Source organism: Arthrobacter sp. zg-Y769 (assembly GCF_020907405.1).
In the GTDB taxonomy this organism is placed as follows: Bacteria; Actinomycetota; Actinomycetes; order Actinomycetales; family Micrococcaceae; genus Arthrobacter_B.
Genome location: NZ_JAJJOE010000003.1, coordinates 1 through 115,343, shown reverse-complemented (window position 1 = coordinate 115,343; position 115,343 = coordinate 1). Strand labels below are relative to the sequence as shown.

Below are 115,343 nucleotides of genomic sequence, written 5' to 3'. Positions count from 1 at the left end.
CGCCTGCATTCCACGCGGCGGGTGCAGCGCCTGACCGGCGCGGGCCGTGCAAAGGCACGCGAAAAGCGTGCCCTGGTCATCACCAAAGCGAACTCCCGGTCCACCGTGCACCGGCCCGCCTACCTCGACTACCTCGGGGTCAAGCGGTTTGACGAACAGGGCAATGTCAACGGCGAACGCCGCTTCATCGGGCTCTTCGCCACCGGCGCCTACACCGGCTCCGTCCGCAGCATCCCGATTGTCCGGGACAAGGTCCGCGACGTGATGCGCACCTGCGGTTTCCCTGCCGATTCGCACTCGGGCAAGGACCTGCTCTCCATCCTCGAAACCTACCCCCGCGACGAACTCTTCCAGATTGACCCCTCAACGCTGCTGGACACCTCCCTGGCCATCCTTCGCCTGCAGGAGCGGCGCCGCACCAGGCTGTTCCTCCGGCCGGATATCTACGGCCGGTTCATGTCCGCCATCGTCTTCCTGCCCCGCGACCGGTACACCACCCCGGTCCGGCTCCGGATCCAGGACGAACTGCGGTCCACTTTCAACGCCGTGTCCATCGATTACGAGGCACGGATGACGGAGTCCGCCCTTGCGCGGCTCTTCTTCCGGATCCGGCTTCCCCGCGGCCAGGAAATCACCGACGTCGACGCCGCCGCGCTTGAGGCACGGCTGGTGCAGGCCACCCGGTCCTGGGGCGAGGGCATCGAAGAGGTCGTCCGCACCAAGTTCTCCCGTCCGGAAGCGGAAAAACTCTCCGCACTCTGGGTTGATGCCTTCCCGGCCGCCTACCGGGTGGCCTACGAGGTGGAGGATGCCCTGGAGGACATCGCCCGCTTCGAGGCGCGGCTCGCCCGCCCGGAAACCGCTCCGGAACTGTTCGTCTACATCCCGTCCACCACGGACGGTGACGGTCCCGAGGACGCGCGCCTGAAGCTTTACCTGACCGAGCCGAAGTCGCTGACCCAGATCCTGCCGTTCCTGCACAACCTGGGCCTGGAAGTGCTGGACGAACGCCCCTTCGAAATCCGTCGGGCGGACGGCACGGGCTTCCACCTTTACGACCTGGGCCTGGTGTACCCCGCCGGCATCGATCCGCTGCAGACCGGCTCCCTGCTGGCCGAAGCCTTCGGTGCCGGTTTGTCCGGGACCGCGGAGTCCGATGCCTTCGACCGGCTGATCCTGCAGCAGGGACTGCGCTGGCGCCAGGTGGTCATCCTGCGGGCGTACGCAAAGTACATGCGGCAGGTCGGCACGGCAAACTCCTACGGCTTCGTAGCCGGAACACTGCTGTCGAACCCGGATGTCGCGCGGGCCCTGATCGCGTTGTTCGAAGGGCGCTTCGATCCGGACCTGACGGAGGAGGAACGCCGGGCCGCCGTCGAGCAGGCAGGTGCCGCTCTGGAAAGCGGACTGGAGCAGGTGCCGACGCTCGACGCCGACCGTGTCCTGCGGACCTTTGCCACCCTGATCAACGCCACCCTGCGCACCAACTTCTACCAGGACAAGCCGTACGTCAGTTTCAAGCTGAACACCGGTGCGATCGACGGTGCTCCGTTCCCGCGCCCCAAGTACGAAATCTGGGTCTACTCCCCGCGGGTGGAAGGCGTGCACCTGCGCTTCGGTGAAGTGGCCCGCGGCGGGCTGCGCTGGTCCGACCGGCGCGAGGACTTCCGCACCGAAATCCTGGGGCTGGTCAAGGCACAGACGGTCAAGAACGCCGTAATCGTGCCGACCGGTGCCAAGGGCGGGTTCTATGCAAAGAAGCTGCCCGACCCCGCAGTCGACCGCGGCGCATGGATGGAAGAGGGAAAGAACAGCTACCGCACCTTCATCCGCGGACTGCTGGACCTGACCGACAACCTTGTGGTCAAGGAATCCGGCGAGGAAGTCGTGCCGCCGGAACGCGTGGTCCGCCATGACGGCGACGACAGCTATCTCGTGGTCGCCGCGGACAAGGGCACGGCGTCGTTCTCCGATATCGCCAACTCCATCTCCGCCGAGTACGGCTTCTGGCTCGGCGACGCGTTCGCCTCGGGCGGGTCGGTGGGCTATGACCACAAGGCCATGGGCATTACCGCCCGCGGCGCCTGGGAGTCGGTCAAACGGCACTTCAGCGAACTGGGCATCGATACCCAGAGCCAGGACTTCACGGTCGTGGGCGTGGGTGACATGAGCGGCGACGTGTTCGGCAACGGCATGCTGTTGTCCGAGCACATCAAACTGGTGGCGGCCTTCGACCACCGGCATATCTTCCTGGATCCCAACCCCGACGCCGCCCGGTCCCACGCCGAACGGCAGCGCCTTTTCGAGCTGCCGCGCTCGTCCTGGGCCGACTACGACGAGTCCCTGATCAGCGCCGGCGGCGGGATCTTCCCGCGCCAGTCCAAGAGCATCCCGCTCTCGGCCGAGGTCCGCGAGGTGCTGGGCCTGCCCGGCTCCGCAACCAGGATGAGCCCCCCGGAGCTGCTGAAAGCGATCCTGACGGCACCCGTCGATCTGCTTTACAACGGTGGTATCGGCACCTACGTAAAGTCTTCCGCCGAGAGCTCGGCGGACGTGGGAGACAAGGCCAACGACGCCATCCGGGTGGACGGCCGCGACCTGCGGGTAAAGGTGGTCGGCGAAGGCGGAAACCTGGGCATGACCCAGCGTGGACGCATCGAGGCGGCCCGCGCCGGTGTCATCCTCAATACCGACGCGATCGACAACTCGGCGGGTGTGGACTGCTCCGACCACGAAGTCAACATCAAGATCTTCGTGGACCGGATGGTCGCAGCCGGGCGGCTGGACCCGCAGGAGCGTGCGGAGTTCCTGCACTCGATGACCGACGAAGTGGGGCATCTGGTCCTGCAGGACAACATCGACCAGAACATGCTGCTGCTCAATGACCGGCAGCGCGTCCTGGAAACCAGCCCAAGCTTCGAGCGGCTGATGGACTGGCTCGAAGAACACGCGGACCTGGACCGGCAGCTCGAGGCGCTGCCGACCAATGACGAGCTGCACGCACGTATCGCGGCCGGGGAAGGCCTGACCTCTCCCGAGCTGGCCGTGCTCGCCGCGTACGCCAAGATCGAGCTCACGAAGGCGCTGACCCGCTCGAACCTGGCCGACGACCCGTACTTTGCGGGCACCCTGCGCCGGTACTTCCCGAAGCAGATCGTGGAGCGTTTCGGCGACCAGCTGGACACCCATCCGCTGCGCCGCGAAATCATCTCCACTGTGGTGGCCAATGACATGATCAACATCGGCGGCATCACCTTCGCCTTCCGGGTCATCGAGGAAACCTCCGCCACCGAAGCGGAGGCTGCCCGCGCCTTCACCGCCCTGAGGGAAATCTACGGTTTCGACAAGGTCCTTGCCGAACTCGGCAGCCTGCCTGCGGACTTCCCCACGCAGACCTGGTCCATGGTCCACCTGGACCTGCGTCGGCTGCTGGACCGCGCCGTGCGCTGGTTCGTCAACCACGTGGGCCGGGGAACCACAATTGCCGAAGACATTGAGGCATTTCGGCCTGTGCTTCAGCCGCTGTTCGCCGATCTGGGCCGGTACCTCTGCGGCTCGGACGCGGAGCGGGTGGAAGCAATGCAGCAGAAGGCACGGGAGCTGGACATCCCGAAGGACCTGGGCAGGTACTGGGCCGAGCAGTTCGAGTCCTTCGGCCTGCTCGATGTAGTCCGGGCCAGCAAGGGAACCGATGAGCCGGCTGCCGCAGTGGCGGGCGTGTACTACGCCGTCTACGACCGGTACGACATCGATAACCTGCTGAACCGGATCACCAACCTGCCCCGCGAGGACAGGTGGCAGTCGCTGGCCCGCGCTGCCCTGCGGGACGACCTGTACTCCACAGTGGCCGACATGACCGTGGCCGTCCTGGAAGCAACCCCTGACCGGGCCGGTACCGATCCGGGGGAGCGGCTGCACATCTGGGAGCAGGAGAACGCCGACCACCTTGGGCGCGCTTCGAAGATGTTCAACGAAGTGAACCAACTCGAGCAGGATGACATGGCATCCCTTTCGGTTGCGCTTCGCCTGCTCCGTTCCATCGTCCGCCGCTAGTCCGGGGTCTCAGTGGCAATCTTTACCGATCCGATCAAGGACCACGCGGACTTCGGCCCGGGCGACGCCGAGTGGCTGCACCTGCTGGTGGGGGACTGGCAGCTGGTTGCCGACCTTGCCTTCGCCGATCTGGCGCTGTGGTTCCCCGTGCCCGACGGCGGCTACGTGGCGTTGGCGCATGCCCGCCCGTCGACGTCGCACACGGTGTTCCACAGCGACTTTGTCGGCGAACGGATCCGCGCAGACCTGCACCCGCTGGTGGATGCCGCCTGGCAAAGCCAGCACATCGAGCGGTCCAGCGAAACCAGCTGGACCGCTGAAACAGCCATGCGGGTTGAGGCAATTCCCTTCGTCCGCAACGGCCGGACCCTGGCCGTGGTGACCTCGCACATGGACCTGTCCAGCTCCCGGATGCCGTCGCGCCTGGAACTGACCTACCGGCAGTGTGCCTACGATCTGCTCCGCATGGGAACGCTGGGCCTTTGGCCCGACTTTGCCACGCCTACCGGATCGCGCCGGGGTGCCCCCCGCGTGGGTGATGGCCTGATCCGGCTCGACGCCGAAGGGATCGTGCAGTACGCCAGCCCCAACGGTGTTTCCGCTTTCCGCCGGCTTGGCGACATGGAAACGCTCGAGGGGCGCTCCCTGGCGGAGATCACCACGGCGCTGCTCAAGGACCGCCGCATGGTGGACGAGACGCTCCCGCTGGTGGTCACCGGAAGGATGCCGTGGCGGACGGAAATCGAGTCCCGCGGCGTCAGCCTCTCCCTGCGTGCCATCCCGCTGCGGGACGAGAAGGAGCGCTTCGGTGCCCTGGTGCTTTGCCGCGACGTCTCGGAACTGCGCCGCCGCGAAATGGAACTGGTGTCGAAGGACGCCACCATCCGGGAAATCCATCACCGGGTGAAGAACAACCTCCAGACAGTCGCGGCGCTGCTGCGTATGCAGTCGCGCCGGATGGAGAGTGAAGAAGGCAAGCTGGGCCTGGCCCAGGCCATGCGCCGGGTTTCCACGATTGCCCTGGTGCACGAGACCCTGTCCCAGGGCCTGACGCAGAACGTGGACTTCGACGAGCTGATCGACCGCCAGTTCAGGTTGTCGGCCGAGGTTGCCTCGCCGACGCAGGAGGTCAGGACCCGCCGCGAGGGGTCCTTCGGCGAGCTCCCGAGTGACCTGGCCACGCCGTTGGCCCTGGTGATCAACGAATTGGTGACCAACGCCGTCGAACACGGGCTGGCGGGCCGCCGCGGGACCGTGGGGCTGGCTGCCCAGCGGCACGGCAAGGCGGGCCGTGAAGAACGGCTGACCGTGACAGTGACTGACGACGGCGTGGGCCTGCCGCCGGGTCCGCGGCGGGAGGGCCTGGGCCTGCAGATTGTCCGGACACTGGTCCAAAGCGAACTGGACGGCACCATTGAGTGGTCGGCAGGCGAGGGCGGCGGCACGGAAGTCCGGATCGAGATGGGCCTGGATACCGAATACCGCCGTACCTAAATACCGGCGTAGGCGACGCTGTTGGGGAAAGATTCCCGGTACGGCAAAGGGCCGCTGCCAATGGCAGCGGCCCTTTGCCGTCCGGCGTTGCAGCCGGGGTTAATTAGGAGGCGCGACGTGCGCGGGCTGCGCGGCGCTTCAACGCGCGGCGTTCGTCTTCGCTCATGCCGCCCCATACGCCGGCGTCCTGGCCGGTCTCGATGGCCCACTGTAGGCAGGTGTCGATGACCGGGCAGCGCCGGCAAACACTCTTGGCTTCTTCGATCTGAAGAAGAGCCGGGCCGGTATTGCCCACGGGAAAGAAAAGCTCCGGATCTTTATCCAGGCAAGCTGCGCGGCTCCGCCAATCCATGTTGATCACTATCTCCTCTGAAAAGTTGACTCCTACGTGTTTGTGAAAACATTCACGAGCAACTACAAACTAAAGGGGCCGGTTTCGGCCCCTGATTTCCCTCTTACTAGCGTGGCACGTCCGGCCAAAGCAAACAAGGGGTAACAAGCGGAAAATATGCCCATGGGGCTGAGGGATACATCACAGTTCCTGTGTGGCGGAGGCTCCGGAATTGCCATTACATTCCTGTTCCGGAGGGCGCGGACAGGTCACCGAGGGCTTCCTGCGTGGCTCCCCGGGCGACTATGTCCGGTATTCTGCCAGTGTGTCAACACCACAAAACCCTCCCTCCGTGCGGCGTGCCCCCGCGGTCCTTGCCATCGCCGCCGTGCTCGTACTCGAAGCCCTATGCCTGCTAGGTTTCGCGGCGTGGTACGGCTACCAGCTGGTGACTTCCACGCCGTTGTCCATGGGAGGCGCCATCTTCACCCTGGTCTTCGCCGTGGCCCTCGCCGTATGGCTCCTGGCGGTGGGGCATTTCTTTTTCCGCGGTTACAGGTGGACCCGCTCCGCAGCACTGGTCTGGCAGCTTTTCATAGTCATTCTGGCCGTTCCAACGCTGCAGGCAGGATTGGTTCCGGCAGGCCTCGGGTTGCTGCTGCCTGCTGCGGCGGTCCTGCTGCTGCTGTTCACGAAGCCGGTCCTGGCACACACGACCAGACTCACGGACAGCGGTAAGACGTACTAGGGGTTTCTTCGGCAGGCTGGAAGGCGGTCTGCGCCTCCGTGACCGTAGTTCCCTCGACGAGAAAGCATCGCCCTGGGGGTAAGCGGGTCTCAAGCGCCAGACGAACCCCCAATATCTCCCCTTCTGCACCCGTAGACGGCTGCAGAAGTGCCCCGCGGGGCGCCGATCGAACGTGCGCGGCAAGTGGGACGCGCGTGCTGATCTGGTGTCCGGAGAGAGCCGCCAGGACCAGCCGTGCACCTCTGGCCTGGACGGCAGCCAACTGTTGGTGCTGGCGGGATCCGAGCAGATCTGCGTCATCAATGAGCAGCAGAACCTGGCTCAGGTCTCTTTCCTCTGTGGTGAGGCGGGAACAGAGTTCCTCCAGAACCGTGCCGCCGAGCGGAAAATGACACTCCAGACTGGGCGGGGAACCATTCAGCAGTTGACGGAGAAACGCTGTTCGTCCGGATCCTGCCTGCCCGGCCACAAGGAAGACTGAACGCGGTGGAACCCTGACGTATGCAGGGTCCAGTTCATCGCCGGACACGCCGACGGGTATTCTGTCCGGACGCTCAGGAAAGCTACCAGCAGCCAGCCTGCCGGCGAGTTCATCCCCCGAGAGAAACTGCGGAAGCGCAGCGACGCGGTGGGGCAACGGACAGCCCGGGGGCAGCGGAGAAAACTTTCGAGCGGCCGCAGCGGGAGGTGCAACCAGCTGCGACACGGAACCCGGTTCACCGGCGATCCGTCCCATTGCGAGTGCCCTTCCGCGGACGGGCTCCATTGCCGGGAGCCGTGGCCACCTAAGCAGGGATTCCGCACTGGCTTCGGCGGGAAAATAAAGCCGGTTCGGGATTGAGGGAAAGAACGCGGCGCTTATCAATTCCCGGTCGCCGGCCACAACAACGGCGATACCGCCGCGCTCACCGTCCCGGACCAGATCGAAAAGGGCGTCTTCCGCCCATTCCCGACGGCTGGCACGGAATGCCGAGACCCATCGTCCCCAGCCGGTGATCAGCACTGTGGTTTCAACGGACCGCGCCGACGAGTGCGCCCACGTGCCGGAGGGGTCGCTGCCCTGCGCGTCCAGGAAAGTGCCCTCGCCGAGGTAACGCAGAATCCGGGATGCCCGTTTGACTTCGCCGGGGTGTGCATACGCGCCCACCTGCGGTGCCCCGGCCGCCCAGGAGAGGTGGCCGTCCCCGTCCAGGATATAGAGGTGATGGTCCGGCAGCGTTCCCAGCAGAAGGGTGGCAATAAGGTCCATCCCGTCTGCAGCCCCTGCACGGGTTGTTCCGAGAATGGCGAGGTGGGAATCGGCGGCAGGGGACCAGCACAGCGGTTTAAGGCACTGATCATCCGGTTCGTCCCGCAGACCGAGCACGAGCCCGTCCGCGCGATGCGTTTCCGGCAGGCACCGCCGCAATCCGTCCGCATCCAAATGGCGGGGCAGGGGCTCGGCGACCGGAGGCCGGGGTACCGGGCACGAGGCCGTGACCGCGGCGCTCCGGATGTCTGCACAGATACGGTCCAATAGCCCGTCCTGTGCTTCCGGGGGGCGGGGAGGAGCGGAAGTGCTCATAAGGAAATCAGTGAAGTATCTGACCGGCCGGGGTCTGGTGCCGGGTTTCAGGCTGGTGGAAAGGGCCTGAAAAGGCATAGGAGCGGAACCGGCAATTCTGACGTAGGCCCGTCCCGGCAACGTGGCCGGTATCAGGGACGCCGCGTCCGTCCCGATAACGTCGCGGGATTCGGCGGCAGACTGCACCCGGAGGGCAACACTGCTGGCGATGTTTGCGCGGATATCCGAGGTCACGGCACCCTGCGGCCGTTGAGTGGCCAAAAACAGGCTGATTCCCAGGGACCGGCCGATGGCCGCTATGCGAAACAGTTCAGGGAGCGCAGTAGGAACCGTGTCGGCCAGCATACGGAACTCATCGACGATTACGAGCAGCCGGGGCAGGGCCTGGTCAGGCGGGGCCGAGCGGTTGTAGCCCGCAAGATCTTCAGCACCGACCTGAGCGAAAAGCCTTTCCCTTCTGCGTACCTCGGCACGTAAGGAAACGAGGGCCCGTGCAACATGCTCCGCCGAGAGATCGGTAAGCAAGCCCACGGTGTGGGGCAGCCGGTGTAGGGGGCCAAGGCCTGAACCGCCCTTGAAATCGATCAGCAGAAAGTTGATCTGCGATGGTGACCTGCAGGCAGCAAGGGCAGTCACGAGACTGCGCAGGAATTCGGACTTCCCCGAACCGGTTGTCCCTGCGGCGAGGAAGTGCGGCCCGTGCGCGTCGAGGTCCAGGTCATACACGCCGGAGGGACCAATACCGATTGGTGCGGCAGCTGAGGCATCCCGGGCGTGCTCGCGCCACCGGGCTGTCACCGACGCCGGATCGGTGTCCACTACGCTGCAAAAAGGGACCGCTTGGGGAAGGGAACGCGGCGGTCGTCGTGCGGGTCCTGCAGTACCCGCAGCAAGTCCCCTGGCAATGCGTTCGAAAGGCCGGACACCAACAAGGTCAGGACAAAAGACCAGGGAAGCGTCTTCCGTCGCCTTGGTGCCATGGCCGGGACTAAGCGTGACAACGGACTGGGCCGCACCCCCGGTCCCGAAGCCGATAACACTCACCGCACCGGACGTGTGCTGAGCCAGGTCTGCCTCCAAGGGGGCCCGCAGCGCCGCCCAGGCACCCAGGAGACACACCACGACAGCCGGGTCCCGGGCGGTGCCGCTTTCGGCCAGGAGGCTTAGCACGCGCTCACGAACCCGTCTGAGGCCCGCCTCGCTGTCTGCGGGCGGAAACGGCATGGACAATAGTGCAGCCCCCGGCAGGAAGCGTATGCCCAGGGGAAGATCGGCCTCGTGACCGAGGCATAGAAAGCGAAGGCCCGGATAGGTGCCGCTGCTGCCACCCAGCTGAAGCAGGACAGTCCGCGCGAGTGCGCCGACTTCCGGTGCCGAGCCGCGGACGATTACACCGGGGTGCTGATCCAGATCGAGCATGACCGGAGCATTCGGGATCATCGGGGGAGTGAACCCAGGTTTTCCAGGGACGGTTTCCACGTTCGCGGGCTGGTCGCCCAAACCGATCCTCAGCAGGGGGAAGGTCCTGCGGACCTGGGTGCCTGTTCCGCCACCGGCCGTGCCGGGTAACTCCGCGCTGTTGCCGTCAGGCGGCCGGGCGAAGGCGCGGAGGGCAAGGACGCCCGGATCCGGTGCCGATCGGAACCTCCGCTCGATATCAGTGTCGACTGCCGCCGCGACGGCCGCGCGGTTGCGTTTCTGCCTACGGCGGATACCGGCGGCTGCCAGTACTCCGGTGACCGCCGAGAGGGTGCTGAATGCCAGGAAAATCCACATTCCGGTGGTCAGCGCCATGACGATCCCGAGGACCAGCGGAAGCAGGGAACCGACAAGCAGCATCCCGCTCTTCTGGCCGTCTTCGGTGCGGACCTTCAACGGTTCAGTCAGGGCGTTCGTAGCCGCAGTATTACTGCCCTGCGGCCCCGACGAGACGGCAATGCGGCAGAGGCTGTATCCGAAGCGGAGCTCCGTCCCGGCGTCGACCCGGGCTGACGGTGTCCGCCGGCCGTTGACCCATGTTCCATTGGCCGACCTGAGGTCACGTACCCCTATCGTCTCCCTGCCGACCCTCAACTCGCAGTGCCTGCGGGACAGCGCAGGATCCGAGATCCGGATCTCGGCCGCGTCCTCCCGCGGGCGCCCGCCGCCACCGGCACGGCCGATTGTGTAGGTACCTCGTGCGAGGGCAAAAACCAGCCCTGCGTCCGGTCCGCTGCTCACCACGAAGAACAGCTGTCCCGGCAGCTGCCGTCTTCCGGGAGGGACTGACCCCGGAGGGGACGCCAGAATCACGCACCCGCCGATAAACGGCGGCTGCCCCGGCTCCAACTGCGTCAACAGGCATCCTTCAATGCTGAAGACGGCCGCGCCGAACATTCCTTCGAGATAATCGGCAGCCAGCGCTCCGGTCGACATCAATGAGGTATCCATCACGAGTTCAGCAGGTCCGGTAGCCGCAGACAGTATGTGGCCCGGAGCAGCGGCCAATGTGAGATGAAGCAGCAACGGATCCTCCGATTCGGCGGTGACAGTGCCGCCAGCGTAGGTGCCTCCCGCGGAAAACGGGTGTCAGGGAAGCCCGTCTGTGCGTTCTTACGGTCCGCCCATGCGCTGTGGAGGTGTAGACCCGTAGAACGGCCCCAAGACCGAAGACGACGTGCCGGTCGCCCTCCCATGCGTCAGATCCATGGATCTAGGGGCAGTAGACTTTCCCGGTAAGTTATTCAGTGAAAGGCAAGTGTGTCCCAGAAGCTAGACATGGAAGCGCCTGCCGCTGGGCGTCCAGTGGCACCCCCAAAGCCTGCTTACCGCCCGGAAATCCAGGGCCTGCGCGCCCTGGCCGTGCTAATGGTCGTCACGTACCACATCTGGTTTGGGCGTGTATCCGGCGGGGTGGATATTTTCCTGCTGATCTCGGCTTTCCTGCTCTCCCTCTCCTTCATCCGCAAGGTGGAGCAGGGCAGGCCCCTCGAGCTGGGGAAGTACTGGCTGCACGCGTTTAAGCGTCTGCTTCCTGCCGTAGTTGTGGTTCTGCTCGGAACCCTGGCAGCGACGTATTTGTTCGTACCCAGATCGCGGTGGGATGAAATCCTCAGCCAGACGTGGTCCTCGCTGCTTTACTTCCAAAACTGGGTCCTCGCGGCCAACTCCGTTGACTACTACGCTGCCGACCACGGTGTTGCCAGCCCCCTGCAGCACTTCTGGTCGCTGTCCATCCAGGGACAGGTCTTCGTTCTCTGGCCCCTGCTCTTTGCCTTGGCAGCCTTCATCAGCCGGAGGGCACGCCTGAAATTCCGGGCTGTCGTCCTTCTGGTTTTCGGTGCCGTTTTCCTGGCGTCCTTCGTCTTTTCCATCATGGAAACCTACGGGAACCAGGCGCACGCCTACTTCGACACCCGGACACGGCTCTGGGAATTTGCCGTCGGCACCCTCCTCGCGCTGGCGCTGCCGTATCTGAAGTGGTTCCGCTTCGTGCGTGTCTGTGCGGGCTGGCTCGGCCTTGCCTTGATGCTCAGCGTGGGCTTTGTCCTCGATGTGCAGGGACAGTTCCCGGGATACGTGGCGTTGGTGCCGCTTGCTGCAGCAGGGCTTGTCATCGTCGCCGGCCAGACCGGCAGCCCCTTTGGTGCAGACCGGTTCCTTAGCCTGAAACCCCTGGCCAGGCTCGGCGAAATGTCCTACGCGCTCTACTTGTGGCACTGGCCGGTCCTGGTCATTTACCTGGCCTGGCGCGGCAGGCAGGAGGTCGGCGTTGTCGGCGGAACCGCCATTATTGCCCTATCCCTTGCTCTGGCCTACCTCACCACCCGGTTTGTGGAAAAACCGCTCAGGCGTTCGGCCTGGCTGGATGCCAGGTGGAGCCGGTCTTTGCTCGTCATCGCGGTCTCGCTCGCTATGGTTGCCCTGCCGGTGGCCGGGGTGCAGTATGCGATCCAGCTCCAGAACGAGAAGCTCAAGGCGGAAGCCGAAACGAATTATCCGGGTGCCAGGGTACTCATGCCGGATTACGTTGCCCCGTCCACGGAACAGGCACCGATCATGTCGGTGTCCGGAACAGAGCCCGAGCACTGGGGCCGCCTGGAACTCAGGTGCGCCGATGTGCCCGACGGCCCCGAATATCCTGCGCTGCAGGGAAGGTGCTCAAGCACCGCTAATTATGAAGACCCCGAGAAGACCATTCTTGTCATCGGCAGTTCCCATGCGCAGCAGTGGATTGAAGCAGCGGAGCCCATGGCTGAAGCGCACAATTACCGCATCGTGTCACTGTTGCTAGGTATGTGCCCTTATGGGGAATCAACGGAATCCCGGCCCCCGGAGTGCAACGAATTCAATGAAGCGGCATCCCGGTATGCCCTGGATCTGAAGCCGGACGCCGTGCTGGCCATGGGGACAGTCTCCGTCGTTGAAGGGAAAGAAGACCCCGTGGTGGAAGGCTTCCCCGAAGCAGCCCGCCAGCTAACGGAGGCGGGAATCAGCGTGGCCGCGATCAGGGATAACCCGCGGTTCGTTGACAACATGCAGTGGTGTGCAGAACAGCACGGTGGTGATTCGCCGCAATGCACTTCGGAGTTGTCTGAGCGGATGTCGCCTGTGTCCCCGTACCCGGATGCCTTCACGGATGTGCCGGAGCTTGCCTGGCTGGACTTCTCCGACTTGATCTGCCCCGACGGAACCTGCAGGCCGGTCATCGGAAATATGCATGTCTACGTGGACAACAACCACCTGACCACCAGCTACACCGCCTCGATGAGCCAGGAATTCGACCGCAGGTTCCATGCGGCACTGGGCTGGTAGGGGACCCGGACGGCACAACAGTGCCTTACGGGGGCCTAAGGGCGAAAGTGCCCGAAAAGCAATAGTCCGCTAACCTTGCATTCGGGTATGTGCCCGGATCGGCCATACCGGATCTAACAGGAGAAATAAGTGAACGTTGACCTCGTCGTCGTCGGGTCGGGCTTTTTCGGCCTCACCGTAGCCGAGCGCGCTGCAAAGGAACTGGGCCTGAAGGTCGCGGTCCTGGACCGCCGCCACCACATTGGCGGCAACGCCTACAGCGAGAACGAAGCCCAGACCGGAATCGAAGTGCACCGTTACGGCGCCCACCTGTTCCACACATCCAACGAACGGGTGTGGGAGTACGTCAACCGTTTCACCGAGTTCACCGATTACGTTCACAAGGTCTACACCAGCCATAAGGGCGAGGTGTACTCCATGCCCATCAACCTGGGCACGATCAACCAGTTCTTCCGCGCTTCGATGGGTCCGGCGGAAGCAAAGGCGCTCATCCAGGAGCAGGCCGGCGAATTGGCCGGAACCGACCCCGCCAACCTCAACGACAAGGGTATCCAGCTCATTGGACGCCCGTTGTATGAAGCGTTCATCAAGTACTACACCGGCAAGCAGTGGCAGACGGACCCCAAGAACCTGCCCGCGGAGATCATCAGCCGCCTGCCCGTCCGCTACAACTATGACAACCGGTACTTTAACGACAAGTACGAGGGCCTGCCGGTGGACGGCTACACGGCCTGGATCGAGCGGATGGCTGACCACCCCAACATCCAGGTGCACCTGAAGACCGATTTCTTCGACGACGGCCACGAGTTCTCCCGCAGCAGCACCATCGGGCAGGTCCCGGTCATCTACACCGGCGCCGTCGACCGCTACTTCGACTACGCCGAGGGCGACCTCTCCTGGCGCACGATCGACCTCGAGGAAGAAGTGCTTCCGATCGAGGACTACCAGGGCACCTCCGTGATGAACTACCCCGACGAGGATGTTCCCTACACCCGGATCCACGAGTTCCGCCACTTCCACCCCGAGCGGGACTACACCAAGGACGCCACGGTCATCATGCGCGAATACTCGCGCTTTGCCGAGAAGGGCGACGAGCCGTACTACCCGGTGAACACCGCTGAGGACCGCGCCAAGCTGCTTGCTTACCGGGACCTGGCGAAGGGCGAAAAGGATGTGCTCTTCGGCGGCCGCCTGGGCACCTACAAGTACCTGGACATGCATATGGCGATCGGTTCGGCGCTGTCGATGTTCGACAACAAGATTAAGCCCCACTTCACCGGTGGCGCGAAGCTGGAAAGCGGAGGAGTGGACGCATGAGCAACGCAACCGTAGAGCGGACGTCCGACGCGGCGGAGTCGCCCCAGACCTGGTCGACGCTCCAGCGCGTGGTTCTCCCCGAACTTGACCAGCTGGACACTGTGCCGCTGTACATGGATACCGGCAACGCCATGGGCGTCCAGCTATCCACCATGAACGGCGATGCACGGCCGGACACCTCCGGCGTCTCGGCCCCCGTGTCAGGCAAAGAGGTTCACTCCGAGGACTTCCTCTCCCGCCGTTCCACCTCCGTCCGCCCCGGCGAGCGGGTGTCCTTTGGCACCTACTTCAACGCGTTCCCCGCAAGTTACTGGCGCCGCTGGACCAATCTGGAAACGGTGCGCCTGAGCGTCCGGACCAAGGGTGCCGGTGCTGTCAGCGTGTACAAGTCCAACGCCCGCGGCTCCCTTCAGCACATGGAGACGCAGCGGGTCACGTCCAGCACCACCAGCACCTTCGACCTGAGCCTGAAGCCGTTCGGCGACGGCGGCTGGTACTGGTTCGACCTCGTCGGCGGCACCGAGGAACTCGTCCTGGAGGAAGCCGACTGGCTGGCTCCGGGGGAGCCGGTGGCCCCGGGCACGGTCACGCTCGAAATCACGACCCTGAACAAGACTGACTTCTGCATCAACAACCTGCGGATCCTGGGCGAGCACCCCGAGGCACTGGCGTGCGTCAAGGAAGTCCTGATTGTTGACCAGGGAACGCAGAAGGTAGCAGAGGCGGAAGGCTTCGCCGAGGTCGAAGCAATGCTCGGCGGCAAGCTGCGCATCATCAACCAGGACAACCTGGGCGGATCGGGCGGCTTCGCCCGCGGCATGTACGAAGCCGTGGAAAGCGGCAGCGACTACGTCCTGCTCCTGGACGACGACGTCGTGATGGAGCCCGAGAGCATCTCCCGGCTCGTCACCTTCGCTGACCGCTGCAAGACCCCCACGATTGTGGGCGGCCACATGTTCGACCTCTACAACCGTACGGTTCTGCATACGTTCGGTGAGACGGTGAACCCCTACCGCTTCCAGCCGGACCAGCCGCACGAGGACATGACCCTCGGGCACGACTTTGTCCGGTCCAACCTGCGGCACACACCTTGGCTGCACCGCCGGGTGGACGTGGATTACAACGGCTGGTGGATGTGCCTGATCCCGACCAAGGTGATCCGGGACATCGGCCTCTCCCTTCCCGTGTTCATCAAGTGGGACGACGCCGAGTACGGGCTGCGCGCCAAGAGCGCCGGTTACCCGACGGTGTCCATGCCCGGTTCCGCCGTCTGGCACGTTTCCTGGATCGACAAGGACGACCTCGTGGGCTGGCAGGCCTACTTCCACACCCGCAACCGCATGATCGCCGCGCTGATCCACAGCCCGTACGAGCACGGCGGCCGGGTTGTCCGGGAGACCAGCTACATTGACCTGAAGCACCTGATCTCCATGCAGTACTACACGGCGCAGGGCCGTGTCATGGCCCTGCGGGACCTCCTCAAGGGCCCGGAGCACCTGCACGATCTGCTGCCGACCAAGCTTCCGGAGATCCGCGGCATGGTGAAGGAGTTCAGCGACTCCCAGATCCAGCCGGGTCCCGAGGCCTTCCCGGCACCGACGATGCACAAGCCCCCGCGGCATGGCCGTGGTTTCGCCGCCCCGTCCTACACCTCGCTGGTGCCGTGGGCCGCGAAGACCGTGGTGCGCCAGCTGACCAAGAAGGTTCCGGCGTCGAGCCAGGAACACCCGCAGGCCTACGTTGCCCACCAGGACAACAAATGGTGGCGGATGTCCCAGTACGACAGTGCCGTGGTTTCCAACGCAGAGGGCACCGGTGCGTCCTGGTACAAGCGCGATCCGAAGGTCCTGCGGGAGCTTCTCGCCGAGGGTGTACGCCTGAACGCCGAGATCCTGCGGAACTGGAAGAAGCTGAGCGACCAGTACCGGGAGGCCCTTCCGGAAATCACTTCCATTGAGTCCTGGAAGAAGACCTTCGCCGCGCATTCAGAAGAGAGTAAATAGGTTTGTCCACGGATGATCTGGTTACCCCGGGCCGCGGGCTGGGCCTGGGCGATGTTTTCAGGTCCCGGTACCTGCTGAAGCTTCTGGTTTCAAAGGAGCTGAAGGTCAGGTACCGGGGGTCGATATTGGGACTTCTGTGGTCCTACGTGAAGCCCGGCGTGCAGTTCGTGGTTTTCTATATCGCACTGGGGGTGTTCCTGGGACTCGAACAGAGCCCCACGAACCAGGGCGGGTTGCCGAACTACGCCATCTACCTGTTCTCGGGCATCGTGCTGATTAACTTCTTTACCGAGGCGCTGGGTAACGCATCACGCTCGATCGTGGGCAACGGCGGGCTGATCAAGAAGATCTACCTGCCGCGGCAGCTGTTCCCCGTCGCCTCGGTGTGGGTCTCCGGGGTGCATTTCGTTCCGCAGATAGCCATCCTGCTGGTTGCCTGCGGGTTCAGCGGCTGGCGGCCGACATTGCTCCAGCTGGCCGCTGCGGTCAGCGGCTTCGTCATTGTTGCGCTGCTGGCCACCGGGCTTGGGCTCCTCTTCGGTGCGGTCAACGTTTATTTCCGCGATGCCGAGAACATCGTCGACATGCTCCTGATGATTGCCACCTGGGCTTCCCCCGTGCTGTATTCGTGGCTCATGGTCAGGGACAAGCTGGGGGAGACATTCTTCAACATCTACCAGTTGAACCCGCTGACGGTGGGAGTGGAGACCTTCCACTTCGCCTTCTGGCTGCCCACCACGGACGGCGCCGAACCCATCCCGCCGCATCTGCTGTCGGTCTGGATTCCCGTAGCGCTGGCTATTTCCGCTCTGGTGCTTTTGCTCGGCCAGCTAGTATTCCGTCGGCTTGAAGGCCGTTTCGCGCAGGAGCTCTGAACCGTGGCCAATGCCATTGAAGTCCGCAATGTAAATAAGCAGTTCGTCCTGCGTCATACCCGCTCCATGAAGGAAGCGTTCGTCTGGCTGGTCAAGGGACGCAAGGGGGACCTCTCGGAGAAGTTCCATGCCCTGAAGGGTGTCTCCCTAAGCGTCGGGCAGGGAGAAACGGTTGCCCTGCTCGGGCTTAACGGATCCGGTAAGTCCACGCTGCTGAAGCACATTTCAGGCGTTATGCGGCCCGACTCCGGATCCGTAGGGACCCGGGGGCGGGTCGCGGGACTCATCGAAGTCGGTGCCGGCTTCCACCCGGACCTCAGCGGGCGGGACAACGTGTACCTGAACGGTGCCATCCTGGGGATGAGCGAGGAGGAGATCGATGAGAAGTTCGACTCCATCGTCGAGTTCTCCGAAATCGGGCAGTTCATTGACACCGAGGTGAAGTTCTACTCCTCCGGCATGTACCTCCGCCTGGCCTTCTCCGTCGCCGTGCACACGAACCCCGAAGTCTTCCTGGTGGATGAAATCCTCGCCGTCGGTGACGAGCCCTTCCAGAAGAAGTGCATCGACAAAATCAAGGAACTCGCCGGCGAAGGCAAGACGCTTGTTGTCGTAAGCCACGACCTGGATCTCGTTTCGCGCATCTGTGAGCGGGGCGTGCTTCTCGAACACGGGCAGATTGTCATGGACGGGCCGGTGGACGACGTCGTCGCGCGGCTCCGCCGCTAACTGCGCCGCTGCGCACCCCGGCACGCGTCCGTGCCGGGGCGCGGAACCTTTAGGCAACGAGTAAAAAAACATTGAGAGTGTGGACCCGTGGACAGTAGCTGGATGAGTGTCGCTCCGGCCGTAAGCGTTGCTTTTTGCCTTCTTATCCTGCCCGGTTTCCTGGTTGTCCTCGCCGCCCGGGTCTCCCTGCGGACGGTCATTGGGCTTTCCGGAGCAGTCAGCGCATCGATCCTGGCGGTGTCCGCCGTTGTGGCCCCTTATCTGGGGCTCGAGTGGAACCTTGGAACGGTTCTGGTTGGAACTCTGGTTGCGGCGGCGCTTACCTTCCTCGTCCGCCTCCTGCTGGACCGGGCAGGCAACCGCCGGCCGGGTACTGGCGGGTCCGGTGCCGGTCATTCCGCGGCGGCACAGCATGGCCTCTCCGGGGCGCATGCCTCGGGCCGGTCGGGCGGAGGCATCGCTGCACGGGAGGCCGCCGGCCTGGCAGCCGTGGCTGTCGCCGCATGCCTGATCGGGTACCGCCTGATCCAGATATTCCAGCGGCCGGAGTTCATTTCGCAGACTGCCGACAATATCTTCCACCTGAATGTTGTCCGGTACATGCAGGAAACCGGCAGCGGATCCGCGCTGACCGCCGGCGGCGTCCAAGGCAACGGACCCGAGTTCTATCCGGCAGTCTGGCATTCAGTCGCCGCCCTGGTGGCCGATGCCGCACAGGTAGGCATCCCGGTTGCCGCCAATAGCGTCAACATTGTCATCGGCGCCATCCTGTGGCCCCTCGGCGCAGTCTTTGCCGCCCGGGTGCTTTTTGGAAACCGCCCGTTGGTGATGTTTGCGGCTGCGGTGGCTTCCTCGGCTTTCAGTGCCTACCCCTACCTGCTGGTCGACTGGGGAGTCATTTACCCCAATTTCTTCTCCATGGCGCTGGTGCTTCCCGCCCTTTCGCTTGCCGTCCTGACGCTCCGGACCCGGAAGGCGGGCCAGGCCGGCACCGAGATCCACCTCTGGCTGGTGCTGCTCGCGTGCCCCGGCCTGGCCCTGACGCATCCCAACGCGCTGCTCGTGCTGCTTGTGGCACTGCTTCCCCTTGTTTTGACGGCTTACGCGGGTTGGGTAGTTCCCCTGTGGAAGGACCGGAAGGCCACGGGCAAGGGGACCGGGAAGGTTCTCCTGTGTGCCGCCGTCGGCCTTGCCGGTGCCGCGGCCGTGTGTGTGGCGTGGATGGCGCTGCGCCCGCTTCCCGTGAAGGATTTTGCCAATACCTGGCAGCCGTACCAGACCACCGCGCAGGCCGTCGGGGAGGTCCTCCTGACCACCCACGCCGCACGCGACGCCGCGTATGCCACAGCCATCCTCGTGATCGTGGGCGCAGCAGCCATGCTCCGCGAGAAGACTGCCCGCTGGTACCTGGTCAGTTACCTGTTGATAGCAATCCTGTTCGTTTTCGCGTCCGGGGTGGAGAACTCTCCGCTGCGGACGTTCCTCACCGGCGGCTGGTATGACGACCAGAACCGGCTGGCGGCAGCACTGGCAATCCTGGCGGTTCCCCTGACCGTGAAGGGCGTGCTCGTGCTGGCCGGCGTCCTGGGCTTCGGCCTGGAGCGCATCCGCGTCCCGGCGCGGGCGGTGGCCGCTGTTTCCGGCGTGGCCGTTCTCGCAGCGCTCTTTGTCATCAGCCAGGACACTACGGTCCGCCCTGCCGTCAAGAAGGCTGCCCTGGCGTATAGCCTGGGCCCGAACTCGGACATCATGTCCACCAACGAACTGGCACTCTTTGAGCAGATCGACGAGCTGGTTCCCGAGGACGCAGCTGTGGTGGGCAACCCTTGGGACGGCAGCGCCTGGGTCTACTTTGTGTCGGGCCGTTCCGTCGTGTTTCCGCATATCCAGGCCCTGATGACACCCGATCGGGCCCTGGTGGCGTCGAGCCTGAACCAGGCCGCCGAGAACCCTGAAGTGTGTGAAGCGCTTGAAGACCTGGGGGTTGAATATGCGGTGAACAGCGGGGAACTCATCTATCTGCCCGGCAACCCGGCGAACACGGCCTACCCCGGGATCGAAGGACTGGATGAAGCACCCGGATTCGAGAAGGTGGCACAGGTGGGAACAGCCGAACTGTTCCGGATCACCGCCTGCGACTAGGCCCGGCGGGCCCGGCGGGACACCTAAAGCCCGTGTCGTCGGTGCTGTGGAATAATGGACGGGTGAATCGAACCTGGATAGTGATCCCGATGTACAACGAAGCCTCGGTTGTGGGCGGGGTGATAGAAGGACTGCTGCCTGATTTCCCGAATGTTGTGTGCGTGGACGACGGCAGCAGCGACGGCTCGCAGGACATTGCCCGGGCGGCCGGCGCCGTCGTCGTGCAGCATCCCATCAACCTCGGACAGGGAGCAGCGCTCCAGACCGGCATTGAGTACGCACTCCAGGATCCCGGGCTCGGCTGCATCGTCACGTTCGACGCCGATGGCCAGCACCGTGTCGAGGACGCACGGGAGATGGCGCAGCGGGTTTTGTCGGGTGAAGCCGACATTGTCCTGGGATCGCGTTTCCTGGATGACCGCACCAAGCTCACCCCCGCGAAGCGGCTGGTGCTGCGTACCGCGGCCCTGCAGTCGCGGATGGCAACGGGACTGCCGCTGACCGATGCGCACAACGGCCTGCGCGCGTTCAACCCGTATGTTGCCAGGAACATCAACCTGACACAGAACCGCATGGCCCATGCTTCCGAGTTCGTAAATAAGATTGCCAAGCTCGCTCCGCGCTGGGTCGAGCATCCCGTGGAGATTATTTACACCGACTACTCCCGGTCCAAGGGACAGTCGCTCCTGAACTCCGTGAACATCGTGGCCGAACTATTCCTAGGTAGAAACTAATGATCATCATTGTCCAGATAGTTCTGGTGCTGGCCGTCGTTATGGTTGCATTCGCCCTGATGAGCGGCGGCAGCAACGCCCGCCATCTGGCCATCCGGCGGATCCTGCTGATGATGTTCGCGGCTGCGGCGGTCTTCTCCATTTTCTTCCCCGAGATCCTGTCTGCCGTGGCATCGTTCCTGGGCATCGGCCGCGGTACCGATCTGGTGCTCTACGGCACCATCATTTGCTTCTTCGTCTACATGGCCACCACATACCAGCGCTTCCGCAGCATGGAAATTTCCATCACGAAGCTCTCGCGCAGGCTTGCACTCGATGAAATCGAGAAGCCCGCCGAGCGTACGGCCCGCACCTTGGACGCGAACGACGTCGACCGGCCCCAGCAGGGCGTCTAGGTACAGATGCCTGAGGAATCACCAACCGACGAACAGCTCCTGGCGCGCGGCGGTCCCCGCCGGTCCCTGGCCTTTGTAGTCAACAACTATCCGCCCAAGGTGGGAGGGGTGGAACTGCATGTCAGCGCTCTGGCACAGGAACTCGCTGCACAGGGCCACCGCGTCACGGTGGTTACCCTCGATAACCAGCACCCCGGTGGCTTTGAGCACGGCGTCGAGGTTATCCGGATGCCTTCAACCCGGACCATCGGCGGGGTGCTCGCGTTTCCGTTCCCCGGTGCCCGTGCCCGGATCTCCCGTCTCCTGAGGGAGCGCGGCGTCGAACTGGTTTCCACCCACACCCGGTTCTTCCCTATGTCGTTTGTGGGGATCAGGGCGGCCAAGTCATTAGGCGTACCGTCGGTCCATACGGAACACGGTTCGGACTATGTCCGCGGAGTCTCGGCGTTCGTGGGCCTGGCCAGCCGCATGGTTGATTGGACCCTTGGTCGCCTCGTCCTGCGCGGCGCCGACCGGATCCTGGGGATTTCCTCTGCGTCCGTCACGTTTGTCCGCCGGCTTGCCGGGCGGGAGGCCGTGGTTTTCCACAACGCCATCGACTCCGCGTTCTTCGCCGAGGCCGCCGTAGCGGGCGCTCCGCCCCGGAGGCTGGTCTTCCTTGGCCGTCTGGTCAAGGGCAAAGGCTGGGAACGTGTTCTGGAAGTGGCAGAGGCCCTGCTGCCCGCGCATCCGGATCTCACGGTGCACTTCATCGGGGACGGCGCGGAACGCACCGCCCTGACCGAGGCCGTTGGGCGGTCTGCGCACAGCAGCAGGTATACGGTCCACGGGTACCTTGATCCCGCACGCATCCGCTCCCTCCTCGCAGGGAGCATCCTGCTGAACCCCACCGAACTTGCCGAAGGATTCCAGACCACGCTGCTGGAAGCAGTGGCCGCGGGTGCATCGATTGTCAGCACCCCCGTTGCCGCTGCGGCCTATCTGCAGGACGCCGGCGCTCCGGTACGGATGGTCGAGTCCTCAGATGCTCCGGGCTGGACAGCAGCCACCGGGGAGCTGCTGGGCACACCCGGCGCACCGGTCCCTGCGGCCCTGCTCGAGTCAATGGACTGGAAGGGCAGGGGACGGGACTTTATCGATATCGTCTCCAAGCTCGGCCCCGCCTAAACCCGCGGATCAACCCCCTGCCCGCCGCCCGGCTCCAGGTATCAACCGAAACAGAAGGACTCACCTTTGCAACCTCACAGCAGCCCGGTCCCGGTGACGATCGTCGTCGTGACCTTCAACCGGTCCGGATACCTGTCCAGGCTCCTGGAGTCCATCGCCGCCATGTCCACGCCCGCCGCACGGGTCATCGTGGTGGACAACGCCAGTACCGACGATACGAGCGAGGTGGCGGCCGCCGCGCCGCTGCCTTCCTCGGTCCTTCGCTATGAGCGGCTGGAAACCAATACCGGGGGAGCGGGCGGCTTCTCAGCCGGCGTGGAACTGGCGATGGAAGAGGGCGCCGAGTGGATCTGGGTTATGGACGACGACGTCGAGGTGGTCCCGGACGCGCTGGCCAAGCTCAGCCCGTGGACGGAAAAGTTCCAGTGCCTCCACGGCCGCCGCGAGGATGCCGACGGGACTCCGTACTTCTGGCAGCACCGGATGGTGCAGTCCCTGGGCGTGCCTATGCTCACGACGTCCGATCCGTTCGCCGGCGGTGAATCCGCCAACGCCAATGTGGGCTGCTTCGAAGGAATGCTTATCCACCGCGATATCGTGGCCCGGATCGGCCTGCCGGATCCCCGGTTCTTCATCACGTGGGATGACACCGTCTACGGCTGGCTCGCTTCGCAGCACACGGAGGTCGGCTACGTGAACGAATTCGTGCTCCGCCGGGCACGGCCCCTGAAAACGGTCCCCCTGGGCAGCCACCAGGTCAACACCGCGAACGACCTGTTCCGGTTCCACCTGATGCGCAACCGGGCCTACATTGCGAAGTACTTTGCCCGGTACGGTACCTTCCGGCGGATTCCGTTTGCCGCGGGCACGGCGTTTACCTTTGCCAAGGAGATTTACCGCTGCCTGGTCGCGGAGAAGTCCTTGAAGGGGCTGCGTCCGCTTGTGAAGGGACTCCTGGCCGGCCGGAAAATCCATGCCGACAGGACCTGGCAGCCGATGCCGGCCCTCGAGGGGGCCTGAGCCACCCAGGGACCGGCGGGGGAGCCCTCGACCGGTACTGAGCCCGCTCATAAACATAAAAACGCCCGACCGGAGAATCCGGCCGGGCGTTTTTAGGGTTTCGCCCTATCCTTCGGTGCTAACGGCCGGTGACCACCGCTCCGCGGGCAGCGGTCCAGGTGATGGTGCCGCCCTGGAACGTCTGGGTGCACTTCATCGGCGAGGTCTTGGTGCACGTCTCGGCTCCGGTCGGGTAGCCGAGGGCTCCGGTCTCGAATCCATTTTGCCGCCAGGCATCACGGATGGCTCCGGCGCTGCTTACCTGTGCTCCTGTTGCCTTCGACCAGAGGATCGCTCCATTCTGGAAGTTCTGGTAGCAGCCGCCGTCCCGGAGCCCGCAGGTCTCCGCTCCCGTGGGGTAGCCCAGGCTTCCGGTTTCGAATCCGTTCTTCCGCCAGGCCTCGCGAATCACGCCGTTGGCACTGACCTGGGCGCCGGTGGCTTTGGACCAGAGGATGGCTCCGTTTTGGAAGTTCTGGTAGCAGCCGCCGTCGCGGAGCCCGCAGGTTTCCGGGCCGGTGGGGTAGCCCAGGGGTCCGGTTTCGAACTTGCTGGCAGCCCAGGCATCGCGGATGGCGCTGGCTGTGCTGATCTGGGCACCGGTGTCGGCTGACCAGAGGATGGCTCCGTTTTGGAAGTTCTGGTAGCAGCCGCCGTCGCGGAGCTCGCAGGTTTCCGCTCCGGTGGGATAGCCCAGGCGCCCGGTCTCGAATCCGGCTTTCCGGTAGGCATCCCGGATAACGCCGTTGGCGCTGATGTGGGCGCCGCTGGCCGGTGACCAGAGGATGGCGCCCTTCTGGAAGTTCTGGTAGCAGCCGCCTCCGGCCAGCCCGCAGGTTTCCGTACCGGTGGGGTAGCCGAGGGCTCCGGTTTCGAATCCGCTCTTTTTCCACGTATCCCGGATGGAACCGTTCTTGCTGACCTGGGCGCCGGTTGCGGGTGACCACAGGATGGCGCCCTTCTGGAAGTTCTGGTAGCAGCCGCCACCGGTCAGTCCGCAGGTTTCGGCCCCCGTGGGGTACCCCAGGATGCTTTTCTCGAAGCCGATCTTGCGCCAGGCGTCCCGGATGCCGCCGTTGAGGCTGGGCTGCACGCCGCTGGCAGGCGAGTACAGAAGTGCACCCTTGGAGAAGTTCTGGTAACAGCCTCCGTTGACTAAGCCGCAGATAATCCCGGTGGTACTGCTGCCCAGGGCTGGTGTGGCTGCGTGCTTAGCCTCGAAGAGAGGTGCGACGGCGGGTGTATTGCCTTTGGCGAATGCCGTGAGGGCAGCCGAAGAGCCGTTGAAGACATTGGAGTCACCTACGAAAGGTCCCGTGGAGCTGTACTGCCAGATGTTGTAGGTGGCCCAGCCGGCGGGCGTCGATCCGGGTGCCCGGGCGTAGCTGGCCAGGTGCAGGGGGTGGTCGGAGAAGGCCGAGCTGTTCCCGGTGCAGGTCTGCCACCAGTCGGTGGTGGTGTAGATCATCGGTACCCGGCCGGTGCGTGCCCGCACCGTATCGGAGAAGGCACGGACCCAGTTCACCATCTGCTGGGCGGTCATGTTGTAACAGGTGTTGCCCAGCTCGGGGTAAGGGTTGTACTCGATGTCCAGCAGGGGCGGCAGGGTGGAGCCGCCGGAGTTCCATCCTCCGCCGTTGTTCACGAAGTAGTTCGCTTCGGCTGCCGCGGAACCGACCGAAGGGATCGCGAAGTGGTAGGCGCCCCGCACCATTCCCTTGTTGGCGGAGCCGTTGTACTGCTGGTTGTAGAACGGGTTCTTGTAGTACGTCCCCTCAGTCGCCTTGACGTAGGCGAAGCGGGCCCCCATATTCCATTGCTGGGTCCAGTCCACGTTGCCCTGGTGGCTGCTCACGTCAATGCCCTGGATTCCCGGCGGCCGCCAGTCATTGACCGCGGCGGGGGACACCTTTGCGTCGGTGGTGGCCAGGATACTGGTTGCCGGGAAGGCGCTTCCCTGCGTGGCTGCGCTTCCTTGCGGGGCGGCGTCGCCGACGAGGTCCGGGACGTGTTCAGGTTCGGCCAGCCCCTCGGCCGCCACTTCCTTAAGTTCCTCCACCTCTTCCGGGGTGGGAACCTGCGGATCGCCGGTGATCCGCAGGCGGTCCAGGCCCTGGCCCATGCGCGCGCCCAGTTCTTCGGCTGCGGCGTCGAGGTCCAGGGATTCCGTCTCGGGGGCGGGGGAGGGCGTGACCGCCGCGGGAGGAGCGGTTTCCTCCTGTGCGGGTTCCTCCGCGGGCTGCGGAGCCGGCGCAGGTTCAGCCGGCATACGGGCAGGCGCGTCGGCGGGGTCTTGACTGCCGTGGGGATCCGGCAACTCTGCCGGAACCGGACTTTCCGTTTCAGATATAGCGGGGGTGGGCACTGGCACGGGTGCAGTTAAAGAGGAGGCGGGTAATGCGGAACCACATAGGCTCCCGGTGAGAATTGCAGCCCCAAGCCAGCGAGTGAATAAAGTTCTTTTCACGAGATTCTCCATGATGTTTCGCCGGGTCAGACGCATCCCGGGTCACGTGAAGACTATCCGACAGCCCTCTCTGCAACACCAGCGCAGTACCGCACATTGGTCACAAACAGGAATAGAAAAACCGGTTACGGATTAGTTTTCAAAACCTGCCTCTTCGCCCTAACCCGGCGCCGTATCCGGCCGATAGTCAAAGGCAGGGAGAATTGTCAGGTCGGTCTTTTCTGCGGCGGAGCTGCGGCACAGCCTGCATAACCTGCAGAACGGAAAGTGCGATTCCCGGCAGGATTCCGGCCGTGCCTAAAATCCATCTCCCGAACCATTGCATGGGTCCGCCGTCTGCGCTTTCCCCCGGACCCGACAGCGGTGGCCCGCCACGTCCTTTTCCCGTGCCCCGCACTGGACGGTGCCCGCCGACGAAACCCGCGGCGGCAGTTCAGAGCTGTAAACTGTGGGCTAAAGACGAACGACGAAGTACGGACGACCTCCCATCGTGCAGTACGTTCCGGCGCCACCCGGGCCGGTTCCTGCCCCTCCCCGAACGTGCTGCGTCCTATGAAGGGGATCTCCCTGTTCCATGAGTAAACTCTCCAAGACCGCAGCAGACAGCGGGACCGACGACGGCGGGATCGGCCGGAAGCAGGCGTCCGGCGTCGGTGTGGCGTCCCTGCTCGCAGCTGCGTCCGGGTTCCTGATTCTCTTCATTGCCGCCCGTGCGCTCTCGCCTGCGGACAATGCCGAGTTCCTGGCTTACTGGGCCGGGCTCTTTGCGGTGATCGGCATCCTGGCCGGAGTGACAGCGGAAACCACGCGCGGCGTAGGCACGGTCGCAGCAGCCGAGGCGGCCGGCGGTTCGGCAACCGGTGAACCCGCTGCGGCGGGGCAACCCGCTGGCGCCCGCGTTATGGTTTCAGCCCTGATTGTTGGCGGGACGCTGGCGGTCCTCGTCCTTGCCTTGGGACTGCCCTTCGCGGACGAGCTCTTCAGTGACCACGGCGTGGCGATAGTCCTGTTGCTGGCCCTCACCTCGGTGGTGTTCGCGGCCCACGCGGCAGTGGCCGGTTCGCTGCAAGGCAGGGCCCTGTGGGGGCCGTTCTCCCTGCTGCTGACACTCGAAGCCCTGTTCCGGTTTGTCGCGGTGCTGCTGGCGGCCGTACTGGGCGGGGCCCTGTTCGGCATTGAAGTAGCGTGCCTGGCAGCGCTGCTCGCGTGGCTGGTGGTCCTGGCGTCCTCCCGCCCGGCCCGGGCCGCGGCGTTGTCCCGGGCGGACATACCGCTGGTGCCGTTCCTGCGCCAGACCGGACATGCGCTGCTCTCTGCAGCGGCGTCAGCGGCTTTGCTGGTCTCCTTCCCGCTGCTCGTCAAACTCACCACGTCCACGGAGGACTACGACCTTGCAGCTCCGCTCCTGCTGGCAGTCTCCCTGACCCGGGCACCGATCATGCTGCCCCTGCAGGCGTTCCAGGGGCTGGCCATCACCTCTGTCATCCGGGCCCGGGACGAGGGGCTGAAGGCCCTGCGGAAACCAATCGCCGCGGTGGCAGGCCTCGGCGTCGTCGGTGCCGGGCTGGCGGCCCTGATCGGTCCGTGGATCATGCTGTTCTTTGGCCAGGACTACCACGTGTCGCGCTGGGTGCTGGCGGCCCTGACACTGGCGGCAGCCGTCATCGCCCTGTTGACCCTCACCGGCACCGGACTGCTGGCCATGGGCAAGCACCGTTCCTACGCCGTCGGGTGGGTAGTGGCTTCCGTGGCTGCATTCATCTGCCTGCTGCTGCCCTTCTCCACAGAGGTCCGATGCGTCCTGGCGCTCTTTGCCGGGCCGCTTCTGGGCATTGCAGTCCACCTTGCGGCACTCCCGCGGAAAAAGGCCGCGGTCCAGCCCGTCTGACTTATCCACAGCCTGCGTAAACTACGCTCGCGCCCTCGCATCCGTGCCCTTACTGTGTGGCCGGTGGCCCCGAGGAGGGCTGCAGCCAGTCTCGTACCGGGCCGTATGGTCCGGTAGTCGCGGGGGATGCTGATGGATGCTGTGCGGATCGTCGAAGACGAGGTGCGGGAGCTCATCCGTGTGCGCGGGCTGGATCCGCAGGAACAGCCCGCCGAGGTGCGGCGGCTGGTTGATGCAGCCGTTTCCGACTATGACGAACGGTCCCTGCTGGGGAGCCTTCCACCGCTCGGCCGGGCGGAAACCGTCCGCCGGCAGGTGTTCGACGCCGTTGCCGGCTTCGGGGCCCTCCAGCCGCTGTTGGATGACCCCACGGTGGAGGAAGTGTGGATCAACGCGCCCTCGGAGATTTATCTCGCCCGGGACGGCCGGTCCGAACTCACTTCCCTGACCCTGACGTCCGAGCAGGTCCGGCTCCTGGTGGAGCGGATGCTGAAGTCCTCGGGCCGGCGGCTTGATCTTTCCTCGCCGTTCGTGGATGCAGCCCTGCCGGACGGTTCGCGGCTGCACGTGGCAATCCCGGACGTCACGAGGCGGCACTGGGCGGTGAACATCCGCAAGTTCGTGGCCCGTGCCCGCCGTCTCGAGCATCTGGTGGAACTGGGCACCCTGACCCCTGATGCTGCCCGCTTCCTCGGAGCCGCCGTCGTGGCCGGCCTGAACATCCTGGTGTCGGGTGCCACGCAGGCGGGCAAGACCACTATGCTCAACTGTCTCGGTGCGTCCATCGGTCCGCGGGAGCGGGTCGTGACCGTTGAGGAGATCTTTGAGCTGCAGCTGCCGCTGCGGGATGTGGTGGGGCTTCAATGCCGCCAGGCCAACCTGGAGGGACAGGGCGAGATTCCCCTCCGCCGGCTTGTGAAGGAAGCACTGCGCATGCGGCCGGACCGGCTGATCGTGGGGGAGGTCCGGGAAGCCGAGAGCCTGGACATGCTGATTGCGTTGAACGCCGGCCTCCCGGGGATGTGCACCATCCACGCCAACAGCGCACGGGACGCGGTGACCAAGCTGTGCACCCTGCCCCTGTTGGCGGGCAACAACATTTCCAGTGCCTTCGTGGTTCCAACCGTGGCATCCTGCATCGATCTGGTGGTCCACTGCGCCCGGACCGGCACCGGACGCCGGGAGGTCACGGAAATCCTGGCCCTGGGCCGGCGGGTGGAGAGCGGGATCATCGAGTCGTCCCCGGTCTTTGGCCGCGTGGACGGGAAGCTGGCCGTGACGGCCTCCTCCATGCCGGCAGCCGATAAATTCGCTTCGGCCGGCGTGAACATCGCTGCCCTGCTTGGGGCGGCAGCATGAGCGCCGCCGCCGGATTGACCCTGGGCATGGGCCTGCTGCTGCTGTGGCAGTCCTGCTGGAGCCCGCCGGCGCGAACCCTTCCCCGGCGGCGCCGCACCGGATACCTCGATGACCTGCTGCGGCAGGCGGGAATTGAACGGGTCCGGGCAGCGGGACTCCTCGCCACGTGTGCCGTCACGGGCGGCTGCGTCCTTCTCCTGTTCTTCATCCTGACGCTGTCGTTGCCCATAGCTGCCTGCTTCGGGCTTTTCGGGGCCGGACTGCCCTACGCCATAGTGCGTTTGCAGGCCCGCCGCAGGAGGGCCTCGCTGGCAGAACTGTGGCCCGACGTCGTTGACCACCTGCGCTCTGCCATCCGGGCAGGCCTGTCGCTGCCGGAGGCGCTCATCCAATTGGCCGGCAACGGTCCCGAGGAGCTGAGGGGGTACTTCCGCGCGTTTGCCGCCGACTACCGGTCGGCCGGCAACTTCGAGGACGCGCTGACCAGGCTCAAGGACAACCTTGCTGATCCGGTGGCGGACCGCATCATCGAGGCCCTGCGCATTACCCGGCAGGTGGGCGGCACCGATCTGGGCCGGCTCCTCGGCACACTGGCCGGCTTCCTCCGCGAGAATGCACGGACCCGGAGCGAACTGCTGGCACGGCAGTCCTGGACGGTCAATGCGGCAAGGCTGGCGGTGGGGGCTCCCTGGGCGGTGTTGCTGCTGCTGGCCGCCCGGCCGGAAACAGCTGCGGCTTACAACTCCGCTGCCGGCGCCACTGTGCTTGTCGCGGGCATCGGCATCTCCGTCCTTTGCTACCGCCTGATGCTGAGGATAGGGGCATTGCCCGAAGATGTGAGGGTGCTGCGGTGACGCCGGGTATCGCTGCGGCGGTGCTTGCCGGAGCCGTGCTGGGCGCCGGACTGCTGCTGGTGCTGCACCGGCTGCCCCTGGTACGGCACACAACGTTTGCCGAGCGTGTGGAACCGCAGCTGCGCTCGGTCCGCCCGGAGTCACGGCTCCTGGCAGCGGCCGCCCGGGACGTTACGCCGTTCGGTCCGCTGGAGCGGATCCTGCGGCCATTGCTCCACGACGCCGTACGCCGCCTGGCGCGCTGGTCTCCGGCCAACCGGGCTCTCGGAATGCGGCTGCAGCAGGCCGGCGGGAACAAGTCCGTTTCGGATTTTCGTGCAGAACAGGTCCTGTGCTCCGGCGCCGGGTTCCTTGTTGGGGGAGCGGCGGGCGTACTGCTTGCAGGGAGCGGTCGAATTGGTGTTGCGTCGGTTGCCCTGGGTACCTGTGCGTGTGCCGTTGCGGGGTTCCTGCTGCGCGACTACCTGCTGACCCGGCAGATTGAGCGACGCAACAGCCGCATCCTGGCCGAATTCCCCAGCCTTGCCGAAATGATGGCGCTCGCCGTCGGCGCGGGGGAGAGCGCCGTTGGAGCGCTGGAACGTATTTCCACTGCCGCTCAAGGGGAGCTGGCCGACGAATTCAACCGGGTCCTGGCCCAGACCCGCTCCGGACGCCCGCTTACCGGTGCCCTGCAGGATTTCTCGGACCGGCTCCGTCTTGCCCCGCTGACCCGTTTCGTCGATGGAGTCACCGTCGCAGTGGACCGGGGAACACCGTTGGCGGACGTTATGCGTGCGCAGGCCCAGGACGTACGGGACGCCGCCAAGCGCGAGCTGATGGAAACGGCGGGCAAGAAGGAAATCGCCATGATGGTGCCGGTCATTTTCGGGATCCTTCCCCTGACCGTGCTCTTTGCAGTGTTCCCGGGCCTGGCGCTGCTGCAGCTGGGACTGTGAGGTCGCCGAAGTCCAAAGAACGATGACGGGGGAGGAAGCCATGGGAAGTACGAGGGGATGGAGATACGATGAACCGCAGTAATCAGAGCAGGAACCGGGACGGGGCACCGGGCGAGGGCTGGAAGACGCTGGCCGCTGTGGTGTCAGGGTGGTGGCACCGGCTGGCATGGCGGTTCCGTGCGGCGTTGAAGCCCGGGGATCCGGAACGCGGCGACGTACCGGGCTGGGTGATGATCACCCTGATGTCTGCGCTCCTGGTCGCCGGGCTGCTGCTAGTGGTACAGCCGGCGCTCGAGCGGTTGTTCGAATCCGCAATCGAACAGGTACAGCCATAATCCGCAGGCGCAGGCGCACCGTGACCGTCGGGACCGGCAGGCACAGTGCCGCCGGCCGTGCCCGGGACCGGGACCGCGGGTCGGCCGTCGTCGACTTCGTTATGGTGGGAGCGTTGGTGAGCCTGGTGTTTATGGCCGTGGTCCAGTTGGCGCTGGTGCTGCATGTGCGCAACACCCTGATTGACGCCGCAGCTACGGGTGCACGCTACGGGACGCTGGCGGACCGCAGCCCCTCGGACGGCGTCGAGCGGGCGGTCTCCCTCATCGGCGGTGCGCTCGGCGAGGAGTATGCCGGGGATGTCAGTTACTCCGAGCAGACCGTGGACGGCGCACGCCTGCTGGAGATCACCGTGCGGGCACCGCTGCCGGTGATCGGTTTCATTGGACCCGACGACGGATTAGAGGTTAAAGGGCATGCGGCCTGGCGGTGAGGGAGGGCCCAGGCCGGTGCGGCGGGCACCGGATGAGGGCGGGAGCGCCGTCGTCGAGTTCATTTTCCTGGGCCTGCTCCTGCTGGTGCCCGTGGTGTATCTGGTGATTACCGTCGGCCAGGTCCAGGCCGCCTCATTTGCGGTGGTCGGTGCGGCCGACGCTGCCGCGAAGGTCTATGCGGCAGCACCGGACACGGGGAGTGCCGAGCAGCGGGCGGCCGAAGCGGCCGAGCTGGCCCTGAGCGACTTCGGGCTACAGTCGGACGGGCTGCTGATGGACATCAGCTGTTCCGAAGCCTGCCTGGCGCCCGGCTCGACAGTCACGGTCAGCGTCCGGTTCGAGGTTCCCCTTCCCGGGCTGCCCTGGACCGCCGGAACCCCGGTGGTAGTGGATGCTGAGTCCGCACAGGTTGTGGAGCGGTTCGGATGAGTCCGGGGTTCCGGTGAAACCGGCAGGCGGGCACCCGGAGGATCGGGAACGGGGACAGGTGGGGGTGCTCATTATCGGATACGCCGTGCTGACGCTGCTGACCGTCACCGTGGTGATGGCGGCGTCGTCCGTCTATCTCGGGCAGAAGAAGCTGCTCTCGGCAGCCGACGGTGCGGCCGTGGCCGCGGCCGACACGTTCTTGCTGGGGGAGGCGGCTGCCGGAGACGGGCCGTCGGCTGTCCTGGGCGCCGACGCCGTGCGGAGCGCGGCACACGGTTATCTCGCTGAAACGGGGGCCGAGGGGCGGTTCGCGGACCTGGCCGTGGCGGCGGAGACCGGCACGGCGGACGGCCGGACGGCACGTGTGGTGCTGACAGCGCGGGTTCATCCGCCGATCGTGAATTTCCTGGTGCCGGACGGAATTCCGATCACCGCGGTCAGTGAAGCCCGGGCGAGGCTGCTGCAGTAAGGCAGCCGCCGCGCGCCGGCTGCTACGAAGCCTTCCGCTGCTCCTGGGCCTCGCGCACCGGACCATGGCCCCAGCCGCCGTGGTCCACGTCCAGGATCCGGCCGTCCTCGCCGTAGCAAATGGTCACCGGCTCACCGAACTGTTCGCAGTCGCCGTCGGGGCACCTGTCCTTCATGTTGCCCACGTACTCGTTGGAGAAATGCTGCTCCCACTCGTCCACTTTGCCCAGGGCCCAGGGATCGCCCTGCTCGGCGAGGTCGTTGAGTTCGTCCAGGGTGTACATGCGTCCGCGCTCGGGATGGGTCAAGACAGGCTCCTTCGAAAGGGCGTACATTTCCGTATCCGTCCCTTTAATCTAGCGCTGCCCACCGACACCCCGGCCCGAACCCGCCCGGCGCGTCCCGCAGTCTCCATACTCCGGCACAACGACGACGACGGCGGCGGCGGCGGGCGGCGGGCGGCGGCGCGGGGACATGGCGTAGGCTGTAAGCACCATGGCAGAAATAGATTTTCCCGCAGAAATCCGCGCCCTCCGCTCCACCTTCGCCTCCATTGAAGAGGTTTCGGACGTGGCAAAGATCAAAGAGGACATCGAAGAGCTGAGCGAGATGGCCGGCGTCCCCGACCTCTGGGACGACCCCTCCGAAGCGCAGAAGATCACCTCCAAGCTCTCGCACCGCCAGTCGGAGCTGGAACGCCTTCAGACCATCGAATCCCGCATCGATGACCTCGAGGTCCTGGTGGAACTGGCCCAGGACGAAGCCGACGCCGATTCCAAGGCAGAGGCCGTAACGGAGCTGGAATCCCTCCGCAGGTCCCTGTCCCAGCTGGAAGTTGTCACTCTGCTTTCCGGTGAATACGACCAGCGCGAAGCCGTGGTGACCATCCGTTCCGGCGCCGGGGGAGTGGACGCCGCCGACTTCGCCGAAATGCTGCTGCGCATGTACCTGCGCTGGGCCGAACGCCACGGATACCCCACCACCGTCCTGGATACGTCCTACGCCGAAGAGGCCGGCCTGAAATCCGCCACCTTCGAAGTGAAGGCACCCTATGCCTACGGCACCCTGGTGGTTGAGGCCGGCACACACCGCCTGGTCCGGATCAGTCCGTTCGATAACCAGGGCCGGCGCCAGACCTCCTTTGCCGCCGTCGAGGTCATTCCGCTGATCGCGCCCACCGACCACATCGAGATCCCGGACAACGAAATCCGTGTCGACGTCTTCCGGTCCTCCGGTCCCGGCGGCCAGTCCGTGAACACCACCGACTCCGCCGTCCGGCTCACGCACCTTCCCACGGGCACGGTGGTCTCCATGCAGAACGAAAAGTCGCAGCTGCAGAACCGTGCCGCGGCCATGCGCGTGCTGCAGTCCCGGCTCCTGCTGCTGAAGAAGGAGCAGGAGGACGCCGAGAAGAAGGCTTTCGCCGGCGACGTCAAGGCTTCCTGGGGTGACCAGATGCGCTCCTACGTGCTCAACCCGTACCAGATGGTCAAGGACCTCCGCACGGAGCATGAGGTAGGCAACACCTCGGCGGTGTTCGACGGCGAGATCGACGACTTCATCGACGCCGGCATCCGCTGGCGTGCACACGGCAGCGTCTCGGCCCGCAAGTAGCCGGCTGCGGCCGGGAACGGCTGCCATGCCCGCAGCGGCCGGGCGGGGGACCGGTTTCTGCGGGCTCTCGACAGTGTGCAGTGCGACACGCGCTGTTAGGTTGTGGCTCACTGCGGCGGAAGCTGGCTATAGTCGAGAAGCCGGTGCCCATACCCCGAACCAAGGCCCGTGTCTCCGGCCGCTTCATGGGCACTAAGTAGTGATGATCACTTTCGACAATGTCACCAAGCTCTATGACCGGAAATCCCGGCCCGCGCTCAACTCGGTCAGCCTCGACGTGGACCGCGGCGAGTTCGTTTTTCTCGTGGGCGCTTCCGGCTCCGGTAAGTCGACGTTTATCCGGCTGATCATGAAAGAGGAGCACGCCACCAGGGGAACGGTCTATGTGGCCGGCGCCAACGTGGCCAAGATCCCGAGCTGGCGGGTGCCGAGGCTGCGCCGGGGGATCGGCGTCGTTTTCCAGGATTTCCGCCTCCTGCCCAACAAGACAGTTTTCGCGAATGTTGCCTTTGCCATGCAGGTGATTGGCCGCAGCCGTGCCGTTATCCGTGATTCCGTACCGGAAGTCCTCAAGACGGTCGGCCTGGAGGGCAAGGACAACCGACTGCCGCACGAACTCTCCGGCGGTGAGCAGCAGCGCGTCGCAATCGCCCGTGCCATTGTCAACAAGCCGGGCATCCTGCTCGCCGACGAGCCCACCGGAAACCTCGACCCCACCACGTCGCTGGGCATCATGAAGGTGCTGGACCGGATCAACCAGAACGGCACCACGGTGGTGATGGCGACGCACGACGACGACATCGTCAACGCGATGCGCAAGCGCGTGGTGGAACTGCGCAACGGCAAGATCATCCGTGACGAGCACGAAGGCATCTACCTTGGCGAACCCGGGCCGGAACGGGAAACGGACAAGGTGCCGGACCTGCCGGATGCGCCCGTCCGCCGGGAGAGCGGGGTAGCTGAATGAGGCTCGCATTTATCCTGGGCGAGATCGGCTCCGGCCTGCGCCGGAACCTGTCGATGGTGATCTCCGTGATCCTGGTGACCTTCGTGTCGCTGACCTTCGTTGGAGCTGCCGGGCTGCTGCAGCTGCAGATCGGCCAGATGAAGGGCTACTGGTACGACCGCGTGCAGGTTGCCGTCTACCTGTGCACCGAGAACGACACGTCCGCATCCTGCGCCTCCGGCGCCGTTACCGACGAACAGCGGGAGGCCATCGAGGCGGACCTGCAGGCGGACCGCTACGTGGAGACGGTCGAGTATGAAGACCAGGAGACCGCGCTGACCCACTTCCGGGAGCAGTTCGCCAACTCTCCCATTGTCGACAGCATCACCGCCGATATGCTGCCGGAGTCCTTCCGGGTGAGCCTGGTGGATCCGGAAAAGTACGAGGTCATCAACGAGGCCTTCTCCTCCAAGCCGGGGGTCGAATCGGTCAGCGACCAGCGTGAACTGTTCGAAAAGATGTTTACCTACCTGAACCTTGCCTCCGTTGCAGCGCTGTCCATTGCCGGCGTTATGCTCATCTGCGCCATCCTGCTGATTGCCACCACCATTCGGCTTTCCGCGTTCAGCCGGCGGCGCGAAACGGGGATCATGCGCCTGGTCGGCGCGTCCAAGGCCGTCATCCAGCTGCCGTTCGTGCTGGAAGGCGTCATCGCCGCCGTCATCGGCGCGGTCCTGGCGTCAGCGGCGCTGTGGAGCACCGCGCACTTCTTTATCGGCAACCTGGCCCGGCAATACCCCACCACGGCCTTTATTTCCTCGGAACAGGTCCTGCTCCTGACCCCCGTTCTACTTGTTCTCGGAGCGCTGCTGGCGGGAGTATCCTCGCTGTTGACGCTCCGCCGGTACTTGAAGGTCTAGAGTCAGGAACACTGGGAAGAGAATGCGGAAGATCATGGAGAGTCTCGACAATGGATAATGCAGTGCCTAAACGGTTCGGTCGCGCGCCTGCGTCCCGGGCCCTGACTGCGGTTGTCGCCCTCCTGACCCTGACGTTCTCCGTCGCGTTCAGCAGCACGGCCAGTGCCGGTGACCTCGAGGACCGCCAGGCCGCAATCGAAGCCGAAAAGGCGAAGGTCCAGCAGGACTATGAGTACCTCGGAGAAGACATAGCCGAGACGGTGGCCAAGCTCAACATCTATAAGGCCCAGCTTCCTTCCGCCCAGCAGCAGCTCGCCGACGCCGAAGGGCGGGTCGCCAGCGCCGCCGGCAAGGTAAGCGCACTGAATGAGCGCGTCGCCCTCGCCCAGGACACCCACAAGACCATTACGGCACAGATCGAGAAGGACCGCGAGGACATCGCGGCCACTGAAAAGGCGATCGGGCAGATAGCATCCCAGGCCTACAAAAACGGCGGCGTTCCCTCCACTTTGTCGCTGATGTTCGGCGCCAAGGGTGCCGACAGCCTCACCGATTCACTGGGCATGGCGGAACAGGCCCTGAAAGGCCAGAACGCCGCCGTGGAAAAGCTGTCCCAGCAGAACGCCAACAACGTGAACTCCGAAGCACGGCTCTCAGCCGTGGCTGACGAGATCAGCAAGCTCAAAACCCAGGCGGAAGAAGCGCTCAAGGCAGAGCAGTCCGCGCGTGACGCGGCAGCCGCGGAGAAGCAGAAAGTGGATGACCTGGTTGCCCAGACCGCGGCGATGAACCAGGAACTCGAGGCACAGAAGCCGAAGCTCCAGTCCCAGATGGCCAGCCTGGAAAAGGAAAGTGCGCAGGTCACGGCGGACATCGCCGAGCGGCAGCGGATCCAGCTCGAGGAATACAGGAAACGCGAACAGGCCCGCATTGATGCTGCCAACCGCGCGGCGGCCGAAGAAGCGGCACGGAATAACCGGCCTGCCCCCCCGGCCCAGAACATTCCGCAGCCCGGCAGCCCGTCCTCCTTCGGACTTCGCAACCCGGTGATCGGTGCCCCTGTTTCCTCCGGCTTCGGCTGGCGGGCCACCCCGGCGGGGACAATTGATTTCTTTGGCAACGGCGGCTACCTGCACTCCGGCATCGACTTTGCCCCCTCCTGCGGCACGCCGGTCTATGCCCCGGCGGGCGGCCATGTGTGGCGGGCGGACCAGGGCGGCGGCGAAATGGTCGGCACCGGCAACCGGATTGTCCTCAACCACGGCGTGGTGAAGGGCAACGCCCTGGCCACCAACTACTACCACCTCAGCGGGTTTGCTGTGTCCGTCGACCAGTGGGTCAACCAGGGCCAGCTGATCGGCTACGTGGGGAGCACCGGCAACTCCCAGGGTTGCCACCTGCACTTCGAGACCGTGCTGAACGGCAACCTCGTGGACCCGATGGGCCTTCTCTAGGCCTACAATAGAGCTTTCGCTAAAACCTACTAAGGAGTTGCCCCGTGCCTAAGGAAAGTGGCCGTAAGGTAGTGGCCACCAATCGTAAGGCCCGGCACGACTACGAAATCCTCGATACCTACGAGGCCGGCATGGTTTTGATGGGGACCGAGGTGAAGTCGCTGCGTGAGGGCAGGGCCTCGTTGGTTGACGGGTTCGCCACGTTCTACAACAACGAGCTCTGGCTCGAAGCCGCCTATATTCCGGAGTACCTCAACGGCAGCTGGACCAACCACTCGGCCCGCCGCCGGCGCAAGCTGCTGCTGCACCGTGAACAGCTTGAAAAGATTATGCGAAAGACCAGCGAATCGGGTTTTACCATCGTGCCGCTGCAGCTGTACTTCCTGGACGGACGCGCCAAGGTGGAGATCGCCGTCGCCCGCGGTAAGCGGGAGTACGACAAGCGCAACACGCTTCGGGAGAAGCAGGACAACCGTGAGGCACTTCGCGCGATGCGGGAGAAGAACCGGGGCGCATGAGCGGAACGTTCTGGGAACCGCAGGCCGAAGCGGCCGAGGAAGCCTCCGCCCGCAAGCCCGCATGGACATGGATTGTCACGGTAGTCGACCTGTTGATTGTCCTGGCAGTGGTGCCGGTGGTCATCCTGGTGGTGGTTCCGTTTTTCGCCGCCTACTACCTGTACCTGGCACAGGTGCTGGTGTGGCTCGCGCCGGTGCTGGTCCTGGCGAACATCGCCTTGTTTGCCTGGGCCTTCCGAAGCAAGGCACCCGGCATGACCGCGCTGAGCATCCTCTCGGTCCTCTTTGTCCTTGTCTCGTGGATCCTGCTGGTTATCTGGGGTTCCCCTGTTGTGGTCTTGGGCATCCGGTTCTGAGGCCCGCCCGGAGCATGCGCTACAATAGGTGTTCCGGCTTCGGCCGGATTGGTAACTCAATAAGGGGATGACCGGTTTCGACGATGTTTTGTTGAGACAGGGGAAGCGGGCCGAGGATACAGGGTTATCTCGTTAACGATCTCTGTAAACCAATAAGTGCCGAATCAAAGCGCACTGACTTCGCCCTTGCTGCCTAAGCAGTAAGGCATAGTCCGTCAGCCCGGGGATGCTCTCGCCCCGGTGCCTGGCGTCATTTAGAGGGCCACTGCTGAACACCTTCGCCGTTGGGGTGTTCGGGACTTTTAGACGGCTGGGTCCGGATCAGCCACTTGTCTGCGTGATGGCTGGGACCGAGAAAATCCGCTGCAGACTGCGCCCGGAGAAGCCCTGACAAAGCGACATCGGACGGGGGTTCGATTCCCCCCATCTCCACTGAGGATCTCCAGCCAAAGCGGGGAGTGCCTACGGGCGCTCCCCGCTTTGGCCGTTTAAGCCACCGACACCAGGGGAGTTGTTTCTCACACCGGCGAGGTTTCCCTCGTCACGGGGCGCATTCCCGCCCGCCCGGGCAAGGTGCGTTGGTAAACTTTGTCTTAGGCAGTACCCGCGCCGGCAGGACCCGGAGCGGGCGATATAACCGGTCGCAAGACCTCGTAGGAGACGCACCACTTTATGCAAAGCCCGGCACTCGAATCCCAGCATGACGACCTTTGGAACCGACGCTATGACCCCAATGTCGCCGAGGTGAACCAGCTTTGCGACGCCTTGGCTGAAATGAAGCCGGGAAGCCAGGTGCCCTACATCGATCCCATGCACGATATCGGGGAGTGCCGGATCATCAGCCTGTTCTCCAACATCGGCACTGCCCATGAATCAGGTTTTATTACGGCCGGCGACAACGAGGCCGTGGCACGGCTTCTGGGCGTGCATTGGCAGGCCGGGTTGCGGCCCGAGTTCGTGATGCCGTGGAACGCCTATCCCTGGCACGTCCCGGGCGAACCGAACGGCAAGCTGACCAAGGAACAGGTCCAGGAGGGACTGCGGCCGCTGCTGCGTTTCCTGGCCCTGGTTCCCCGTGCATCCGTCATCGTTGCCCACGGCACCGAGGCGCAGCGTCTGGCCGCATTGTTCCTCAAGACCGAGAACCGCATGATTTACCGCCGCAGCATCAAGGTCTACAAGGCCCGCTCGCTTTCCGGCCGCTCCTTCGGTGCAACCGCCGAACGGCAGCAGGAGGCATTGGACGACATGCGCGCCGCCTACACCGACGCGATGGCCCGCACCGGCCTGACCGCCGCACGCTAGCAGCCGCTGCGCCCGCCGGAACCATCCGGCGGGCAGCGGTTGGCTGTCAGGCGCCAGGCGCGTCCTCCGCGGCGTCCACTACCCCGATGAAGCGGGAGCCCACTCCGGGGTACTCCGTGCGTACGGCTCCTGCGGGCAGCTCGGGCAGTTCCCGGACACGGTGGTCCTCACACGCAATGAACGTAAAGCCAGGCCACCACTTTTTGGGCCGGGCAGATTCCGTGTAGCCGCAGACGGTGCAGGTCAACTGCACCCACACCGGCCGTTTACCGGTGCGGTTGGCCCTGGACTGGACAAGCCATCCGGGCGGATCGGACTGCAGGCGTGCCAGCTCGGCGTCGTCCACATGCGCGGGGATGCCGTGGCGGGTGGCCATTTCGAGCGGAATATCTAGGATCTGGGCGGCCTGGCGTCGAGTAGTCATCGGTTAAACGATACGCGGTGAACCGTCCCTGGCAGCACTTCAGCGGGGCGGCTGCCTCCCGGACGCCGCCCCGCCGTCGAGCACTAGTGATAATCGCCCTAGGCGGGCGTGGACTCGAAGAAAGCCTCCCGCAGGTTGGCTTCCTGGTCCTTCGAGAGGTTCGTGTAGATCAGCTTCGCTCCGGAGTAGTCCTTGAAGGCCTCCGCTACCCGGTCCTCGACCGCGTTGGAGGACAGGACAAACAGGGCCGAGCTGCCGGGGGTGACCTCCCGGCGCACCTGCGCGATGAAATCGTCATTGATACCGACGTCCACCATGGAACCGGACATGGCACCGATGGCCGCACCCACCGCTGCGCCAATCAGCGGAACAAAGAAAATGAGGCCAAAGAGCAGTCCCCAGAAGCCGCCGCCCAGGGCGCCGGCCCCCACCATGTTGTGTTCCTGAATGGTCTTGGGCTTTTTCCGCCCTTCGGGCCAGGTCACGATGGCCTCGTCCTGGACAGTGATGAGGCCCTGGGACTGGAGGCTGGCCAGTGTTTGCGTGGCGCGTTCCGCAGCCTCCGCATCCGAGAATTTCCAAACGGTCAGTGTTGCCATGGCAGTTACTCCAAACGTTAGAGTTCGGGTCAGATCCGCATACGGGACCTATCCGGCAGCGCCAACGTTAGTGCCGCGTCGGGGCACGTACAAGGAAAACGGCTGTCCCGGGCAGAGCCTGCACGGTAACTCCCCGCAGCCCTGTGCGGGCCGCAGGCCCGGACGTACTATGCATGGACACGGTGAAAGGACGGGTGTCCATGGCACCTCCCAGCAGTCCCGCCTGGTGGACCAACGCCGTCGTCTACCAGATCTATCCCCGGAGCTTTGCCGACACCACCGGTGACGGTATCGGCGACCTTGGGGGCATCATCGACCACTTGGATTATCTGGCCGATCTGGGTGTGGACGTGGTGTGGCTTTCCCCCATCCAGCAGTCACCCCAGTTCGACAACGGTTATGACATCAGCGACTACCGCCGTATCGATGAAATGTTCGGAACGGAGGAACAGTTCGACCAGCTCCTGGCCGGCCTGCACAAACGCGGTATCCGGCTGATCATGGACCTGGTGGTCAACCACACCTCCAGCGAATACCCGGGCTTCCAGTCCTCCAAGGCGTCGCGGACATCCCCGAAGCGGGACAGGTACTGGTGGCGGGACGCCCGGCCCGGGTTTGAACCCGGGGAACCCGGTGCCGAGCCGAACAACTGGCGGTCCTTCTTCGGCGGATCCGCCTGGACCTTCGAGCCGCGCACCCGGCAGTACTACCTGCACCTGTTCACTCCGCAGCAGCCGGACCTGAACTGGGAGACCCCGCGGGTGCGGGCCAAGGTGTACGCCATGATGAACTGGTGGCTGGACCGGGGCGTGGACGGCTTCCGGATGGACGTCATCAACTTCATCTCGAAGGATCCGGCGCTTCCGGACGGCGTGGTGGAACCAGGGGGAATCTGGGGCGACGGATCGCCCTACTTCGTGTCCGGACCGCGTATCCACGAGTTCCTGCAGGAGATGCACCGCGAGGTCTTCGACGGCCGCAGCGGGCAGTACCTGACGGTGGGGGAGACGCCGGGGGCCACAGTTGACCAGGCACTGCTGTTCACCGACCCGCGGCGGCGTGAACTGGACATGGTGTTCCAGTTCGAGCACGTCAGCCTGGACCAGGGCGCCGGTAAATTCGACTACCGGCCGTTGGCCCTGCCGGACTTGAAGACCAGCTGGAACCGCTGGCAGCGCGGACTGGCGGAAACCGGCTGGAACAGCCTTTACCTGAACAACCATGACCAGCCCCGCGTCGTGTCCCGCTTCGGCAATGACACACAGTACCGGTATGAATCAGCCACTATGTGGGCCACGCTGCTGCACCTGCAGCGGGGTACCCCCTACATCTACCAGGGCGAGGAGATCGGGATGACGAACGCCGGCTTTACCTCGATCGGCCAGTACCGGGACGTGGAATCGCTGAACTACTACGCGGAGGCGCTTGAACGGGGGATGGACCGCGAACAGGTGATGGAAGCGCTGCGCCGGATGAGCCGGGACAACGCGCGTACCCCCATGCAGTGGACCGGCGGACTGCATGCCGGGTTCTCCGAAGCAACCCCGTGGATCCCGGTGGCAGCGGGCTACCGCAGCGTCAACGTGGAAGCGGACCGTGCCGCGGAGCAGTCCGTCTTCCGCTACTACCGGGAGCTGGTCCGGCTCCGGCACGAGTCGGACCTGGTGTCACTCGGGGATTTCCACCTGCTGGACCCTGCCCATCCGGCACTGTTTGCCTTTCGACGCACCCGCGGGGACCGGGCGCTGCTGGTCCTTGGCAACGTGTCCGACGAGGAACTGGGAGTGCCGTCCAATCTGGAAACGGGAACGCTGGTGCTGGGCAATTATTCCGACGCCGGAGACCGGCACCTGCTGCGGCCCTGGGAAGCGCGGATCCTGGATATTTCCACCTACCAGGGCGGTTGAGCCGGGCTATTCGGCAGTCAGGCTGCGGGTGTACAGGTCCGCGAGCCCCGGATAACCACCGGACCGGACGGCGGCGCGCTGCCGTTCGGCGCCGGTGCCGGTACCCAGGACACGGGCGAGGCCGGCAGTCACGAAATCGCTGTCTCCGGCATCCTCCAGAGCCGGTGCAACGTACTCCAGCAGTGCGTCCAGATGTTCGGCCGCGGGTACGCTGCCGCCGGGATGTGACAGCAGGTTTCCGCCCATGCCGAAGCGGGCAGCCTGCCACAGGCCGACGTCGAGCAGTTCCGGATCCGGGACGACAGCCGGAACGGCGGCTCCGTCGGACGCGAGCGTCTGAACCAGCGACCGCACCAGGGCCGCCAGCAGCAGGGAGTCCCCGGCCTGGAGCTGGGCATCCGCAATCCGTACCTCCACCGTCGGGAAGTTCTCGGAGAGCCGGGCCGCCCAGCCCACGTGGCCGGCGTCGAGCACCACATCGGTGGCGAGCAGCCCTTCGAGCCTCCTGGCGTAGTCCTGCGCATCGGCGAAGACCGGCGGGCAGCCCTGTACGGACCAGCGCCGGTAATGGACCATCCGCCAACTAGCGAAGCTGCTGTCCTGTCCGCGCCAATAGGGGGAATTTGCGGCCACGGCACCCAGCAGGGCCAGCCAGGGGCGGAGCCCGTTCAACACCCGGACCCCGGTATCGCGGGAGGGAATGCCAACGTGGATATGCGTGCCGTTGACGTATTGTTCGTGTGCCACGGCTCCGGTCAGGACCCCCATCCGGCGGTACCGGTCCGAGGAATTAAGCACCGGTGGACCCTCCGCGATCCGTGGCGCCGCTCCGGTGGCGGCCACCCGTACGCCTGTGGCTGCTGCCGCCCCGGCAAGCCGGGAGCGGAACCCCAAGAGGGCGTCCAGCGCCTCCTCCCGGGTGGTGCAGACCCGGGTGGAGCTCTCCACCTGTGCATCCAGCAGCTCGGCGGAACTGGTGAACGTGCCCTGGTCAGGTGAAATCAGTGCACGCGTCAGTTCCTGGGCTGCGGTGGGGAACCCGGTGGAAGCATCCATCAGGAGGAACTCTTCTTCGATGCCGAAGGTGAAGACCATGTGCGTTTCTCCCTCCACCGATGACGCCGCACCAATGCCGCTGCACCAGTCACGCCGCACCAATGACGCCGGACTTCGACAATTCTATGTAGGCGGGGGAGACGGCGCACCAGGGCTTAGGAGGACAAACCCGCCGGAAGCCCGGCGTCCGCGGCACTCATGCCGCCCGTACTGCCCGCCAGGTCAGCGTGAGGTACGGCAGCTCCAGGACGTCCCCCGCCGCGTGCCCCAGATGCTCGTAAAGGTACCAGGACAGGTTCGAGTGCAGTTTCCGGCGTGCGGCGTCCCCCGCCGACAGGTAGAACGCCCGCGACCGGGCCAGCTCAAACAGGTCTTCGGGCGTCATCGGCTGGGTCCAGGCCACGGTGGAGGATTCTTCCAGCGTGAATTCCGGGCCCAGCTCCGGCCGGAACCCCGGGCGCAGCACGTCTCCGGCATGGATGATGCGTGAATAGCGGTGCACCCACGGGACGCCCACGTCGAGCTGGTTCCAGATGAGCCCGACGACGCCGTGCGGCCGCAGGATGCGGGCGAACTCCCGGCTGGCGGCGGCAGGGTCGCACCAGTGCCAGGCCTGGGCCACGGTCACGGCATCCAGCGAGGATGCGGGAAAACCCGTCTCTTCCGCCGTGCCCACGCTCACGGGAACGTCAGGCAGCAGCCGGGACAGTTGGTCGAGCATGTCCCGGGACGGGTCGACGGCGCGGACGTTCAGCCCGGCGTTATGCAGCTCCCGGGTGTACTTCCCCGTGCCGGCACCGACGTCGGCCACATCCCGGACCGCGGGGACCTCCGGGCTGCCGGGACGGTCGAACAGCCAGCGCACGGCTTCGGCCGGGTATCCCGGGCGGATGCGGTCGTAGTGTTCCCCGCCCGCCTGGTAGCTGTCCGCCAGCTGCCGGCGGCGCAGTGCCTCAAGCCGTGGTCCGGAGGTGCCCACAGTTACAGGAGGTCGTCCAGGTCGGGATTCAGGCGCTGCAGCACTTCGCTGTGCAGCGTCCCGTTGGTCGCCAGGGCGTTTCCACCGAACGGACCGTCTTCGCCCTCGAGTGAGGAGAAGCGGCCTCCGGCCTCGGTCACGATCGGAACGAGGGCGGCCATGTCGTAAAGGTTCAGCTCAGGCTCGCAGGCAATGTCCACGGCCCCCTCGGCGACCATGCAGTAGGACCAGAAATCGCCGTAGGCGCGGGTACGCCAGACGGACTCGGTCAGGTCCAGGAACTCTTCGAGGTTGCCGCGGTCCTTCCACCCGCCAAGGCTGGAATAGGACATTGACGCGTCGGACAGCCGGGACACGTTGGAGACATGCAGCCGGGTGGCCGCGGCCAGGGACCGGCCCATGTAGGCCCCGGTGCCGGTGGCCGCCCACCAGCGCTTTCCCAGCGCCGGGGCACTGACGAGGCCGACCACCGGGACGCCGTCGTCGACCAGGGCGATCAGGGTGGCCCACACGGGGACGCCGCGGATGAAGTTCTTGGTGCCGTCGATCGGATCGATGATCCACCGGCGCGGGCCGGAGCCGCTGGAACCGAATTCCTCGCCCAGTACGGCGTCGCGGGGCCGGGCGCGGGAAAGCTGCCCGCGGATGGCGTCTTCGGCGGCCTTGTCGGCATCGGTTACGGGCGTAAAGTCCGGCTTGGTTTCGATCTTCAAATCCAGGGCCCGGAAGCGCGACATGGTCTGGTCATCCACGGAATCGGCCATCACGTGGGCCAAGCGCAGGTCATCGTTGTAGTTCTGAACAAACGGCATACTGTTCAACTTATCCTTATTCGGCGGGCACAGCCCGTCATTGGGCCCGCTAGCGGGCGGTGTCCTGGAAATCCACGCGGCGGGGAACGCCCGCGCTGAGGAAGGGGCTATTGTTCGCCGAGCTCCTTGGCTGAGGACTTGTTCTCCGTGCGGGTTCCGGTGCCCAGCAGCCGCCGCAGCGACGCCAGCCGCGCGGGGCCTGCAGGGCCGGCATGTCCGCCTTCCACCCACGGATCCAGGCCGCAGCCAACAGCCACGGAATCGTGCCGGCAGCCGCGCTCACAGTCGGCGGTGCCCGGCTCCAGGTCCGGGAAGGCCTGCAGGATCCTGTCCGGGTCCACATGGGCCAGGCCGAAGGAGCGGATGCCCGGGGTGTCGATGATCCAGCTGCCGGCCGGTGAATCGCTCAAGCGCAGCGCCAGGGCCGAGGAGGACGTATGCCTGCCGCGCCCGGTCACGGCATTGACTCCGCCGGTGGCGCGCGCCGAGCCCGTGAGGGCATTGACCAGGGTGGACTTGCCGACGCCCGAGGGCCCCACCAGTACGCTGACGTTGCCCTTCAGCACCTCGTGCAGGGCTTCGACGGCGGTGCCCTGCAGCCGCGCGGAAAGGCCGTCGTCGGAGCGGGCATCGATACCGGAGGCATCAGCTGCCGCAGTGCGGCTGATGATGACGTCCATGTCCAGGTGTTCGTAGTTCGCCAGCAGCTCGGCGGGGTCCTTGATGTCTGCCTTGGTGATGCACAGGACGGGGGAGATCCCGGCGTCGTATGCGGCGACGAGGGCGCGGTCGATGAAACCGGTCCTGGGTTCCGGGTTGGCGGCGGCCACCACGATGACCAGCTGGTCGGCGTTGGCCACGACCACGCGTTCCACCGGATCGGTGTCGTCGGCGCTGCGCCGCAGCAGGGTCCGGCGTTCCTCGACGCGGACCAGTCGGGCCAGGGTGTCGGGGGCGCCGCTTACATCGCCGACCAGGGCCACCAGGTCCCCGGCCACCACCGGGGTGCGCCGCAGCTCCCGGGCACGGGCGGCAATGACGGTGCGTTCGTTGGCGGTGTCTTCATCCACTACGGCCGTATAGCGGCCGCGGTCCACGGTGATGATCCGCCCGATGACGGCGTCGTCGTGGGCCGGGCGGTCCTTGGTGCGGGGGCGGGAGCCTTTTTTGTTCGGGCGGACCCGGACATCGGATTCGTCCCAGCCGCTGGTGCTGCGTGTCATGCTTCCGCCGTTCGGGTCAGCTGCTGCCAGAGTTCGGGGAACTGCGGCAGGGTCTTGGCTGTTGTGGAGATATCGCGCACGACGACGCCGGGTACGGCCAGGCCGATCAGGGCACCGGCAGTCGCCATCCGGTGGTCGGCATAGGTTTCCCAGGTGCCGCCGTGCAGCGCCGCCGGCCGGATGACCAGGCCGTCTGCAGTTTCTTCCGCGTCTCCGCCGAGCCGGTTAATTTCCGTGGCCAGTGCGGCCAGCCGGTCCGTCTCGTGGCCGCGCAGGTGGGCAATCCCGGTCAGGCGGGACGGTGAATTCCCCAGGGCGCAAATGGCGGCAACCGTGGGAGCAAGTTCGCTGGTATCCGCCAGATCGGCGCCGGTTATGCGGCCGGTTCCGGTGACGGTGAGGGTGCCGTCCGCCAGTTCCACGGCCGCGCCGAGGGCCGGGAGGATGCTCCGCCACTTGTCTCCCACCTGGGTGGTGGCGGCGGGCCAGCCGGTCACTCGTACGGTCCCGCCTGTTACGAGCGCCGCGGCGAGGAAGGGGCCGGCATTGGACAGGTCCGGTTCAACCGCGGTGTCAAAGGCGGCAATGGGGCCCGGGGCCACCCGCCATTCATTGGGGACGGAGTCGTCAACATCCACTCCGACGCCGCGCAGTACAGCGACCGTCATGGCGACGTGGTCGGGGCTGGGCAGCGTGCTGCCGCGGTGGACCAGGTGCAGGCCCGCGTCGAAGCGCGGAGCGGCAAGCAGCAGGGCCGAGACGAACTGCGAGGAGGCAGCGGCGTCGATCTCCAGGCGCCCGCCGGCGACGCGGCCGGAGCCGGTGACGGTGAAGGGCAGGGAACCGGCGCCGTCGTCGTCCACCTGCACGCCGAGGGAGCGTAGAGCCTCAATCATGGCGGACATGGGCCGGCTGCGGGCGTGCGGATCGCCGTCGAATCCGGTGGTGCCGCCGGCGAGGGCAGCCAGCGGCGGCACGAAACGCATCACCGTCCCGGCCAGGCCGCAGTCAACTCTCCGCACACCGGGGGCGGCGGCCGGGATCGGGTCGATCAGCAGGTCCGGCCCGAAGGGGCCGTCGCCGGGGACCTCCGTAATGGTTGCTCCGAGGGAGCGCAGGGCGGAGACCATAAGCTCCGAATCCCGCGAATGCAGGGGTGCCCGCAGCCGTGACCTGCCGTCCGCCAGGGCGGCAAGGACCAGGTATCGGTTGGTCAGTGACTTCGATCCCGGCACGGTGACTGTTGCGTCCACGGGCGAGGTGACGAAGGGTGCCGGCCAAGTCGCCGGCACCCCGGCATTCGGAGCACTCATTGCTGCTAGGAACCGACGATGTCCGAAGCGGCGTTGGACACTGCCTTGAGCTGCTTGCGCGTGCCCTTGGAGACCGACTTCGACACCGCACGGGTCTTGCGGCCCGTGTCCGAAGCCAGGTGGCCGGCACGCCAGGCCAGGCCCGGGCGGCCGTTGGTGTCGACTGCGGCGAGCAGGACGCCGCCGATGAGGGAGAGGTTCTTGAGCAGCTGGTTGCGCCGTTCCTTGCGCTCGGCAGCGGTCGACGCCTCGGCGTTGCGGTATTCGACCACGGAGTTCAGGGCGGCGGTGCCGGCCAGCAGCAGGGATGCCAGGCGGGCGAACTTGCCCATGCCGAGCATCGAGGCGGCGCCAACCTGCGTGTAGCCGACAACCTTGGCTACGAGGGCGGGGTTGGAAGTGAATGCTGCGGCGGAAGGAACGGTGCTGCCGATCTTCTTCAGCGTGGGGGTGAGCTGTTCAGCGGTCTGGTCAGCATTCCGAAGGCGCTCGACGCCTACGGCGACGAAACCGGTGGCGAGCAGCGGGCGGGCAATCAAACGGACTATCGACATAAGTGCCTCCTGGGAAATCCATCAGTTACGCGTACAAAACGACATGTGGTGCTGCTTCCACCTTAGTCTGGCATTCTGCGGCGCCCGCACACCGTCCGCACCGCGTCAGGGAATAGAGCGCAGGGCGGCGTCGTTGCAAGGGGTATCAGGATGTGCTTTGTCGACAGTCAGGAGAAATGCATCGTGCCAGCCGCCACGCTGATTACAGCGCGGAATGTCCGCGGGCCGAAGCTACAAGTGCGGGTTCCCGCCCGCACCGTAGACTGGGAGGTGATGAGAACTGATGCGCCGGAAGGCAGCCCCCACGTGGAAGACTTCGAGCTCGATGTTGCCACCGAAACGGATGAGGCACGCAAGCTTCGCTTTGAGCAGGACGCCATGCAGTATGTGGACCAGCTCTACTCAGCGGCCATGCGCATGGCGCGCAATCCCTCCGACGCCGAGGACCTGGTGCAGGAGGCCTACACCAAGGCATTCTCCGCTTTTCACCAGTACCGGCCGGGGACCAACCTCAAGGCCTGGCTGTACCGGATCCTGACCAACACGTATATCAACCTCTATCGGAAGCGGCAGCGGGAGCCCCTGCAGGCCAACTCCGACGGTGTTGAGGACTGGCAGCTGGCCCGCGCGGCGGAACACAGCTCAACCGGGCTCCGGTCCGCGGAGGCGGTTGCGCTGGACCACCTGCCGGATTCCGATGTCAAGGACGCGCTGCAGTCCATTCCGGAGGAGTTCCGGCTCGCCGTGTACTTCTCCGATGTGGAGGGGTTCGCGTACAAGGAAATTTCAGAAATCATGAATACGCCGATCGGCACCGTGATGTCGCGGTTGCACCGCGGGCGCAAGATGCTGCGCGAGCTCCTGGCGGAGTACGCACATGAACGCGGTATCAAGGGCAAAATGTCCGCAGCCGAAGCCGCCGGCGCATCAACCAAGAAACAGGGGAATGAGCTATGAGCGATTGCCAGAGCCTGGGCGATTGCGACGACGCCCGCATCGAACGGCTGTACGAGTACCTGGACGGCGCCCTTTCCCATGAGGACCTCGTGGAAATCAAGGAGCACCTCGACGGCTGTCCCGAGTGCGCACAGGAACATGACCTGGAGTGCGTTATCCGGTCGGTCGTAAAACGCTCCTGCACCGAGGCGGCGCCTGAGACGCTGAAGGCCAGCATCCTCACGCGCATCAGCCAGATCCAGACGGCGGACCACTAGCATTCGGTGTGCGGCGTAACGGCCGCAGACGCAAAAAGAACCCCCGGCACCAATTGGTTCCGGGGGTTCTTTTTGCCTGACCAACTGGTCACGCGGCTACCAAAGCTCTGCTTAGGTGTTGGGACGCTTACCGTGGTTAGCGCCGCCGCGCTTACGGTCACGACGCTTGCGTGCACGCTTGCTCATAGCTGCCTCCTTTGATTCGAAAAGTTCTGCCCTCCAGTGTCCCACATGCCTCACGTGCACGCCTAACGCGTGCCCGGCGGCCGGACCTTCGGTCCCCTAGGATGGGAACACCCAACCGAAGGAGTCCCGGATGCGCGCCGTGTATGCACAGACCCAGTCCGCCGAAGATCCGATCAGCGGCCTGCGGGTCGGGAATTTCGAACTGCCGCAGCCGCCGGAGGGATTCCGGCGGGTCCGCGTCCGGGCGTCCGCGCTGAACCATCACGATCTATGGTCCCTGCAGGGTGTGGGCCTGCCGGCCGACCGGCTGCCGATGGTCCTGGGCTGCGACGCGGCGGGGATCGACGACGACGGCAACGAGGTCATCGTCCACGCGGTCCTGTCCACCCCGGGCTGGGAGGGCGACGAGACCCTTGACCCGAAGCGAGGCCTGCTCTCGGAGAGGTATCCGGGCGCGATGGCGGATGAGGTCTGGGTACCGGCCCGGAACCTGGTGCCCAAGCCGGCCGAGCTGAGCTTTGAGGAGGCTGCCTGCCTGCCGACGGCGTGGCTCACCGCGTACCGCATGCTGTTTACCGTCAATCCGGCTGCCCCGGGCTCCACCATCCTCGTCCAGGGCGCCGGCGGGGGAGTGGCGACCGCGTTGATCAGCCTCGCCTCGGCGGCCGGTTTCAGGGTCTGGGCCGCCAGCCGGAGCGAGGCCAAGCGGCAGCATGCCCTGCGCCTCGGAGCCGAGCAGGTGTTCGACGCCGGTGCCCGGCTCCCGGAGCGGGTGGACACGGTGTTCGATTCGGTTGGAGAGGCAACCTGGGCCCATTCGCTGAAGTCGCTTAAGCCGGGCGGCGCACTGGTGACCTGCGGAGCTACCAGCGGACCGAACCCTCCCGCGGACCTGAACCGGATCTTCTTCCTCCAGCTGAAAGTCCTGGGCTCCACCATGGGCACCCGGGCGGAGCTGCAGCGGCTGCTCGCATTCCTGGTCTCCACCGGTGTCCGCCCGGAAATCGATTCGGTACTCCCGCTGGAAGATGCCGAAAAGGGCTTCCGCAAAATGCACGACGGCGACGTCGTGGGGAAGATTGTCTTCCGCCACTGACGCCGCCGCCGCGGTTCTGTCCTGCCGTTTATTCGGTGCTGTCTACTCGCTGCCGGCCGCGAGCAGTGCGTTGCGCTGCTCGCGGCGGTAGGCCTGCTCGGCCGGGTCCGGGACCGGCGCCGCTGCCAGGAGGCGGCGGGTGTACGGATCCTGCGGGTACCTCAGGACCTGCTCCGTGGATCCCTGCTCAACCATGCGGCCCTTGTTCAGCACCGCAATGTGGCTGGCGAGGATTTCCACCACGGCCAGGTCGTGGCTGACGAACAGGCAGGCGAAGCCGTACTCCTGCTGCAGGTCCTGCAGCAGTGCCAGGACGCGCGCCTGGACAGACACGTCCAGGGCCGAGGTCGGCTCATCCGCCACAAGCAGGGACGGCCGCAGCGAGAGCGCCCGGGCAATGCCCACACGCTGGCGCTGGCCGCCGGAGAGCTCGTGCGGATACCGGTTGCGGAAGCTCTTGGGCAGCTGGACGTCGTCCAGCAGGCCGGCCACCCGGTTATCCAGTTCGGCCTTGGACAGCTTCTCGTGCAGGAACAGCGGTTCGCCGATGCTTTCACCGATGGACATACGCGGATTCAGCGACGCCGCCGGGTCCTGGAAAACAATGGCGAACTTCCGCCGCAGCGGGCGCATCTTCTTCGGTGACAGGCCGGCAATGTCGGTCCCGTTGATCCGGACGCTGCCCTCGGCCACCGGCAGCAGGCCGGTGACCGCCCGCCCGATGGTGGACTTGCCGGAGCCGGATTCACCTACCAGCCCCATGACCTCGCCGGGCATGATGGTGAACGATACATCGGAGACGGCACGGAATGCCGGCTGGCGGAACCGTCCCGGATACTCGATGGCCACGTTCTCCAGCTGCAGGGCGGGCGTCTGCGACGACGTCGGCTCGGCTACTTCCTCCGAGGCCTCCATGATCGCCCGGGGCGCCTCGGTGATCTGCAGTGAGCCGTCGTCCTCCACCTCGACCGCGGCAAGCACTCCGCCCACCTTTGAACCCAGGTGGGGTACGGCGTCGAGCAGTGCCCGCGTGTAGTCCTGCTGCGGGGCACCGAAGAGATCCACCACGGCGGCGGCTTCGACAATCCGGCCGTTCTGCATAACCACCACGTTGTCGGCCAGGTCCGCCACCACGCCCATGTCATGGGTGATGAGCAGGATGGCACTGTTCAGGCGCTTGTTGAGCTTGCGCAGCAGCTCGAGCACTTCCGCCTGCACGGTGACGTCCAGGGCGGTGGTGGGTTCGTCGGCGATGAGCAGGATCGGATCATTGGCGATGGCAATGGCGATCATGGCCCGCTGGCGCTGCCCGCCGGAGAACTGGTGCGGGTAGCTGCCGTAGCGGGTCTCCGGGTCCGGAATCTCCACCATGCGCAGCAGCTCGATGGCCCTTGCCTTGGCCTCGGCAGGTGAGGCATCGGAGTGCTGTTCGATGATTTCCTTCACCTGTTCACCCACCGTGAGCACAGGGTTCAGGGCCGTCATGGGTTCCTGGAAGATCATGGCGATGTCATTGCCGCGGATCTTCCGCAGCGCCGACTGCGGGGCGCCGATGAGTTCCTTGCCGTGCAGCTTCGCACTGCCGGTGGACCGCCCGTTGCCGGGCAGCAGGCCGAGCAGCGCCATGGAGGACATGCTCTTGCCGGAGCCGGACTCGCCGACGATTGCCAGGATCTCCCCGGGATAAACCTTGTAGTTCACGTCTTCGGCGGCCATGACCCATTCGTTGTCGACGTTGAAATCGACGCCGAGCCCGGAGACCTCAAGGATGGGGGAACCGGTTTCCGTTGCCGGGGTGTCGCTGTATACCGGTGTGGAGGTCATTGCTTGTTCCTTGTCTGTCGGGGATCAAACGCATCCCGGAGCCCGTCGCCGATGAAGTTGACGGCGAGGGCAATGGCCACGATAAACACGCCGGGCCAGAGGAAGACCCAGGGGCGCACGGTCATGGCTGACCGGTTTTCATTGATCAGCTTGCCCAGCGAGGTGTCCGGCTCCTGCACGCCCAGGCCCAGGAAGCCGAGCGCGGTTTCGAGCAGGATGGCGCCGGAGATGGCGAGCGTGGCCGAGACGATGATGACGCCCACGGTGTTGGGCAGGATGTGCTTGAAGATGATCCGCGAGGAGCTGGCGCCCACGGACTTCGCCGCCTCCACGAACTCCTTTTCCCGGAGGGAAAGGAACTCGCCACGGACAATCCGGGCGAGGTTGGTCCAGGTGAGCATGCCCAGGAAGGCCGCGAAGACCACGATTCCGAAGTCTGCCACGATGGTGGCCAGCACGGCTGCGACCACCAGCAGGGGGATGGTGATGATGACATCGGTGAAGCGCATCAGGACGGCTTCGACCCGGCCGCGGTAATACCCGGCCAGGGCGCCGACCACGGTGCCGATGACGGTGCCTACAATGCCGACGATGAAGGCGATGATCAGGGAGATCTGTGCCCCGCGCATCGTCATGGCGAAGTAGTCCCGGCCCAGGGCATCCTGGCCGAACGGGTGGTCGCCCAGTCCGGTCCAGGACAGGGTGGGCTTACCGCCGTCGGCGGTATCCTGCACCTCGTAGAAGGTGTGCTGCCACCACCCCGGAATGTGCACCGGACCGATGTTGAAGCCGATCGAGGAGAACGCCAGCACCACGATGAACAGCAGGCTGAACAATCCGCCCATCGCGCCTTTATGCCGGAAGAAGCGTTCGCGGACCAGCTGGGACTGGCTCTTGGCCTCGGTGATTTTCGGTTCAGCCACGATGCCCCTGGATGCGGGGGCGTCCGCGGTGACGGTGCGCTGGCTCTCCAGCGTCATGGCCGTCAGCTCAGGGCTGCTTTCCTTGGGCCCGTCCGCGGAAATCTTGTTATCAGTCATTGCTCTACCAATCAGTTCAGGCTGATGCGCGGGTCGAGGAACGCATACGCGATGTCAGCCAGCATGTTGAAGGTCACCGCGGCCACGCCCGTGACAAGGAAGAACGCCATGATGACGTTGGGGTCCACGGAGTCCAGGCCGTCGGTGAACATTTTGCCCATGCCGTTCCAGCCGAACACCGATTCCGTGACCACCGCTCCGCCGAGCACTCCGGCGAAATCGAAGGCCATCAGCGTGGTGATCGGGATCATGGCGTTGCGGAACGCGTGCTTGACCACGACGGTCCGCTCGCTCAGGCCCTTGGCCCGTGCGGTGCGGATGTAATCCTGGGTCATGACATCCAGCTGGCTGGCCCGGGTGTAACGGGTGTACGTGGCAAACGAAATCAGCATGATGGCGATGGTGGGGAGCACCAGGTACAGCGCGTAGTCGAGGTTGACTTCCCAGAAGGTTCCCTCCAGGTTGGGGGTGGACGAACCGGTGGTGGGAATCGGCCGGCCCCCGGTCTTGCGGGAAAGCGACGGGTAGGCGTTCAGGAGCGAGTCCAGGAACACGATGAAACCGATCAGCAGGCCGACGACGGCGGTTAGCTGGCGGGTCTGCTTGGCATACGGCCCGCCTACGAAGTGCCCGATGGCAGCCGATACCGCAACCGTCACCAGCGCCAGGCCTGCGATGGTCAGCCAGTCGGGGTCTGCCATGATGCCCTTGGTGACCAGGTAGCCGACGAAACCGGCGGCAGCGGTGGCGAGGGCCGCGTAGACAATCCGCCGGCGCCGGAACCCGGCAAACAGGGCGGTGGCTCCGAGCGCGATGGCGAAGGCGCTGACCAGGATGCCGACGGGACCGAAGCCCGGGGTCTTGAACCAGTTGTTCAGCAGCAGGAGCAGCATCGTTGCCGAGGTCGCCACGGCTGCCACTGCGAAGACCTGGAGCCGGCGGCGGCGGTCGCCGCCGATAATAACCATCCAGATCAACCCGGCCACCAATCCCAGCAGGACTATGCCCAGATAGGACATGGTTGGATTCCCCAGCCAGGTGTTGAGGCTGATGGCGAGGTACTGCTTGAGGAGTGTGGAGAGCCAGAACAGCGGCATGGAAAAGAGGAGGAAGGCAACGAAAGTGATCGAGTAGTCGAAGACGCTGTACTGCCGCAGCGCGGTAACCACGCCGACGAGCACGCCCAGGATGATCGCGAGCACCGTTGCTACGACCACGAGGCGGAAGGTTGAACCGACGGCGGATTCCAACTGGATGATCACGGGGCTGCCCGCGCGGTCCAGGCCCAGGGTGCACTGTGCGCCGCCGGGGATGATGCAGCGGCCGATTTCCTGCAGCCAGAGCAGGTAACGGACGTAGATCGGCTCGTCCAGGTGCAGGGCCTCGGTACGGGCGGCTATGCGGGATTCCTTGTCTTCGGTCCGCAGTTCCGCGAGGTCATGGAAGGGATCGCCGGAATTGACGGCCAGGACAAACATGAGTGCCGTGGCGGCCAGGAGGATAAAGAACGAAGAGACCGCTCTTTTGAGGATGAAGTAGAACACCGTGGGGCTCCTTGGGGTGGGACTAAAGAACGCCGCGGACATAAGCAGGGGGATGGGCAGACTTTGTGTCTGCCCATCCCCGCTTAGGCTGCGGCTAGCGTGGTGCTGCGGCTAGAGCTGCTTTGTCCACTTGTAGGCATTCCAGGTGATGCCGTTCTGGCTCGGGTTCAATTCCACGTTCTCCAGCTTGGAGGAGTGTGCAACCACACCGGAGTTGGCGTAGAGAACCACGTTGTAGACCTCGGCGGCAAGGATTTCCTCTGCCTTGGTCTTCAGTTCCTTGACCTCTTCTTCGTCAGTGGAGCTCGCAATCTTCTCCCAGATTTCGTCGAGTTCCGCGTTGGCGAACTTGCCGTAGTTCTGCTCGCCGTCCGAGACGTAGATGGACTGTGCGCTGGCGGCCAGGCCGGAACCGGCCCAGGCGAACAGGATGGCGTCCCAGGCTCCGGGCTCAGCGAGCTTGGCGCTCCACTTGGGGTCCGGGGTGGGAACAATGTTGAAGCCGGCCTGGTCGCAGGAGGTCTTGATCAGGGTGACGATGTCGGCGCGCAGCTGGCTCGTGGACGCGAACATCAGGCGGACCGATACGGGTTCGGTCTTGCCGGCATCGGCGAGCAGCTTCTTGGCGCCCTCGATGTCCACTTCGTCGTAGTCGCTGGCGGACGGTGCGCCCTTGAGGACCTCTTCGTAGTCTTCCTGGCCGGGCTGGTATTCGCGCAGGTTGTCCACGGTGGCGTTCTCGTCGATGGGCTTGGCGAACTTCTCGACAATGTCCTCGCGGGGTACGCACTTGGCGAAGGCCTGGCGTACTTCCAGTTCCTTGAACACGCCGCTCTCGGACTGGTCCAGGTCAATGTGGCTGAAGGTCAGTTCCGGGCCGGTGAGCATTTCGACGGATTCGCCGATGTTCTGGATGGCTGTCTTGGTGTCAACCGTGGGGCCGGAGGGCTCGATGATATCGACCTCGCCGTTCTCCAGGGCCTGGACAGCTTCGGTGTCTTCGATGGCCTTGAAGACGATGGTTTCCGTCTTTCCCTTACGCTCTTCGCCCCAGTAGTTCTCGTTGCGCTTGAGGGTCAGGGAGCCGTCGGTGGCGTTGTCGAGCACGTACGGGCCCGAGGACGGGATCAATGCCGCATCCGGGAGGGTGGTGAGGCCGGCCTCGTAGTTCCACCCGGTGTTCCAGAATTCGGCCATCGGCGTCAGCGCCGCAATGTCCTTGGCCTGGATGGCCTTGATCAGTTCTTCACCGTTGTTTTCGGTGCTCATGCCGCCCTGTTCGGCAGCAACGTGGGCAGGCATGATCGGGCCGATCATCATGGCTTCCCAGTCCGCGTACGGAGTCTCGAAGACAATGTCGAACTCCTTGTCGCCGGCTTCGCCCTCAATCATCTTGGTCTGCGAGAAACCGTTGGTGGAGGACGGCTGGAAGATGTTCTCGTCCTCGGAGGGTCCTACCTGGCCGGAGAAGGCCGCCCAGTTGAGCAGCACGTCATCGAAGTCAATGGGGGTGCCGTCGGACCACTTGGCGTCCTCATTGATCTCGTAGTGCACTGTCAGCGGATCATCGCTGGTCTTTTCGAAGGTTCCGAACTCTTCATCGTGGATGACACCGTTGGGGCTGTACTCAACAAAGTTGCTGTGCACCAGGTTGTCCACGTAGCTGTTGAACGAGCTGTTGGTGTTGGCGGTGCTCGAGTTGTAGGCGTCGGGTGCCTGGCTGATGGCGATGTTGATGGTGGAAGCGATGTTCTCGGTAGTTGCCTCCGAGGTCTCTTCGCTTTCGTTTCCGCCCCCGGCGGAGCCGCAGGCGCCCAGGAACAGGGCCCCCACGGAGAGTGCGGCAAGAGCTGCCGTGCGCTTAGTACGCATCTGTAGTCCTAACTGGTGATGAGGAGTCAGGAACCACCAATGATGGCCCCCCAAAGCGGCCGTGACGGCCGCCGCATGTGGAGAAACACTAACCAGAAATTGTTTCCACTGTGAGACAAGTTACACGTCGTTAACCGATCGTTATGACCGCCACGTTGTTTTTCCGCGGAAATCCGTGCAGGCACACGCAAAAACCCTCCCGGCAATGCCGGGAGGGTTTTTGCAAACGTCCGTTTATTACGGAGGTTTCAGTTCATATCGGGCAGGTCGAGCCACTGGTACCAGCCGCGGTGCAGCACCAGCCAGGCCATCAGGCCGTAGCCGGCCTGGCCCGGCGTTCCGCCGTTGGCGGCCAGGTCCGTGCGCCACTGTTCGTGGTTCAGCAGCGGATTGAGGGTATCCACGTACACGTGCTTGCGCCGTGTGGTCACGTCCCCGAAGGCAGCGGAGAGATCCGCGAGCTTCCGGTTCCGTTCCGGGTCGAGCCCGGGAGGGGGACCCACCACAAAGACCTTGATGCTCATCTGCGCGGCGCCGTCGAGGATATTCGCCAGGTTCAGGCGGCTTCGCGCCGTCGTCAGTTCCAGGTCAAGGTCCCGGTCCGACAGTCCGATCACCAGACGGTTCTCGCATCCGTCTTCGAACCGGCGTCCGGCTTCCGGAAGCCACCGGTTGGCCAGCGCCTCGGTGCCCTCGTTGGGTGCGGCCAGGCTGTACGCCTGGAGGTTGACGTTCTCGGGCGATGTCCGGGCCAGGACGCGTCCCAGCCAGCCGAGTGCGCGCGGATCCCCGTGTCCGGCGAGCAGCTCATCACCTACAGCAGCAAGCCGAATTCTGCGTTGTTCCACTAGTCACCTTCTCGAATCAAAAAAACAGGGTGGGACGCCGAAGCGCCCCACCCCAAACCTAGCCTACTGACGTTCGAAGGCCTTCTTCACAAGGATGTCCTGCTCCACTGCGTGGCGCTTGGCAGAGCCCGTAGCGGTGGAGGCCGACGCCGGGCGTGAGACCAGGCGCAGGCGGCTGTCCAGGTACTGGGGCAGGTTAAGGCCGATGAAGGGCCACGGTCCCTGGTTCGCCGGCTCGTCCTGGGCCCAGACAAGGTCCGCATTGGGGTACTTGCCCACGGCGGCACGGATCTCCTCGACGGGAAGCGGGTAGAGCTGCTCCACGCGGACGATGGCCGTCTTGTCGTCGCCGGTCTTCTGGCGGTTGGCCAGCAGATCGTAGTACAGGCGGCCCGACACCAGCAGTACACGCTCGACGGCGTTCGCATCCAGTTCGGCGTGTTCGCCGATGACCGGCTGGAATTCGCCGTGCGTGAACTCCTCCACCGAGGTTGCCGCTGCCTTCAGGCGCAGCAGCTGCTTCGGAGTGAAGACCACCAGCGGCTTGCGCGGACGGCTGTACGCCTGGCGCCGCAGCAGGTGGAAGTGCGAGGCACCCGTGGTCGGGTTGGCAACAATCATGTTGTCCTCGGCACACATCTGCAGGAAGCGCTCGATCCGTGCCGAGGAGTGGTCCGGCCCCTGGCCCTCGTAGCCGTGCGGAAGCATCAGCACCAGCGAGGAACGCTGGCCCCACTTCTGCTCGGCCGAAGAGATGAACTCGTCAATGATGGTCTGGGCACCGTTGACGAAGTCGCCGAACTGGGCTTCCCAAAGCACGAGGGCGTCCGGGCGTTCCACCGAGTAGCCGTATTCGAAGCCCATGGCCGCGAATTCGGAGAGCAGGGAATCATAGATCCACAGCTTTGCCTGGTTCGGGTCAAGTTCCGCCAGCGGCATCCACTCTTCGCCCGTCGCACGGTCGTGGAAGACCGCATGGCGCTGGGTGAACGTTCCACGGCGGGAATCCTGACCGGCGAGGCGTACGGGGACGCCTTCCATCACCAGCGAACCGAAGGCGGCGATTTCGGCAAAGCCCCAGTCGATGTTGCCTTCACGGGACATCTGGTCCCGCTTTTCCAGCAGGGACTTCAGCTTCGGATGGACCGTGAAGCCCTCGGGAACGGCCACATGGGCCTTGCCGATGTGCGCCAGGACCTCGGCGGAAACCGCAGTGCTTGCCGGCTTGATGATCGTGGTGCCTTCCTGCTGGGCAGCAGGACGTTCCAGATCGGAAACCGCTTCGGAATCCTTGGTGATCACCGGGATGGGCGAGGTCTGGGCGGCGTGCGTCTCGGCGAAGACCCGCTCGAGGCGGCCCTGGTAGTCGCGCAGCGCCTGCTCCGCCTCATCCTGGCTGATGTCGCCGCGTCCGATCAGGGACTCGGTGTACAGCTTGCGGACGGAGCGCTTGGCTTCGATCAGGCTGTACATCATCGGCTGGGTCATCGAAGGGTCATCGCCTTCGTTGTGGCCGCGGCGGCGGTAGCAGACCATGTCGATGACAACGTCCTTGTGGAAGCGCTGACGGTACTCGTAGGCCAGCTGGCCAACGCGTACAACTGCTTCGGGATCGTCTCCGTTGACATGGAAGATAGGTGCCTGGACCATCTTCGCGACGTCGGTGGAATAAACCGAGGAACGCGAGGACGTGGGCGATGTCGTGAAGCCCACCTGGTTGTTGACCACTATGTGGATGGTGCCGCCGGTGCGGTAGCCGCGCAGCTGGGAGAGGTTGAGCGTTTCCGCAACCACGCCCTGGCCGGCAAACGCGGCATCGCCGTGCACGAGGATCGGCAGCACCGGGAACTCATCACCCTTGTCCAGGCGGTCCTGCTTGGCGCGGACAATGCCTTCCAGCACGGAGTCGCCGGCTTCGAGGTGGGACGGGTTCGCCGCAAGGTAGACCTTGGTCTGCTTCCCGTTGTCCGACGTGAAGGTCCCTTCGGTGCCGAGGTGGTACTTCACGTCGCCGGAGCCCTGCACGCTGCGCGGGTCCTGGGTGCCTTCGAATTCGCGGAAGACCTGGGCATAGGTCTTGCCGGCAATGTTCGTCAGGACGTTGAGGCGGCCGCGGTGGGCCATGCCGATGCCGACTTCCTCGAGGCCGTCTTCGGCGGCTCCGGAAATCACGGCGTCCAGCAGCGGAATCAGGGATTCCCCGCCCTCGAGGGAGAAGCGCTTCTGCCCGACGAACTTCGTCTGGAGGAACGTCTCGAAGGCCTCGGCAGCGTTGAGCTTGCTGAGGATGCGCAGCTGTTCCTCGCGGGTGGGCTTGGTGTACTTCGTTTCCAGGCGGTCCTGGAACCAATGGCGCTCTTCCGGATCCTGGATGTGCATGTACTCAATACCCGCGGTGCGGCAGTACGCGTCCCGCAGCACCCCGAGGATTTTGCGGAGCTTGAGCATCGGCTTGCCGCCGAAGCCGCCCGTGGGCCACTCCCGGTCCAGGTCCCACAGCGTCAGGCCGTGGTTGAGGATGTCCAGGTCGGCATGCCGGCGCTGCACGTATTCCAGCGGATTCGTGTCCGCCATCAGGTGGCCGCGGACCCGGTACGCGTGGATCAGCTGCTGGATGCGGGCAACCTTGTTGATCTGCTCATCCGGGTTGACCTGGATGTCCGGGCTCCAGCGGACAGGCTCGTACGGGATGCGCAGGGATTCGAAGATCTCGTCGTAGAAGTTCTGCTCACCCAGCAGCAGCTGGTGGATGATGCGCAGGAACTCGCCGCTGCCGGCACCCTGGATGACACGGTGGTCATAAGTGGAGGTCAGGGTGATGATCTTGCTGATGGCGTTTTGGGCCAGGATCTTCTCGTTGGCACCCTGGAATTCGGCCGGGTACTCGAGGGCACCGGCGCCGATGATGGCGGCCTGGCCCTTGGAGAGGCGGGGCACCGAGTGTACGGTGCCGATGCCGCCGGGGTTCGTCAGGGAGATGGTGGTGCCGCGGTAGTCGTCCGCGCCGAGCTTGCCGTTGCGGGCACGCTTGACCAGGTCTTCGTAGGCGTGCCAGAACTCCGAGAAGTTCAGCGTTTCGGCCTTCTTGATGTTCGGCACCACCAGCAGGCGGGTGCCGTCCGGCTTGGGCATATCAATTGCCAGGCCAAAGTTCACGTGTGCGGGCTGGACGGCAACGGGCTTGCCGTCCACTTCGTCGTAATGCACGTTCATCGACGGGAACTGGGCAGCGGCGCGGATGATGGCGTAGCCCAGCAGATGGGTGAAGGAAATCTTGCCGCCGCGGGCACGCTCCAAGTGGCTGTTGATGACAATCCGGTTGTCGATCAGCAGCTTGGCCGGGATTGCGCGCACGGTGGTTGCCGTGGGGACGCTCAGGCTGAGGTCCATGTTCGTGGCAATGGCCTTGGCCGGACCGCGCAGGACGGTGACCTTGTCCTCTTCCGCAGCCGCATCGCTGGGCTGGGTCCTGGGCAGCTGTGCGGGAATGGGGGCCGCCTTGGGCTCGGCCTTGGCTTCGCTTTTCGGAGCCTCGGCCTTCGCCGGTTCCTTGGCTACCGGAGGCTTGCCCGACTGCTGCGTTGCAGCGGGCGATTCGCCTGATGCCTTGGGTGCATTCGGCGCGGTGGTTTCGGCTTTCACCACCGGCAGCTCGCGCGTGGCGGGCTGGGCGTCATCGGAGGAGCCTGCGGCTTTTCCGTTGGAGCCGTTGCCGGACTGGGAGTCTTCAGCCTTGAAGGATTCGAAGATGCTCCACCACTTTTTGTCAACGGAGTCCTTATTCGACAAATACTGCTCGTACAGTTCATCGACAAGCCACTCGTTGCCGCCGAATTCCTCCGGCAGGCGGTGGTTGGATTGGTCTGGCACTAGATATACGCCTCTTCCATGAGTTGCCGTTTGCCCTGATGGCACCATGTTCTGACGCTTCCGCTTCAAGTACTGGTGCGGCCCGGTGCGCAGTGACCGAGACTTCATGCCAGTCTAGTGACATAGTCGAAGATGTGGCCAATCCCGCATCACTTGATGAAGTTTCGACGGCGGAAGGGCGGCGGTAGGGCGGCGGCAGTGCGGGCGGCAGTGCGGGGGCGCAGGGTGGCCCGGTCGGCCCGGCGCCGGGCCTGTGGCGGGCCGGGACCAAACCTGTAAACTGGAGTTTCTATGGACAGTTTCTCTAGGCGCCGGCCTGCGTCACGGACTGCGGTTGCCGCAGCTCCGGCGCCCCGAGCCGGCAACGCCCGCACACCTGCCGCCCAGCATCCGCCTGCCGCTTCATCGGAGCCTTCCAGTCCGGCTGCAGCCGACCACCCTCCGTCTGAACGTATTCGCACGGCGTCCCGTCCGCTTTATGTAGCGCAGTTTTCCGTGCCCGCGGCAGGGGAGTGCTGACATGGAGTGGCTGTACCTCCTCTTTGGCCTGCTGCTGATTCTCGGCACCGGATTCTTCGTTGCCGTGGAGTTTGCCCTGGTGGCACTGGACCAGCCGTCCGTCCGCCGGGCGGTGGATGACGGCGACAAAGCGGCCGAACCGCTGCTGCGCTGCCTGACCACCCTCTCCACCCAGCTTTCCAGCTGCCAGCTGGGCATCACCCTGACCACCCTGCTGACCGGCTTCGTTATGGAGCCCTCCGTAGGGCGCCTGCTGGAGGGTCCGCTGGCATCACTGGGCCTGCCGCCCGTGGCAGTGGACTCGGTCTCGGTGACCGTGGCCATGATCCTGGCAACGTTCCTGTCCATGCTGCTGGGCGAACTGATCCCCAAGAACATGTCCATCGCCATGCCGTTCCGCATCGGCAAGGCACTGTCCAGGCCGCAGCTCGCCTTTACCGTGGTCTTCAAGCCCGCCGTGCTCCTGCTGAACGGTTTTGCCAACCGGATCCTGCACCTCTTCGGCCTCGAGGCCAAGGAAGAGGTCAGCGGAGCGCGTACCCCGTCCGAGCTTTCCTCCATGGCACGCCGGTCCGCGGAGATGGGCACCCTGGACAAGGGCACAGCGGACTTCCTGTCCCGCACCTTCTCCTTTGCGGGGCGGACCGCCGCCGATGTCATGACTCCGCGCATCCGGCTCGAAACCATCGACGCCGAGCAGCCGGTGGCCGACGTCATCGAGGCCGCACGGCGCACCGGGTACTCCCGCTTCCCCGTTCTCGGGGACTCGCCGGACGATATCCGCGGCGTCGTCCACGTCAAGAAGGCCGTAGCGGTACCCCGCAGCAGGCGGGCAACGCTGCCCGCTGCCGCGATCATGAGCGAAATCCTTCGGGTGCCGGAAACGGTCCACCTGGATTCGCTGCTTTCCGAGCTGCGCAATGCCAACCTGCAGCTCGCCGTCGTCCTCGATGAATACGGCGGAACCGCCGGCGTCGCCACCCTGGAGGACCTGGTGGAGGAAATCGTCGGCGAAGTTTCCGACGAGCATGACAAGGCCAAGCCCGGCGTGCTGCAAAGCGCATCCGGTGCCTGGTACTTCCCGGGCATCATGCGCCCGGACGAGGTCAGCGCACTGGTTCCGCTGCTGCGGATGCCCGACGAAGCCGGCTACGAAACCGTCGGCGGTTACATCATGGCGGAACTGGGGCGGATCGCCGAGGCGGGCGACCGGGTGGCAGTTCCCGGCGGCGTGCTGGAGGTGGAGCGGATGGACGGGCGGCGCATTGACCGTGTCAGCTTCTTCCCCGCCGAGGACGGCGCCGGTGCCGATCGGACAGAACACATTGAAGACGAGGACAGTTCCGGCCGGAGCACGCAGGGCCAGGCACGCAGGGAAGGCATCCGATGAGCAGCGACCTTGCGGGAATTTTCTGGCTGGTTGTCCTGCTGCTGGGCAACGCGTTCTTTGTCGGCAGCGAATTTGCCGTGATGTCCGCGCGGCGCAGCCAGATCGAGCCCTATGCCGAGGCAGGATCGAAGCGGGCCAAGACCACCCTGTGGGCCATGGAGCATGTTTCCCTGATGCTCGCGTGTGCGCAGCTGGGTATTACGGTCTGCTCCCTGCTGATCCTCTCGGTGGCCGAACCGGCAATCCACCACCTGCTTTCGGTTCCGCTGAAGGCCGTGGGCCTTCCCGTCGAAATAGCTGACGGCGCCGGGTTCCTGGTGGCGTTGCTGCTGGTGACCTTCCTGCACGTAACCATCGGCGAAATGGTGCCGAAGAACATTTCGGTGTCCGTGGCGGACCGCGCAGTGCTGCTGCTCGCCCCGCCGCTGGTTTTCATCTCCCGCCTGGTACGCCCGGTCATCGGATCGCTCAACTGGATGGCCAACCATGCCCTGCGCCTGATGGGGATTACCCCCAAGGACGAAGTCGCCTCTGCGTTCACGCTGGAGGAGATGCAGTCCATCGTGGAGGAGTCCACGAAGCACGGGACCGTGGCTGACGATTCCGGCCTGATCTCGGGCGCCCTTGAGTTCTCCGGACAGACAGCGGGAACCGTAATGGTGCCCTTGGAAGAGCTCGTGAGCCTGGGGACGGACTGCACCCCGGCGGAATTCGAGCGCGCGGTGGGCCGGACCGGTTTCTCCCGGTTTGTCCTAGTGGACGACGCCGGGAACCTCACGGGATACATGCACCTGAAGGACGTGATGTCCATCCCGCTGGAAGCCTATGAGCGGCCCATTACGGAGAACAAGGTCCGCACGCTCGCCAACCTGCGCCTCGATGACGAAATCGAGGATGCCCTGGCCGTGATGCAGCGGACGGGTTCCCACCTGGCCCGTGTGCTGGGTCCGGACGGAACCACCCGCGGCGTACTCTTCCTGGAAGACATCATCGAACAGCTCGTCGGTGAGATCAGGGACGCCACCCAGGCCCAGGGTATCCGCCGGACGGGTGAAAGCCTCTAGCTCCTACATGCGAACGATTCGCGTTTAGGTTATGCTGAAAAAGCTTCGGCGGTGCCGGGGCCCCTATCCATCGCTGCACACGCCTAACCAGGGACATCGAACCTTATGCACCGCTTGCCCGTCCGCCTGGCCGGAACCTTCCTCGCAGCAGCAGCAGTGCTTGCGCTGACCGGCTGCACCGGCGACGGGGGCGGCGGCGGTGCAGCCGAGAGCAGCGACGGCGTCGTTCGCGTGGTGGCATCCACCGACGTCTACGGCAGCATCCTTGCCGGAATCGGCGGCGACAATGTCGAGGTGACGGCGTTAATCGACCGGCCCAGCCAGGATCCCCACTCCTACGAGGCAACGGCACGGGACCGGCTGGCAGTTTCCAAGGCGGACCTCGTGGTGCTCAACGGCGGCGGCTATGACTCCTTCCTGGAGAAGCTGGCGGACGATGAAGGCATTCCGGCCGAGGACATCCTCAACGCGGTGGAGATCTCCGGGCTTGAGGACCACGCGGAACCGGAAGACAGCCACGACGCCGGGGAAGACCATCACGGCCACAGCCACGGGTCCCTGAATGAGCACGTCTGGTACAGCCCCGAGGCGATGGGCCGCCTGGCTGACGCCGCCGCCGACCGGCTCGGTGAACTGGATGCCGGTGCCGCCGGCACGTTCCGCAGCAACGCGGCGGACTTCAATGCGGGCATCGCAGAGATCAATGCTTCCCTGGCCGCCCTCCGGGAAACCGCCGGAGGACGCGACGTGGCCCTGACCGAACCGGTGCCGGATTACCTGGTGGAAGCGGCGGGGCTGCACAACGCCACGCCCGCAGACTTCACCGAGGCTGTGGAGGAAGGGGCGGATGTTCCGCCGCAGGTCCTGAAGGACATGGAGGATCTGGTGTCGGACGGCTCCATCGCCTTCCTCGGCTACAACGAACAAACCTCCACCTCCCAGACGGAGGCAGTGCGCGAGGCCGCCCTGGCCGCGGATGTCCCCGTGGTGGACTTCTCCGAAACCCTGCCCGAGGGGCAGGACTACCTGCAGTGGATGGCACAAAACACGGCGAACATGGAAAGCGTGCTGCAGTGAACCCTTCCGGACCGCCCACTCCGGTAGTGCGGCTGCGCGATGCAGGCCTGTCCTTCGGGGACCGCACCCTGTGGAAGAACCTGGACCTGGACATTAATGCCGGCGAATTCCTCGCCGTGCTTGGCCCCAACGGGTCCGGCAAAACAAGTTTCCTGAAAGTCCTGCTGGGACTGCAGCCGCTCAGCGGGGGCACCGTGACCATCAACGGCCGCAACGTGCAGCGGGGCAGCAAGGACATCGGCTACATTCCGCAGCAGAAATCGTTCAGTCCCGGCACGCCGCTGCGCGGCCGGGACCTGGTGGGGCTCGGCGTCGACGGCGACCGCTGGGGCCTTCGCCTGCGGTCAAAGCCGGTGCGCCGCCGCGTGGACCGGCTGCTTGAGCAGGTGGGCGCCACCTCCTACGCGGATGAACCCGTGGGCCGGCTTTCCGGCGGCGAGCTGCAGCGCCTGCGTGCGGCCCAGGCACTGGCCACCAATCCGGACCTGCTGCTCTGCGACGAGCCGCTGCTGTCCCTGGACCTGCACCATCAACAGGCCATCAGTTCCCTGATCGAGCGGCGCTGCCACGACGACGGCGCCGCCGTCGTCTTCGTGACCCACGAAATCAATCCGGTCATCGAGTATGTGGACCGCGTGCTGTACCTGGCCGGCGGGCAGTTCCGCACCGGCACCCCCGCCGAAGTCCTGCGCAGCGATGTGCTCTCGGAAATGTACGGCAGCCGCGTGGAAGTCCTGCGCAGCCACGGCCGGATAGTGGTCCTGGGCATTCCGGACGCCACCACCCACCACCACGGAGAAAGCGAGGGGGACCTTGGACCTGCGTAGTTTCTTCGATGCGGTTTTTGATTTCAGCGACTACGGCGAACTGCTTCCGCTGGTCAGCAATTCCATCTGGGCCGCCGCCATCCTTGGGCTGGTCGGCGGGCTGATCGGCACCTTCGTGCTGATGCGGGACCTGGCCTTCGCCGTGCACGGCATCGCCGAGCTTTCCTTCGCCGGGGCGTCCTTCGCCCTGCTCATCGGCGTGAACGTAGTGGTCGGGTCTCTGGCCGGATCAGTGGCGGCGGCCGTCCTGCTGGCGGTGATGGGCCTGCGGGCCCGGGACCGGAACTCGATCATCGGCGTCATCATGCCCTTCGGGCTGGGCCTTGGCATTCTGTTCCTCGGCCTCTACGAGGGGCGCTCCGCCAACAAGTTCGGGCTGCTGACCGGCCAGATCGTCGCGGTGGACACCGTGCAGCTGAACCTGCTTGCCGGCGTGGCCGCCGTCGTCGTCGCGGCCCTGCTGTTCATCTGGCGTCCGCTGACCTTCGCCAGTGCCGACCCGGACCTGGCCGAGGCACGCGGCGTGCCGGTACGGATGCTGTCCATTGTCTTTATGTTCCTGCTGGGCCTTGCCGTTGCCCTGTCCATCCAGGTGGTGGGAGCGCTGCTGGTGCTCTCGCTGCTGATCACTCCGGCGGCAGCAGCCCTGCTCGTGACCTCCTCGCCGCGCCTGGTGGTGTTCCTGAGCGTGGCCTTCGCGCTGGCCTCCTCGGTGGGCGGCATCCTGCTGGCGCTGGGCGGCCGGATTCCGATCAGCCCGTACGTCACTACGGTGTCCTTTGCGATCTATCTGGTTTGCCGGATCATCCGGCGCATGCGCGGCGGGCACCGGCGCCGGGGGCTGAGCGCAAACACGGCTACGGCTGCCGCCTAGCCTTTACGGGCACTGCACTCCGGGCAGAGGCCGAAGACCTCAACGGTGTGCGCCACCTCGGTGAAGCCGTGCCTGGCCCCGAGGCCGGCGGCCCAGCTCTCCACCGCGGGTGCCTCCACTTCCACGGCCTTGCCGCATTCCCGGCAGACCAGGTGATGGTGGTGATGCCCGACGGCGCACCGCCGGTAAAGCGCCTCGCCGTCGCCGCCCCGCAGCACGTCCACGAGGTTTTCGTCCGCCATGGACTGCAGGACCCGGTAGGTGGTGGCCAGGGAGACCCGCTCGCCGCGGTCCTGCAGCAGCCGGAAGAGGTCCTGGGTGCTGACGAAGTCATCGAGTTCATCCAGGGTGCGGCCCACGGCCAGGCGTTGCCGGGTCACGCGCTGCTCGGGTCCTCGCCTGGACGTCCGGGATGTCTCGGATGACACGGATGTTCCTCCAGCGGGTGGGACGGGCAGGATGAATGGAACCCTAAGATTATCAGCAGCACCGTACGCCCGTCCTGCACGGCCGGACGCCCCCGGAGTAGGGTGGCGCTATGAAAATGACGAAGTTCACGCATTCCTGTGTCCGCTTCGAACAGGGCGGGAAAGTCCTGGTGCTGGATCCCGGCACCTTTTCCGAAGTTGAAACGGCGCTTCAGGATGCCCATGCCATCCTGGTGACCCACGAGCACGCGGACCATCTGGACCGCCCGCGGGTGCTTGCTGCGATGCAGGAGCAGCCGTTGCTGGAGCTTCATGCTCCGGCGTCCCTCGCTGCACTCCTGCGTACCGAAGCCGGACCGGACCTGGCGGGCCGCATCCACGACGTCGAACCCAACACCAGCTTCACCGTTGCGGGTTTCGGCATCCAGTCATTCGGCGGCCAGCACGCCCTGATCCATCCGCTGATTCCCCTGGTTGCCAACATCGGCTACCTCGTGGAGGGCCGGGTCTACCACCCGGGGGATTCCTTCGTGGTGCCCAACGGTCTGCGGCCGCGGACCGTGCTGGTGCCGATCCACGCACCCTGGTCCAAGGCGGGGGAGGTCATCGATTTCGTCATCGCCACCGGGGCCGAGCGGGCCTATCCCATCCACGACGCGCTCTTGAATGAGCGGGGGGTGGGGATGGTCGAGGGGCATGTGACCCGGTTCGGCAAGGTTTACGGCACCGAGTTCCGGCACTTGGACGCCGGGGAAACCGTGGACCTGTAATGGACGTCCTGATCTCTTCACGGCAGCTGTCCGAGCGTCTCGATTCCCCGCGGCCGCCCGTGCTGTTGGATGTGCGCTGGACTCTGGGCGCCGCTGACGGCAGGGAAAAGTACCTCCACGGACACATGCCAGGAGCGGTCTACGTGGACCTGGACTCCGAGCTCTCGGCACCTGCGGTTCCTTCGGAAGGGCGGCATCCGCTGCCGGACCCGCAGGCATTCGCCCGGGCGGCCCGCAGCTGGGGCCTGAACGACGGCGACACGGTGGTGGTTTACGACGACGCCGCCGGCACGTCCGCGGCCCGTGCCTGGTGGCTGCTCCGGCACGCCGGCTGGGAGGACGTGCGCCTGCTCGACGGCGGCCTCGGAGCCTGGCGCGGGGCAGGACTGCCGCTGGAAAGCGGCCCGGTAACGCCGAAGCCCGGAACGGCACACCTGTCCTGGGGAGCCATGCCCGTGGTCGGCCTGCCGGGCGCGGCCCGGGTGGCAGCGGAAGGAACGCTTATCGACGCACGGGCACCGGAACGCTACCGGGGAGACACCGAACCGGTGGACCCCCGTGCGGGTCATATTCCGGGGGCCGTCAACCGGCCCTCCACCGACAACCTCGCCCCGGACGGTACCTTCCGCACGCCGGAGGAACTGGGCCGCACCTTCGAGGCCCTCGGGGTGCGGCCGGACCGACCCGTCGCTGCCTACTGCGGATCGGGCATCTTTGCCGCCCACGAGGTGGCAGCCCTGGCTCAGGCGGGCATTTCCGCCGCGCTGTATCCGGGCTCCTGGTCGCAGTGGTCCAACACGCCCGGTACTCCGGCAGCCGTGGGCTCGGATCCGGGCCGGGCCGAAAACCTTTCGGAAAAGGGGTAGCGTCGAATCATGTTTACCGGCCGACCAGTTCCTCCGCCGCTGCGGGCACCACTGCCTTCCGCCGCCGCATTGAAACAACCCGAAGGAGCACCCATGCCCACCCTGTTTACCCGGATCATCAACGGCGAGATTCCCGGCCGCTTCGTGTGGAAGGACGACGACGTCGTCGCGTTCCTTAGCATCGGTCCGCTCAGCGACGGCCACACCCTGGTGGTGCCGCGCGCGGAGATCAACAAGTGGACGGACGCGCCGGCGGACCTGATGCAGAAGCTGGTGACAGTTGCCCAGGCCATCGGCCAGGCGCAGGTGGAGGTCTTCGGATCCGAGCGTGCCGGCCTGACGATTGCCGGTTTCGAGGTGGAGCACCTGCACCTGCACGTCTGGCCCGCGAACTCGATGGAGGACTTCGACTTCGGCCGGGCCGGGGCCAATCCGGACCAGGAGCGGATGGAGGCCAACGCGGAGAAGCTCCGGCAGGGGCTGCGCGACGCCGGCCACGGGGAGTTCGTCCCCGAGGCCTAGGGCCCGGTCCAACGGCAACATCCGGCACGGCCCGGGTTCGTTTCCCGAAACGAACCCGGGCCGATTTCGGGTTTCCGACTCCTTAGTCCTGTCCTGTATCGCAAGCGACGGAATCACTGTGTTACCCGAACAGGTAGTGGGTTCGGGTATTTAGTTACTGTGGTCTGTCTGTACTCACTCATCAAAGATGGCGCCTGCTGGCGTTATCGAATGAGGGAGAAGGATAGTGCGGAACCTCGAAAACGAAGAACACAGGACAACGCGCGAAATGCGCAAAAAACGGCGCCGAAGACACAAAACAGCCTTGGTGACCGGTGTTGCCGTCATGGCTGGCTGGTCGGTCGCAGCCGGCAGCCCGGCGGCCGCGGCCCCCGGCGACACAGTCGTCGCTTATGAGCTCCAGGAGGTGGAGTACGACTTTGCCAAGCATATGGCAGGGGGACTTTACATTTACCGGAAATTGGATCCGGACCTTCCGGCAGCCTGGAGTAATTCCGGCACGCAGACCCTCCTTGCCCAACAAGAGGGTTATTTATGGTTTGCCTTCGTTGGCGATCGCCTCCCCCCTGAACTTTGCGGGCCAGGTTGGGGACTTGCGGAGCTCATCGTCCAATATTCCGACCCGTATACCTGGGCGCCGGAGACCATCACCTACCCGAATTGGCCGGAAGGCATTGAAGTCCTAGATACCTACTTCCATAGTGTCGATGACTACTGGGATATTCCGGACTGTCCGCCGACGGACCCGACGGACCCGACGGACCCGACTGATCCCACGGATCCCACCGATCCGACCGATCCGACGGACCCGACTGATCCGACCGATCCGGCGGACCCGACTGATCCGACCGATCCGACGGACCCGACTGATCCCACCGATCCGACTGATCCGACTGATCCGACTGATCCGACTGATCCCACTGATCCGACTGATCCGACGGACCCGACTGATCCCACGGATCCCACGGACCCGGTTGATCCGACCGATCCGACTGATCCCACGGACCCGGTTGATCCGACCGATCCGACTGATCCGACCGACCCGACGGACCCGGTTGATCCGACCGATCCGACTGATCCCACGGACCCGACGGACCCGACGGATCCGACTGATCCCACGGACCCCACGGACCCGGTTGATCCGACCGATCCCACGGACCCGACCGATCCGACGGACCCGACCGATCCCACGGACCCGACCGATCCGACGGACCCGACCGATCCCACGGACCCGACGGACCCGACCGATCCCACGGACCCGACGGACCCGACCGATCCGACGGATCCGACCGATCCCACGGACCCGACGGATCCGACTGATCCCACGGACCCGACGGATCCGACTGATCCCACGGACCCGACGGATCCGACTGATCCCACGGACCCGACGGATCCGACTGATCCCACGGACCCGGTTGATCCGACTGATCCCACGGACCCGGTTGATCCGACCGATCCCACGGACCCGGTTGATCCGACCGATCCCACGGACCCGACCGATCCCACGGATCCGACGGACCCGGTTGATCCGACCGATCCGACGGACCCGGTTGATCCCACGGATCCCACGGACCCGACGGACCCGACGGATCCGACTGATCCCACGGACCCGACGGACCCGACGGACCCGACGGATCCGACTGATCCCACGGACCCGACCGACCCGACGGATCCGACGGATCCCACGGACCCGGTTGATCCGACTGATCCCACGGACCCGACGGATCCGACGGATCCCACGGACCCGGTTGATCCGACCGATCCCACGGACCCGACCGACCCGGTGGATCCGACGGACCCGGTTGATCCGACCGATCCCACCGATCCGACGGACCCGGTTGATCCGACGGACCCGACGGACCCGGTTGATCCGACGGACCCGACGGACCCGGTTGATCCGACGGACCCGACGGACCCGACGGACCCGGTTGATCCGACGGACCCGACGGACCCGGTTGATCCGACCGACCCGACCGACCCGGTTGATCCGACGGACCCGACGGACCCGGTTGATCCGACCGATCCCACCGACCCGACGGACCCGACCGACCCGACCGACCCGGTTGATCCGACGGACCCGACGGACCCGGTTGATCCGACCGATCCCACGGACCCGACCGACCCGGTTGATCCGACGGACCCGACCGACCCGGTTGATCCCACGGACCCGACCGACCCGGTTGATCCCACGGACCCGACCGACCCGGTTGATCCCACGGACCCGACGGACCCGACGGACCCGGTTGATCCGACCGACCCGGTCGATCCGACGGACCCGGTTGATCCGACCGACCCGGTCGATCCGACGGACCCGACCGACCCGGTCGATCCGACGGACCCGACCGACCCGACCGACCCGGTTGATCCGACGGACCCGACGGACCCGGTTGATCCGACGGACCCGACGGACCCGGTTGATCCGACGGACCCGGTTGATCCGACCGATCCGACGGACCCGACGGACCCGGTTGATCCGACCGACCCGACCGACCCGACGGACCCGGTTGATCCGACGGACCCGACGGACCCGACGGACCCGGTTGATCCGACGGATCCGGTTGATCCGACGGACCCGGTCGAACCTGGGGGTCCGTCTGATCCGACCGATCCGTCTGATTCGACTGATCTGACCGATCTGACACCTCCCACGGACCCAACGGATAACCCCTCGGTTGACGACCCGTCAGGTTCGCCTGCGGCAATCGTTATAGAGGACCAAGAGGGGCCAGCAGCAGTCGCAGTCACTATCCGCTCCGGAGATGTCAGCCCCGGCCCAAAGGTGGAGGTCGCGTCGAACCCGTCCCCACGGATTCCGGCCTCCGGCCTGGCCAACACCGGTGCGGCAGGAATCTGGTCTGCCGCTGCCGGTTCTCTTGTCCTCGTCCTAGGCGCACTGGTGGTATCGGTGTCTCGCCGCAGGCAGGGCTGAGCAGATGAAATTGGTGGTGTCCCCCGCGAACACTAGGGCGCCGGGGACACCACCAAAAGGCTTTGGGAATACACCCTCGAGATCCGGCTTCCGCGAGCTAACGGTGGAGCCGGGCCAAGTCGGAAAGTCCACCCGAAACGCGGGCCTTACCTGAATCAATAGGCTGAACGGCAGTTCCACCCGCCGGGGTGGAACTGCCGTTGCGCTGTCTAGGGTACCTAGGCGTACAGGGGCAGGACGCCAGTTTCATGGGGAGTCGGTGAAGACCGCGGAGGTTGGCGGTGGCATCGGGGATGCCTAGGCCGGGGTGAGCGCCGAGTTCAGGGCGGTCCGAATCCGTTTCTCCGAAACGCTCCGAGCCGTTCCCAGTTCCTGGGCAAAGAAACTGATCCGCAGCTCCTCGATCATCCAGCGGACCTCCGTCAGTTCCGGGGGAGTGCCACGGCCGGGCGCCAGCGCCGCCACGGCGTCGTCATAGTCGTCCTCGAGGCGGTGGATCACGGCCATGGACAGTCCGTCCCGCTGCACGTTGCCCGGCAGTTTCTCCAGCCGCCGTTCAATACCCGCCAGGTACCGGGGCAGATGCATCAGCTGCGCGTAGCCGGTGCGGGCCACGAAACCGGGGTATACGAGGGCATCAAGCTGTGCCCTGATGTCATTCAGCGCACTGATCAGGGCCAGGGAGGTGGTGCCCTTCAGGGCCTTGGTGATCCGCCGGGTGCTGGCCAGGATCTTCTCCACAATCGCGGTGACGCCGAAGACGGTGTCGATCAGTTCGGCCCGCACGGTTTCATACAGGGCGTCGAACTCGGCCCGCGTCCATGGGAGCTTCTCCGGTGTGAGCTTGTCCACCGCAGCCAGGGTGCAGTCCTCGATCAGCGCGGCCACACTGCCGTGCGGGTTCTGGCTGAAGGTCAGCTTCTCGGTGTTGCTCAGATGCTCCAGCACATACTTGGCCGGGCTGGGCACGCGCAGCACCAGCAGCCGGATGACGCCGGCACGCATGGCGGCCTGCTGCTCGCCGGCGCTTTGGAAGATCCGCACGCCCGCCGTGCTGCCCTCGTCCACCAGTGCGGGGTAGCCGGTGACCGTATGGCCCGCGACCAGCCGCTGGACCTGCTTTTCCAGCGTGCCCACGCTCCACTCGGTCAGGCCGGTCTGTTCCGCCACGGAAGAGCCGGTCCCTGCGCCGTTGGAGGGTGAACCGTTCGCTGCCGGTGCAGGAGCCTTGGCTCCCTTCGGGCCCCGTGGCTGAACGGCCGACGGCGTGGCGCCGAGGGATTCGGCGATGGCCCGGCGGGTGGCCGGCGCCAGGGATTCCTGCAGTGCGGCGAGGTCCTTGCCCTCGTCCAGCACCTTCCCGGCGGAATCCACCACCGTGAAGGTCATCCGCAGGTGGTCGGGGACCGCATCCCAGTTCCAGGAACCGGGCGGAATAATCGATCCCTTCAGCCGGCGCAGCACCAGTTCCAGGGACGGCTCCAGCTCATCCGAGGCCGGGTCGAAATCCGCAGCCAGCGCAGCGGCAGCCGAACGGGCGACGTCGGGCGCCGGAACGAAGTTCTTCCGCACCGCCTTGGGCAGGGACTTGATCAGGGCCGTAATAAGTTCGGCTCGCAGGCCCGGGATCTGCCAGGTGAACGGTCCGGGGGTGAGCTGGTTCAGGAACAGGACCGGCACCTCCACGGTGACGCCGTCATTGGCGGAGGGCACACCGGGGGTGAATTCGTAGGAGAGGGGGAGTTCGAAGGAACCGTAGAAGAAGGACTTCGGGAAGTCGTTCTCGTCGAGTCCCTCGGCGTCGTCGGTGCGCAGCGCATCCGGATCGAAGTCCAGCAGCGTCGGGTCCTCGTGGCGAGCGTGTTTCCACCACTTGTCGAAGTGCCTTTCGGACACGACGTCGGCGCCCACCCGCTCGTCATAGAACTCAAAGAGGGTTTCGTCGTCCACGCGCAGTCCGCGGCGGCGAACCCGGTTCTCGAGCTCCTCCACCTCGGCCAGCAGGGCCTGGTTACGGTGGAAGAACTTATGGTGGGTACGCCAGTCGCCCTCGACCAAAGCGTGGCGGATGAACATTTCGCGCGACAGCACGGGGTCGATGCGGCCGTAGTTGATGCTGCGCTGCGGCACCACCGGCACACCGTAGAGCGTGACCTTCTCATAGGCCATCACGGCTCCGCGGCTCTTGGACCAGTGCGGTTCGCTGTAGCTGCGCTTGACCAGGTGGCCGGCAACGTCCTCGACCCAGAGCGGATCGAACTTCGCCGCCACCCGCGCCCACAGGCGCGAGGTCTCCACCAGTTCGGCAGCCATCACCCAGTCCGGGGACTTCTTGAACAGGGCGGAGCCTGGGAAGACCGCGAAGCGTGTACCGCGGGCACCGGTGTATTCGCGCTTGCGCTGGTCATAGAGGCCGATGTGGCTGAGCAGGCCGGCCAGCAGCGACATGTGGATTTCCCGGTACTTGCCCACCGGGTCCACCGGCTCGGGGGAAAGCGTAATGCCCAGCGGCTTCGCCAGCTGGCGCAGCTGCGCAAAGAGGTCCTGCCATTCGCGGATGCGCAGGAAGTTCAGGAACTCGTTTTTGCACAGCCGGCGGAAGGCCGAGGAGGAGAGCTCCTTCTGCTTTTCCTCCACATAGCGCCACAGGTTGAGGTATCCGGTGAAATCGGAGTTCTCATCCACGAACCGCTTGTGCATTTCCGCGGCCTTCTGGGCCCGGGCAGGGTCGTCCTTGGAGGGACGCTCACGCGGATCCTGGATGGTCAGCGCCGCCGTGAGCACCATGACTTCCCTGGTGCAGCCGCGGCCGCCGGCCTCGACAATCATCCGGCCCAGCCGGGGGTCCACCGGCAGCTGCGACAGCTTGCGGCCCACCTCGGTGATGCCGCCCTGGGGGTGCAGTGCCCCGAGTTCGCGCAGCAGCACGGCGCCGTCGTTGATTGCCTTGGAATCCGGAGGCTGGACGAACGGGAAGTCGGCAACGTCCTTGGGCCCCTTGGCCACGCCCATGGCCGCCATCTGCAGGATCACGGCAGCGAGGTTGGTGCGCAGGATTTCGGGGTCGGTGAATGCCGGCCGGGCCTCGAAGTCCTCCTCCGAATACAGCCGGATGGCGATGCCGTCGGAGACACGGCCACAGCGTCCCGAACGCTGGTTGGCGGAGGCCTGCGAGATCCGTTCGATCGGCAGGCGCTGGACCTTGGTGCGGTGGGAGTAGCGCGAGATGCGGGCCGTGCCCGTGTCGATGACGTACTTGATGCCGGGGACCGTCAGGGAGGTTTCGGCCACGTTGGTGGCCAGGACAATCCGCCGGTTCCGGCCCGGGGAAAAGACCTTGTGCTGCTCGGCCAGGGAGAGCCGCGCGAACAGCGGCAGGATCTCGGTGTTCGCCAGCCGCGGGTTCCGGGAAACGGAGGAGCGCAGCGCGTCTGCGGCGTCGCGGATCTCCCGCTCGCCGGAGAAGAACACGAGGACGTCGCCGGGTGCCTCGCGGGAGAGCTCGTCGACGGCGTCGCAGACGGCGTCGACCGGGTCCCGGTCCTCTTCGAGCTCGTCCTCGATGCCCTCTTCGTCGCTGCCGCCGTCGGCCGGCTGGTTCAGCGGGCGGTAGCGGATCTCCACGGGGAAGGTCCGGCCGGAAACCTCGATGATGGGTGCCGGGGTGCCGTTGAGGGCGAAGTGCTCGGCAAACCGCTGCGGATCGATGGTGGCCGAAGTGATGATGACCTTCAGGTCCGGGCGTTCGGGCAGCAGGCGGCGCAGGTAGCCGAGGATGAAGTCGATGTTGAGGCTGCGCTCGTGGGCCTCGTCAATGATGATGGTGCTGTATTTCTTCAGCTTCGGATCGTGCCGGATCTCGGCCAGCAGGATGCCGTCGGTCATCAGCTTGACCTTGGTCTTCCGGCCGGTCTCTCCGGTGAAGCGGACCTGGAAGCCCACTTCCTCGCCGAGCTCGACGTCGAGCTCGGACGCGATCCGCTCGGCCACGGTGCGCGCGGCAAGGCGGCGGGGCTGGGTGTGCCCGATCAGGCCGTTTTCGGCAAGGCCCAGTTCCAGGCACATTTTCGGAATCTGCGTGGTTTTTCCGGACCCGGTTTCACCGGCGATGACGATGACCTGGTTGGCAGCAATCGCAGCCATGATGTCTTCGCGGCGCTCGGAAACGGGCAGCTGTTCGGGATAGGAAATTGTCAGTGCCATGATTGCCACCAGTCTAGTGGCTTGACCGGACGCTCTTTCCGGATTCCGCCGTGGGCGGGATTTCGACGGCGCGCTGCAGCAGGGAGGCCGCGCGACGAGCCCGCTCGCGCATCTCCGGCGGATCGAGGATCTCGAAGGGAACGCCCCAGGTGGTCAGGTTGATCAGCGGCAGGTCCAGGGAATCCCAGCCGCCGCGCACGATGGTGTGCCCCGGGCCGTCCGCTTCGACGCTGGCCACGTCCGGGGGGACCCGCTCGGCCACCGCCGCCAGTGGTGCGGCCAGCCGCACCACCACGGAATAGCGGTAGGGATTGCGGGTAATGGACTCCTGGACATAGGCGGCCAGGTCCCGGGCCGGCAGCGGCCGGAGCGTGAACCGCTCGCGCGGAGCGGGGGTGCTGGTGCAGCGGTCCACCCGGAAGGTCCGCCAATCACCGCGGTCCAGATCCCAGGCGACGGCGTACCAGCGCCGCCCGGTGCCCACCAGCCGATAGGGCTCCACCATCCGGCGTGCGGAGCCGCCGTCGGCCGAGGTGTACCGGAAGCTCAGGATCCGATGCTCGGTGATGCCGGCGGAAAACGCGGTGAGGACCTCCGGATCCACCCCTCCGGGCGGCCCGGACAGTGTGGAAACCGAATGCCGCAGGGCGGAAAACTTGGGACGGAGGCGTCCCGGCAGGACCTGTTCCAGCTTGGCCAGGGCCCGCACCGAAGCGTCTCCCATTCCGGTCACCGGTCCCGTGGCCACTGCGGCGAGGCCGAGGGCGACGGCGAGGGCTTCGTCGTCGTCGAGCAGCAGCGGCGGAAGCTGCGCGCCTGCACCGAGCTGGTAGCCGCCGGCGCTGCCCGGGGACGCCGAGATGGGATAGCCGAGGGTGCGCAGCTTGCCGATATCCCGGCGCACCGTACGTTCAGTGATGGACAGCCGCTCTGCGAGCGCCGCGCCGGTCCACTCGCGCCGCAGCTGCAGCAGCGAAAGCAGCTGCAGGAGCCGTGCCGAAGTCTCCAACATGGAATCAAAACTACGCGCCAATGCGGTCGAAAGCTGTCCTGAAGCGGAACTAATCTGGCCGCAGGCCGACACCGACGGCGGAACCGACCAAGGAGGCAGATATGGCACGCAGAGGACCCCTGTAACCAGTCAGCGAGCTGGATGTCCCTGCCAAGCTGGCAGGGCAGCTTCAGTGGCATTGGGAGAATCAGGCGCGGCCCCGTCTGGAGGGCCTGGGCGACGGGGAGTACTTCTGGGAACCCGTGCACGGGTGCTGGAACGAGCGGCCGCGTGCGCCATCGCTGGTAGGCGTCGGCTCCGGCCCGTACGTCATCGACTTCGTGTACCCCGAGCCAGTTCCGGCGCCGGTCATCACTATCGCCTGGCGGTTGGGGCATCTGCTCGGCTGCTGGACGGCCGGCGGGGCATCACGCACTGGATGTACTCGGCGGACCTGGCAGCCCGTTACCCGGCGGTCCGGGTGGATGCGGATGTGCTGTACGTCCGGGACGGGAACATCATCACCAGTGCAGGCACCGCCGCAGGCATTGATGCGGCGCTGCATCTGGTCCGCATTGAATGCGGGGCAAAGACCGCCGCGGCCATTGCCCGCGACATGGTGGTCCCTCCCCACCGGGACGGGGGACAGGCGCAGTACAGGCGGAACTGCTGCGTCATCACTTCCACCGGGATGTGGGAGCAAGCCCGGCCGCCTACCGCAGGACCTTCCGCGGCGGCGCCGCACGGCAGCTGCGCTGAGGCGTTCCCGCTCCGCTTCCTCCCGTTGCGTCCGTACCGTCCGGTCGGTACCCTCGGCGGAAGAGACGCAGCACACAGTCCGTGGGCTGCCGCCACCGGCAGGAGAGACATGACAGAGCTACCAGCCCCCTTTGACCAGCGCACCGCCGTCGTCACCGGAGCAGGCCGCGGGATCGGTGCAGCGGTCGCCAAGCGGCTCGCGGCGGACGGGCACCGCGTGGCTGTCCTTGACCTGCGGGAGGAAGACACTGCCGCAACCGTGGAGGCCATCAACAATTCGGGAGGCAAGGCGGTGGGCGTAGGCGCCGACGTCGCCGATGCCGCCGCCGTCGAACAGGCGGTGGGCCGTATCGCGGAGGAGTTGGGCGCACCCACCATCCTGGTCAACAATGCCGGCATCCTCCGGGACAACCTGCTGTTCAAGATGACCGACACGGACTGGGACGCAGTGATGGGAGTGCACCTGCGCGGGGCGTTCCTGATGAGCCGTGCAGTGCAGGCCCACCAGGTGCAGCAGAAGTGGGGGCGCATCATCAACCTGTCCAGCACCTCCGCCCTCGGCAACCGGGGCCAGGCCAACTATGCCGCCGCCAAGGCCGGAATCCAGGGTTTCACCAAGACGCTGGCCATCGAACTGGGCCGTTACAACGTCACGGTCAACGCGATTGCCCCCGGCTTTATCCAGACCGACATGACCCGGGCGACGGCGGAACGTGTCGGGGTGCCGTTCGAAGACTTCGTGGCGCATGCGGTGAAGGAGATTCCGGTGGGCCGGGCCGGGAACCCGGAGGACATCGCTGCGGCGGCGTCCTTCTTTGCCCGTGAGGAGGCCTCGTTCGTTTCCGGACAGGTGCTCTATGTTGCCGGCGGACCGAAGGCCTAGCGGTGGCGCATTTCGGGTCCGTGCAGGAACTCGAGGCGGCGGTGGGGCAGGCGGAGACCAGCGAGTGGGTGCTCATTGACCAGGACCGCGTCAACCGGTTCGCCGATGCCACTGATGACCACCAGTGGATCCATGTGGATCCCGAGAGGGCTGCCAAGGGACCCTTCGGGGGCACCATTGCGCACGGCTACCTGAGCCTGGCCCTGCTGCCGGCGCTCGCCTCCGGCCGGTTCCGGGTGGACGGAACGGTGATGGGTGTCAATTACGGGTTGGACCGGGTGCGCTTCCCGCATCCGGTGCCGGTGGGCAGCCGTGTCCGTGCCCGGTCCGAGCTTGCCTCGGTGGAAACCACGGCGCAGGGCGTACGGGTCAAGCTCCTGGTCACCATTGAGATTGAGGGTGTGGACAAACCTGCCTGCGTGGCTGAGTCCATTTCGCTCTACGTGCTCGGCTAGCGGAGCCTGGAAATCACAAGGGCCCGTCCGGCGGGACGGGCCCTTGTGATTGATTCGCGGCTGCTCCGGTTACTCCGGCAGGCCGTCGGCAGGCATGGCCGGCCGTTCCTCGGTGTATTCCTGCACCTCGTCTCCGGAAACCACGTACGGGGTCCCGAAGTAGGACTGCACACCATTGTCGACCCGGGTCAGCATCGCGCCGGTGTATCCCCGGTGGCTGTCGTCGCCGAAGCCCAGCGGTGCATGGCCGTTGCCGGTGACGTTGCCGGATTCGAGTGCCTCCAGCAGCGACTCCCTGGTGGGGGTCTCCCCGGCTTCCTTCAAAGCCTCGACGAAGAGGTAGCCGATGGACATTCCGAAGATGGTGTTCCCGTCAAAGGGAGCTCCGGCGTTGTATTCCTCATTGATCTCGGAAAACTTTGCCGTCCATTCGTCCTCCGTGTCCGAGTATCCGGGGAGGTAGTTGGCGCTGACGAAGCCCTGCAGGAGCTTGTTGGTGTTCTCGCCCAAGTAACCGGAAAGGGTGTTGAAGTCGCCGCCGGCCGAGGAAGCCATCCACTGCGGGAAGTAACCGAGCTTCGCGGCCGTCCCTACTGCCTGGGCACTGAAACCGTTGATCGTGGCTAGGAAGTTCACTTCGCAGCCGGCTTCTTTCATGGAACTGATCTGCGCGGCAATGTCGGTGTTCGCGGTGGAATAGACCTGCACATCGGCCAATCCGTCCTCCCCGAGCACCGCTTCCAGTCCGCCCTGGAATTCTTCGCCGAAGTCGTCGTCCTGGCCGAAGAAGCAGTAGGTCTTGTCGGGGAACTCTTCCTGCGCGTATGTGGCCAGGATCCGCGATTCGGTGGGGTAGTCCACCATGAAGCCGTACGTGTAGGGGTAATCCTCGGGCTGGTTCCAGGTGGGGCTGCCGGACGCCACAAAGAGATCAGGCACCTCGTTGTCGTTGACGAAGTCCAGGACCGCGCTGTGCGGCGGCGTGCCGAGTCCGCCCACCAGGGCAAAGACCTCGTCCTGCAGCACCATCTCGCGTACCGCCGTCTGGGTGTTGGCGGGGTTGTAGCCGTCATCCTTCACGATGTACTCGATGGTGCGGCCGTTGACTCCGCCGTTGTCGTTGACGTAGTCAAAGTAGGCCTTTGTGGCAGGTGAAATCGTGGAATAGCCGGCGGCTGCCGGTCCGGTCAGCGGCTGGTGCGTGCCGACGGTGACGGTGGTGTCGGTGATCCCGGGAACGTCTTCGGCAGCTGCCTCGCCCCCTTCATCAGGGGAAGCGCATGAGGCCAGGCCGAGGGTGGCGGCAGCAAGGACGGCGGTACCCAGTCGGAGCTTGGAACGGATCATCATTGACCTTTCGGGGTTGCCGGTAGCTGCTCGGGCTCATGCCGGGCGGATAACCGGGTTGGTGTACTGGATGCTGGTGATGGTGCGGAATCGGGGGAATCCGGGGACGTCGGGGACTTCGGCGGAACGGAAACCGAACGGGTCGGCCCCAACCTGCGGCCGATCCGGTCCAGCAGGCCCTGGATGCCCTGCGGCGCCAGCAGCACCACGACGATCAGGACCAGGCCGAAAACGGCCACCGCCAAGTTGCCGTCCAGCCGCTGGGCCAGATCGGCGGACAGTTCCAGCCGGGAAGTGGCCGTGCTGATCAGGTGCGGCAGGGCAACCAGGAGCACGGCGCCCCAGACCGCTCCGGCCAGGGAGCCGATGCCGCCCACGACGGCGGCCATCAGCAGGAACAGCGAGAACACCAGGGAATACGCTCCGGGGCTGGCACTCTGCGTGGTGTAGGCCAGCAGTCCGCCGCCCATGCCCGCAGCGGCCGAGCTGATGAAGAAGGCCGTGACCTTGGTGCGGGCGGGGTCGATACCGGCCAGTGCTGCCGCCACGGGGTTGTCCCGCACCGCGCGCAGGTGGCGGCCGAAGCGTCCGTGCAGCAGGTTCGCCAGCAGGGTCAGGACAAGCACGGAGCAGACGACGGCGAGCCACGCCTGCCAGGCCTCCGTGGACACGGTGCCGCGCAGCGAAGCGGGACGTTTTTCCACGGTGATCCACAGCCCCTGGTCCCCGCCGAGCACCGACGAAAAGGTGCTGGTCACCGCGGGCAGGGCCACCACCAGGGCCATGGTGAAACCGGCCAGGTAGGGTCCGTGGAGCCGGCCGGCAGCCAGCCCGATCACCAGCCCGAGGACGGCTGCGCCGGTTACCGCTGCAGCCAGCGGCACCAGGAGCAGCAGCGGACCTTCCGTGCCGGCGTCGGCCATGGTGTTGGCGGTCAGCGCGTAGCTGTACGCGCCCGCGGCCATCAGGGCCGCCTGCCCGAGCGACAGCTGGCCGCCGGCGCCCGTCAGCAGGGTCAGCCCGGCGATGCCGCACAGGTAGGCGCAGACGGTGGCCAGCTGATACGAGGCGAAAGACGGGATAACGAACGTGAGCCCGATCAGGAGGACGGCTGCTGCCGCGGCAAAGGCATACCGCTTGGTGACGCTCATACCGTTCGCTCCTTGGTCATTGAGAAGATTCCGCCCGGGCGGATGAGCAGTACGGCCAGCAGCAGCACCAGGATGGCGATTGGAGCAAGGGTGGCGCCCCAGTAGCCGCTTACCCAGCTGAGCAGCACGCCTACCGCCAGCCCGCCCAGGACGGCGCCGGCAGGGGAGTCCAGCCCGCCGATGACGGCAACGGTGAACGCGTAGACGAAGACCGCGTCGGCGGCATGTGGATTGAGCCCTAGCTCGGTGGGGATCACCAGCAGGGCGGCGAGCGCACCCAGTGCGGAGGACATGGCCCAGCCGAGGGTCAGCATCCGCGAGGTCCGCACGCCGAGGAGCCGGGCCAGGTCCGGGGCAAAGGCGGAGGCCCGCAGCCTCAGTCCAAGGGGTGTCCTGGTGAACAACAGGACCAGCCCTCCTACCAGGACGGCTATGCAGGCGAACACAAAGAGGTCATAGGAGGAGAAGACGGTAATGCCGAAGATCTCCACCGGGTTTGAGCTGAACGGCGTCACCATGGTCCGGTAGCTGTTCCCGAACAGCATGCCCAGGACGGCCTGGATCAGCATCAGCAGTCCCAGCCCGGCGATAACCGGGTTCAACGCGGAGCTGTTGCCCACGAAGCGCATGACGCCGCGCTCCACCACGGCACCGATGAGGAAACCTGCAACAAGGGCAGCGGCGAGTCCTGCCCAGTAGCTGCCGGTAAGCGCGGTGACGGTGAAGGCGATGTAGGTGGCCGCCACCGCCATGGCCCCCTGCGCAAAGTTCACGATCCGCGCTGCACGCCAGATCAGGACCAGCGAGAGCGCGAAGGCGGCGAGGACGGCGCCGCGGGCGAGGCCGTCAAAGGTGAGGAAAAGGAATCTGTCCATTAGAACCCCAGGTAGGTGTGGCGGAGGTCGGTGTCTTCGGCCAGTTCGGCCGCCGGACGCGAGGCGACAATCCGGCCCAGGTTGAGGACGACGCCGTGGTCCGCGACCGCGAGTGCGCTCCGGACGTTCTGTTCGATCAGCAGTACGGTCAGTCCGGTGTCGTCACGGAGGCGGCGCAGCATGCCCAGGATCTGCGCGCTCACTTTGGGGGCCAGCCCGAGGGAGGGCTCGTCCAGCAGGAGGTTCTCCGGTGCGGCCATCAGGGCCCGCCCGAGCGCAAGCATCTGGCGCTCGCCGCCGGAAAGCTGGTGTCCGGCGGCCTTCCGGCGCCGGGCCAGCGGCTCGAAGAGTTCGTACATCTGCGCCAGCACTTCATCCGCTGCCCTGCGGTCCTTCCGCCACAGTCCGCCCAGGCGCAGGTTTTCCTCCACCGTCAGTTCGGTGATCACGCCGCGGCGTTCGGGCACGAGGGCGACGCCGTGACGCACCATCTCCTCGACCGGCACCCGGGTCAGATCCCTGCCGTCTTTGATCCGGATGCTGCCGGCGCTTGGCCGGAGCTGGCCGGTGATGGTGCGCAGAAGGGTGGTCTTACCCGCCCCGTTTGCTCCCACGACGGCGGTGATAGAGCCTTCCGCCACGGTGAGGTCGATATTGTGCAGCACCTGGACGGCTCCGTACCCGGCGCTGACGCCGTCCAGTACCAGTCCGCCGGTCATGCCGCCTCAACTCCCAGATAGGCATCCGCAACGGCAGGATCAGCACTGATTTCCGCGGGTGTTCCTTCGGCGATCAGGCGGCCGAAGTCCAGGACGGCTATGCGGTCGCAGACCTCCATGACCAGGTCCACATGGTGTTCCACGAGCACCACCGAGCATCCGTCGCCGGGCACGGTGCGGATGATGTCAGCCAGTTCACCGATGTCCTCGTGGCTGAGTCCGCCGGCCGGTTCATCCAGCAGCAGCAGCCGCGGTTCGCTCACCAGGGCACGGGCCAGTGCCACCTTCTTGCGGATGCCGTAGGGCAGGGTGTCCGGGAGGGCTGCGGCGTAGCCGGCGACGCCGAGGGTATCCAGTGCTTCCATCGCCCGTTCGGCAAGCAGGGTTTCGCGTCGGACGGACCCGGGCAGGGCCAGGAGATCGAGCCCTCTGCGCGAGCCTGCCGCCAGGCCTGCCGTGACGTTCTGCAGTACGGTCAGGCCGGGGAACAGGCCCAGCCCCTGAAGGGTGCGCGCCACTCCGGAGCGGGTGAGGCGGTGGGGCTTAGGAGTGAAACTCCGTCCGTCCAGTTCCAGGCTGCCCTCCGTGGGCGGGAAAACCCCGCAGATTACGTTGAACAGGGTGGTCTTTCCCGCCCCGTTGGGGCCCATGACCCCAAGGATCCGGCCTGCCGGGATGTCCAGGGACACCGAGTCCAGCGCGGTGAGACCGCCGAACCGGACCGTGATGCCGTCCAGGCGAAGCCGCGGCGGTTCCGACCGGTCGGTACGTTGCTCCTGCATGAGTACTCCATCGTCTCTGCTCTTACCTTGCGTACAGGGTGCTGTAGTGAAGGTGGTGCGGGAGGTGCGGTGGTGCCGTATTGCGGAGGTGCTGTCTTGTGCGGTGGTGCGGTGGTGCCGTATTGCGGAGGTGCGGAATTGGCTACTTTGCCTGCAGCCCGGCCAGGTAAAGCTCGGTCAGCTGGGCTGCTGCCTGTTCACGGCTGATGGCCCCGCCGGGGGAGTACCAGTACGAGAGATAGTGCGGGTCGGAGAAGAAATTGGCTGCGAGCACCTGTTTCGGAATATCAGTCCGGAAGACGCCGTCGGCCTGGCCCCGGACCAGGAGGGCCGTGAACGCCTCGTTGTATTCACGGCGCCTGCGCTTCACTTCCTCCTGCCGGTCCTCGCTGAGCATGTGCTGGGAACGGAAGAACACCGCTCCTTCCCGGATCCAGTCAATCGACGTCATGATCACGTCCTCGCAGACCAGGCGCATGGTCTCGACTGCCGGCAGTTCGCGGCCGATGATCTCCGTCAGGTGCTCGCGCTGGAGGGTCAGGATGCGGTCATAAATATCGAAGAGCAGGTCATCCTTGGAATTGAAGTAGTGATAGAGCGCCCCCTTCGTCACCCCTGCCGCGTCCACGATCTGCTGGACGCTCGTTTTTGCGTACCCGTGCCGCGCGAAAAGCTCCACGGAGGTCCGTGCGAGCTCTTCTTTGATGTTCAGGGTCTTCATGCGGCGGGTATCCGGGTTTCTCGCGGTGCGGTCCGGCAGTCGGAACCGACCGGTTGGTATGTGCGAACACCATAACCCCGGAGGGGGCAGCCGGCGCAAGGGTTTTGCCGAAAGAATTCCGGCGGGGCACTCCTGCCGCCTTCTTTGGGTCCCCTACAGTCTTGGGCATGAGCAGATCCGAGTACCCGCCTCTCCCGTTCGCTCCCGCTGCTCCGGATTTTCCCGGCTGGCCGATGCCGGCGTCGGTGCCTCCCGGCATGCGGATGGAGCTGAGCAGGGCCCGGCTGCTGGAGGCGAAGGAGTCATCGTTTGACGATTGGATGACCATGCTCCACGACCGCTACGACGAATGCCTGGCAACCCTGGGCAGGGAGCTCATGGCCTTGGAAGCCACGTTCCTGAATCAGGAGGCGGACGGATCCTGGTGGATGTACCACTTCCAGCTGATGGGGGATGCCAGCCCCGGACTCGTTCCCGACAACCCGTTGGACCAGGCGCATTTGGAATACGGCAAGAAAACCAAGCATCCGGGATGGGAAGAGCTCCAGCCGCGGTTCTTCCTTTGCCCTCCGGCGGTGCGTGCCGCCGTCGAGCAGGCTGGTTCTGCTGCGGACTAGGACGGGCGGTGCTGCCGCGGGCTCCGGCGCGGGGTAAGGGCGTGCGGCTGGGGCACGGGCTGGGGCGTGCGGTAAAACAAGGCGTTAAACAAAAGAACCCCGTGCCGACGAATCGGTGCGGGGTTCTTAAGGCGTCTCGACGTGCCCTCGATAGGATTCGAACCTACGGCCTGTTGCTCCGGAGGCAACCGCTCTATCCCCTGAGCTACGAGGGCAAGGACTCCGGTAAACCGGCAGGTCCTGTGGGACTCAAGAAGCTTAGCAGGTTTCGGCCGGGCGGGGAAAACCTGCTGCTACCGCCGCTGGGCTGGATGCCTGTGCGTTTCGGCGAGTCGTCCCGGAGGCTTTAACTGCGTCGCCTGACAACCGGCCGTGTGAGTACGTTTCTGGGGTAGGTAGTGGCCTTTGAAAGACAGGTATTTGTGGTTTCCCGAGGGGACGTTTTGGGGCTGTTTTTGGTCCGGAAATGTCAGTGCCGGGTGAAATCCTGAGGGCATGGATCAGCTCGGGAACACCGGACGGACAACCGAAGAACCAGACAGCGAAGACCCCCAGCCGGAAGGCGTGGCGGGTGAAGCGGATGCGCTGCACGCGGCCTGCACTTTGTCGGTGTATCGGGCTGAACTGGCTGCCGGGCCTTCCGTGGACGCTGAGGCCGAGTCCGGCACCGAGCCAGCTGAGCATCCTGTCCCTGATGAGGGTCCCGCCCCTGCCGGGCCCGCCGACGCCGATCATCCCGGAGCTTCGGCCTTCATTCCCGATCCTGACGCCGGAACCGCTGACGCCGGAACCGCCGATCCCGGTACCTTCGAAGCCGGGAGTCCTGCCGGCAGCTATCCGGACGGGTTTACCGGCGTACTGGCCCTGCAGAACCTTGAAGCCTTTGACGAGCACACGGTCGGCGATGCCCTGTCCCGGATGGCGCATTTGATGTCCTGGGTGCAGGCGCAGGAAGCACGTCTCATGGTCCGGATGCAGGAGATCTTCCGGGACAGCTACCACGCGGCTTCGGGGCGGCTCGAACCCGGGATGGCGTTCAGCCTGGCAGCGTCAGAATGTGCTGCCATCCTGAATGTCCCGCAGGTCACCGCCCAGCAGATGATGTTCGAAGCACTCAACCTATGCAGTACCCATACCGCCACCCTGACCCGACTGGAAGAAGGGCAGCTGTCCTACCAGCACGCGCAGGTGGTCCTGGACCAGTGCCAAAACGTGCCGGCCGACCACCTCCCCGGGTTCGAAGCCGACCTACTGGCGGCAGCGGAGGGTCAGACCCGGGCCCAGTTCGCCTGCAAAGCCCGGCGGCTGCGGGAGAAAAAGTATCCGGACACCATTACCAAACGGCATCTGACCGCCTTCGAGCAGCGCAAGGTCACCCTGGACCGGGAAGAAGACGGGATGTCCTGCCTCTCCGCCCATCTCCGGGCGGCGGAAGCACAGCAGATCTACACGACCCTGAGTACTGCGGCGCGGGGAGAACAGACGGCCGGGGATTCCAGGTCCACGGATCAGCTGCGTGCGGACATTCTGGCTCAGTTGCTGATGGGTGGTGTCGGCTCAACCCGTGCCACGGAAACCGGCGGGGCAATCGGTGAGAGTGGAACCGATGCCGAGGCAGGACCGGACGAAGGGATCATCCCGAAGGCGGAAATCATGGTCCTGATCAACGCTGAGACCCTTTTCGGGGCCGACGATCGGCCAGCAGAACTGCACGGTTACGGACCCATCAGCGCCGAAGCAGCCCGCAGGCTGGCCCGTAACGCGCTCGGCTGGACCGGACTCGTGCAGGACCCACAGACAGGTGAAATTCTTGGGGTGGGAAGGCGGCGAAAAGTCCCGGCCGGGCTCCGCCGCTGGCTCCGTGCCCGCGACGGAACCTGTCGATTCCCCGGGTGCCGGGTCAACACCGCAAACTCGGACATCGACCACACCACCGACTGGGCACGCGGCGGTCCCACGGACCACGGAAACCTGGAGCATCTCTGCAAGCGGCATCACCGGTACAAGACCCTCGGTTACTGGAAAGCGTGCCAGCCCTCACCCGGGGTGATCGAGTGGACTTCGCCGACCGGACGCGTCTACCGGACCGAGCCGTTCCTGGAACTCGGACCGGACACTGCACGGGGATCCGCGGAAGGAACATGGGCAGACCGATCACAGGCAGACGGATCATATGCGGAAGGACCACGCACGAACGGACCCTGCGCAGACGGAACCGGAACAGGTGCCGCCGTTCTGAGCGGCGTCGGCCTAGTACCCCAGGAACGGGTCGGTACGGATCCGCCGGCCTCCGGCGCCGCGGACGGCCTTGCGGGCAGCAGTCACCGCCTGTGGCGAGCCGGAAACGTAGATGGCCCGTCCGCTGATGTCGGGAACCTCCGCACGCAGGACTTCCGCGCCAGGGAGACCCGGACCCAGCCAGGCCCAGCCCGGGATCCCGGGATCCGACGGTGTGCAGACCAGCACCCGAACCCCCGGTTCCTGCAGTTCCCCGGCATAGGCCAGCTCGTCGACCGAGGAGGCCGCATACACCAGCACAATGTCCCGGTCCTCGCCCCGGACCTGCCGGATCTGGCTGATAAACGGAGTGATGCCGATGCCGGAAGCAATCAGAAGGATCCCGGTACGCGGATCCCGCGGCAGCAGGAAGTCACCGGCAACTGCAGTGGCACCCACTTCGGCTCCGGGCCGCAGCCGCAGCAGAGCGGTCTTGAAGCTGCTGCCCGGTTCGGCCACCCGCAGCCCCACAGCCACTGTGCCCGGCTCCGAAGGCGCAGTAGTGATGCTGAAAATACGCCGCGTTCCCCGGGAGTCCGGCTCAAAATGCGGCACGGCCAGTTCCATGTACTGGCCGGCACGGAAACGGACAGGACGTATCGGCTCAAACACCAGCTCACGGGCAGTAGGAGTCAGTTCCCGGATTTCCCGCAGCCGCAGCCGGACAGCTCCGCGCTGGCCCATCGCGAAAGCCAGTGCGTTCCCCGCCAGCAACGCCAGTTCCGGAGACATCATCACCGGACCCAGGGACAGCGGCACGGAGAAGAGCACGCCGACGACGGCGGCCTCCAGCAGGCGCTGGATGCGAAGCGGCGGCAGGGTCAGAGGCTCCGTGAGCATAAAGCCGGCCAGGAACACCAGGGGATAAGACACGGCAATGGTTGTCAGGGCGCCGGGAAGGGACTCGCCGGCAGCAAGGAAACGGGCCAGGGTCACAATCACAGCGGTCAGGACAAAGACCCCCGCCATCGGGAGCAGCCGGTTCCGGTAGAGCATCAGGACCGCTGCCGGAAGAACGGCGACGAGCATGCCGGGAGTTGCCACCCACCAGACCGCACCGCCCAGTCCGGTCACGGCCACCACGAACGCGCCCACGGCAGCGGGGTTGAAGATGTGCCGGCGTCGGAACGCCAGGAGATATTTCGACGCCGTAGCCACGGCCCCGGCGAGGGCCACGGTAGCCAGCTGCGCGCCGTCGGTGCTGGGCCAGAACAGGAAAAACAGGAGCAGCCCGGTAATCAGGGAGGAATCGGTCTGCGGACGGGTGCGCAGCAGCAGGCCGGCCACGCGGCTGGTAATCATGGTGGAAGCCACCGCCGTCACCGCCGTCGCACCCAGCTCAGCCGGGCTGTAGAACAGCACCCCCGCGAAGGAAAGGACAAAGGCCCAGGCGGCAACTGCCAGCAGCAGCCAGACACTCAGCCGGTACATGGTCCAACGTCCCAGGAAGGTGTTCAGGGTGCGCGGCGCAGTGGGGGCGGAAATACTCATGGGAACAGGACTCCAGCCATTGCAGGGGAATAGTCGGCCCGGCCGTCAGTGAACATCCGGACATAGTCGAAGGAGAACTCACGGGCCAACTCGTCCGGCTCGGCAAAGAACAGGGCAGTGGCCAGCCCGTCGGCAGTCATGGCGTCGGCCGCCAGCGCCCAGGTGGCCGCCACCGTGTCCACCGGGGCTCCGGTGCGGGCATCGAGCACATGGTGCAGGCCGTCGCCCCACTGACGGCGGTTGACGGCCGAGGCGCACAGCGCACGGTCCGCGAGGGTCAGCACTCCGATGGCCCGGGTGGTGTCATACGGATGCTCCAGCGCTACCCGCAGCTCAGCGGCGCCGGCAGAACGCAGGTCGGAACCGGCATCGACCACATACTCCCGGTGGCCGGCCTCTGCCAGGACCGCGCTGACCAGGTCCACCAGCTGGCCCTTCCCGGCGGCTCCGATATCGAAGGTCACCGGAGCGGAGATGGTCAGCGTGGTGGCACTCCCGTCGGTGGTCCAGGAGACGGTTTCCGCCCAGGCCGCAGCGGGCACGGGCGAACCGGAGGGCAGGAAGCTGTACCCGGCGTCGTACCCCAACACCTCCAGCGAGCGGCCCACCAGCGGGTTCACCGCACCGCCCGTGAGCCGCTGCAGGGTATCGAAGAGGGTCAGCAGGGGCGCGGCCGACGCCGGGAGGACGAAGTTTCCTGCTGCTTCGGCCATCCGTGCCACGGTGGAATCGGACCGGAAACGCGAATAGGTCCGGTCATAGCTGCCGACCACCTCCGCGACGGCAGCCTGCGTGGCGGGATCGAGCGGCACGGCGGTGGACAGGGTCCACTGCGTGCCGATCGCCTCAAACCCCAGGGTATGCACGGGTGCTGTACTAGGAGGCAGCTTCGGAGCGGATGGCGTCCAGGGCCCGATTGAAGCCCTCGCTGGTCAGCGAGGAGCCGGCCACTTTGTCCACGTCCAGCTCGTCCAGGTTTTTCCCCACCACCTGCTCCTTCACGTTGGAAGTGAATTCGCGCTGGTACTGCTTGGACGTCGGGTTCTTCTGCGAAGTCTCCACCTCAAGCTCGGTCACCACGCTGCCTTCGAGGTGCAGGGTCACGTCCACGTCCTCGGAGGTGCCCGACGGCGGGATGTAGCTTCCGGTGCCGGAGTACTCGCCGTCGGTGTAGCTGCCGGAACCGGCAGCATCGGGGGAGGCCGCGCCGGAAGATGCAGGAGCGGATGCGGGAGCGGACTCAGCGGGGGATTCGGCAGGGGCGGCACCTGCCTCGGCGGGTTCTTCGCCTGCGGCACACCCGGCGGCCGAGAGCAGGGACAGGCCGGCGGCGGCACAGAGCAGGGACTTGCTCGCTCGGTTCACGGTTCTCCTTGGAGTGGGGGTCGCTTTGCGCCCGGGGCCGTTGACCGGCCCGGGGTCTTCTCTCCCATTACATCGCATCATTAGTGCCGGTGCCGGATCCGCACAGCGTAAGGCCCGTCATACAAAACCGGACCCGCGCTGCACCCGGCTATGCTTAACCGGTGACTCCTGAAGAACTTTCCTCTGCCGTAACTGCCTGCCTCCAAGACGCCATCGACGCCGGTGACTTCAGCGTCGAGCTGCCCGGGGAGGTGCGCGTGGAGCGCCCGAAGAACCGTGACCACGGTGACTGGGCCACCAACATCGCCCTGCAGCTGTCAAAGCAGGCAGGGATGAACCCCCGCCAGTTCGCAGAGATCCTCAAGGGCCGGCTGGAAAAGATCGCCGGTGTGGCGAAGGTCGACATTGCCGGCCCGGGCTTCCTGAATATCACCCTCGACGCCGGTGCGGCCGGCGAACTGGCCAAGGCCATTGTCGAGGCCGGGCCCGCCTACGGCACCTCGGAAATCCTCAAGGGCACCCGGATCAACCTGGAGTTCGTTTCCGCCAACCCCACCGGCCCCATCCACCTGGGCGGCACCCGCTGGGCCGCCGTCGGTGATGCCCTGGCCCGGGTCTTCCAGTCCCAGGGCGCCGAGGTCACCCGCGAGTACTACTTCAATGACCACGGTGCGCAGATTGACCGCTTTGCCCGCTCACTGCTTGCCTCGGCCAAGGGCGAGCCTGCGCCGGAAGACGGCTACGCCGGCGAGTACATCGTCGACATTGCCAACCGCGTGCTGGCCGCCGAGCCGAACATCACCGAACTGCCCGACGCCGAGGCACAGGAACGTTTCCGCGCGGTCGGCGTTGACTTCATGTTCGGCGACATCAAGGAATCCCTGCACAACTTCGGCGTGGACTTCGACGTCTTCTTCCACGAGGATTCGCTGCACGAAAACGGCCAGGTGGCCAAACTGCTCGAGCAGCTCAAGGGCTCCGAGAACCTGTACGAGAAGGACGGCGCCTGGTGGCTGAACTCCACCGCGTTCGGCGACGACAAGGACCGCGTGGTCATTAAGTCGGACGGCAACGCCGCCTACATTGCCGGCGACATTGCGTACATCCACAACAAGCGCGAGCGCGGCTTCGACCTGAACGTCTACATGCTGGGCGCTGACCACCACGGCTACGTGGCCCGCCTGAAGGCCGCAGCCGCAGCACTGGGCCACGACCCGGAATGTGTCGAGGTGCTGATCGGCCAGATGGTGAACCTGGTCAAGGACGGCAAGCCCGTGCGCATGTCCAAGCGTGCCGGCACCGTGGTCACCCTCGAGGATCTGGTGGACGCGGTGGGCGTGGATGCTGCCCGCTACACGCTGGCCCGTTTCTCCGCGGATTCCAACATCGACGTGGACCTGGACCTGCTGACCAAGCGCAGCAACGAGAACCCCGTGTTCTACGTCCAGTACGCCCACGCCCGCACCCATGCCCTGGCCCGCAACGCCGAGGCAGCCGGCGTCGACGATTCCGCCTTCGACGCCTCGCTGCTGAGCCATCCCACCGAGAGCGCCCTGCTGGCCGCCCTGGGGCAGTACCCCGGCGTCGTCGCGCAGGCCAGTGCCTTCCGCGAACCGCACCGCGTGGCCCGCCACCTCGAGGTCATTGCAGGCACCTACCACCGCTGGTACGACGCCTGCCGCATTGCTCCGCAGGGCGATGAGGAAATCACTGACACCAACCGCACCCGCCTGTGGCTGAACCTCGCCGCACGCCAGGTCCTGGCCAACGGCCTGGGTCTGCTGGGAGTCTCCGCACCCGAACGGATGTAAGTTATGACTGCTTCACCCCTGGCTCCGCAGTGGCTGAGCCAGCCCGAGGACACGAATGCCCTGCGCCCGCAGCTGTGGGCGCAGGACGTGGCGCGCGGTGCCGGCGGCGAGCTGGAAATCTCCGGCATCCCCGTGTCCCGGATCGCCGAGGAATTCGGCACGCCCGTGTTCGTGATGTCCGAGGCGGACTTCCGGGCCCGCGCCCGGGACTTCAAGGACTCTTTCGACGCCGCGTTCGCCGGGCTGTGCGGGGGAGCGGACGTCTACTACGCGGGCAAGTCCTTCCTCTGCACCGAAGTGGCGCGCTGGGTCTCCTCCGAGGGACTGCGCCTGGACACGTGCTCCGGCGGCGAACTGGCCGTCGCCCGGCGTGCCGGGCTCCACGGCAGCCAGCTCGGACTGCACGGCAACAACAAGTCCCTGGCTGAATTGACCCGTGCCCTCGACATGGAGCTGGGCCGGATTGTGGTGGACAGCCTCGGTGAGCTGGAAATGCTGGGGAACCTGGCGTCCTCCCGCGGGGAGCGCGCCAACGTGATGCTGCGCCTGACCCCGGGCGTCCATGCCTCCACGCACGAGTTCATTGCCACCGCCCACGAGGACCAGAAGTTCGGCCTCTCCATGGTCGCGGATCCGGACCTGGACGGAATGTCCCCGGCCATGGCCGCCGTGGAAACGGCGCTCAAGCACGACGGCGTGAACCTGGTGGGCGTGCACTGCCACATCGGCTCGCAGATCTTCGAATCGGCCGGCTTTGAACTGGCTGCGCGGCGGCTGCTCGGTTTCCTCGCAGAAGTGAAGCAGGACTACGGCGTCGAACTGGCCGAACTGGACCTGGGCGGCGGCTACGGCATCGCCTACACCGAGGCCGACGCCCCGCGCCCGGCAGCCGAAATCGCCAACGCGATGGCCGCCGTCGTCGGCAGCACCTGCAGCGAGCTCGGACTGGCCGTTCCGCGGATCTCCATTGAACCGGGACGCGCCATCGTGGGTCCGAGCACCTTTACGCTCTACCGCGCCGGCACCACCAAGACGGTCCGGGTGGACACGCCCGACGGCGGCACCTCGCCGCGGCGCTACGTCAGCGTGGACGGCGGGATGAGCGACAACGCCCGGCCCGTGCTGTACGGCGCGGACTACTCCGCAGTGCTGGCCTCGCGGACATCCGAAGCTGACGCGGTCCTTTCACGCGTCGTCGGCAAACACTGCGAGAGCGGCGACATCGTGGTGAGGGACGCCTACCTGCCCGGTGATGTCACGGCGTCGGACCTGCTGGCTGTTCCGGGCACCGGCGCCTACTGCTGGGTCCTGTCCAGCAACTACAACTACCTCACCCGGCCGCCCGTCGTGGCTGTACGGGACGGCGCCGCACGGCTGATCGTGCGCGGCGAGACCGAAGACGACCTGTTGGCACGCGACGTTTCCTAACCTCTGCAAGGAGTTGGCACAGTAAATGAAGACCCTGAAAGTAGCCCTGCTGGGGTGCGGAAACGTAGGTTCGCAGGTTGCCCGGATCCTCATTGACGACGCCGAGGGCCTCGCCTCCCGCCTCGGTGCGCGGCTGGAGCTGTCCGGCATCGCAGTGCGCAACGTGGACGCGCCGCGGGACGTGGAGCTTCCGGCGGAACTGTTCACCACCGACGCCGAGGCGCTGGTCCGCGACGCGGACATCGTGATCGAGCTGATGGGCGGCATTGAGCCGGCCCGCAGCCTGATCCTGCACGCGCTGGGCTCGGGCGCCGCCGTCGTCACCGGCAACAAGGCGCTGCTCGCCGCAGACGGTGCGAGCCTGTACGAAAAGGCCGACGCCGCGGGGGTCCAGCTCTCCTACGAAGCCGCCGTGGCCGGTGCCATCCCCATCCTGCGCCCCATCCGGGACAGCCTTTCCGGTGACCGGATCACCAAGGTGATGGGCATCGTCAACGGCACCACCAACTACATCCTCGATGCCATGGACTCCACCGGAGCCCAGTTCGCCGATGCCCTGGCCGAGGCCCAGCGGCTCGGCTACGCCGAGGCGGACCCCACCGCCGACGTCGAGGGGCACGACGCCGCCGCAAAGGGGGCCATCCTTGCCTCCCTGGCGTTCCACACCGGTTTCGCCCTCTCGGACGTCTCCTGCGAAGGCATCAGCTCCGTTACCGCCGAGGACATCAGCGCCGCCCGGGAAGCCGGGTTCGTTATCAAGCTGCTGGCCATCGCCGAGAAGTTCACGGACACCGACGGCGCCGAAGGCGTCAGCGTGCGGGTGCATCCCACCCTGCTGCCGCGCCTGCATCCGCTGGCCGCCGTGCACGGGGCGTTCAACGCCGTGTTCGTCGAGGCGGAAAACGCGGGAGAACTGATGTTCTACGGCCAGGGTGCCGGGGGAGCGCCTACTGCGTCGGCCGTGATGGGCGACGTGGTTACCGCTGCCCGCAGGCTGGTCCTCGGCGGCCCGGTTCCCGCCGGCCGGCCGAGCGGACAGCTGCCGGCCCTGCCGCTGGAAAAGGTCACCACCAGTTATTCGATCGGCCTGGATGTGGCCGACCAGCCCGGCGTCCTGGCCGCCGTCGCCCGGGTGTTCTCCGAACACGGTGTCTCCATCGAAACCATGCGCCAGACCATTCACGGTGAAGGCGCCAGCGCCGAACTGCGCTTCGTCACGCACCGTGCACCCGAGGCTGCCCTCGCAGCAACCGTCGAGGCCATCAAGGGCCTGGACGTCATCAAGAACGTCAAATCCGTCCTGCGGGTAGAAGGAGTCTGAGCCGTGGCTCACCAATGGCGCGGCGTTATCCGCGAGTATGCCGACCGTCTTCCGGTCACCGAGAGCACCGAGGTCATCACCCTCGGCGAGGGCGGCACGCCGCTGGTCCGCGCCAAGGCGCTGTCCGAACTGACCGGCTGCGAGGTCTACCTCAAGGTCGAAGGCATGAACCCCACCGGATCCTTCAAGGACCGCGGGATGACCATGGCCATGACTGCCGCCGTCGAATCCGGCGCCAAGGCCGTGGTGTGTGCCTCCACCGGAAACACCAGCGCCTCGGCGGCCGCCTACGCCACGCAGGCGGGCATTACCTGTGCCGTGCTGGTGCCGGACGGCAAGATCTCCATGGGCAAGCTCAGCCAGGCCATTGCGCACGGCGCCCAGCTGCTTCAGGTGCGCGGCAACTTCGACAACTGCCTGGAGGTGGCCCGCAAACTCGCCGAGGCCTACCCGGTGTTCCTGGTGAACTCCGTGAACCCGGCACGCATTGAAGGCCAGAAGACGGCGTCCTTCGAAGTGGTGGACTACCTCGGCGACGCGCCCGACTACCACCTGCTGCCCGTAGGCAACGCAGGGAACATCACCGCCTACTGGAAGGGCTACTCCGAATACGCTCAGCCCTGGACCAACGTGGCCGGGGAGGAACTGGCGCCGGTGGCCACCAAGACCCCGCACATGTGGGGCTTCCAGGCCGAAGGCGCCTCGCCGCTGGTGAAGGGACACCCGGTCACCGATCCGGACACCATTGCCACCGCCATCCGCATCGGCAATCCGGCTTCCTGGGACCAGGCCATCGCAGCCCGTGATGAATCCGGCGGCCTGATCGAAGCGGTTACGGACACTGAAATCCTCGACGCGCACCGCTGGCTTTCCTCCCGTGAAGGCGTATTCGTGGAGCCGGCTTCCGCGGCAGGCGTGGCAGGACTGCTCAAGAAGCATGCCGCCGGTGAAGTCCCCGCCGGGAAAACCATCGTCATCACGGTCACCGGACACGGCCTCAAGGACCCGCAGTGGGCGCTGCGCACGGCTGACGGCTCGGACGTCGAACCCACCAAGGTGGACTTCGACGTCGTCAGCGTGGCAGCAGCACTGGGCCTGGAAGCGGCACCAACCACCGGATCCGGCGAGTAGGGCAGCAGCATGCACGTGGACCTTCCCCGCGAACCGCGCTCTGTCTCCCGCACCGGCCCCCGTGCCCTGGCACCGGGCCAGGACGTGAGAGTGTCCGTGCCGGCGACCAGTGCCAACCTCGGCCCCGGGTTTGATTCCCTCGGCCTTGCCCTGACGCTGTACGACACGGTTCGGGTACGCACGTCCGAAAACGAAGGCATTTTCGTGGAGGTTGCGGGGGAGGGGGCCGGAAACGTTCCGCTGGATTCCTCCCACCTGGTGGTCCGCGCCCTGCTCGCCACCGTCGCGGCCGCCGGATACGAAGTCCAGGGCCTGCACCTGAGTGCCGATAACGCCATCCCGCACGGCCGCGGGCTGGGCTCTTCGGCCTCCGCGATTGTCTCGGGCGTCCTTGCAGCGAATTCCCTGCTTCCTGCCGAGGCCCGGCTCGACGCCGCCGGACTGCTGCACAGCTGCTCGGCATTAGAGGGCCACCCGGACAATGTGGCTCCCGCACTCGCGGGAGACCTCGCCATTTCATGGGAGACCGACGGCGTTTTCCGTTCCGTACGGTCCGCCGTGCACCCCGCCGTGGTTCCCGTCGTCGCCATTCCCGACGTCGAACTGTCCACCGAGAGTGCCCGCGGGCTGCTGCCGGCCACCGTGGCACACCGGACCGCCGCCGCCAACGCCGGGCGTGCTGCCCTGCTGATCCACGCGCTGACCGTTGATCCTTCGCTGCTGCTTGAGGGAACGCACGACGCACTGCACCAGGATTTCCGTGCCCCCGCAATGCCGGACAGCGCCCGGCTCCTGCAGTCGCTGCGTTCGGCGGGATTCGCTGCCGTGATTTCCGGCGCCGGTCCAACCGTAATGTGCCTGGCCAACGGCGAGACCGCCGCACTGGAGGCAGAGCACGCCATGACCAAACATCTGCAGGCAGCCGAATCCGGCGCGAATTGGCGTGTTTTGCGGCTTGGCGTGGAGCGAGATGGTGCTAGAGTGGAAGGGCACCAGCGGTAATTTTCCGTCCTGTGCTCTCGCAGGTAGCCGTCCATTTCGGGCCGCCCCGGGCTTTCGTTGAAAACACTTTGCCGCCGTCAGGTGTGATTACACCCGTCTTGCGGTGATTCCCGTTGATTCAATCGCCCACCCGCGGAGGCACAGTCTCCGGTGTAGCCTTCAAAGGAACCGCCAAGAAGCGGCGTGTCCCACTTGAATGCCGCGTGTTCGGCAGCGAAGCTGACCAGACTCTGCGTGGATTCTTCTTAACTAAGGCACCCAGCAGATTCGCCTTTCTCCGGCCATCGGGCCGGCAGTAGGCGAACCCTGACCCAATGTCTGATCTTTGGGACCAGGGCCAATCACCGCGGCCGGCATTGCGCCGGACCGCCCGACGAGGGGGAAGGATCCTTCGTGACAGATACCACTAGCCTGACTGCAGGCGTGGATTCAGCATCCGCCGGTTCAACCGGCGAGAACACATCCAAGAGCGCAGGCCTTGCAGGCCTTAAGCTCGCGCAGCTCCAGGCGCTTGCCGGCCAGCTCGGCATCACCGGGGGCTCCCGCATGCGTAAGGGAGACCTGGTTACGGCCATCTCCAACCACCAGCGCGGCGGCGCAGTAGCGGACCGCCCGGTCCGCGGCTCCCGCAGCGATGCCGGTGATGACGCAGCCAAGGGCGCTTCCGCGCCTGAGAAGGCGGCAGCACCCGCGGAGCAGTCGGCCGAGACAACCCGCCCGACGCGTACCCGCAACCGCAACCGGCGTGCAGCCAGTGACGGCGTCGTCACTTCCGCCCCGGCGGAAGCAGTAGAGGCACCGGCCGCCGCCGCGTCGCCCGAAGCGGAAACCACTGAGGCCCCGGCCCGGAACCGCGAGGCACGCGAAGACAACGGACGCGAAGAGGGCCAGCGCGAGCGCGGCAACCGCCGCAGCCGCAACCGCCGCGCAGACTCCAGCGAGTCCAACGGCGCTGCCGCCAACGCAGCCGTCGAAGCACCCGCAGAGGACGGCTCCGGCAACGGTGCTTCCAACAACGCTGCCGCCTCCAGCAACGGAGCCGCTTCGAACAACACCGCAGCCAACGGTTCCGAGAACCGGACCCAGGGCGACGACGAGCGCGGCGAACGCCGTGAGCGCCGCAGCCGCTCGGACCGCGACAACAACCGCGACAACAACCGCGACCGCGACAACAACCGCGAAAACGGCGGCAGCCGCGAGAACAGCCGCGATGGCAACCGCGACCGCGACAACAACCGCGACAGCAACCGCGACAGCAACCGCGACCGCGACAACAACCGCGACAGCAACCGCGAGAACGGCCGCGACCGCGACAACAACCGCGATGACAGCGACGAGAACGGGCGCGGGCGTAACCGCCGCAACCGGAACCGCAACGAGCGCAATGACCGCAACGACCGCGGAGACCGGAACGACCGTTTCCGCGACCGTAACGAGCGCCGCCGCAACCGGAACCAGAACCCCGAGGTCGACGACGTCGAGGTCACCGAAGATGACGTCCTGCTGCCCGTAGCGGGCATCCTCGACGTCCTGGAAAACTATGCCTTTGTCCGGACCTCCGGTTACCTGCCGGGCCCGAACGATGTCTACGTTTCCCTCGCCCAGGTAAAGAAGTACAACCTGCGCAAGGGCGACGCCGTCGTCGGCGCCATCCGTGCACCCCGCGAAGGTGAGAACCAGGGTGGAAACCAGCGCCAGAAGTTCAACGCACTGGTCCGCCTCACCACCGTCAACGGCAAGCCGGCCGAGGACAACAAGGACCGCGTGGAGTTCTCCAAGCTGGTTCCGCTGTACCCCTCCGAGCGCCTGCGCCTGGAGACCTCGGCCAAGGTAATCGGCCCGCGTGTCATTGACCTCGTGGCTCCGATCGGCAAGGGCCAGCGCGGCCTGATCGTCTCCCCGCCGAAGGCCGGCAAGACGCTGATCCTGCAGGCAATTGCCAACGCCATCACGATCAACAATCCCGAGGTCCACCTCATGATGGTCCTCGTGGACGAGCGTCCCGAGGAAGTCACGGACATGCAGCGCACGGTGAAGGGCGAGGTTATTGCCTCCACCTTCGACCGCCCCGCCGATGACCACACCACGGTTGCCGAACTCGCCATCGAGCGCGCCAAGCGCCTGGTGGAAATGGGTAACGACGTCGTGGTGCTGCTTGACTCGATGACCCGCCTGGGACGTGCCTACAACCTGGCCGCTCCGGCGTCGGGCCGTATCCTCTCCGGCGGTGTCGACTCCTCGGCACTGTACCCGCCCAAGCGTTTCTTCGGTGCTGCCCGCAACATCGAAAACGGTGGTTCGCTCACCATCCTGGCTACGGCCCTGGTGGAGACCGGATCCAAGATGGACGAGGTCATCTTCGAGGAATTCAAGGGCACCGGCAACATGGAACTGCGACTGTCCCGCAACCTTGCGGACAAGCGCATCTTCCCGGCCGTGGATGTCAACGCGTCGGGTACCCGCCGCGAAGAGAACCTGCTCTCCCCGGATGAAGTCAAGATCATGTGGAAGCTGCGCCGGGTCCTGTCCGGCCTGGACACCCAGCAGGCACTCGAGCTGCTCACCGGCAAGATCCGGGAGACGCAGTCCAACGTCGAGTTCCTGATGCAGGTCCAGCAGACGACCCTGGGCACCAAGGACAACTAGCTGCCCTACGAGCCGCTCATGCTCCCTCCCGCGAATCAGCGGGCAGGGGGCCTGGGCGGCTCGTGCGTTAACGCGCCGGACCGAAGGTGCCGTGACGAACCGATAAACTGCTTGTGGGAAACCCAGCCGAAAGAGGAATCTAAAACATGTTTGAGTCCATTCAGGGCCTGTTGGATGAGCACGCTGAACTTCAGCTGCGCCTGTCCGACCCGGCAGTGCACGCGGACCAGGGCCTGGCCCGGCGGCTCGGACGGCGTTACGCCGAACTCAGCCGGATTGTGGACGCCTACAACCGCTGGCACGGACTCGAGGATGACCTCGCCGCCGCCGTGGAAATGGCTGACGAGGATCCCGAATTCGCAGCTGAGGTACCCGTGCTCAAGGAGCAGCTGGATGACGCCCAGGAGAAGCTGCGCCGCCTGCTGATTCCGCGCGACCCCAATGACGGCCGCGACGTGATCATCGAGGTCAAGGGCGGCGAAGGCGGCGACGAAGCCGCCCTGTTTGCCGGCGACCTTCTTCGTATGTACACCCGCTACGCCGAGCAGCGGGGCTGGCGGACGGAAATCATCTCCGCCACCGAGTCGGACCTGGGCGGCTACAAGGACGTGGCCATGGCCATTAAGGGCAACTCCAACGATCCGGCCGAGGGCGTTTACGCCCGCCTGAAGTACGAAGGCGGCGTGCACCGCGTGCAGCGCGTTCCCGTCACCGAGTCCCAGGGCCGGATCCATACCTCGGCCGCCGGCGTCCTGGTGCTGCCCGAAGTGGACGAGCCGGAAGAGGTCGCGATCAGCCAGAATGACCTGAAGATCGACGTCTACCGTTCCTCCGGCCCCGGCGGACAGTCGGTGAACACCACCGACTCGGCCGTGCGCATCACCCACCTGCCCACCGGCATTGTCGTGGCCATGCAGAACGAAAAGTCGCAGCTGCAGAACCGCGAAGCGGCCATGCGCGTGCTGCGCTCCCGCATCCTCGCCCACGAGCAGGAGAAGATCGACGCCGCGAACTCGGATATCCGCAAGTCGCAGATCCGCACCATGGACCGTTCCGAGCGCATCCGGACCTACAACTACCCCGAAAACCGGATTGTGGACCACCGCACCGGTTACAAGGCCTACAACCTGGACACCGTCCTGAACGGCGAGCTGGAGGCAGTGGTGCAGGCAGCCATCGAAATGGACGAGCAGGCACGGCTGGACGCCATCGGTGACGAAAGCTAATAGCGCCGGCACTCTTGCGGAAGCGCTGCGGCGGGCGACGGCGGAACTCGCCGCCGCGGGGGTTCCCTCTCCGCGGGTGGACGCCGAACTGCTGGCCGCGCACCTGCTGGGGGAGAACCCCGGCCGGGTCCGTGCGCTGGCGTTCACCGACGTGCCGGCACCAATGGGTTACGACGCACTGGTGTCCGAGCGGGCTGCGCGGGTACCGCTGCAGCACCTGACGGGAAAGGCGCATTTCCGGTACCTCGAACTTGCCGTGGGTCCCGGGGTCTTTGTCCCGCGGCCGGAAACCGAGACCGTGGCGCAGCTGGCCATTGACGCCGCGCGCCGGGTGGGTTCGGCGAAGGTGGTGGACCTGGGCACGGGCTCCGGAGCCATTGCGGCCGCGGTGGCCTCGGAGGTTCCCGCAGCCGACGTGTTTGCCGTGGAGCTTAGTCCGCTCGCCTATGCCTGGGCGGAACGGAATCTGGCTCCGCTGGGCGTGCACCTGGTCCTGGAAGATCTGCGCACCGCGCTGGCGGATCACGGCTCCAGCTTCGATGTAGTGGTGTCGAACCCGCCGTATATCCCCGCGGAAGCCGTCCCGAACGAACCCGAGGCCGCTGAACACGATCCGGCCATGGCCCTGTACGGCGGGGGAGCGGACGGCTTGGAACTGCCGATGGCCGCGGCCCGGACCGCTGCACGCCTGCTTTCCCCCGGCGGTTACTTCGTGATGGAACACGCCGAGGTGCAGGCTTCCGCCATTGCCCGGCTGCTCGCCGCCGATCCGGCGTGGACCGACGTCGAATCCCACCGCGACCTCAACGACCGCCCGCGCGCGACGTCGGCCGTCCGGCGGAACGAACCAATGGCATCCACTAGTGAAAGAATGTTGCCGTGAGCACCACTTATGACTGCAGTAACCCCGAGGAACTGAGCGAGGGCCTTGCTGCGGCCCAGCGCGCCGTAGCAGCGAAATCCTGCGTGGTGCTTCCCACTGACACCGTGTACGGAATTGGTGCGGACGCCTTTTCGCCGCAGGGCGTGGCGACCCTGCTCGCGGCCAAGGGCCGCGGCCGGAGTATGCCCCCGCCCGTGCTGATCCCGCGCGTGCAGACCATGGACGGACTCGCCATGGACATTTCCGAGGACGCCCGCAGCCTGGCGCGAACCTTCTGGCCGGGCGGGCTGACCCTGATTTTCCATGCCCAGCCGTCCCTGAGCTGGGACCTGGGCGACACACTGGGCACCGTTGCGCTGCGGATGCCGGACGACGCCGTCGCCCTGGACCTGCTGGCCGTCACCGGACCGCTGGCCGTGTCCTCGGCCAACCGGACCGGATCGCCTGCCGGGCAGACCGCGGCGCAGGCACGCGAACAGCTGGGCGAATCCGTTGAGGTCTATCTGGAAGCCGGGCACCGTCCCGTGGCGGGCAGCGACGGGGTCCCCTCCACCATTGTGGATGCCACCAGCGAACCGATGCGCGTGGTGCGCAGCGGCGCGGTCAGTATTGCCGCCCTGCGCGAAGTGGTGCCCGGGATCCTGGACCTGGGCGAAGAACCGGCAGCAGGCGGTACTGCACCCTCCCTGGCCAAGGACTAAAAGACTCGGAACCGTTCAGTTCCGGGAAGCCTCCAGGACTTCCCGGACGCGGGGTTCCGGGACATTGCCCGTGGACTCGGCCCAGCCGGGCTCCTGGCGCTGTCCGAACCACATCATTTCCACCCGGCGCAGAGCTCCGTGCAGCCGCTCTCCGGCAAGCGAAGAGACGGCATAGCCCGAGCGCAGCACCGCGCGGCAGAACCAGGCAGGCAGGTGTGCCGGGCGCCGGCCGCCGGCGGCTTCAAGAACGGTGGACACCGAAGCCTGCTCCCACGGCTGGAGCACCACCGGCGGCACCGGACCCTGGTGGAGGCCGACCCGCAGGACAAAGTCGACCAGCGAATGAACCGAGCTCACGGGGCTGGGTGCCGTTCCCGGCCCGGCGACCGATGCCAGCGGCGAGGCCGCGAGCCGGGCAAGTTTCGCCGTCGTCGCCCGGCCCGGTCCCTGGACCGAAGTGGCCCGGACCGTGGCAACGCTGCAGGTCCCGCCGGTCCGGGCCGTGAGGACCTGCTCGCCGAGTGCCTTTGAACGGGAGTAGGCCGAGAACGGCTCTACCTGGAGACTCTCGTCCAGAAAGGCCCGGTGCCCCTGGACCGCTGCACTGCTCAGGTGCACGAACCGGCGGACCCCGGCAGCGTCGGCTGCGTCGGCGACCAGCGCGGGCAGCAGCGAGTTGGCGCCCCGGAGCCCGGGCGAGTCCAAAGCTCCGGGAGTCGCCAGTCCGGCAGCATTAACCACCACGTCGGCACCCGCGAAGGCCGCCGCCAGCCGACTCCGCTCCGTGTCCAGGGCCGCTGCCTCTGCAAGCAGGGCCGCTGCGTCGGTGCCCGCGGCGCCCAGCCGGGGAGCGGACACTGCCCGGACCTCAATGCCGTGTGCCGCGAGGGCGGAACGGACGGCCGAACCGATGAACCCGGAGGCGCCCAGGACTACCCACACCGGGGCCTGGCCGGAGGAGGGGACGGAGGGCTGCGTGGCGGAGGAAGTGCTCAAACCTGCTGCTTTCGTGGTGCGGGTTCCCCGGGCGCCAGCTGCGGCATCGGGAACCAGGACGGGTCGCGGAGGATGCGGCGGGCACCGCGCCAGCCGGCCCAGAGGCGGCCGGCACCCCGCAGGGTCCGCTCCACGGCGACCAGGCGGAGCAGTTCCTTTCCGGCAGTGAGGAAAGTGCCCAGGGCGAAGCCGTACCGGCGGTACTGCCCATGGACCTGCAGGTACCGTGCGGTGTAGCCGCGGTTCCGCATCGCGGTGAAGCGGCCCAGATCGCTGGAATCGTTCAGGTGCCGGATGCCGAGGTCGATCTGTCGCTGCACCCGGACCTTGCGGATCACAAAATCATTGACGTAGGCCACGGGCCGGTCCAGGGAGGCGAGCCAGCCGTAGACGACATCGTCGCCGTTGATGAAGTAGCGGGCATCCGGCAGGCCGATCCGGCGGACCTGGGCGGCGCTGATCAGCATTCCCTCGAAGCAGCCCACATTGGTATCGAAGACGGGGGAGTCGCGGAAGACATTGCCCCGCACCGGCAGGTGCAGCCCCAGGAAGGGGACGAAACGGTGCTGCCAGAAGAACGGTGCCCCGCCGGCGTCGAACCGCCGGCCGTGGATGCAGTCATAGCTGCCGGTCCACTTGCGCAGTGCCGCGACGGCGCCCGGGAGGACCTCGACGTCGTCGTCCATCAGCCACAGCCACTGCGCACCGGAGGCGAGGGCGGCTTCGACGCCGGCGGCGAAACCGCCGGCACCGCCGGTGTTTTCCTCCAGCCGCAGGACGCTGAGCGGAACCGGGAAACCGGCCCGGGCTGCTGCCAGGACCTGCGGTGTCGCGTCGGTGCTGGCGTTGTCCACCACAACCACGGCCGCAGGGGCCGGGTCGAGTGCCTTGACGCTGTCCAGCAGCCCGGAGAGGTACCCGGAGCGGTTGAACGTGGTGATGACGATCGTCAGCGCGGCGTCGGGTGATGCAGCAGGCACGTTAGAACCCGAAGTCCGACGGCGGTCCGAAGCGGCGCCCGCCCAGGCCGGCCGCGTATGCGCGCAGCCAGTTCGCGAAGCCGCGGGGATCGCGGGTTCGAGCGAAGTGGACCGGGTATCCGACGGCGTCAGCCACGAAGGACTTCACCCGTCCGTAACGGCGGGTGAGGAAGCCGCGGTTGCGGTAGAAGTAGAACTGCTTGAACGGCGTCTCGGGGACCAGGACATGCAGCCGGTCACCGAGGACGGGCTGCACTTCGGCCCAGGCGGCCGGGTGCGTCAGGGCCACCGTGGTCACAGTGCCGAACTCAATGCCCGCCCTGCGCAGCCGGATCATGAAATCCGTCTCGTCGCCGCGGATGAACAGCCGCAGGTCCGGCAGGCCCACGCGGTAGAACACATCGGCGCGGATCAGGGCCCCGTTGAAGAAGTGGCCCACATTGGGCAGGAAGCCGCGGGCAGCAACTTCGGCGCGGTCATGGGTGAGCTTTCCGTCCAGGCGGAAATGGAAGGACAGCGTGTCCGGCGCTCCGGGGGCAACCACGAGCGGCAGGACGACGTCGAGCCCGCGTTCCTTCGCCGCGGCCAGCAGGGTGGCAACGCATTCGGGATCCTCGGGATGGGCGTCGTCGTCCATGATCCAGATCCATTCGGCACCTGAGGCCAGGGCGGATAGAATCGCCAGCGAGAATCCGCCTGCGCCGCCGAGGTTGGTGTTGGACCGGATGTAGTTCACCGGTGCCGATGAGTTTTCAGCGATATCCGAAACCGGGTTCTTCCCGGAGTCCACGAGCGCCACGGACGTGATGTTGCCGCTCTGCGCGGCCAATGCCTCCAGGAGCGTCTTGACGTCGTCGGGACGGTCGAAGGTCACTGCTGCTACGGCCACGGAGTCCGGCAAGATGGTCCTTTCGGGCAACCCGGGGGATCGGCTTAAACCGAAACCGGAGTGGGTATGCAGTTAGTATGCTGAATAGATTCCAGTCTATTACACCGGATTCTTCCACCTGTTCTTCGCACTACCGAGAAGAGAGCCGGGTACCTACCCGTTGAGGACCATGAGGCAAAAACCTACGGACAACCGTCACCTTCCCCGGGAGGAAAAGCCCGTCCTGTGGCTCTGGTCGCAGTACATGCTGGACTCCCTGGCCTGGATCGTGTCCATCTGCCTTGCGCTGGTGCTCCGCTATGAACTGACCGTTGAGCAGATCAACCCCGGGGGGCTCGCCGTCTTCTGCGGCGTGGCCGTCCTGACGCAGCTGATCGTTGGCTATTCGTTCGCCCTGTACCGCGGACGCTACAGCTTCGGCAGTTTCCACGAAATGCGCCTGCTCGCCGTGGTGACCCTGATTGTCTCCGCCATCCTGGTCCTCGCCAGCGCCCTCTTCGGCCTCGTGATCGACATTCCGCGCAGCACAGGCATGATCGCCTTCCCCTTTGCCTGCCTGTTTATGGCGGCCATCCGGTACCTCAAGCGGATGTACGTGGAGAGCAAGGCGCGCCCGGGCGAGGAAGCCCAGCGCACCCTCGTGTACGGAGCCGGCTTCCTCGGCGGATCCCTGGTCTCGCGGATGATGAAGGACCCGGAATCTCCGTACTACCCCGTAGGCCTCGTTGACGATGACCCGGCCAAGAAGCACCTGAGGCTCGCTACCGTTCCGGTCCTGGGCAAGCTCGTGGACCTCCCCGAACTGGTGCACCGCACCCGCGCTACCGTGCTGATCGTCGCCATTGCCGATGTGGAAGCGAAGCAGGTGCGCGAGGTTTCCGACCTTGCCGAAGGCCTGGACCTGCGCGTGCTGGTGCTTCCGCCGCTCAAGGACATGCTCTCCAAGGGTGACGGCGCCGGCCTGGGCGACTTCCGCGACGTAGCGGTTGAAGACCTCATCGGCCGCAGGCCGGTGGACATCCACGTTGACGAGGTGGCCGGCTACCTGTCCGGCAAGAAGGTGCTTGTCACCGGTGCCGGCGGCTCCATCGGCTCCGAACTGTGCCGCCAGATCACCGCCTTCAACCCCGGCGAGCTGATCATGGTGGACCGGGATGAGACCGGCCTGCAGCTCACCCAGCTCTCGATCACCGGCCGCGGCCTGCTGGACGGCCCGGACACCGTGCTGGCCGACATCCGCGACCCGGAGGCGCTGGAGCGCATTTTCCGGGAACGCCGCCCCGACGTCGTTTTCCATGCCGCAGCGCTGAAGCATGTTTCCCTGTTGGAGCAGTACCCGCAGGAAGCGTGGAAGACCAATATCATCGGCACCGCGAATGTGCTGGCCGCGGCCCGCAAGGCGAACGTGCGCCACTTCGTGAACATCTCCACCGACAAGGCCGCCAACCCGACCACCGTGCTCGGCCATTCCAAGCGCGTCGCGGAAAAGCTGACCGCCTGGATGGCGCGTGCCACCGGAGAGCAGTATGTCTCCGTGCGGTTCGGCAACGTGATCGGCAGCCGGGGTTCGATGCTTCCGCTCTTCAGCGAACAGATCCGCCAGGGCGGGCCCGTCACTGTGACGGACCCCGAGGTCACCCGCTTCTTCATGACGATCCCCGAGGCCTGCCAGCTGGTGATCCAGGCCGGTGCGATCGGCCGCGGGGGAGAGGTGATGATCCTGGACATGGGCGAGCCCGTGAAGATCCTCGACGTCGCCCGCCGCATGATCGCGATGTCCGGCAAGGACATCGAAATTGTCTTCACCGGACTGCGCCAGGGTGAAAAGCTGCACGAGATCCTCGTTGGCACCGGAGAAGAGGATTCCCGCCCCCTGCATCCGAAGATCTCCCACGCCTCCGTGGCCGTGCTGGATCCCGAAGAGCTGGACCTTACCGACTGGCTGCGGCGCTGCGGGATCGAACCCGGCAGCGTCCCGACGGACGGGGCAGCGACAGACGCCGGTGAGATTGTGCGTATGCCCGGTGCCCGCCGTCCGGGTGCCCCCGGTGACGCCGCGAATGAGCCGGAACCCTATAGCGAACGGCGGACCGGCTGATGCTGCTGGCGCTCTGCGTTGGCGCGGCCTTCCTGGCGAGCCTGCTGCTGCCCTTCCTCTTTATCCCGCTGCTGCGCCGGCTGGGTGTCCTGGACATCCCCAACGAGCGGTCCTCGCACACCAGGGCGGTCATCCGCGGGGTGGGCGTGACGACCGCAGCCGGCGTTCTGGCCGGTCTCCTGCTGGCGCTGCTGACCGGACTGGTTGCCGTTGACCGTTCCGTGCTCGCCATCCTGGTTGCCATGATCGGTGCAGCCTCGCTGCTGGGCTGGATCGAGGACTGGCGGGGAGTCTCCGTCCGTACACGGGCAGCTACGCAACTGGCCATCGGCCTGGCCGGAACCGCCGGCCTGGCCTGGACCATGGAGCAGAGCTGGTGGTGGGTCCCCGTGGGCGGCCTGGCAATAGCGGCGTACATCAATGTCGCCAACTTCATGGACGGCATCAACGGAATCTCCGGCCTGCACGGACTGGTCGTGGGTGCCCTGTATTCCGTCAGCGGCGTGCTGTCGGACCACGTCTGGCTCACGGTTACCGGTGCGGTGGTCGCTGCGGCATTTGCCGCCTTCCTGCCCTGGAACCTGGGCAGGGGACAGGTCTTCCTGGGGGATGTGGGCAGCTACCTGCTTGGGTCCTCAATTGCCGGTATTGCCGTTGCCGCGTTCCTGGCCGGTGTCTACGTGGAATACCTCCTGTTCCCGATCCTGATCTATCTGGCCGACACCTTCACCACGCTGCTGCGGCGTATGCGTCGCGGCGAGCGGTGGTACTCGGCACACCGCCAGCACGTCTACCAGCGGCTGACCGATACCGGCCTGGGCCACGTTGAGGTGTCCCTGATTGTCACCGGCTGCACCCTCGCCGTCGGAGTCACAGGTCTGCTGACCGCCGGTGCCGGAGCCGGAGCGACGGCGGCGGGAGTCCTCTTTGCCGTTGCAGTGCTGGCTTTCTACCTCGCCTCGCCGCGCCTGTTTGCCCGGCGCACCGTGGCCTAGCCAGGCTTGGCCAGGGCTTGCAGGGGGCATCTTCTATGTACTGTAGAATTCAAGGGTCGCGGTAGCCCGCGTCCTCGTGAAGCCTCCGGCTCACGATGAAAACAGCAAGGAAGACTGCCACACCATGAGATCCGCAGACGGTCCCCGCCCCGGCGGGTTCCTGACCCCCTCGGGGCCAACGACGGCCCCCTGGCTTGGGATTCTCGGGACGGCCCTTGCCGTGACCGGTACCGCAGCCGTCCTGGCGGCGGTTGCTGCGGGACTCACTGCGGGCCTCAGTGCTGCGGCGAGTTCGCTGCTGGGCTGGCTCCTGATAGCCGCATTCTTTGGAATCAGCCTGTTAGTCGGCCACCTTGTAGGGCGCCGCAATCCGTCCGGTGCGATCGGAATGTTCATGGTTACCTATGTCATTAAGGTTGTCGGGTTCGCCGTCATTCTTTTCGGGCTGGGAACACCTGATTGGCTGCACCGGGAATGGTTTGCCCTGACCGCCGTCGGCGCGGTGGTCCTTTGGCAGGTTGCCGAAATACGCGCCTTCTCGAGGACCCGCCACCTGATTTTCAGCGACCCTGCCGAGGCAGGCTCAAAAGGAGGCGGATATGCCTAAGAATCGGCCCTCGTCCGGCCCTGCGGCCTTCCAGGAACCGCCCTCCAGGCGGCGCGCTCTGCTGCAGTATGTCCTTGCGGGAATCATCGCCCTGGGTTTGATAGGGTGGAGCCTGGATAGTCTCCTGGGAACTCGCTGGATTTTACCGGCCGGTATCGTTCTGGGCGCGGTCAGTGGCTACTATGTGGCCTCCGCACACAGGCGCACCTCGGGTGCGAACCGACCCGTCACGGGCGGAAAACAGCCGGATACGGATAAATCGAATTGATTTCACAAAACCGAACTAATGGGCGCACATCATGCGTGCCCACCAATGATATGCCCAACGATGGACACAGCAGAGAGGAAACGCGTTGATCGCGCTTGCGCTTCCCGCCTCCAATGACGAGGGATTCGTCGCACCTACCCTCGAAGACATGCACCTCCCTGAGATCCTTCCCTGGGGCGCCGAAAGCGGTGAAGGATTCGGAAAGCAGATGCTGCTTATCCTCCTTTCCGTCATCCTTATCGGGTGGTTCTTCGTAGCCGCAGCCCGCAAGGGCCAGATGGTCCCGGGCCGGCTGCAGTTCCTGGGCGAATGGAGCTACAACTTCGTCCGCAACTCGATCGGCCGGGACATCATCGGTGAAAAGGACTTCCGGTCCTTCACTCCGCTGCTGTTCGCGCTGTTCTTCTTCATCCTGATCAACAACCTGTGGGGCACCATCCCGCTGGCCCAGCTGCCGACCACGTCCCACGTGGGCACGGCCTATGCACTGGCCGCGATTGTCTACTTCACCTGGATTATCGTCGGGATCCGGAAGCACGGCCTGGGTTACTTCAAGTTCGCCACCGTCCCGTCCGGCGTGCCGATGGCCATCCTGCCCCTCGTGGTACTGATCGAAATCATCTCCACCTTCCTGGTCCGTCCGATCACGCACAGCCTGCGACTCTTCGCGACCATGCTGTCGGGCCACCTCATCATCATGCTTGCCGGCAGCGGAACCGCGTTCCTGCTGCTCGAGGCTGAAGGACTGTTGAAGCCGCTGGGTGCGCTCACCCTGGTAGGCGGCGTCGCCATGTTCCTGTTCGAAGTTTTGATCCAGGTCCTGCAGGCCTACGTCTTTACCCTGCTGACCGCGATCTACATCCAAGGCTCCCTGGCCGAGGAACACTAAACCTCCCCTCTCCCGGGGAACCCCCTGAACCATGCAACCTGCCCAACGGGCATCTTGAAAGGAACAAAACCAAATGACTGGTGTTTTGGATATCGAAGGCAACATCAACCTCGTCGGCTACGGCCTGTCGGCTATCGGCGGCGCCATCGGCGTTGGCCTGGTCTTCGCGGCCTACATCAACGGCGTTGCCCGCCAGCCGGAAGCCCAGCGCGTCCTGCAGCCCATCGCCTTCCTGGGCCTGGCACTGACTGAAGCACTGGCTATCCTTGGTCTGGTTTTCGCGTTCGTTCTCTAACTTCAGCGCGTATTTTCCTAACCAAGTAGATAGGACGGATTGAAATGAACGAGGCACTAATCCTCGCCGCCGAAGAAGGCGCGAATCCACTGATCCCAAACATCTGGGAGATCCTCGTAACCCTGCTTGGCTTCGCCGTGCTGATGTACATCGTCGTCAAGTTTGTCGTCCCGATGTTCGAGAAGACGTACGCCGAGCGTACCGAGGCCATCGAAGGCGGACTCAAGAAGGCCGAAGCCGCACAGGCTGAGGCCAGCGCGGCCCTGGATGAATACAAGCAGCAGCTCATCGACGCCCGTACCGAGGCCAACCGGATCCGTGAGGAAGCACGCGCCGAAGGCGCCCAGATCCTCGCTGACCTGAAGGCCAAGGCAGGCGCCGAATCCGCCCGCATCATGGAACAGTCCCACGTCGCCATCGAAGCGGAACGCCAGGCAGCTGTCGTTTCCCTCCGCAGCGAAGTGGGCACCCTCGCCACCGAGCTGGCCGGCAAGATCGTCGGCGAGTCCCTCGCAGACGATGCCCGTGCCGCCCGTGTGGTTGACCGCTTCCTTGACGACCTGGAAACCCAGAACGCAGGTGCGGTTAAGTAATGGCAGGTATATCGAGCGAGTCGCTGGCCGCGGCGCAGGAGAAGCTGGAAGCCAAGCTTCCCGGCGCAACCCTGTCCCTGGCCGAGGAACTCTTTGGAATTCTGGGCCTGCTGGACAGCGATGCTGGCCTGCTGCGTGCCCTGACGGATCCGGCTCGTGAAGCCTCGGCCAAGGCAGCCCTGGTCTCCAAGCTGGTCGGCGGCAAGGTTTCGACCGATGCCGAGCAGCTGGTTGCTTCTCTGGTTGAGTCCCGGTGGCGCACTTCGCGTGACCTCGGCGATGCCCTGGAAACCCTGGGTGCAACGGTTGTTTCCGCTGTCGCGGAAAACAAGGGTCCCGGCCTGGCCGGCCTTGAAGCCCTGGAAAACGATTTGTTCCGTTTCAACCAGGCCGTTGCAGCCAACCACGAGGTGCAGCGTGCGCTGCAGGAACCGCAGGCCTCCGCCTCGGCGAAGGCCACACTGGCACAGAAAATCGTGCCCGGTATGGGAGCCGAAGCAAAGGTGCTGGTCACGCAGGCAGTAACCGCCCCGCGCGGTCTGCGTCCCGCAGCACTGGTAGCCCGCTTCGCGGAACTGGTAGCCGGCCGCCAGCAGCGGTGGATTGCAGAAGTGCAGTCCAGCCGTCCGCTGACGCAGGAACAGCAAAAGCGTCTGCAGTCCTCTCTCAACGGACTGTATGGCCGCGAGCTGAAGATCAACGTCAATGTGGACCCGGCGATTCTCGGCGGCATTCGTGTCACAGTGGGGGATGAAGTAGTTGATTCCACCGTTACGACGCGCCTGACTGAACTTCGCCGAAAGCTCGCTGTCTAGTCACCTTGACGGCCCTAACCGGCCTTCAGAACATTTGAGAACCAATCACGGTCATCGGCTATTAAGCGATGATCACAACATAGGAGAGCAGGGACTGCAGATGGCCGAATTGACCATCAACGCCGACGACGTCCGTAATGCGTTGAATGAATTCGCGGCGTCCTACGAACCCGGAAACGCAGAGCGCGTTGAAGTTGGCCGCGTAACAACCGCCAGCGACGGCATTGCCCGTGTGGAGGGCCTGCCCTCCGTTATGGCGAATGAGCTGCTTCGGTTTGAGGACGGCACGCTGGGCCTCGCCCAGAACCTTGACACCCGTGAAATCGGTGTCGTTGTACTTGGCGATTTCGCCGGTATCGAAGAAGGCCAGGAAGTACACCGCACAGGTGAAGTCCTGTCCGTACCCGTAGGCGACGCCTTCCTGGGCCGCGTAGTCGACCCGCTGGGCGAGCCCATGGATGACATGGGCCCGATCGCCGCAGAGGCACGCCGTGCACTGGAACTCCAGGCACCGGGCGTTACCCAGCGCAAGTCGGTCCACGAGCCGCTCCAGACCGGCCTCAAGGCAATCGACGCCATGATCCCGATCGGCCGCGGCCAGCGCCAGCTGATCATTGGTGACCGCAAGACGGGTAAGACCGCCATTGCCGTTGACACCATCCTGAACCAGAAGGCCAACTGGGATTCCGGTGACGTCCAGAAGCAGGTTCGCTGCATCTACGTAGCCATCGGCCAGAAGGCTTCCACGATCGCTGAAATCAAGCGGACGCTGGAAGACAAGGGCGCCATGGAGTACACCACCATCGTGGCCTCCCCGGCATCCGACCCCGCCGGCTTCAAGTACCTGGCACCGTACGCCGGCTCGGCCATCGGCCAGCACTGGATGTACGGCGGCAAGCACGTCCTGATCATCTTTGATGATCTGTCGAAGCAGGCCGAAGCCTACCGTGCCGTGTCGCTGCTGCTGCGCCGTCCGCCGGGACGCGAAGCCTACCCGGGCGACGTCTTCTACTTGCACTCCCGCCTGCTGGAACGCTGCGCCAAGCTCTCCGACGAGCTCGGTGCCGGCTCGATGACCGGCCTGCCGATCATCGAAACCAAGGCAAACGACGTCTCGGCCTACATCCCGACCAACGTCATCTCCATCACCGACGGCCAGATCTTCCTGCAGTCGGACCTCTTCAACGCCAACCAGCGCCCCGCCGTCGACGTCGGTATCTCCGTCTCGCGCGTCGGTGGTGCCGCACAGCAGAAGGCCATGAAGAAGGTCTCCGGTACGTTGAAGCTGGAACTGGCCCAGTACCGCGACATGCAGGCATTCGCCATGTTTGCCTCGGACCTTGACGCCGCTTCCCGCCAGCAGCTGACCCGCGGTGCACGCCTCATGGAACTGCTGAAGCAGGGCCAGTACGCGCCGTACCCGGTGGAGGACCAGGTTGTGTCCATCTGGATGGGCACCAACGGCTACCTCGATGACGTTCCCGTTGAGGATGTGCGCCGCTTCGAGAGCGAGTTCCTGGAACACGTTCGCCGCTCCTCGTCCGTCATGACCGTCCTGGCCGAGACGAACAAGCTCGAGGATTCCACGGTTGATGAGATGAAGAACCTCATCACCAACTTCAAGCAGGGTTTCTTCGGCGAAGGTGACGACCGCATGGTCGCAGCCGGAAACGAAGCTACCTCGGCCTTGGACGAAGAAGCCGTAGACCAGGAAAAGATCGTCAAGCAGAAGCGCTAGCGGTTAGGGAGTTGCGGGGGGGGGGCCCGGGGGGGGGGGGGGGCCCCCCCCCCCGCAGCCGAGAACCACAAAGTTATATC

General features: G+C 65.6%; 96 protein-coding genes, 1 tRNA gene, 1 other RNA gene and 2 pseudogenes (1 of these 100 running past the window's edge). 64 read left to right on the top strand and 36 right to left on the bottom strand.

Going from position 1 to position 115,343, the window contains the following annotated elements:
- Together LOC60_RS00870 and LOC60_RS00865 are read left to right on the top strand one after the other, a co-directional pair.
- Positions 1 to 4,053 carry the 3' portion of an NAD-glutamate dehydrogenase gene (locus tag LOC60_RS00870; RefSeq protein ID WP_230020824.1) on the top strand. It extends 786 nt beyond the left edge of the window, so only the last 4,053 of its 4,839 coding nucleotides appear in the window; its start codon lies off the left edge, out of view; its stop codon occupies positions 4,051 to 4,053.
- 12 nt (positions 4,054 to 4,065) lie between these two features.
- A complete protein-coding gene (locus tag LOC60_RS00865) occupies positions 4,066 to 5,547 on the top strand; it encodes a sensor histidine kinase (RefSeq protein ID WP_230020823.1) in 1,482 nt (493 codons plus the stop codon).
- A 103-nt stretch (positions 5,548 to 5,650) separates the two neighbouring features.
- Here the strand turns inward: LOC60_RS00865 and LOC60_RS00860 are convergent, their stop codons facing one another.
- Positions 5,651 to 5,899 (bottom strand): WhiB family transcriptional regulator, encoded by a 249-nt coding sequence (locus LOC60_RS00860; protein WP_055239553.1) that lies wholly within the window; start codon positions 5,897 to 5,899, stop codon positions 5,651 to 5,653.
- A 304-nt stretch (positions 5,900 to 6,203) separates the two neighbouring features.
- On the opposite strand from LOC60_RS00860, the gene LOC60_RS00855 reads away from it, so the two are divergent.
- The gene (locus LOC60_RS00855) at positions 6,204 to 6,626 is read left to right on the top strand and encodes a hypothetical protein (RefSeq protein WP_230020820.1); all 423 of its coding nucleotides are present in this window, start codon (positions 6,204 to 6,206) and stop codon (positions 6,624 to 6,626) included.
- On the opposite strand, the gene LOC60_RS00850 is transcribed toward LOC60_RS00855, so the two are convergent.
- A complete protein-coding gene (locus tag LOC60_RS00850; protein ID WP_230020819.1) occupies positions 6,601 to 10,620 on the bottom strand; it encodes an FtsK/SpoIIIE domain-containing protein in 4,020 nt (1,339 codons plus the stop codon). The two genes, LOC60_RS00855 and LOC60_RS00850, sit on opposite strands and share 26 nt — an antisense overlap.
- Positions 10,621 to 10,974: 354 nt before the next feature.
- Here LOC60_RS00850 and LOC60_RS00845 point away from each other — a divergent pair, with 354 nt between their 5' ends.
- The 10 genes from LOC60_RS00845 (at position 10,975) to LOC60_RS00800 (ending at position 23,366) form a co-directional block, all read left to right on the top strand.
- Positions 10,975 to 12,984: an acyltransferase family protein gene (locus tag LOC60_RS00845; RefSeq protein ID WP_230020818.1), complete on the top strand. Its 2,010-nt coding sequence runs from the start codon at positions 10,975 to 10,977 to the stop codon at positions 12,982 to 12,984.
- A 129-nt stretch (positions 12,985 to 13,113) separates the two neighbouring features.
- Positions 13,114 to 14,301, top strand: coding sequence for a UDP-galactopyranose mutase (glf, locus tag LOC60_RS00840; RefSeq protein WP_230020817.1), 1,188 nt, complete (start codon positions 13,114 to 13,116; stop codon positions 14,299 to 14,301).
- Positions 14,298 to 16,304 (top strand): glycosyltransferase, encoded by a 2,007-nt coding sequence (locus LOC60_RS00835; RefSeq protein WP_230020816.1) that lies wholly within the window; start codon positions 14,298 to 14,300, stop codon positions 16,302 to 16,304. The genes glf and LOC60_RS00835 overlap by 4 nt, the downstream gene beginning before the upstream one ends.
- Before the next feature lie 2 nt (positions 16,305 to 16,306).
- Positions 16,307 to 17,179, top strand: coding sequence for an ABC transporter permease (locus LOC60_RS00830; RefSeq protein WP_230020815.1), 873 nt, complete (start codon positions 16,307 to 16,309; stop codon positions 17,177 to 17,179).
- A 3-nt stretch (positions 17,180 to 17,182) separates the two neighbouring features.
- Entirely contained in the window at positions 17,183 to 17,908 is a 726-nt protein-coding gene (locus LOC60_RS00825; protein WP_230020814.1) for an ABC transporter ATP-binding protein, read from the top strand.
- 102 nt (positions 17,909 to 18,010) lie between these two features.
- Positions 18,011 to 20,050, top strand: coding sequence for a DUF6541 family protein (locus LOC60_RS00820; protein ID WP_230020813.1), 2,040 nt, complete (start codon positions 18,011 to 18,013; stop codon positions 20,048 to 20,050).
- A 62-nt stretch (positions 20,051 to 20,112) separates the two neighbouring features.
- Positions 20,113 to 20,784 (top strand): glycosyltransferase family 2 protein, encoded by a 672-nt coding sequence (locus LOC60_RS00815; protein ID WP_230020811.1) that lies wholly within the window; start codon positions 20,113 to 20,115, stop codon positions 20,782 to 20,784.
- A complete protein-coding gene (locus tag LOC60_RS00810) occupies positions 20,784 to 21,179 on the top strand; it encodes a DUF2304 domain-containing protein (RefSeq protein ID WP_230020810.1) in 396 nt (131 codons plus the stop codon). The genes LOC60_RS00815 and LOC60_RS00810 overlap by 1 nt, the downstream gene beginning before the upstream one ends.
- Before the next feature lie 6 nt (positions 21,180 to 21,185).
- Complete coding sequence (locus tag LOC60_RS00805) at positions 21,186 to 22,346, top strand: glycosyltransferase family 4 protein (RefSeq protein ID WP_230020808.1); 1,161 nt, start codon at positions 21,186 to 21,188, stop codon at positions 22,344 to 22,346.
- Positions 22,347 to 22,412: 66 nt separating this feature from the next.
- Positions 22,413 to 23,366: a glycosyltransferase gene (locus LOC60_RS00800; protein ID WP_230020807.1), complete on the top strand. Its 954-nt coding sequence runs from the start codon at positions 22,413 to 22,415 to the stop codon at positions 23,364 to 23,366.
- Positions 23,367 to 23,484: 118 nt separating this feature from the next.
- Here the strand turns inward: LOC60_RS00800 and LOC60_RS00795 are convergent, their stop codons facing one another.
- Positions 23,485 to 25,674, bottom strand: coding sequence for a GH25 family lysozyme (locus tag LOC60_RS00795; RefSeq protein WP_230020806.1), 2,190 nt, complete (start codon positions 25,672 to 25,674; stop codon positions 23,485 to 23,487).
- 772 nt (positions 25,675 to 26,446) lie between these two features.
- Here LOC60_RS00795 and LOC60_RS00790 point away from each other — a divergent pair.
- From LOC60_RS00790 to LOC60_RS00755, 8 genes are all read left to right on the top strand, one after another.
- Positions 26,447 to 27,760, top strand: coding sequence for a hypothetical protein (locus tag LOC60_RS00790; protein ID WP_230020805.1), 1,314 nt, complete (start codon positions 26,447 to 26,449; stop codon positions 27,758 to 27,760).
- 132 nt (positions 27,761 to 27,892) lie between these two features.
- Entirely contained in the window at positions 27,893 to 29,119 is a 1,227-nt protein-coding gene (locus LOC60_RS00785) for a CpaF family protein (RefSeq protein ID WP_230021325.1), read from the top strand.
- Positions 29,116 to 29,973: a type II secretion system F family protein gene (locus LOC60_RS00780; protein WP_230020804.1), complete on the top strand. Its 858-nt coding sequence runs from the start codon at positions 29,116 to 29,118 to the stop codon at positions 29,971 to 29,973. The genes LOC60_RS00785 and LOC60_RS00780 overlap by 4 nt, the downstream gene beginning before the upstream one ends.
- Positions 29,970 to 30,911 (top strand): type II secretion system F family protein, encoded by a 942-nt coding sequence (locus tag LOC60_RS00775; protein WP_230020803.1) that lies wholly within the window; start codon positions 29,970 to 29,972, stop codon positions 30,909 to 30,911. Before LOC60_RS00780 ends, LOC60_RS00775 begins: the two co-directional genes overlap by 4 nt.
- 68 nt (positions 30,912 to 30,979) lie before the next feature.
- Positions 30,980 to 31,246 carry a hypothetical protein gene (locus tag LOC60_RS00770; protein ID WP_230020802.1) on the top strand — a complete coding sequence of 89 codons (267 nt, stop codon included), beginning with the start codon at positions 30,980 to 30,982 and terminating at the stop codon, positions 31,244 to 31,246.
- A 20-nt stretch (positions 31,247 to 31,266) separates the two neighbouring features.
- Positions 31,267 to 31,677: a TadE/TadG family type IV pilus assembly protein gene (locus LOC60_RS00765; RefSeq protein ID WP_331460757.1), complete on the top strand. Its 411-nt coding sequence runs from the start codon at positions 31,267 to 31,269 to the stop codon at positions 31,675 to 31,677.
- Between the two features lie 16 nt (positions 31,678 to 31,693).
- The gene (locus tag LOC60_RS00760) at positions 31,694 to 32,107 is read left to right on the top strand and encodes a hypothetical protein (protein WP_230020800.1); all 414 of its coding nucleotides are present in this window, start codon (positions 31,694 to 31,696) and stop codon (positions 32,105 to 32,107) included.
- Positions 32,108 to 32,171: 64 nt separating this feature from the next.
- Complete coding sequence (locus LOC60_RS00755) at positions 32,172 to 32,576, top strand: pilus assembly protein TadG-related protein (protein WP_331460756.1); 405 nt, start codon at positions 32,172 to 32,174, stop codon at positions 32,574 to 32,576.
- A gap of 22 nt (positions 32,577 to 32,598) precedes the next feature.
- Here LOC60_RS00755 and LOC60_RS00750 read toward each other — a convergent pair whose 3' ends face one another.
- Together LOC60_RS00750 and LOC60_RS00745 are read right to left on the bottom strand one after the other, a co-directional pair.
- On the bottom strand, positions 32,599 to 32,883 hold the full coding sequence (locus LOC60_RS00750) for a hypothetical protein (RefSeq protein ID WP_230020797.1): 285 nt from the start codon (positions 32,881 to 32,883) through the stop codon (positions 32,599 to 32,601).
- A 48-nt stretch (positions 32,884 to 32,931) separates the two neighbouring features.
- A complete protein-coding gene (locus LOC60_RS00745; RefSeq protein WP_230020795.1) occupies positions 32,932 to 33,072 on the bottom strand; it encodes a hypothetical protein in 141 nt (46 codons plus the stop codon).
- Between LOC60_RS00745 and prfB the strand changes: the two genes are divergently transcribed.
- The 8 genes from prfB (at position 33,071) to LOC60_RS00705 (ending at position 39,688) form a co-directional block, all read left to right on the top strand.
- Positions 33,071 to 34,189 carry a peptide chain release factor 2 gene (gene prfB, locus LOC60_RS00740; RefSeq protein ID WP_230020793.1) on the top strand — a complete coding sequence of 373 codons (1,119 nt, stop codon included), beginning with the start codon at positions 33,071 to 33,073 and terminating at the stop codon, positions 34,187 to 34,189. The two genes, LOC60_RS00745 and prfB, sit on opposite strands and share 2 nt — an antisense overlap.
- 202 nt (positions 34,190 to 34,391) lie before the next feature.
- On the top strand, positions 34,392 to 35,156 hold the full coding sequence (gene ftsE / locus LOC60_RS00735) for a cell division ATP-binding protein FtsE (protein WP_230020792.1): 765 nt from the start codon (positions 34,392 to 34,394) through the stop codon (positions 35,154 to 35,156).
- Entirely contained in the window at positions 35,153 to 36,055 is a 903-nt protein-coding gene (gene ftsX / locus LOC60_RS00730) for a permease-like cell division protein FtsX (protein ID WP_230020789.1), read from the top strand. The genes ftsE and ftsX overlap by 4 nt, the downstream gene beginning before the upstream one ends.
- Before the next feature lie 62 nt (positions 36,056 to 36,117).
- Positions 36,118 to 37,509, top strand: a complete 1,392-nt coding sequence (locus LOC60_RS00725) for a peptidoglycan DD-metalloendopeptidase family protein (RefSeq protein ID WP_230020788.1) — start codon at positions 36,118 to 36,120, stop codon at positions 37,507 to 37,509.
- 44 nt (positions 37,510 to 37,553) lie between these two features.
- Positions 37,554 to 38,027, top strand: coding sequence for an SsrA-binding protein SmpB (gene smpB / locus LOC60_RS00720; RefSeq protein ID WP_230020787.1), 474 nt, complete (start codon positions 37,554 to 37,556; stop codon positions 38,025 to 38,027).
- Positions 38,024 to 38,383 (top strand): hypothetical protein, encoded by a 360-nt coding sequence (locus LOC60_RS00715; RefSeq protein ID WP_230020785.1) that lies wholly within the window; start codon positions 38,024 to 38,026, stop codon positions 38,381 to 38,383. Before smpB ends, LOC60_RS00715 begins: the two co-directional genes overlap by 4 nt.
- A gap of 63 nt (positions 38,384 to 38,446) precedes the next feature.
- Positions 38,447 to 38,818, top strand: a transfer-messenger RNA (tmRNA) gene (gene ssrA, locus LOC60_RS00710).
- 237 nt (positions 38,819 to 39,055) lie between these two features.
- Positions 39,056 to 39,688, top strand: coding sequence for a uracil-DNA glycosylase (locus LOC60_RS00705; protein WP_230020784.1), 633 nt, complete (start codon positions 39,056 to 39,058; stop codon positions 39,686 to 39,688).
- Positions 39,689 to 39,734: 46 nt separating this feature from the next.
- Here the strand turns inward: LOC60_RS00705 and LOC60_RS00700 are convergent, their stop codons facing one another.
- Positions 39,735 to 40,112, bottom strand: coding sequence for a hypothetical protein (locus tag LOC60_RS00700; protein WP_230020783.1), 378 nt, complete (start codon positions 40,110 to 40,112; stop codon positions 39,735 to 39,737).
- 98 nt (positions 40,113 to 40,210) lie between these two features.
- Positions 40,211 to 40,711: a DUF1269 domain-containing protein gene (locus tag LOC60_RS00695; RefSeq protein WP_230020781.1), complete on the bottom strand. Its 501-nt coding sequence runs from the start codon at positions 40,709 to 40,711 to the stop codon at positions 40,211 to 40,213.
- Positions 40,712 to 40,911: 200 nt separating this feature from the next.
- On the opposite strand from LOC60_RS00695, the gene LOC60_RS00690 reads away from it, so the two are divergent.
- The gene (locus tag LOC60_RS00690) at positions 40,912 to 42,618 is read left to right on the top strand and encodes a glycoside hydrolase family 13 protein (RefSeq protein WP_230020779.1); all 1,707 of its coding nucleotides are present in this window, start codon (positions 40,912 to 40,914) and stop codon (positions 42,616 to 42,618) included.
- 6 nt (positions 42,619 to 42,624) lie between these two features.
- Here LOC60_RS00690 and LOC60_RS00685 read toward each other — a convergent pair whose 3' ends face one another.
- The 6 genes from LOC60_RS00685 to LOC60_RS00660 all read right to left on the bottom strand — a co-directional run bounded on the left by LOC60_RS00685 (position 42,625) and on the right by LOC60_RS00660 (position 48,555).
- Entirely contained in the window at positions 42,625 to 43,713 is a 1,089-nt protein-coding gene (locus LOC60_RS00685) for a carboxylate-amine ligase (protein ID WP_230020777.1), read from the bottom strand.
- Positions 43,714 to 43,870: 157 nt separating this feature from the next.
- Entirely contained in the window at positions 43,871 to 44,653 is a 783-nt protein-coding gene (locus tag LOC60_RS00680; protein WP_230020776.1) for a class I SAM-dependent methyltransferase, read from the bottom strand.
- 2 nt (positions 44,654 to 44,655) lie between these two features.
- Complete coding sequence (gene hisN / locus LOC60_RS00675; protein WP_230020775.1) at positions 44,656 to 45,465, bottom strand: histidinol-phosphatase; 810 nt, start codon at positions 45,463 to 45,465, stop codon at positions 44,656 to 44,658.
- Between the two features lie 107 nt (positions 45,466 to 45,572).
- Positions 45,573 to 46,688, bottom strand: a complete 1,116-nt coding sequence (gene rsgA, locus LOC60_RS00670) for a ribosome small subunit-dependent GTPase A (RefSeq protein WP_230020772.1) — start codon at positions 46,686 to 46,688, stop codon at positions 45,573 to 45,575.
- On the bottom strand, positions 46,685 to 48,001 hold the full coding sequence (aroA, locus tag LOC60_RS00665; RefSeq protein WP_230020771.1) for a 3-phosphoshikimate 1-carboxyvinyltransferase: 1,317 nt from the start codon (positions 47,999 to 48,001) through the stop codon (positions 46,685 to 46,687). Before aroA ends, rsgA begins: the two co-directional genes overlap by 4 nt.
- Before the next feature lie 5 nt (positions 48,002 to 48,006).
- The gene (locus tag LOC60_RS00660) at positions 48,007 to 48,555 is read right to left on the bottom strand and encodes a DoxX family protein (RefSeq protein WP_230020770.1); all 549 of its coding nucleotides are present in this window, start codon (positions 48,553 to 48,555) and stop codon (positions 48,007 to 48,009) included.
- Positions 48,556 to 48,828: 273 nt separating this feature from the next.
- Between LOC60_RS00660 and LOC60_RS00655 the strand changes: the two genes are divergently transcribed.
- Both LOC60_RS00655 and rsrA read left to right on the top strand, forming a co-directional pair.
- On the top strand, positions 48,829 to 49,512 hold the full coding sequence (locus tag LOC60_RS00655; protein WP_230020769.1) for a sigma-70 family RNA polymerase sigma factor: 684 nt from the start codon (positions 48,829 to 48,831) through the stop codon (positions 49,510 to 49,512).
- Positions 49,509 to 49,769: a mycothiol system anti-sigma-R factor gene (rsrA, locus tag LOC60_RS00650; RefSeq protein WP_227918317.1), complete on the top strand. Its 261-nt coding sequence runs from the start codon at positions 49,509 to 49,511 to the stop codon at positions 49,767 to 49,769. The genes LOC60_RS00655 and rsrA overlap by 4 nt, the downstream gene beginning before the upstream one ends.
- Before the next feature lie 111 nt (positions 49,770 to 49,880).
- Here the strand turns inward: rsrA and LOC60_RS16370 are convergent, their stop codons facing one another.
- Positions 49,881 to 49,955 (bottom strand): 50S ribosomal protein bL37, encoded by a 75-nt coding sequence (locus LOC60_RS16370; protein WP_369299106.1) that lies wholly within the window; start codon positions 49,953 to 49,955, stop codon positions 49,881 to 49,883.
- A 130-nt stretch (positions 49,956 to 50,085) separates the two neighbouring features.
- Here LOC60_RS16370 and LOC60_RS00645 point away from each other — a divergent pair, with 130 nt between their 5' ends.
- Complete coding sequence (locus LOC60_RS00645) at positions 50,086 to 51,051, top strand: zinc-binding dehydrogenase (protein ID WP_230020768.1); 966 nt, start codon at positions 50,086 to 50,088, stop codon at positions 51,049 to 51,051.
- Between the two features lie 42 nt (positions 51,052 to 51,093).
- Here LOC60_RS00645 and LOC60_RS00640 read toward each other — a convergent pair whose 3' ends face one another.
- The 6 genes from LOC60_RS00640 to LOC60_RS00615 all read right to left on the bottom strand — a co-directional run bounded on the left by LOC60_RS00640 (position 51,094) and on the right by LOC60_RS00615 (position 62,049).
- The gene (locus LOC60_RS00640; protein ID WP_230020766.1) at positions 51,094 to 52,875 is read right to left on the bottom strand and encodes an ABC transporter ATP-binding protein; all 1,782 of its coding nucleotides are present in this window, start codon (positions 52,873 to 52,875) and stop codon (positions 51,094 to 51,096) included.
- Entirely contained in the window at positions 52,872 to 53,915 is a 1,044-nt protein-coding gene (locus tag LOC60_RS00635; protein ID WP_230020764.1) for an ABC transporter permease, read from the bottom strand. Before LOC60_RS00635 ends, LOC60_RS00640 begins: the two co-directional genes overlap by 4 nt.
- Positions 53,916 to 53,926: 11 nt before the next feature.
- Entirely contained in the window at positions 53,927 to 55,459 is a 1,533-nt protein-coding gene (locus LOC60_RS00630; protein ID WP_230020763.1) for an ABC transporter permease, read from the bottom strand.
- Between the two features lie 111 nt (positions 55,460 to 55,570).
- A complete protein-coding gene (locus LOC60_RS00625) occupies positions 55,571 to 57,331 on the bottom strand; it encodes an ABC transporter family substrate-binding protein (RefSeq protein ID WP_230020762.1) in 1,761 nt (586 codons plus the stop codon).
- Positions 57,332 to 57,579: 248 nt separating this feature from the next.
- Positions 57,580 to 58,179: a GDSL-type esterase/lipase family protein gene (locus LOC60_RS00620; protein WP_230020761.1), complete on the bottom strand. Its 600-nt coding sequence runs from the start codon at positions 58,177 to 58,179 to the stop codon at positions 57,580 to 57,582.
- A gap of 63 nt (positions 58,180 to 58,242) precedes the next feature.
- A complete protein-coding gene (locus tag LOC60_RS00615; protein ID WP_230020760.1) occupies positions 58,243 to 62,049 on the bottom strand; it encodes a multifunctional oxoglutarate decarboxylase/oxoglutarate dehydrogenase thiamine pyrophosphate-binding subunit/dihydrolipoyllysine-residue succinyltransferase subunit in 3,807 nt (1,268 codons plus the stop codon).
- Positions 62,050 to 62,569: 520 nt separating this feature from the next.
- Here LOC60_RS00615 and LOC60_RS00610 point away from each other — a divergent pair.
- From LOC60_RS00610 to LOC60_RS00590, 5 genes are all read left to right on the top strand, one after another.
- Positions 62,570 to 63,958: a hemolysin family protein gene (locus tag LOC60_RS00610; RefSeq protein WP_230020759.1), complete on the top strand. Its 1,389-nt coding sequence runs from the start codon at positions 62,570 to 62,572 to the stop codon at positions 63,956 to 63,958.
- Complete coding sequence (locus LOC60_RS00605; RefSeq protein WP_230020756.1) at positions 63,955 to 65,022, top strand: hemolysin family protein; 1,068 nt, start codon at positions 63,955 to 63,957, stop codon at positions 65,020 to 65,022. The genes LOC60_RS00610 and LOC60_RS00605 overlap by 4 nt, the downstream gene beginning before the upstream one ends.
- Positions 65,023 to 65,127: 105 nt before the next feature.
- Positions 65,128 to 66,099, top strand: a complete 972-nt coding sequence (locus LOC60_RS00600) for a metal ABC transporter solute-binding protein, Zn/Mn family (protein WP_230020753.1) — start codon at positions 65,128 to 65,130, stop codon at positions 66,097 to 66,099.
- Positions 66,096 to 66,926: a metal ABC transporter ATP-binding protein gene (locus LOC60_RS00595; RefSeq protein WP_442860354.1), complete on the top strand. Its 831-nt coding sequence runs from the start codon at positions 66,096 to 66,098 to the stop codon at positions 66,924 to 66,926. Before LOC60_RS00600 ends, LOC60_RS00595 begins: the two co-directional genes overlap by 4 nt.
- Positions 66,913 to 67,800, top strand: coding sequence for a metal ABC transporter permease (locus LOC60_RS00590; protein ID WP_230020752.1), 888 nt, complete (start codon positions 66,913 to 66,915; stop codon positions 67,798 to 67,800). Before LOC60_RS00595 ends, LOC60_RS00590 begins: the two co-directional genes overlap by 14 nt.
- On the opposite strand, the gene LOC60_RS00585 is transcribed toward LOC60_RS00590, so the two are convergent.
- Positions 67,797 to 68,228: a Fur family transcriptional regulator gene (locus LOC60_RS00585; protein ID WP_230020751.1), complete on the bottom strand. Its 432-nt coding sequence runs from the start codon at positions 68,226 to 68,228 to the stop codon at positions 67,797 to 67,799. The two genes, LOC60_RS00590 and LOC60_RS00585, sit on opposite strands and share 4 nt — an antisense overlap.
- Positions 68,229 to 68,338: 110 nt before the next feature.
- Between LOC60_RS00585 and LOC60_RS00580 the strand changes: the two genes are divergently transcribed.
- The 4 genes from LOC60_RS00580 (at position 68,339) to LOC60_RS16135 (ending at position 73,315) form a co-directional block, all read left to right on the top strand.
- Positions 68,339 to 68,998, top strand: a complete 660-nt coding sequence (locus LOC60_RS00580) for an MBL fold metallo-hydrolase (RefSeq protein WP_230020750.1) — start codon at positions 68,339 to 68,341, stop codon at positions 68,996 to 68,998.
- Entirely contained in the window at positions 68,998 to 69,864 is an 867-nt protein-coding gene (locus LOC60_RS00575) for a sulfurtransferase (RefSeq protein ID WP_230020749.1), read from the top strand. The genes LOC60_RS00580 and LOC60_RS00575 overlap by 1 nt, the downstream gene beginning before the upstream one ends.
- 93 nt (positions 69,865 to 69,957) lie before the next feature.
- A complete protein-coding gene (locus LOC60_RS00570; protein ID WP_230020748.1) occupies positions 69,958 to 70,386 on the top strand; it encodes an HIT family protein in 429 nt (142 codons plus the stop codon).
- 307 nt (positions 70,387 to 70,693) lie between these two features.
- On the top strand, positions 70,694 to 73,315 hold the full coding sequence (locus LOC60_RS16135; RefSeq protein ID WP_269440124.1) for a hypothetical protein: 2,622 nt from the start codon (positions 70,694 to 70,696) through the stop codon (positions 73,313 to 73,315).
- Between the two features lie 297 nt (positions 73,316 to 73,612).
- Here LOC60_RS16135 and hrpA read toward each other — a convergent pair whose 3' ends face one another.
- Both hrpA and LOC60_RS00555 read right to left on the bottom strand, forming a co-directional pair.
- Positions 73,613 to 77,518: an ATP-dependent RNA helicase HrpA gene (gene hrpA, locus LOC60_RS00560; RefSeq protein ID WP_230020746.1), complete on the bottom strand. Its 3,906-nt coding sequence runs from the start codon at positions 77,516 to 77,518 to the stop codon at positions 73,613 to 73,615.
- Between the two features lie 13 nt (positions 77,519 to 77,531).
- Positions 77,532 to 78,530, bottom strand: a complete 999-nt coding sequence (locus LOC60_RS00555) for a helix-turn-helix transcriptional regulator (RefSeq protein WP_230020744.1) — start codon at positions 78,528 to 78,530, stop codon at positions 77,532 to 77,534.
- A 373-nt stretch (positions 78,531 to 78,903) separates the two neighbouring features.
- Here LOC60_RS00555 and LOC60_RS16365 point away from each other — a divergent pair.
- The 3 genes and pseudogenes from LOC60_RS16365 to LOC60_RS00545 all read left to right on the top strand — a co-directional run.
- Positions 78,904 to 79,167 (top strand): annotated as a pseudogene (locus tag LOC60_RS16365) (AraC family transcriptional regulator); the annotation flags it as partial.
- Positions 79,168 to 79,377: 210 nt separating this feature from the next.
- Entirely contained in the window at positions 79,378 to 80,151 is a 774-nt protein-coding gene (gene fabG / locus LOC60_RS00550; protein WP_230021301.1) for a 3-oxoacyl-ACP reductase FabG, read from the top strand.
- A 2-nt stretch (positions 80,152 to 80,153) separates the two neighbouring features.
- Entirely contained in the window at positions 80,154 to 80,606 is a 453-nt protein-coding gene (locus LOC60_RS00545; protein ID WP_230020741.1) for a MaoC family dehydratase, read from the top strand.
- A 69-nt stretch (positions 80,607 to 80,675) separates the two neighbouring features.
- On the opposite strand, the gene LOC60_RS00540 is transcribed toward LOC60_RS00545, so the two are convergent.
- The 6 genes from LOC60_RS00540 to LOC60_RS00515 form a co-directional block, all read right to left on the bottom strand.
- Positions 80,676 to 81,953 (bottom strand): ABC transporter substrate-binding protein, encoded by a 1,278-nt coding sequence (locus LOC60_RS00540; RefSeq protein WP_230020740.1) that lies wholly within the window; start codon positions 81,951 to 81,953, stop codon positions 80,676 to 80,678.
- On the bottom strand, positions 81,953 to 83,104 hold the full coding sequence (locus LOC60_RS00535) for a branched-chain amino acid ABC transporter permease (RefSeq protein ID WP_230020739.1): 1,152 nt from the start codon (positions 83,102 to 83,104) through the stop codon (positions 81,953 to 81,955). The genes LOC60_RS00540 and LOC60_RS00535 overlap by 1 nt, the downstream gene beginning before the upstream one ends.
- Positions 83,101 to 83,979: a branched-chain amino acid ABC transporter permease gene (locus LOC60_RS00530; protein WP_230020737.1), complete on the bottom strand. Its 879-nt coding sequence runs from the start codon at positions 83,977 to 83,979 to the stop codon at positions 83,101 to 83,103. Before LOC60_RS00530 ends, LOC60_RS00535 begins: the two co-directional genes overlap by 4 nt.
- Entirely contained in the window at positions 83,979 to 84,698 is a 720-nt protein-coding gene (locus LOC60_RS00525; RefSeq protein ID WP_230020736.1) for an ABC transporter ATP-binding protein, read from the bottom strand. The genes LOC60_RS00530 and LOC60_RS00525 overlap by 1 nt, the downstream gene beginning before the upstream one ends.
- On the bottom strand, positions 84,695 to 85,480 hold the full coding sequence (locus LOC60_RS00520) for an ABC transporter ATP-binding protein (RefSeq protein ID WP_230020735.1): 786 nt from the start codon (positions 85,478 to 85,480) through the stop codon (positions 84,695 to 84,697). Before LOC60_RS00520 ends, LOC60_RS00525 begins: the two co-directional genes overlap by 4 nt.
- Before the next feature lie 142 nt (positions 85,481 to 85,622).
- Positions 85,623 to 86,201, bottom strand: a complete 579-nt coding sequence (locus LOC60_RS00515; RefSeq protein WP_230020734.1) for a TetR/AcrR family transcriptional regulator — start codon at positions 86,199 to 86,201, stop codon at positions 85,623 to 85,625.
- A 167-nt stretch (positions 86,202 to 86,368) separates the two neighbouring features.
- Between LOC60_RS00515 and LOC60_RS00510 the strand changes: the two genes are divergently transcribed.
- Positions 86,369 to 86,818, top strand: coding sequence for a DUF6176 family protein (locus LOC60_RS00510; RefSeq protein ID WP_230020733.1), 450 nt, complete (start codon positions 86,369 to 86,371; stop codon positions 86,816 to 86,818).
- 142 nt (positions 86,819 to 86,960) lie between these two features.
- Here LOC60_RS00510 and LOC60_RS00505 read toward each other — a convergent pair.
- Positions 86,961 to 87,033: transfer RNA gene (locus tag LOC60_RS00505), tRNA-Arg, on the bottom strand.
- Between the two features lie 280 nt (positions 87,034 to 87,313).
- On the opposite strand from LOC60_RS00505, the pseudogene LOC60_RS16360 reads away from it, so the two are divergent.
- Positions 87,314 to 88,678: pseudogene (locus tag LOC60_RS16360) on the top strand (DUF222 domain-containing protein); the annotation flags it as partial.
- Positions 88,679 to 89,068: 390 nt separating this feature from the next.
- Here LOC60_RS16360 and LOC60_RS00500 read toward each other — a convergent pair.
- From LOC60_RS00500 to LOC60_RS00490, 3 genes are read right to left on the bottom strand one after another with little or no spacing between them, the layout of a single operon-like run.
- On the bottom strand, positions 89,069 to 90,586 hold the full coding sequence (locus tag LOC60_RS00500; protein WP_230020731.1) for an FAD-dependent oxidoreductase: 1,518 nt from the start codon (positions 90,584 to 90,586) through the stop codon (positions 89,069 to 89,071).
- The gene (locus LOC60_RS00495; RefSeq protein ID WP_230020730.1) at positions 90,583 to 91,452 is read right to left on the bottom strand and encodes an FAD:protein FMN transferase; all 870 of its coding nucleotides are present in this window, start codon (positions 91,450 to 91,452) and stop codon (positions 90,583 to 90,585) included. The genes LOC60_RS00500 and LOC60_RS00495 overlap by 4 nt, the downstream gene beginning before the upstream one ends.
- A 10-nt stretch (positions 91,453 to 91,462) precedes the next feature.
- Entirely contained in the window at positions 91,463 to 91,951 is a 489-nt protein-coding gene (locus tag LOC60_RS00490) for an FMN-binding protein (RefSeq protein ID WP_230020729.1), read from the bottom strand.
- A 161-nt stretch (positions 91,952 to 92,112) separates the two neighbouring features.
- On the opposite strand from LOC60_RS00490, the gene argS reads away from it, so the two are divergent.
- From argS to LOC60_RS00445, 9 genes are all read left to right on the top strand, one after another.
- Complete coding sequence (gene argS / locus LOC60_RS00485) at positions 92,113 to 93,762, top strand: arginine--tRNA ligase (protein ID WP_230020727.1); 1,650 nt, start codon at positions 92,113 to 92,115, stop codon at positions 93,760 to 93,762.
- Between the two features lie 3 nt (positions 93,763 to 93,765).
- The gene (lysA, locus tag LOC60_RS00480) at positions 93,766 to 95,190 is read left to right on the top strand and encodes a diaminopimelate decarboxylase (protein WP_230020726.1); all 1,425 of its coding nucleotides are present in this window, start codon (positions 93,766 to 93,768) and stop codon (positions 95,188 to 95,190) included.
- A 25-nt stretch (positions 95,191 to 95,215) separates the two neighbouring features.
- Positions 95,216 to 96,511, top strand: coding sequence for a homoserine dehydrogenase (locus LOC60_RS00475; protein ID WP_230020725.1), 1,296 nt, complete (start codon positions 95,216 to 95,218; stop codon positions 96,509 to 96,511).
- A 3-nt stretch (positions 96,512 to 96,514) separates the two neighbouring features.
- Positions 96,515 to 97,642, top strand: coding sequence for a threonine synthase (gene thrC, locus LOC60_RS00470; RefSeq protein WP_230020723.1), 1,128 nt, complete (start codon positions 96,515 to 96,517; stop codon positions 97,640 to 97,642).
- Between the two features lie 9 nt (positions 97,643 to 97,651).
- On the top strand, positions 97,652 to 98,644 hold the full coding sequence (thrB, locus tag LOC60_RS00465; protein WP_230020721.1) for a homoserine kinase: 993 nt from the start codon (positions 97,652 to 97,654) through the stop codon (positions 98,642 to 98,644).
- A gap of 393 nt (positions 98,645 to 99,037) precedes the next feature.
- Positions 99,038 to 101,290, top strand: coding sequence for a transcription termination factor Rho (gene rho, locus LOC60_RS00460; RefSeq protein WP_230020720.1), 2,253 nt, complete (start codon positions 99,038 to 99,040; stop codon positions 101,288 to 101,290).
- A 146-nt stretch (positions 101,291 to 101,436) separates the two neighbouring features.
- Positions 101,437 to 102,516: a peptide chain release factor 1 gene (prfA, locus tag LOC60_RS00455; RefSeq protein ID WP_230020719.1), complete on the top strand. Its 1,080-nt coding sequence runs from the start codon at positions 101,437 to 101,439 to the stop codon at positions 102,514 to 102,516.
- Positions 102,503 to 103,399 (top strand): peptide chain release factor N(5)-glutamine methyltransferase, encoded by an 897-nt coding sequence (prmC, locus tag LOC60_RS00450; protein ID WP_230020718.1) that lies wholly within the window; start codon positions 102,503 to 102,505, stop codon positions 103,397 to 103,399. Before prfA ends, prmC begins: the two co-directional genes overlap by 14 nt.
- Complete coding sequence (locus tag LOC60_RS00445; protein ID WP_230020717.1) at positions 103,396 to 104,100, top strand: L-threonylcarbamoyladenylate synthase; 705 nt, start codon at positions 103,396 to 103,398, stop codon at positions 104,098 to 104,100. Before prmC ends, LOC60_RS00445 begins: the two co-directional genes overlap by 4 nt.
- Positions 104,101 to 104,115: 15 nt before the next feature.
- On the opposite strand, the gene LOC60_RS00440 is transcribed toward LOC60_RS00445, so the two are convergent.
- The 3 genes from LOC60_RS00440 to LOC60_RS00430 are packed head-to-tail and all read right to left on the bottom strand — an operon-like array spanning position 104,116 to position 106,977.
- Positions 104,116 to 105,096 (bottom strand): NAD-dependent epimerase/dehydratase family protein, encoded by a 981-nt coding sequence (locus tag LOC60_RS00440; RefSeq protein ID WP_230020715.1) that lies wholly within the window; start codon positions 105,094 to 105,096, stop codon positions 104,116 to 104,118.
- Positions 105,093 to 106,076, bottom strand: a complete 984-nt coding sequence (locus tag LOC60_RS00435; protein ID WP_230020713.1) for a glycosyltransferase — start codon at positions 106,074 to 106,076, stop codon at positions 105,093 to 105,095. Before LOC60_RS00435 ends, LOC60_RS00440 begins: the two co-directional genes overlap by 4 nt.
- 1 nt (position 106,077) lies before the next feature.
- Entirely contained in the window at positions 106,078 to 106,977 is a 900-nt protein-coding gene (locus LOC60_RS00430) for a glycosyltransferase (protein WP_230020712.1), read from the bottom strand.
- 157 nt (positions 106,978 to 107,134) lie between these two features.
- Between LOC60_RS00430 and LOC60_RS00425 the strand changes: the two genes are divergently transcribed.
- From LOC60_RS00425 to atpA, 8 genes are all read left to right on the top strand, one after another.
- Positions 107,135 to 109,063 carry a polysaccharide biosynthesis protein gene (locus tag LOC60_RS00425; protein ID WP_230020710.1) on the top strand — a complete coding sequence of 643 codons (1,929 nt, stop codon included), beginning with the start codon at positions 107,135 to 107,137 and terminating at the stop codon, positions 109,061 to 109,063.
- Positions 109,063 to 110,058, top strand: a complete 996-nt coding sequence (locus LOC60_RS00420) for an MraY family glycosyltransferase (RefSeq protein WP_230020708.1) — start codon at positions 109,063 to 109,065, stop codon at positions 110,056 to 110,058. The genes LOC60_RS00425 and LOC60_RS00420 overlap by 1 nt, the downstream gene beginning before the upstream one ends.
- Positions 110,059 to 110,182: 124 nt before the next feature.
- On the top strand, positions 110,183 to 110,665 hold the full coding sequence (locus LOC60_RS00415) for a hypothetical protein (protein ID WP_230020706.1): 483 nt from the start codon (positions 110,183 to 110,185) through the stop codon (positions 110,663 to 110,665).
- A gap of 353 nt (positions 110,666 to 111,018) precedes the next feature.
- Complete coding sequence (gene atpB / locus LOC60_RS00410; protein WP_229949509.1) at positions 111,019 to 111,822, top strand: F0F1 ATP synthase subunit A; 804 nt, start codon at positions 111,019 to 111,021, stop codon at positions 111,820 to 111,822.
- 73 nt (positions 111,823 to 111,895) lie between these two features.
- Entirely contained in the window at positions 111,896 to 112,117 is a 222-nt protein-coding gene (gene atpE / locus LOC60_RS00405; protein ID WP_227918267.1) for an ATP synthase F0 subunit C, read from the top strand.
- Positions 112,118 to 112,161: 44 nt separating this feature from the next.
- Positions 112,162 to 112,710 (top strand): F0F1 ATP synthase subunit B, encoded by a 549-nt coding sequence (locus tag LOC60_RS00400; RefSeq protein WP_229949507.1) that lies wholly within the window; start codon positions 112,162 to 112,164, stop codon positions 112,708 to 112,710.
- A complete protein-coding gene (locus LOC60_RS00395) occupies positions 112,710 to 113,525 on the top strand; it encodes a F0F1 ATP synthase subunit delta (protein WP_230020704.1) in 816 nt (271 codons plus the stop codon). The genes LOC60_RS00400 and LOC60_RS00395 overlap by 1 nt, the downstream gene beginning before the upstream one ends.
- 100 nt (positions 113,526 to 113,625) lie before the next feature.
- Positions 113,626 to 115,263, top strand: a complete 1,638-nt coding sequence (gene atpA, locus LOC60_RS00390; RefSeq protein ID WP_230020703.1) for a F0F1 ATP synthase subunit alpha — start codon at positions 113,626 to 113,628, stop codon at positions 115,261 to 115,263.
- Positions 115,264 to 115,343: the final 80 nt, after the last annotated feature.

Excerpts from the sequence above, each read along its gene's own strand:
- LOC60_RS00860 (WP_055239553.1), bottom strand. The coding sequence starts at position 5,899 with ATGGATTGGCGGAGCCGCGCAGCTTGCCTGGATAAAGATCCGGAGCTT.
- LOC60_RS00850 (WP_230020819.1), bottom strand. The coding sequence starts at position 10,620 with ATGGATACCTCATTGATGTCGACCGGAGCGCTGGCTGCCGATTATCTC.
- LOC60_RS00835 (WP_230020816.1), top strand. The coding sequence starts at position 14,298 with ATGAGCAACGCAACCGTAGAGCGGACGTCCGACGCGGCGGAGTCGCCC.
- LOC60_RS00820 (WP_230020813.1), top strand. The coding sequence starts at position 18,011 with ATGAGTGTCGCTCCGGCCGTAAGCGTTGCTTTTTGCCTTCTTATCCTG.
- LOC60_RS00810 (WP_230020810.1), top strand. The coding sequence starts at position 20,784 with ATGATCATCATTGTCCAGATAGTTCTGGTGCTGGCCGTCGTTATGGTT.
- LOC60_RS00805 (WP_230020808.1), top strand. The coding sequence starts at position 21,186 with ATGCCTGAGGAATCACCAACCGACGAACAGCTCCTGGCGCGCGGCGGT.
- LOC60_RS00795 (WP_230020806.1), bottom strand. The coding sequence starts at position 25,674 with ATGCCGGCTGAACCTGCGCCGGCTCCGCAGCCCGCGGAGGAACCCGCA.
- LOC60_RS00790 (WP_230020805.1), top strand. The coding sequence starts at position 26,447 with ATGAGTAAACTCTCCAAGACCGCAGCAGACAGCGGGACCGACGACGGC.
- LOC60_RS00785 (WP_230021325.1), top strand. The coding sequence starts at position 27,893 with ATGGATGCTGTGCGGATCGTCGAAGACGAGGTGCGGGAGCTCATCCGT.
- LOC60_RS00780 (WP_230020804.1), top strand. The coding sequence starts at position 29,116 with ATGAGCGCCGCCGCCGGATTGACCCTGGGCATGGGCCTGCTGCTGCTG.
- LOC60_RS00770 (WP_230020802.1), top strand. The coding sequence starts at position 30,980 with ATGAACCGCAGTAATCAGAGCAGGAACCGGGACGGGGCACCGGGCGAG.
- prfB (WP_230020793.1), top strand. The coding sequence starts at position 33,071 with ATGGCAGAAATAGATTTTCCCGCAGAAATCCGCGCCCTCCGCTCCACC.
- LOC60_RS00745 (WP_230020795.1), bottom strand. The coding sequence starts at position 33,072 with ATGGTGCTTACAGCCTACGCCATGTCCCCGCGCCGCCGCCCGCCGCCC.
- ftsE (WP_230020792.1), top strand. The coding sequence starts at position 34,392 with ATGATCACTTTCGACAATGTCACCAAGCTCTATGACCGGAAATCCCGG.
- ftsX (WP_230020789.1), top strand. The coding sequence starts at position 35,153 with ATGAGGCTCGCATTTATCCTGGGCGAGATCGGCTCCGGCCTGCGCCGG.
- LOC60_RS00715 (WP_230020785.1), top strand. The coding sequence starts at position 38,024 with ATGAGCGGAACGTTCTGGGAACCGCAGGCCGAAGCGGCCGAGGAAGCC.
- LOC60_RS00705 (WP_230020784.1), top strand. The coding sequence starts at position 39,056 with ATGCAAAGCCCGGCACTCGAATCCCAGCATGACGACCTTTGGAACCGA.
- LOC60_RS00700 (WP_230020783.1), bottom strand. The coding sequence starts at position 40,112 with ATGACTACTCGACGCCAGGCCGCCCAGATCCTAGATATTCCGCTCGAA.
- LOC60_RS00695 (WP_230020781.1), bottom strand. The coding sequence starts at position 40,711 with ATGGCAACACTGACCGTTTGGAAATTCTCGGATGCGGAGGCTGCGGAA.
- LOC60_RS00690 (WP_230020779.1), top strand. The coding sequence starts at position 40,912 with ATGGCACCTCCCAGCAGTCCCGCCTGGTGGACCAACGCCGTCGTCTAC.
- LOC60_RS00685 (WP_230020777.1), bottom strand. The coding sequence starts at position 43,713 with ATGGTCTTCACCTTCGGCATCGAAGAAGAGTTCCTCCTGATGGATGCT.
- hisN (WP_230020775.1), bottom strand. The coding sequence starts at position 45,465 with ATGCCGTTTGTTCAGAACTACAACGATGACCTGCGCTTGGCCCACGTG.
- rsgA (WP_230020772.1), bottom strand. The coding sequence starts at position 46,688 with ATGACACGCAGCACCAGCGGCTGGGACGAATCCGATGTCCGGGTCCGC.
- aroA (WP_230020771.1), bottom strand. The coding sequence starts at position 48,001 with ATGAGTGCTCCGAATGCCGGGGTGCCGGCGACTTGGCCGGCACCCTTC.
- LOC60_RS00660 (WP_230020770.1), bottom strand. The coding sequence starts at position 48,555 with ATGTCGATAGTCCGTTTGATTGCCCGCCCGCTGCTCGCCACCGGTTTC.
- LOC60_RS00655 (WP_230020769.1), top strand. The coding sequence starts at position 48,829 with ATGAGAACTGATGCGCCGGAAGGCAGCCCCCACGTGGAAGACTTCGAG.
- rsrA (WP_227918317.1), top strand. The coding sequence starts at position 49,509 with ATGAGCGATTGCCAGAGCCTGGGCGATTGCGACGACGCCCGCATCGAA.
- LOC60_RS00645 (WP_230020768.1), top strand. The coding sequence starts at position 50,086 with ATGCGCGCCGTGTATGCACAGACCCAGTCCGCCGAAGATCCGATCAGC.
- LOC60_RS00640 (WP_230020766.1), bottom strand. The coding sequence starts at position 52,875 with ATGACCTCCACACCGGTATACAGCGACACCCCGGCAACGGAAACCGGT.
- LOC60_RS00635 (WP_230020764.1), bottom strand. The coding sequence starts at position 53,915 with ATGACTGATAACAAGATTTCCGCGGACGGGCCCAAGGAAAGCAGCCCT.
- LOC60_RS00625 (WP_230020762.1), bottom strand. The coding sequence starts at position 57,331 with ATGCGTACTAAGCGCACGGCAGCTCTTGCCGCACTCTCCGTGGGGGCC.
- LOC60_RS00610 (WP_230020759.1), top strand. The coding sequence starts at position 62,570 with ATGGAGTGGCTGTACCTCCTCTTTGGCCTGCTGCTGATTCTCGGCACC.
- LOC60_RS00605 (WP_230020756.1), top strand. The coding sequence starts at position 63,955 with ATGAGCAGCGACCTTGCGGGAATTTTCTGGCTGGTTGTCCTGCTGCTG.
- LOC60_RS00600 (WP_230020753.1), top strand. The coding sequence starts at position 65,128 with ATGCACCGCTTGCCCGTCCGCCTGGCCGGAACCTTCCTCGCAGCAGCA.
- LOC60_RS00580 (WP_230020750.1), top strand. The coding sequence starts at position 68,339 with ATGAAAATGACGAAGTTCACGCATTCCTGTGTCCGCTTCGAACAGGGC.
- LOC60_RS00575 (WP_230020749.1), top strand. The coding sequence starts at position 68,998 with ATGGACGTCCTGATCTCTTCACGGCAGCTGTCCGAGCGTCTCGATTCC.
- LOC60_RS00570 (WP_230020748.1), top strand. The coding sequence starts at position 69,958 with ATGCCCACCCTGTTTACCCGGATCATCAACGGCGAGATTCCCGGCCGC.
- hrpA (WP_230020746.1), bottom strand. The coding sequence starts at position 77,518 with ATGGCACTGACAATTTCCTATCCCGAACAGCTGCCCGTTTCCGAGCGC.
- LOC60_RS00555 (WP_230020744.1), bottom strand. The coding sequence starts at position 78,530 with ATGTTGGAGACTTCGGCACGGCTCCTGCAGCTGCTTTCGCTGCTGCAG.
- fabG (WP_230021301.1), top strand. The coding sequence starts at position 79,378 with ATGACAGAGCTACCAGCCCCCTTTGACCAGCGCACCGCCGTCGTCACC.
- LOC60_RS00540 (WP_230020740.1), bottom strand. The coding sequence starts at position 81,953 with ATGATCCGTTCCAAGCTCCGACTGGGTACCGCCGTCCTTGCTGCCGCC.
- LOC60_RS00535 (WP_230020739.1), bottom strand. The coding sequence starts at position 83,104 with ATGAGCGTCACCAAGCGGTATGCCTTTGCCGCGGCAGCAGCCGTCCTC.
- LOC60_RS00530 (WP_230020737.1), bottom strand. The coding sequence starts at position 83,979 with ATGGACAGATTCCTTTTCCTCACCTTTGACGGCCTCGCCCGCGGCGCC.
- LOC60_RS00525 (WP_230020736.1), bottom strand. The coding sequence starts at position 84,698 with ATGACCGGCGGACTGGTACTGGACGGCGTCAGCGCCGGGTACGGAGCC.
- LOC60_RS00520 (WP_230020735.1), bottom strand. The coding sequence starts at position 85,480 with ATGCAGGAGCAACGTACCGACCGGTCGGAACCGCCGCGGCTTCGCCTG.
- LOC60_RS00515 (WP_230020734.1), bottom strand. The coding sequence starts at position 86,201 with ATGAAGACCCTGAACATCAAAGAAGAGCTCGCACGGACCTCCGTGGAG.
- LOC60_RS00510 (WP_230020733.1), top strand. The coding sequence starts at position 86,369 with ATGAGCAGATCCGAGTACCCGCCTCTCCCGTTCGCTCCCGCTGCTCCG.
- LOC60_RS00500 (WP_230020731.1), bottom strand. The coding sequence starts at position 90,586 with ATGAGTATTTCCGCCCCCACTGCGCCGCGCACCCTGAACACCTTCCTG.
- lysA (WP_230020726.1), top strand. The coding sequence starts at position 93,766 with ATGACTGCTTCACCCCTGGCTCCGCAGTGGCTGAGCCAGCCCGAGGAC.
- LOC60_RS00475 (WP_230020725.1), top strand. The coding sequence starts at position 95,216 with ATGAAGACCCTGAAAGTAGCCCTGCTGGGGTGCGGAAACGTAGGTTCG.
- thrB (WP_230020721.1), top strand. The coding sequence starts at position 97,652 with ATGCACGTGGACCTTCCCCGCGAACCGCGCTCTGTCTCCCGCACCGGC.
- prfA (WP_230020719.1), top strand. The coding sequence starts at position 101,437 with ATGTTTGAGTCCATTCAGGGCCTGTTGGATGAGCACGCTGAACTTCAG.
- LOC60_RS00425 (WP_230020710.1), top strand. The coding sequence starts at position 107,135 with ATGAGGCAAAAACCTACGGACAACCGTCACCTTCCCCGGGAGGAAAAG.
- LOC60_RS00420 (WP_230020708.1), top strand. The coding sequence starts at position 109,063 with ATGCTGCTGGCGCTCTGCGTTGGCGCGGCCTTCCTGGCGAGCCTGCTG.
- LOC60_RS00415 (WP_230020706.1), top strand. The coding sequence starts at position 110,183 with ATGAGATCCGCAGACGGTCCCCGCCCCGGCGGGTTCCTGACCCCCTCG.
- atpE (WP_227918267.1), top strand. The coding sequence starts at position 111,896 with ATGACTGGTGTTTTGGATATCGAAGGCAACATCAACCTCGTCGGCTAC.
- LOC60_RS00400 (WP_229949507.1), top strand. The coding sequence starts at position 112,162 with ATGAACGAGGCACTAATCCTCGCCGCCGAAGAAGGCGCGAATCCACTG.
- LOC60_RS00395 (WP_230020704.1), top strand. The coding sequence starts at position 112,710 with ATGGCAGGTATATCGAGCGAGTCGCTGGCCGCGGCGCAGGAGAAGCTG.
- atpA (WP_230020703.1), top strand. The coding sequence starts at position 113,626 with ATGGCCGAATTGACCATCAACGCCGACGACGTCCGTAATGCGTTGAAT.